At 73.2% G+C, this 114,939-nt stretch carries 96 protein-coding genes, 2 pseudogenes and 1 riboswitch (2 of these 99 running past the window's edge); of the genes and pseudogenes, 38 read left to right on the top strand and 60 right to left on the bottom strand.

Features of this window, described 5'->3' with window-relative positions; all coding sequences use genetic code 11:
* Positions 1 to 872: the 5' portion of an adenosine deaminase gene (locus IE286_RS07800; protein WP_189795868.1), read on the bottom strand. The gene continues 289 nt to the left of window position 1, outside the view; the window shows 872 of its 1,161 coding nt (coding positions 1–872); the start codon lies at positions 870 to 872; its stop codon lies beyond the left edge, outside the window.
* 185 nt (positions 873 to 1,057) lie between these two features.
* On the opposite strand from IE286_RS07800, the gene IE286_RS07795 reads away from it, so the two are divergent.
* Complete coding sequence (locus IE286_RS07795) at positions 1,058 to 1,822, top strand: alpha/beta hydrolase (protein WP_189795867.1); 765 nt, start codon at positions 1,058 to 1,060, stop codon at positions 1,820 to 1,822.
* 46 nt (positions 1,823 to 1,868) lie between these two features.
* Here IE286_RS07795 and IE286_RS07790 read toward each other — a convergent pair whose 3' ends face one another.
* On the bottom strand, positions 1,869 to 2,846 hold the full coding sequence (locus tag IE286_RS07790) for a LysR family transcriptional regulator (protein ID WP_189795866.1): 978 nt from the start codon (positions 2,844 to 2,846) through the stop codon (positions 1,869 to 1,871).
* A gap of 63 nt (positions 2,847 to 2,909) precedes the next feature.
* Here IE286_RS07790 and IE286_RS07785 point away from each other — a divergent pair, with 63 nt between their 5' ends.
* Positions 2,910 to 4,235, top strand: a complete 1,326-nt coding sequence (locus tag IE286_RS07785; RefSeq protein WP_189795865.1) for an MFS transporter — start codon at positions 2,910 to 2,912, stop codon at positions 4,233 to 4,235.
* A 15-nt stretch (positions 4,236 to 4,250) separates the two neighbouring features.
* A pseudogene (locus IE286_RS07780) lies at positions 4,251 to 4,736 on the top strand (ketosteroid isomerase family protein); the annotation flags it as partial.
* Positions 4,737 to 4,766: 30 nt separating this feature from the next.
* On the opposite strand, the gene IE286_RS07775 reads toward IE286_RS07780, so the two are convergent.
* A complete protein-coding gene (locus IE286_RS07775; RefSeq protein ID WP_189795864.1) occupies positions 4,767 to 5,495 on the bottom strand; it encodes a TetR/AcrR family transcriptional regulator in 729 nt (242 codons plus the stop codon).
* A 116-nt stretch (positions 5,496 to 5,611) separates the two neighbouring features.
* On the opposite strand from IE286_RS07775, the gene IE286_RS07770 reads away from it, so the two are divergent.
* Entirely contained in the window at positions 5,612 to 6,550 is a 939-nt protein-coding gene (locus tag IE286_RS07770) for an alpha/beta hydrolase (protein WP_189795863.1), read from the top strand.
* A gap of 161 nt (positions 6,551 to 6,711) precedes the next feature.
* A pseudogene (locus IE286_RS27085) lies at positions 6,712 to 6,937 on the top strand (AEC family transporter); the annotation flags it as partial.
* Between the two features lie 125 nt (positions 6,938 to 7,062).
* On the opposite strand, the gene IE286_RS07765 reads toward IE286_RS27085, so the two are convergent.
* The 11 genes from IE286_RS07765 to IE286_RS07715 form a co-directional block, all read right to left on the bottom strand.
* Positions 7,063 to 8,346: a thymidine phosphorylase gene (locus IE286_RS07765; RefSeq protein ID WP_189795862.1), complete on the bottom strand. Its 1,284-nt coding sequence runs from the start codon at positions 8,344 to 8,346 to the stop codon at positions 7,063 to 7,065.
* 85 nt (positions 8,347 to 8,431) lie between these two features.
* Positions 8,432 to 8,836, bottom strand: a complete 405-nt coding sequence (locus IE286_RS07760) for a cytidine deaminase (protein WP_189795861.1) — start codon at positions 8,834 to 8,836, stop codon at positions 8,432 to 8,434.
* Positions 8,833 to 10,095 carry an ABC transporter permease gene (locus tag IE286_RS07755; RefSeq protein WP_189795860.1) on the bottom strand — a complete coding sequence of 421 codons (1,263 nt, stop codon included), beginning with the start codon at positions 10,093 to 10,095 and terminating at the stop codon, positions 8,833 to 8,835. Before IE286_RS07755 ends, IE286_RS07760 begins: the two co-directional genes overlap by 4 nt.
* On the bottom strand, positions 10,092 to 11,225 hold the full coding sequence (locus IE286_RS07750) for an ABC transporter permease (RefSeq protein WP_189795859.1): 1,134 nt from the start codon (positions 11,223 to 11,225) through the stop codon (positions 10,092 to 10,094). Before IE286_RS07750 ends, IE286_RS07755 begins: the two co-directional genes overlap by 4 nt.
* Entirely contained in the window at positions 11,222 to 12,856 is a 1,635-nt protein-coding gene (locus IE286_RS07745) for an ABC transporter ATP-binding protein (RefSeq protein ID WP_229862046.1), read from the bottom strand. The genes IE286_RS07750 and IE286_RS07745 overlap by 4 nt, the downstream gene beginning before the upstream one ends.
* A gap of 179 nt (positions 12,857 to 13,035) precedes the next feature.
* Positions 13,036 to 14,079 carry a BMP family lipoprotein gene (locus IE286_RS07740; RefSeq protein ID WP_189795858.1) on the bottom strand — a complete coding sequence of 348 codons (1,044 nt, stop codon included), beginning with the start codon at positions 14,077 to 14,079 and terminating at the stop codon, positions 13,036 to 13,038.
* Positions 14,080 to 14,457: 378 nt separating this feature from the next.
* Positions 14,458 to 15,741: a M20 family metallopeptidase gene (locus IE286_RS07735; RefSeq protein WP_189795857.1), complete on the bottom strand. Its 1,284-nt coding sequence runs from the start codon at positions 15,739 to 15,741 to the stop codon at positions 14,458 to 14,460.
* Between the two features lie 256 nt (positions 15,742 to 15,997).
* Positions 15,998 to 17,077 (bottom strand): hypothetical protein, encoded by a 1,080-nt coding sequence (locus tag IE286_RS07730; RefSeq protein ID WP_189795856.1) that lies wholly within the window; start codon positions 17,075 to 17,077, stop codon positions 15,998 to 16,000.
* On the bottom strand, positions 17,074 to 18,012 hold the full coding sequence (locus IE286_RS07725) for an N-acetylneuraminate synthase family protein (RefSeq protein WP_189795855.1): 939 nt from the start codon (positions 18,010 to 18,012) through the stop codon (positions 17,074 to 17,076). Before IE286_RS07725 ends, IE286_RS07730 begins: the two co-directional genes overlap by 4 nt.
* A gap of 58 nt (positions 18,013 to 18,070) precedes the next feature.
* Entirely contained in the window at positions 18,071 to 19,297 is a 1,227-nt protein-coding gene (locus IE286_RS07720) for an acylneuraminate cytidylyltransferase (RefSeq protein ID WP_189795854.1), read from the bottom strand.
* Positions 19,298 to 19,332: 35 nt separating this feature from the next.
* Positions 19,333 to 20,670 (bottom strand): DUF6716 putative glycosyltransferase, encoded by a 1,338-nt coding sequence (locus tag IE286_RS07715; protein ID WP_189795853.1) that lies wholly within the window; start codon positions 20,668 to 20,670, stop codon positions 19,333 to 19,335.
* A 199-nt stretch (positions 20,671 to 20,869) separates the two neighbouring features.
* Between IE286_RS07715 and IE286_RS07710 the strand changes: the two genes are divergently transcribed.
* Positions 20,870 to 21,847 (top strand): glycosyltransferase family 2 protein, encoded by a 978-nt coding sequence (locus IE286_RS07710; protein WP_189795852.1) that lies wholly within the window; start codon positions 20,870 to 20,872, stop codon positions 21,845 to 21,847.
* Positions 21,844 to 23,181 (top strand): alpha-2,8-polysialyltransferase family protein, encoded by a 1,338-nt coding sequence (locus tag IE286_RS07705; protein ID WP_189795851.1) that lies wholly within the window; start codon positions 21,844 to 21,846, stop codon positions 23,179 to 23,181. The genes IE286_RS07710 and IE286_RS07705 overlap by 4 nt, the downstream gene beginning before the upstream one ends.
* Before the next feature lie 51 nt (positions 23,182 to 23,232).
* Here IE286_RS07705 and IE286_RS07700 read toward each other — a convergent pair whose 3' ends face one another.
* Positions 23,233 to 23,883: a TetR/AcrR family transcriptional regulator C-terminal domain-containing protein gene (locus tag IE286_RS07700; protein WP_189795850.1), complete on the bottom strand. Its 651-nt coding sequence runs from the start codon at positions 23,881 to 23,883 to the stop codon at positions 23,233 to 23,235.
* Between the two features lie 71 nt (positions 23,884 to 23,954).
* Here IE286_RS07700 and IE286_RS07695 point away from each other — a divergent pair, with 71 nt between their 5' ends.
* Positions 23,955 to 25,334 (top strand): FAD-dependent monooxygenase, encoded by a 1,380-nt coding sequence (locus IE286_RS07695; protein WP_189795849.1) that lies wholly within the window; start codon positions 23,955 to 23,957, stop codon positions 25,332 to 25,334.
* 100 nt (positions 25,335 to 25,434) lie between these two features.
* Here IE286_RS07695 and IE286_RS07690 read toward each other — a convergent pair whose 3' ends face one another.
* Entirely contained in the window at positions 25,435 to 27,015 is a 1,581-nt protein-coding gene (locus tag IE286_RS07690) for an acyl-CoA mutase large subunit family protein (protein WP_189795848.1), read from the bottom strand.
* A gap of 364 nt (positions 27,016 to 27,379) precedes the next feature.
* On the opposite strand from IE286_RS07690, the gene IE286_RS07685 reads away from it, so the two are divergent.
* Positions 27,380 to 28,270, top strand: coding sequence for a L,D-transpeptidase family protein (locus tag IE286_RS07685; protein WP_189795847.1), 891 nt, complete (start codon positions 27,380 to 27,382; stop codon positions 28,268 to 28,270).
* A gap of 374 nt (positions 28,271 to 28,644) precedes the next feature.
* Here IE286_RS07685 and IE286_RS07680 read toward each other — a convergent pair whose 3' ends face one another.
* The 4 genes from IE286_RS07680 to IE286_RS07665 all read right to left on the bottom strand — a co-directional run bounded on the left by IE286_RS07680 (position 28,645) and on the right by IE286_RS07665 (position 32,997).
* Positions 28,645 to 29,832, bottom strand: a complete 1,188-nt coding sequence (locus tag IE286_RS07680; protein ID WP_189795846.1) for an extensin — start codon at positions 29,830 to 29,832, stop codon at positions 28,645 to 28,647.
* Positions 29,832 to 30,494, bottom strand: coding sequence for an RNA polymerase sigma factor (locus tag IE286_RS07675; protein WP_189795845.1), 663 nt, complete (start codon positions 30,492 to 30,494; stop codon positions 29,832 to 29,834). Before IE286_RS07675 ends, IE286_RS07680 begins: the two co-directional genes overlap by 1 nt.
* Positions 30,495 to 30,859: 365 nt before the next feature.
* Positions 30,860 to 31,276, bottom strand: coding sequence for a hypothetical protein (locus IE286_RS07670; RefSeq protein ID WP_189795844.1), 417 nt, complete (start codon positions 31,274 to 31,276; stop codon positions 30,860 to 30,862).
* 167 nt (positions 31,277 to 31,443) lie between these two features.
* Entirely contained in the window at positions 31,444 to 32,997 is a 1,554-nt protein-coding gene (locus IE286_RS07665; protein WP_189795900.1) for a beta-N-acetylhexosaminidase, read from the bottom strand.
* A gap of 243 nt (positions 32,998 to 33,240) precedes the next feature.
* Here IE286_RS07665 and IE286_RS07660 point away from each other — a divergent pair, with 243 nt between their 5' ends.
* The 7 genes from IE286_RS07660 (at position 33,241) to IE286_RS07630 (ending at position 38,795) form a co-directional block, all read left to right on the top strand.
* Complete coding sequence (locus IE286_RS07660; RefSeq protein WP_229862066.1) at positions 33,241 to 33,825, top strand: 2-oxo-4-hydroxy-4-carboxy-5-ureidoimidazoline decarboxylase; 585 nt, start codon at positions 33,241 to 33,243, stop codon at positions 33,823 to 33,825.
* A 150-nt stretch (positions 33,826 to 33,975) separates the two neighbouring features.
* Positions 33,976 to 34,356, top strand: a complete 381-nt coding sequence (sdhC, locus tag IE286_RS07655; RefSeq protein WP_189795843.1) for a succinate dehydrogenase, cytochrome b556 subunit — start codon at positions 33,976 to 33,978, stop codon at positions 34,354 to 34,356.
* 5 nt (positions 34,357 to 34,361) lie between these two features.
* A complete protein-coding gene (locus IE286_RS07650) occupies positions 34,362 to 34,841 on the top strand; it encodes a succinate dehydrogenase hydrophobic membrane anchor subunit (protein WP_125496809.1) in 480 nt (159 codons plus the stop codon).
* 24 nt (positions 34,842 to 34,865) lie between these two features.
* Positions 34,866 to 36,620 carry a succinate dehydrogenase flavoprotein subunit gene (sdhA, locus tag IE286_RS07645; protein ID WP_189795842.1) on the top strand — a complete coding sequence of 585 codons (1,755 nt, stop codon included), beginning with the start codon at positions 34,866 to 34,868 and terminating at the stop codon, positions 36,618 to 36,620.
* Positions 36,620 to 37,399 carry a succinate dehydrogenase iron-sulfur subunit gene (locus tag IE286_RS07640; RefSeq protein WP_189795841.1) on the top strand — a complete coding sequence of 260 codons (780 nt, stop codon included), beginning with the start codon at positions 36,620 to 36,622 and terminating at the stop codon, positions 37,397 to 37,399. The genes sdhA and IE286_RS07640 overlap by 1 nt, the downstream gene beginning before the upstream one ends.
* A 190-nt stretch (positions 37,400 to 37,589) precedes the next feature.
* Positions 37,590 to 38,000: a VOC family protein gene (locus IE286_RS07635; protein ID WP_189795840.1), complete on the top strand. Its 411-nt coding sequence runs from the start codon at positions 37,590 to 37,592 to the stop codon at positions 37,998 to 38,000.
* 177 nt (positions 38,001 to 38,177) lie between these two features.
* A complete protein-coding gene (locus IE286_RS07630) occupies positions 38,178 to 38,795 on the top strand; it encodes a Uma2 family endonuclease (RefSeq protein ID WP_189795839.1) in 618 nt (205 codons plus the stop codon).
* Here IE286_RS07630 and IE286_RS07625 read toward each other — a convergent pair whose 3' ends face one another.
* A complete protein-coding gene (locus IE286_RS07625) occupies positions 38,796 to 40,352 on the bottom strand; it encodes an ABC transporter substrate-binding protein (RefSeq protein WP_189795838.1) in 1,557 nt (518 codons plus the stop codon).
* Between the two features lie 306 nt (positions 40,353 to 40,658).
* Positions 40,659 to 40,898, bottom strand: coding sequence for an SCO4848 family membrane protein (locus IE286_RS07620; protein WP_125496804.1), 240 nt, complete (start codon positions 40,896 to 40,898; stop codon positions 40,659 to 40,661).
* Between the two features lie 121 nt (positions 40,899 to 41,019).
* Between IE286_RS07620 and IE286_RS07615 the strand changes: the two genes are divergently transcribed.
* The gene (locus tag IE286_RS07615; protein WP_308115050.1) at positions 41,020 to 42,303 is read left to right on the top strand and encodes a D-alanyl-D-alanine carboxypeptidase family protein; all 1,284 of its coding nucleotides are present in this window, start codon (positions 41,020 to 41,022) and stop codon (positions 42,301 to 42,303) included.
* Here IE286_RS07615 and IE286_RS07610 read toward each other — a convergent pair.
* Positions 42,251 to 43,222 carry a YihY/virulence factor BrkB family protein gene (locus tag IE286_RS07610; RefSeq protein WP_189795836.1) on the bottom strand — a complete coding sequence of 324 codons (972 nt, stop codon included), beginning with the start codon at positions 43,220 to 43,222 and terminating at the stop codon, positions 42,251 to 42,253. The two genes, IE286_RS07615 and IE286_RS07610, sit on opposite strands and share 53 nt — an antisense overlap.
* Before the next feature lie 85 nt (positions 43,223 to 43,307).
* Between IE286_RS07610 and dprE2 the strand changes: the two genes are divergently transcribed.
* Positions 43,308 to 44,099 carry a decaprenylphospho-beta-D-erythro-pentofuranosid-2-ulose 2-reductase gene (gene dprE2 / locus IE286_RS07605; protein WP_229862044.1) on the top strand — a complete coding sequence of 264 codons (792 nt, stop codon included), beginning with the start codon at positions 43,308 to 43,310 and terminating at the stop codon, positions 44,097 to 44,099.
* A 53-nt stretch (positions 44,100 to 44,152) separates the two neighbouring features.
* On the opposite strand, the gene IE286_RS07600 is transcribed toward dprE2, so the two are convergent.
* From IE286_RS07600 to pdxR, 6 genes are all read right to left on the bottom strand, one after another.
* Positions 44,153 to 44,734, bottom strand: a complete 582-nt coding sequence (locus IE286_RS07600; RefSeq protein WP_189795834.1) for a 2'-5' RNA ligase family protein — start codon at positions 44,732 to 44,734, stop codon at positions 44,153 to 44,155.
* Between the two features lie 257 nt (positions 44,735 to 44,991).
* Positions 44,992 to 46,047, bottom strand: coding sequence for a tryptophan--tRNA ligase (gene trpS / locus IE286_RS07595; protein WP_267969436.1), 1,056 nt, complete (start codon positions 46,045 to 46,047; stop codon positions 44,992 to 44,994).
* A gap of 268 nt (positions 46,048 to 46,315) precedes the next feature.
* A complete protein-coding gene (locus tag IE286_RS07590) occupies positions 46,316 to 47,761 on the bottom strand; it encodes a glycine hydroxymethyltransferase (RefSeq protein ID WP_189795833.1) in 1,446 nt (481 codons plus the stop codon).
* A 37-nt stretch (positions 47,762 to 47,798) separates the two neighbouring features.
* Positions 47,799 to 47,903: riboswitch (ZMP/ZTP riboswitch) on the bottom strand.
* A 121-nt stretch (positions 47,904 to 48,024) separates the two neighbouring features.
* Entirely contained in the window at positions 48,025 to 49,209 is a 1,185-nt protein-coding gene (locus IE286_RS07585) for a glutathionylspermidine synthase family protein (protein ID WP_189795897.1), read from the bottom strand.
* A gap of 4 nt (positions 49,210 to 49,213) precedes the next feature.
* On the bottom strand, positions 49,214 to 49,609 hold the full coding sequence (locus IE286_RS07580; protein ID WP_189795832.1) for a hypothetical protein: 396 nt from the start codon (positions 49,607 to 49,609) through the stop codon (positions 49,214 to 49,216).
* Between the two features lie 181 nt (positions 49,610 to 49,790).
* Positions 49,791 to 51,179 carry a MocR-like pyridoxine biosynthesis transcription factor PdxR gene (pdxR, locus tag IE286_RS07575; RefSeq protein WP_189795831.1) on the bottom strand — a complete coding sequence of 463 codons (1,389 nt, stop codon included), beginning with the start codon at positions 51,177 to 51,179 and terminating at the stop codon, positions 49,791 to 49,793.
* A gap of 47 nt (positions 51,180 to 51,226) precedes the next feature.
* Between pdxR and IE286_RS07570 the strand changes: the two genes are divergently transcribed.
* Both IE286_RS07570 and IE286_RS07565 read left to right on the top strand, forming a co-directional pair.
* The gene (locus IE286_RS07570; RefSeq protein WP_189795830.1) at positions 51,227 to 51,727 is read left to right on the top strand and encodes a carboxymuconolactone decarboxylase family protein; all 501 of its coding nucleotides are present in this window, start codon (positions 51,227 to 51,229) and stop codon (positions 51,725 to 51,727) included.
* 127 nt (positions 51,728 to 51,854) lie between these two features.
* Entirely contained in the window at positions 51,855 to 52,577 is a 723-nt protein-coding gene (locus IE286_RS07565; RefSeq protein WP_189795829.1) for an isocitrate lyase/PEP mutase family protein, read from the top strand.
* A 20-nt stretch (positions 52,578 to 52,597) separates the two neighbouring features.
* On the opposite strand, the gene IE286_RS07560 is transcribed toward IE286_RS07565, so the two are convergent.
* The 5 genes from IE286_RS07560 to IE286_RS07540 form a co-directional block, all read right to left on the bottom strand.
* Positions 52,598 to 53,224: a hypothetical protein gene (locus IE286_RS07560; protein ID WP_189795828.1), complete on the bottom strand. Its 627-nt coding sequence runs from the start codon at positions 53,222 to 53,224 to the stop codon at positions 52,598 to 52,600.
* Positions 53,225 to 53,338: 114 nt separating this feature from the next.
* The gene (locus IE286_RS07555) at positions 53,339 to 54,148 is read right to left on the bottom strand and encodes a serine/threonine kinase C-terminal domain-containing protein (protein ID WP_229862042.1); all 810 of its coding nucleotides are present in this window, start codon (positions 54,146 to 54,148) and stop codon (positions 53,339 to 53,341) included.
* A gap of 34 nt (positions 54,149 to 54,182) precedes the next feature.
* Positions 54,183 to 54,536, bottom strand: coding sequence for a hypothetical protein (locus tag IE286_RS07550; protein ID WP_189795827.1), 354 nt, complete (start codon positions 54,534 to 54,536; stop codon positions 54,183 to 54,185).
* Entirely contained in the window at positions 54,520 to 56,229 is a 1,710-nt protein-coding gene (locus IE286_RS07545) for an AbeC-like domain-containing protein (protein ID WP_229862041.1), read from the bottom strand. Before IE286_RS07545 ends, IE286_RS07550 begins: the two co-directional genes overlap by 17 nt.
* Positions 56,230 to 56,425: 196 nt before the next feature.
* Positions 56,426 to 57,364, bottom strand: a complete 939-nt coding sequence (locus IE286_RS07540) for a LysR family transcriptional regulator (protein ID WP_189795826.1) — start codon at positions 57,362 to 57,364, stop codon at positions 56,426 to 56,428.
* Positions 57,365 to 57,458: 94 nt separating this feature from the next.
* On the opposite strand from IE286_RS07540, the gene IE286_RS07535 reads away from it, so the two are divergent.
* A complete protein-coding gene (locus IE286_RS07535) occupies positions 57,459 to 58,859 on the top strand; it encodes an MFS transporter (protein ID WP_189795825.1) in 1,401 nt (466 codons plus the stop codon).
* A 60-nt stretch (positions 58,860 to 58,919) separates the two neighbouring features.
* Entirely contained in the window at positions 58,920 to 59,612 is a 693-nt protein-coding gene (locus tag IE286_RS07530; protein WP_189795824.1) for a siderophore-interacting protein, read from the top strand.
* Positions 59,613 to 59,743: 131 nt separating this feature from the next.
* Here the strand turns inward: IE286_RS07530 and IE286_RS07525 are convergent, their stop codons facing one another.
* The 4 genes from IE286_RS07525 to IE286_RS07510 form a co-directional block, all read right to left on the bottom strand.
* Positions 59,744 to 60,733, bottom strand: a complete 990-nt coding sequence (locus IE286_RS07525; RefSeq protein WP_189795823.1) for a malate dehydrogenase — start codon at positions 60,731 to 60,733, stop codon at positions 59,744 to 59,746.
* A gap of 521 nt (positions 60,734 to 61,254) precedes the next feature.
* Positions 61,255 to 62,481 (bottom strand): XRE family transcriptional regulator, encoded by a 1,227-nt coding sequence (locus IE286_RS07520; protein ID WP_189795822.1) that lies wholly within the window; start codon positions 62,479 to 62,481, stop codon positions 61,255 to 61,257.
* Positions 62,482 to 62,865: 384 nt separating this feature from the next.
* Positions 62,866 to 63,342, bottom strand: a complete 477-nt coding sequence (locus IE286_RS07515) for a DUF3017 domain-containing protein (protein ID WP_372462521.1) — start codon at positions 63,340 to 63,342, stop codon at positions 62,866 to 62,868.
* A complete protein-coding gene (locus tag IE286_RS07510; protein WP_125496783.1) occupies positions 63,332 to 64,186 on the bottom strand; it encodes a bifunctional methylenetetrahydrofolate dehydrogenase/methenyltetrahydrofolate cyclohydrolase in 855 nt (284 codons plus the stop codon). Before IE286_RS07510 ends, IE286_RS07515 begins: the two co-directional genes overlap by 11 nt.
* 242 nt (positions 64,187 to 64,428) lie before the next feature.
* On the opposite strand from IE286_RS07510, the gene IE286_RS07505 reads away from it, so the two are divergent.
* From IE286_RS07505 to IE286_RS07490, 4 genes are all read left to right on the top strand, one after another.
* A complete protein-coding gene (locus IE286_RS07505) occupies positions 64,429 to 65,094 on the top strand; it encodes an RDD family protein (protein ID WP_189795820.1) in 666 nt (221 codons plus the stop codon).
* A gap of 153 nt (positions 65,095 to 65,247) precedes the next feature.
* The gene (locus tag IE286_RS07500; RefSeq protein ID WP_189795819.1) at positions 65,248 to 65,982 is read left to right on the top strand and encodes an FHA domain-containing protein; all 735 of its coding nucleotides are present in this window, start codon (positions 65,248 to 65,250) and stop codon (positions 65,980 to 65,982) included.
* Positions 65,979 to 67,568, top strand: coding sequence for a serine/threonine protein kinase (locus IE286_RS07495; protein ID WP_189795818.1), 1,590 nt, complete (start codon positions 65,979 to 65,981; stop codon positions 67,566 to 67,568). The genes IE286_RS07500 and IE286_RS07495 overlap by 4 nt, the downstream gene beginning before the upstream one ends.
* Before the next feature lie 186 nt (positions 67,569 to 67,754).
* On the top strand, positions 67,755 to 68,114 hold the full coding sequence (locus IE286_RS07490; protein WP_229862039.1) for a hypothetical protein: 360 nt from the start codon (positions 67,755 to 67,757) through the stop codon (positions 68,112 to 68,114).
* A 153-nt stretch (positions 68,115 to 68,267) separates the two neighbouring features.
* On the opposite strand, the gene purH is transcribed toward IE286_RS07490, so the two are convergent.
* Complete coding sequence (gene purH, locus IE286_RS07485; RefSeq protein ID WP_189795817.1) at positions 68,268 to 69,830, bottom strand: bifunctional phosphoribosylaminoimidazolecarboxamide formyltransferase/IMP cyclohydrolase; 1,563 nt, start codon at positions 69,828 to 69,830, stop codon at positions 68,268 to 68,270.
* Complete coding sequence (gene purN / locus IE286_RS07480; RefSeq protein ID WP_189795816.1) at positions 69,827 to 70,456, bottom strand: phosphoribosylglycinamide formyltransferase; 630 nt, start codon at positions 70,454 to 70,456, stop codon at positions 69,827 to 69,829. The genes purH and purN overlap by 4 nt, the downstream gene beginning before the upstream one ends.
* Positions 70,457 to 70,765: 309 nt before the next feature.
* Between purN and IE286_RS07475 the strand changes: the two genes are divergently transcribed.
* The gene (locus tag IE286_RS07475) at positions 70,766 to 71,575 is read left to right on the top strand and encodes a hypothetical protein (protein WP_189795815.1); all 810 of its coding nucleotides are present in this window, start codon (positions 70,766 to 70,768) and stop codon (positions 71,573 to 71,575) included.
* Between the two features lie 96 nt (positions 71,576 to 71,671).
* On the opposite strand, the gene IE286_RS07470 is transcribed toward IE286_RS07475, so the two are convergent.
* Positions 71,672 to 73,618, bottom strand: coding sequence for a cell division protein PerM (locus tag IE286_RS07470; RefSeq protein WP_189795814.1), 1,947 nt, complete (start codon positions 73,616 to 73,618; stop codon positions 71,672 to 71,674).
* 544 nt (positions 73,619 to 74,162) lie between these two features.
* Here IE286_RS07470 and IE286_RS27080 point away from each other — a divergent pair.
* Positions 74,163 to 74,849, top strand: coding sequence for a SigE family RNA polymerase sigma factor (locus IE286_RS27080; RefSeq protein WP_229862037.1), 687 nt, complete (start codon positions 74,163 to 74,165; stop codon positions 74,847 to 74,849).
* Between the two features lie 197 nt (positions 74,850 to 75,046).
* Here IE286_RS27080 and sucD read toward each other — a convergent pair whose 3' ends face one another.
* From sucD to IE286_RS07440, 5 genes are all read right to left on the bottom strand, one after another.
* Positions 75,047 to 75,934, bottom strand: a complete 888-nt coding sequence (gene sucD, locus IE286_RS07460; RefSeq protein ID WP_189795812.1) for a succinate--CoA ligase subunit alpha — start codon at positions 75,932 to 75,934, stop codon at positions 75,047 to 75,049.
* Positions 75,935 to 75,955: 21 nt separating this feature from the next.
* Entirely contained in the window at positions 75,956 to 77,137 is a 1,182-nt protein-coding gene (gene sucC / locus IE286_RS07455) for an ADP-forming succinate--CoA ligase subunit beta (protein WP_189795811.1), read from the bottom strand.
* Between the two features lie 455 nt (positions 77,138 to 77,592).
* A complete protein-coding gene (locus IE286_RS07450; RefSeq protein ID WP_189795893.1) occupies positions 77,593 to 78,729 on the bottom strand; it encodes a VWA domain-containing protein in 1,137 nt (378 codons plus the stop codon).
* Between the two features lie 101 nt (positions 78,730 to 78,830).
* Complete coding sequence (locus tag IE286_RS07445) at positions 78,831 to 81,533, bottom strand: DUF5682 family protein (RefSeq protein ID WP_229862036.1); 2,703 nt, start codon at positions 81,531 to 81,533, stop codon at positions 78,831 to 78,833.
* A gap of 169 nt (positions 81,534 to 81,702) precedes the next feature.
* A complete protein-coding gene (locus tag IE286_RS07440; protein WP_189795810.1) occupies positions 81,703 to 82,911 on the bottom strand; it encodes an AAA family ATPase in 1,209 nt (402 codons plus the stop codon).
* A gap of 132 nt (positions 82,912 to 83,043) precedes the next feature.
* Between IE286_RS07440 and IE286_RS07435 the strand changes: the two genes are divergently transcribed.
* Both IE286_RS07435 and IE286_RS07430 read left to right on the top strand, forming a co-directional pair.
* Positions 83,044 to 84,393, top strand: a complete 1,350-nt coding sequence (locus IE286_RS07435; RefSeq protein ID WP_189795809.1) for an SWIM zinc finger family protein — start codon at positions 83,044 to 83,046, stop codon at positions 84,391 to 84,393.
* A gap of 256 nt (positions 84,394 to 84,649) precedes the next feature.
* The gene (locus IE286_RS07430) at positions 84,650 to 86,266 is read left to right on the top strand and encodes a DUF5691 domain-containing protein (RefSeq protein WP_189795808.1); all 1,617 of its coding nucleotides are present in this window, start codon (positions 84,650 to 84,652) and stop codon (positions 86,264 to 86,266) included.
* 180 nt (positions 86,267 to 86,446) lie between these two features.
* Here the strand turns inward: IE286_RS07430 and icmB are convergent, their stop codons facing one another.
* The gene (gene icmB / locus IE286_RS07425; RefSeq protein WP_189795807.1) at positions 86,447 to 86,863 is read right to left on the bottom strand and encodes a coenzyme B12-dependent isobutyryl CoA mutase small subunit; all 417 of its coding nucleotides are present in this window, start codon (positions 86,861 to 86,863) and stop codon (positions 86,447 to 86,449) included.
* Positions 86,864 to 87,512: 649 nt separating this feature from the next.
* Here icmB and IE286_RS07420 point away from each other — a divergent pair.
* Positions 87,513 to 88,379 (top strand): esterase/lipase family protein, encoded by an 867-nt coding sequence (locus tag IE286_RS07420; RefSeq protein WP_189795806.1) that lies wholly within the window; start codon positions 87,513 to 87,515, stop codon positions 88,377 to 88,379.
* A gap of 235 nt (positions 88,380 to 88,614) precedes the next feature.
* Positions 88,615 to 90,234, top strand: coding sequence for a M23 family metallopeptidase (locus tag IE286_RS07415; RefSeq protein WP_189795805.1), 1,620 nt, complete (start codon positions 88,615 to 88,617; stop codon positions 90,232 to 90,234).
* A 114-nt stretch (positions 90,235 to 90,348) separates the two neighbouring features.
* Here IE286_RS07415 and pcrA read toward each other — a convergent pair whose 3' ends face one another.
* Entirely contained in the window at positions 90,349 to 92,835 is a 2,487-nt protein-coding gene (gene pcrA / locus IE286_RS07410) for a DNA helicase PcrA (RefSeq protein WP_189795804.1), read from the bottom strand.
* Between the two features lie 207 nt (positions 92,836 to 93,042).
* On the opposite strand from pcrA, the gene IE286_RS07405 reads away from it, so the two are divergent.
* Positions 93,043 to 93,783 (top strand): SLAC1 family transporter, encoded by a 741-nt coding sequence (locus tag IE286_RS07405; RefSeq protein ID WP_268255387.1) that lies wholly within the window; start codon positions 93,043 to 93,045, stop codon positions 93,781 to 93,783.
* Here the strand turns inward: IE286_RS07405 and IE286_RS07400 are convergent.
* A complete protein-coding gene (locus IE286_RS07400) occupies positions 93,761 to 94,114 on the bottom strand; it encodes a hypothetical protein (RefSeq protein WP_189795803.1) in 354 nt (117 codons plus the stop codon). The two genes, IE286_RS07405 and IE286_RS07400, sit on opposite strands and share 23 nt — an antisense overlap.
* A 402-nt stretch (positions 94,115 to 94,516) precedes the next feature.
* Here IE286_RS07400 and IE286_RS07395 point away from each other — a divergent pair, with 402 nt between their 5' ends.
* Complete coding sequence (locus tag IE286_RS07395) at positions 94,517 to 95,572, top strand: C40 family peptidase (protein WP_189795891.1); 1,056 nt, start codon at positions 94,517 to 94,519, stop codon at positions 95,570 to 95,572.
* A 53-nt stretch (positions 95,573 to 95,625) separates the two neighbouring features.
* Here the strand turns inward: IE286_RS07395 and IE286_RS07390 are convergent, their stop codons facing one another.
* Both IE286_RS07390 and IE286_RS07385 read right to left on the bottom strand, forming a co-directional pair.
* Entirely contained in the window at positions 95,626 to 96,348 is a 723-nt protein-coding gene (locus tag IE286_RS07390; protein ID WP_189795802.1) for a LuxR C-terminal-related transcriptional regulator, read from the bottom strand.
* Complete coding sequence (locus IE286_RS07385; protein WP_189795801.1) at positions 96,348 to 97,634, bottom strand: ATP-binding protein; 1,287 nt, start codon at positions 97,632 to 97,634, stop codon at positions 96,348 to 96,350. Before IE286_RS07385 ends, IE286_RS07390 begins: the two co-directional genes overlap by 1 nt.
* 210 nt (positions 97,635 to 97,844) lie before the next feature.
* Here IE286_RS07385 and IE286_RS07380 point away from each other — a divergent pair, with 210 nt between their 5' ends.
* Together IE286_RS07380 and IE286_RS07375 are read left to right on the top strand one after the other, a co-directional pair.
* On the top strand, positions 97,845 to 99,368 hold the full coding sequence (locus tag IE286_RS07380) for a PspC domain-containing protein (protein ID WP_189795800.1): 1,524 nt from the start codon (positions 97,845 to 97,847) through the stop codon (positions 99,366 to 99,368).
* On the top strand, positions 99,355 to 99,600 hold the full coding sequence (locus IE286_RS07375) for a hypothetical protein (RefSeq protein WP_189795799.1): 246 nt from the start codon (positions 99,355 to 99,357) through the stop codon (positions 99,598 to 99,600). The genes IE286_RS07380 and IE286_RS07375 overlap by 14 nt, the downstream gene beginning before the upstream one ends.
* Positions 99,601 to 99,646: 46 nt before the next feature.
* Here the strand turns inward: IE286_RS07375 and IE286_RS07370 are convergent, their stop codons facing one another.
* Both IE286_RS07370 and IE286_RS07365 read right to left on the bottom strand, forming a co-directional pair.
* Positions 99,647 to 100,156: a DoxX family membrane protein gene (locus IE286_RS07370; RefSeq protein WP_189795798.1), complete on the bottom strand. Its 510-nt coding sequence runs from the start codon at positions 100,154 to 100,156 to the stop codon at positions 99,647 to 99,649.
* A gap of 232 nt (positions 100,157 to 100,388) precedes the next feature.
* Entirely contained in the window at positions 100,389 to 101,666 is a 1,278-nt protein-coding gene (locus IE286_RS07365; RefSeq protein WP_189795797.1) for a hypothetical protein, read from the bottom strand.
* A gap of 562 nt (positions 101,667 to 102,228) precedes the next feature.
* On the opposite strand from IE286_RS07365, the gene IE286_RS07360 reads away from it, so the two are divergent.
* Positions 102,229 to 102,705: a pyridoxamine 5'-phosphate oxidase family protein gene (locus IE286_RS07360; protein ID WP_189795796.1), complete on the top strand. Its 477-nt coding sequence runs from the start codon at positions 102,229 to 102,231 to the stop codon at positions 102,703 to 102,705.
* 19 nt (positions 102,706 to 102,724) lie between these two features.
* Here the strand turns inward: IE286_RS07360 and guaA are convergent, their stop codons facing one another.
* Positions 102,725 to 104,305, bottom strand: a complete 1,581-nt coding sequence (guaA, locus tag IE286_RS07355) for a glutamine-hydrolyzing GMP synthase (protein WP_189795795.1) — start codon at positions 104,303 to 104,305, stop codon at positions 102,725 to 102,727.
* A 457-nt stretch (positions 104,306 to 104,762) separates the two neighbouring features.
* On the opposite strand from guaA, the gene IE286_RS07350 reads away from it, so the two are divergent.
* Positions 104,763 to 105,107 carry a chorismate mutase gene (locus tag IE286_RS07350; RefSeq protein WP_189795794.1) on the top strand — a complete coding sequence of 115 codons (345 nt, stop codon included), beginning with the start codon at positions 104,763 to 104,765 and terminating at the stop codon, positions 105,105 to 105,107.
* 123 nt (positions 105,108 to 105,230) lie between these two features.
* On the opposite strand, the gene IE286_RS07345 is transcribed toward IE286_RS07350, so the two are convergent.
* The 6 genes from IE286_RS07345 to IE286_RS07320 form a co-directional block, all read right to left on the bottom strand.
* Positions 105,231 to 106,088 (bottom strand): hypothetical protein, encoded by an 858-nt coding sequence (locus tag IE286_RS07345; RefSeq protein ID WP_229862035.1) that lies wholly within the window; start codon positions 106,086 to 106,088, stop codon positions 105,231 to 105,233.
* 1,007 nt (positions 106,089 to 107,095) lie between these two features.
* Positions 107,096 to 108,931: a GMC oxidoreductase gene (locus IE286_RS07340; protein WP_372462520.1), complete on the bottom strand. Its 1,836-nt coding sequence runs from the start codon at positions 108,929 to 108,931 to the stop codon at positions 107,096 to 107,098.
* Between the two features lie 157 nt (positions 108,932 to 109,088).
* On the bottom strand, positions 109,089 to 110,702 hold the full coding sequence (locus IE286_RS07335; RefSeq protein WP_189795793.1) for a succinic semialdehyde dehydrogenase: 1,614 nt from the start codon (positions 110,700 to 110,702) through the stop codon (positions 109,089 to 109,091).
* Between the two features lie 141 nt (positions 110,703 to 110,843).
* A complete protein-coding gene (locus IE286_RS07330) occupies positions 110,844 to 112,637 on the bottom strand; it encodes a serine/threonine-protein kinase (protein ID WP_189795792.1) in 1,794 nt (597 codons plus the stop codon).
* A 106-nt stretch (positions 112,638 to 112,743) separates the two neighbouring features.
* On the bottom strand, positions 112,744 to 114,426 hold the full coding sequence (locus IE286_RS07325; RefSeq protein ID WP_505014448.1) for a protein kinase domain-containing protein: 1,683 nt from the start codon (positions 114,424 to 114,426) through the stop codon (positions 112,744 to 112,746).
* Positions 114,427 to 114,563: 137 nt separating this feature from the next.
* A protein-coding gene (locus IE286_RS07320) for a serine/threonine kinase C-terminal domain-containing protein (protein ID WP_189795790.1) crosses the window boundary here: on the bottom strand, positions 114,564 to 114,939 show its 3' portion. It continues 2,180 nt past the right edge of the window; only the last 376 of its 2,556 coding nucleotides appear in the window; its start codon lies beyond the right edge, outside the window; it ends in the stop codon at positions 114,564 to 114,566.

The raw sequence follows: 114,939 nt of genomic DNA, 5'->3' as shown, positions 1-114,939 counted from the left end.
ATGGGGTGCTCGGCGTACGAGGGGGCCGCGCCGGTCTGCAGGTTCGAGGTGGGGCACATCTCCAGCGGGACGCGCTTGTCCCGGACGTAGGAGGCGAGCCGCCCCAGCTCCACCGTGCCGTCCTCGCGGACCCGGATGTCGTCGATGATCCGTACCCCGTGTCCGAGCCGGTCGGCGCCGCACCACTGCAGGGCCTGCCAGATGGAGGGCAGCCCGAAGGCCTCGCCGGCGTGGATGGTGAAGTGGTTGTTCTCCCGCTTCAGGTACTCGAAGGCGTCCAGATGCCGGGTGGGCGGATGGCCGGCCTCCGCGCCCGCGATGTCGAAACCGACGACGCCCGCGTCACGGTAGGCGTTGGCGAGCTCGGCGATCTCCAGGGCGCGGGCGGCGTGCCGCATCGCGGTGAGCAGGGCGCCGATCCGGATGCGGCGGCCCTCGGCCCGCGCGAGCCGTTCGCCCTCCCGGAAGCCCTGGTCGACGGCCTCGACGACCTCCTCGAGACTCAGCCCTCCCTCCAGGTGCTGCTCCGGGGCGTAGCGCACCTCGGCATAGACGACACCGTCCGCGGCGAGGTCCAGGGCGCACTCGCGGGCGACCCGGACCAGCGCCTGCCGGGTCTGCATCACGGCGACGGTGTGGGAGAAGGTCTCCAGGTAGCGCTCCAGCGAGCCGGAGTCGGCGGCCTCGCGGAACCACCGGGCGAGCTCGTCCGGGTCGGTCGCGGGCAGGCGGGCGTAGCCGCACTCCCGGGCCAGGTCGACCACGGTGGCCGGACGGAGCCCGCCGTCGAGATGGTCGTGCAGCAGCACCTTGGGCGCCCTGCGGACCTGATCGGGGCCGGGGATTGCCGGTGGGGCGGTCTGGCTCGTCATCGCCGCACTGTACGTCCGCGCGGGCGGCGGGGCACGTCGTACACGCGACCGTCGATACGCACACGCCGAACACGCGGCCGTCGATACGCACGCGCCACGCACACGCCGAGCACGCGGCCGTCGATACGCAACGGTGACCGCACGGACGGGTGGGCACAGCGCACTGCTTCTGCCACTGTTCTGTCATGGTTGTGCTGGCGACGCCCGGGCGCACGGCCCGGCTGGGCAGGACGGCCGGCCCGCGGCCGGCGGTGGTGCGCGGAGCGGTGCTGCTGCTCCCCGGCGGTCCGGAGGCCTCCGCCCGCAGACCCTCCGCGCTGCGCGCGGCCGCCCTGCTGAACACGCTGGGACGCCGGCTGGCGCTGGCCGGCCGCGCCGACGGCCTGGCCGTGCACGTGGTGCATTACCGCTGCCGCGGCTGGAACGGCGACCGGGCGGACCCGGCCCGGGACGCCGCCTGGGCGGTGGAGGAGGCGGTACGGCGCTACGGGGACGTGCCGGTGTGCCTGGCCGGGCACGGCATGGGCGGCCGGGCGGCGCTGCGCGCGGGCGGGCACGAGGCGGTCCGCTCGGTCGTGGCCGTCGCCCCGTGGCTGCCCGAGGACGACACCGCGGCCGGCCCGGAACCGGTGAAGCAGCTCACCGGGCGGTATGTGCTGATCGTGCACGGCACGCGAGACCTGCGCACCGATCCCGAGCTGTCGTTCTCCTTCGCGGCGCGGGCGAAGAAGGCCAACCGGAACGTGTGCCGGTTCGAGGTGCACACCGACGGGCACGGGCTGCGCCAGTACCGCGCCGAGGTCACCGCGCTGACCGCGGACTTCGTCAGGGGCACGCTGTTCGGGCACGAGTTCGCCCGCCCGGTGCGGGACGCGCTGGCCGCCCCGCCGCCGATCGGGCTGCGGATGCCGCTCGCCTCGGGTTTCGGCAGACCGCCCCGGCGGCGGTGACCCTGGTCGGCCGCGGGTGCCGCCATCGCGGAGTCGGCCCGAGGTCTCACGGCTGGTGCAGCAGGCGGCCCCGGCGGGAGAGCAGGAACTTCTTGAACGCCGCCACCGGGGGCGTCTCCGGCCGGCCGTCGAGCCAGGCGACGCCGATCTCGCGCACCGCGCGCGGGGCCGTGACCGTCAGCTCGGCCACCCCCGGCCGGGGCACGGGAGGCGGCGGCAGCAGGGCGACGCCCAGCCCGGCGGCGACCAGGCCGCGCAGGGTCTCCGTCTCCTCCCCCTCGAAGGCGATGCGCGGGGTGAAGCCGGCCTCGCGGCACAGGGCGTCGGTGATGCGGCGCATGCCGTAGCCGGGTTCCAGGGTCACAAACGTTTCCTCAGCGGCCTCGGCGAGCCGGATCCGGCGGCGCCCGGCCAGCCGGTGACCCTCGGGCACCACCAGGCGCAGTTTCTGCTCGTCGAGGCGGCGGGCCACCAGGTCCGGGGCGTCCGGCACGGGCGAGGTCAGGCACAGGTCCAGCTCGCCGGCGCGCAGCCGCTCCAGCATGGCCCCGCCGTGGTCCTGCACCAGGCTGAAGCGGACCCGGGGATGATCGGCGCGGAAGGCGTGCAGCAGGCCGGGCACGGTCTCGGCGCCCATGGTGTGCAGGAAGCCGAAGGCGACCTTGCCGGTGGCCGGGTCGGCGTCGGCGCGCACCTGCTCGGCTGCCCGCTCGATCTCGGCGAGGGCACGTTCGACGGAGGCGAGGAAGGTGCGCCCGGCGGGGGTGAGGGAGACGGTCCGGCCCCGGCGGGCGAACAGGTCGACCCCGAGATCCTGTTCCAGGCGGACCATCGCGCGCGAGAGCGTGGACTGGGGGACGCCCATCTCCTGTGCGGCGCGCGTGACATGCTCGGTGCGGGCGACGCCGGCGAAGTGGGCGAGGCGCGGCGCGAGCAGCCGGGCGAACTCCTCACCGTTTCCCGAGATGTCTTCTGTGTCACCGGACGGTGACAGCCGGACTCGCGACCTTGACTGATGCACCATGGGAACGATTATCGCCGTTCCATGCATTGGACGGATCAGTGACGGCCTCCCTACGGTCGAGGCATGAATCCCGCCGATACCGGGGCGTCCACCACCGTGGGCGCCGCTGACACCGCCCCCGCCTCCGATTACGGATCCACCGCCGGCGCCACGCCCGGCACCGCCTCCGGCACCGACTCCCGGATGATCCCCGGCGGCCCCGGTTACCGGCGGATGAGCTTCGCCCTGTTCCTGGCCGGAGTCGCCACCTTCGCCCTGCTGTACTCCACGCAGGCGCTGCTGCCGCTGGTCTCCGACGACTTCCGGGTGGCGGCGGGCGACGCGAGCTGGACGGTGGCGGCGGCCACCGGCGGCCTGGCCGTCTTCGTGCTGCCGATGAGCGCCCTGTCGGAACGTTTCGGCCGGCGGACGGTGATGACGGCGTCCCTGGCGGTCGCGGTGACCCTCGGTCTGCTGGTGCCCTTCGCGCCCTCGCTGGGCGTGCTGGTGGTGCTGCGGGCGTTGCAGGGCGCGGCGCTGGCGGGCCTGCCCGCCTCGGCGCAGGCGTACATGGCGGAGGAGGTCAGGCCCTCGGCGCTGGTCACGGCGATCGGTCTGTTCGTGGCCGGCAACAGCGTGGGCGGGATGAGCGGCCGGATCATCGGCGGCTGGATCGCCCAGGAGTGGGGCTGGCGGGTCGCCGTCGGGGTGATCGGCGTGATCGCGGTGGTCTGCGCGGTGGCGTTCCGGATGCTGCTGCCCGCGCCGCGGCACTTCACGGCCGGCTCGCTGCGTCCCCGCGTCCTGCTGGGCACGGTCCGCGACCACCTGGCCAACCCGCTGCTGCGCCGCCTGTACGCGATCGGCGCGCTGTTCATGACGGTCTTCGGCGGCGTCTACACGGCGATCGGCTACCGCCTGACCGAGGCGCCGTTCTCGCTGCCGCAGGGCATCGTCGGGTCGGTGTTCCTGGTGTACCTGGTGGGCACGGTGTCGGCGTCGGCGGCGGGCCGGCTGGTGCGCCGGCTGGGCCGCAGGGGTGCCCTGTACCTCGCGGGTGCCACGACCGCGGCGGGTCTGCTGGTGTCGCTGGCGGACTCGGTGGTGCTGGTCCTGCTGGGCCTGGTGCTGATCACGGCGGGCTTCTTCGCCGGGCACGCGGTGGCCTCGTCGGCGGTCAGCAGGACGGCGTCCCGCGGGCGGGCGCAGGCCTCTGCCCTGTACCAGTCGATGTACTACATCGGCTCCAGCGCCGGCAGCACGGTCGGCGCGACGGCCTTCCACGCCGAGGGCTGGCCCGGCACGGTCGCGGTGGGCCTGCTGGCCATGCTGGGCGTCGGGGTGATCACCCTGCTCGGGACGCGGGCGGCCAGGGCGGAGGCCCGCCACCGGGATCCGGCGACCGCCTGACGCCCGCCTTCCCTGAGCGCGCTGCAGCGGGCCCGCGCGACCCTCGCCGCGCGGGCGGACCGCGGTGCGCGGGCGGCGGTGTCCGACCCGCTGGACGCGGAGCAGCGCACGCTGCTGGACGGCTACGTGGAGGCCTTCGAGCGCTACGACATGACGACGCTGACCGCGCTGCTGCACGAGGACGCGGTCATGACGATGCCGCCGTTCGACCTGTGGCTGTCCGGGGCGGCGGACATCACCGGTTTGATGACCACCATCGGCGCCTCCTGCGCGGGCTCCCGCCTGATACCGGTGGCGGCCAACGGGCTGCCCGCCTACGCCCCGTACAAACCGGATGCGGAGCAGGGCGGCTGGACGCCATGGGCCATACAGGTGCTGGAGATCTCGACGAGCCGCATCACCGGGTTCCACTGCTTCCTCGACACCTCGCGGCTGTTCCCGCTGTTCGGGCTGCCGCCGCGCCTGGAGGAGGAACACGGCCGGGCCGGGCGGGGCCGCTGACACCACGGCGGCCGTCACCGGTGCGGGAGGTCACCGCGTCGCACGGTCGCGGCCGGCCCCCGGTCGGCGGTCGGCGGCGGACCGCGCGGCCCGGGCCGCCGCGACACGGTCCGCGATGTGGTCGATGACCACGGTGACCGCGCGGCGGTACGGGGTGGCGTCCTGGTTGACCTGCGACAGGAGCATGCCGCCCTGGATCGCGGCCAGCAGCGCGCCCGCGAGCGCCGTGACGTCCTCGTCGGCCGCGAGGTCGCCGCGCTCACGCATGCGCGTGAGCCCGGATTCGATCGCCTCCTGCCATGCGGCGAACGCCCTGGCCAGGCGGACGCGGGCCGAGGGGTCGCTGTCCGACAGCTCGCTCGCGAGGGAGCCGATCTCGCACCCTCCGGCGCAGTGCACGGCGTCCAGGCGGGCGGCGGCACGTTCGCACCACTCCCGCAGCGCGTCGATGCTGTCCAGGTGGTCGAGCAGGGGCCGCTGCTGTTCGAGCTTCATGGCGCTCTGGTACTCGATCACCGCCGCCGCGAGGCCCTTCTTGTCCCCGAAGTAGTGGTAGATCTGCGAGGCACTCACCCGGGCGTGGCGCTGCACGTCGGGGATGCTCGTGCCGGCGACGCCCTGCCGGAACATCAGCTGGGCGGCCGCCTGCAGGATGCGGTCCCGTGTGCGGCGCCCCCCTTCGGTGCTCGCCGCCCTGCCACGACCGCTCTCGTCGCTCGCCGCCCTGTCCCGGAACTCGACACTGCTGCGCGTCTGCATGGACGTCAGCCTACCGACGATTGGAATTGACTTTCCAATCTCGCCGTCCCTACGGTTGGAGCGTTCATTCCAACGCCTTGGCACAACGCCCCAAACAGCCGCGAAAGGTGCCGCTCATGGCCCTCGACCCGCAGATGCGGACCGTGCTCGACGATCTGGCCGCGACCCCCTCACCGGCCCCCAACACCCTGACCGTGGCGGAGAACCGCGCCGCCGGCCGCGCGTTCGCCGCGTTCGCCGGTGACACCGTCCCGGTGCGCGAGGTGCGCGACACCGCCTTCCGCAACGGCGACCACGACGTGCCCGTCCGCATCTGCACACCCGAGACGGTCCCGCCGGGTGCACCCGCCCCGGTGACGCTGTTCTTCCACGGCGGCGGCTGGGTCTTCGGCGACCTCGACACCCAGGACCACTTCGCCCGCGTCGTCGCGACCCGGTCGCGGACCGTCGTCGTCTCCGTCGGCTACCGGCTGGCACCTCAGCACCGGTTCCCGGCGGCCGTCGAGGACGCGTACGCGGCCCTGGAGTGGGCCGGGCAGCACGCGGGCACCTTCGGTGCCGATCCGCGGCGCATCGCCCTGTTCGGGGAGAGCGCGGGAGGCAACCTCGCCGCCGTCACCGCGCAGGAGGCCGGGCGGCGCGGCGGACCGGCCGTCGCCTTCCAGGCCCTCGCCTACCCCGCGACCGACCGCTTCGACGACAGCGCGTCGATGTACGAGCACGCCGCCGGACCGCTGCTGACGCACCCCTGGCTGGAGTGGTTCTGGGGCGCCTACCTGAACACCCCCGACGAGGGCGCCGATCCCCGCGTCTCACCGCTGCGCGCGGTGGACCTCGCCGGGCTTCCGCCCGCCTTCATCGTCACGGCCGAGCTCGACCCCCTGCGCGACCAGGGCGTCCGGTACGCGGAGGCGCTCCGCGCGGCAGGAGTGCCGGTGACGCACCGGCCGGTCGTGGGAGTGCCCCACGCCTTTCTGTCCTTCACCCGCGACGTCCGGATCGCACGCGACGTGCTGAACGAGATCGGCGACGCCATCGGCGCGGCCTTCGCGTGACGGCAGGCGTCGTAAGTCGCCGCGGTCAGCGCCGTTCGCGGCGCCGCCCGGCCGCCCGCACGTCCGGCAGCGACGCCCGTCCCCGGCACACGGTCCCGCCCCTTGCCGCCACCACCGGGCACAGTTCACATCGACCCCTCGGTCCGGCGCACCCGAGGGTTGTGCTGAGCGGGTTCGCGGTGATCGCGGTCGTCATCGGGGCCGGCTATGCGAGCGGCCGGCGCGGCTCGCTCGGCGCACAGGGCCGGGAGGTGCTGACCGGGCTGGCCTTCCATGCGGCCACCCCGGCGCTGCTGTTCACCACGCCGGCCCGTGCGGACCTCGGTGATCTTCTCCGGCCGGCTGCTGGTGACGGCCCTGAGCACGGCGGTGACCGCGGGTGTCTTCGAGGTCCGCAACGAGCGTGCCGCGCTCATGGCGGCTTGCCCAGCGGTGCGTCACCGGTCCCGGCATGCCGAACGGGACCGGCGCGGATCCACCGGTCCCGTTCACCCGAAGGAGGAAGCGCCTGATCAGGCGATACGCTCCAGCACCACCGGCGAGGGCGTGAACTCTGTGCCCGGTGCCGCGATGTCGAACGAACCCTCCACCGCCTGCAGCGCATAGTCGAAGCGCTCGGGGGTGTCGGTGTGCAGGGTCAGCAGGGGCTGGCCGGCCGTCACCGTGTCGCCCGGCTTGGCGTGCAGTTCCACGCCGGCCGCGGCCTGCACCGGGTCCTCCTTGCGGGCACGGCCCGCGCCCAGGCGCCAGGCGGCCACACCGATGTCGTAGGCGTCCAGGCGGGTGAGCACACCGGTGGCGGGCGCCGTCACCACGTGCTGTTCGCGCGAGGTGGGCAGCGGGGCGTCCGGGTCGCCTCCCTGGGCGGCGATCATCCGCCGCCAGACGTCCATCGCCGAGCCGTCGGCCAGGGCCTTGGCCGGGTCGGCGTCCTTCAGGCCGGCCGCGTCCAGCATCTCCCGGGCCAGGGCGAGGGTCAGCTCGACGACGTCCTTCGGGCCGCCTCCCGCCAGGACCTCCACCGACTCGCGCACCTCCAGGGCGTTGCCCGCGGTCAGGCCGAGCGGCGTCGACATGTCGGTGAGCAGCGCGACCGTCTTCACGCCGGAGTCGGTGCCCAGGCCGACCATCGTGCGCGCCAGCTCGCGGGCGTCCTCGACGGTCTTCATGAAGGCACCGGAGCCGACCTTCACGTCCAGCACCAGGCTGCCCGTGCCCTCCGCGATCTTCTTGGACATGATCGAGGAGGCGATCAGCGGGATGGCCTCGACCGTGCCGGTCACGTCGCGCAGCGCGTAGAGCTTCTTGTCGGCGGGCGCGAGCCCGTCGCCGGCCGCGCAGATCACCGCGCCCACGCGGTCCAGCACGGACAGCATCTCCTCGTTGGACAGCAGGGCGCGCCAGCCGGGGATCGACTCCAGCTTGTCCAGGGTGCCGCCGGTGTGGCCGAGGCCGCGGCCGGACAGCTGCGGGACGGCCGCGCCGCACGCGGCGACCAGCGGGGCCAGCGGCAGGGTGATCTTGTCGCCGACACCGCCCGTGGAGTGCTTGTCGGCGGTCGGCCGGGACAGCGTGGAGAAGTCCATGCGCTCGCCCGAGGCGATCATCGCGGCGGTCCAGCGGGCGATCTCCCGGCGGTTCATGCCGTTGAGCAGGATGGCCATGGCCAGCGCGGACATCTGCTCGTCGGCGACCTCCCCGCGGGTGTACGCGTCGATCACCCAGTCGATCTGCTCGTCGCTGAGTTCGCCACGGTCCCGCTTGGTGCGGATGACGGAGATGGCGTCCATGGCCATGGGGTTCGGTTCCTTCCGGGTGCGAAGGGTGCGGCCCCGTGCCGGCCGGCCACGGGGGACGGCGCGCACGGGGCCGCTCGGTGGTTCACTTGCTCAGATGCTCCGGCCCGAAGGCCTGCGGCAGCATCTGCGACAGCGGCCGGATGCCCGCCGGGGTCTGCAGCAGCAGCTCCGGCCCGCCGAACTCGTACAGCAGCTGCCGGCACCTGCCGCACGGGACGAGGATCTCACCGCGGCCGTCCACGCAGGTGAAGTGGGTCAGCCGGCCGCCGCCGCTGTTGAGCAGCTGCGAGACCAGACCGCACTCCGCGCACAGGCCGAGGCCGTACGAGGCGTTCTCGACGTTGCAGCCGGTGACGATCCGGCCGTCGTCGACGAGGGCGGCGGCGCCGACCGGGTAGCCCGAGTAAGGGGCGTAGGCCCGGCTCATCGCCGCGCGTGCCTCCTCGCGCAGTGCCGCCCAGTCGACCGTCGCCGCCGCGGATGTCACTTGCCCTGTCCCTTCCGGTACGGCAGGCCGTCCGCCTTCGGCATCCGCAGGTGCTGCGCGGACAGCGACAGCACCAGCAGGGTGACGATGTACGGGGTCGCGGTCACGACCTGCTTGGGTACGTCGTCGGTGCCGGCGTACCAGAGGAACATCAGCGCCGAGACCACGGCGGTGATCACCGCCGGGACGACCCGCTTGCGCCACACCAGGTACGCCACCCCGAACACCAGCAGAATCGCCAGCAGCAGGATCAGCGCGTGGACGTTGGTCGTGCCGCCGCGCAGGTTCAGGCTGTCGGTGTAACCGAACAGGCCGGCGCCCAGGGCGAGGCCGCCCGGCATCCAGTTGCCGAAGATCATCGCGGCGAGGCCGATGTAGCCGCGGCCGGCGGTCTGTCCGTCGAGGTAGACGTTGGAGGCCACGATGGACAGGAAGGCGCCGCCGAGGCCGGCGAAACCGCCGGAGATGATCACGGCGAGGTACTTGTACAGGTAGACGTTGACACCGAGGGACTCGGCGGCCACCGGGTTCTCGCCGCAGGAGCGCAGCCGCAGCCCGAAGGCGGTGCGCCACAGCACCCACCAGGACAGCGGCACCAGGGCGACGGCGACCACGGTCAGCGGCGACAGGTTGGTGAACACACCGCCGATCAGGCCGGCCAGGTCGGACACCAGGAACCAGTGCTTGCCGTTGAGGGTCTGCAGCGCGTCCGACAGGCCGGGCACGGAGAAGGAGCCCAGCGAGTCGATCGGCGGGGACTGCTTGGAGGAGCCCTGCGGGGCGTCCTCGAAGGTGAACTTCGACAGGTAGCGGGTGAGGCCCAGGGCCAGGATGTTGATGGCCACACCGGAGACGATGTGGTTGACGTTGAACGTCACGGTGGCGACGGCGTGCAGGACGGCGCCGATGCAGCCGCCGATGATCCCGAACACCACGCCGGTCCACGGGCCCCACTGGTAGCCGGCCCAGGCACCGAACCAGGTGCCGAGGATCATCATGCCTTCCAGGCCGATGTTGACCACACCGGCGCGCTCGGCCCACAGGCCGCCCAGGCCCGCCAGGCCGATGGGGACGGCCAGCCGCAGCGCGGTGGACACCTGTCCGGTGGAGGTGATCTCGTTCGCGCCGGTGATCAGGCGGACGGCCGAGGTCAGGACCAGGACGCCCGCGATGATCAGCAGGAGCACCGGCAGGGAGAACCGGCGGCCGTTCCGGGCGGACGGCTTCGCCTGCGGCTTGGCGATGGTCGAGGTGGTCATCGGGCCGCCACCTCCTTCTTCTCGGAGTTGTTCAGTGCGGCGGCCGCGGCGGCGAGCTCGGCGCCGACCCGCTTCTGCTGGCGGCGCAGGCCCCACTGCCGGACGGCCTCGTAGGAGATGACGACCGCGAAGACGATCAGGCCTTGCATGATGGTGGCGATCTCCTTCTCGTACGCCACCGGGGTGGCGTAGTCGAGCGCGGGAGAGGCCTTGTCGAGGAAGGCGATCAGCAGCGCGGCGAAGGCGATGCCGACCGGGTTGTTGCGGCCGAGCAGCGCGATGGTGATGCCGGTGAAACCGAGGCCGGTGGGGAAGCTCAGGCTGTAGGTGTGGGAGTCGCCGAGCAGCAGCGGCAGGCCGGACAGGCCCGCGACCGCGCCGGAGATCAGCATCGCGGTGAGCACCATCTTCTTGGCGTCGACGCCGGAGGCCGCGGCGGCGGTCTCGGACTCGCCGGTGGCGCGCAGGTCGAAGCCGAAGCGGGTGCGGTTGAGGACGATCCAGTACACGATGCCCATGGCCACGGCGAGGAACACCAGGCCGTAGATCTCACCGACGTCCGCGCCCAGGTCGATGCCGGGGAACCAGCCGGACTTGTGCATGGTGCCGGTGGTCATGTTGTTGCCGACCTGCACACCCCACACGTCCGACAGGGTCAGGTAGCCGATGAGGGCGGTGGCGATGGAGTTGAGCATGATCGTGGCGACGACCTCGCTCACGCCCCGGGTGACCTTCAGGACACCCGCGATGCCGGACCAGAGGGCGCCGGTGAGCATACCGACCAGCAGCAGCACGGGGATCTGCAGGAAGGACGGCAGGGCGAGGTGGGCGCCGACCACGGCGGTGATCACGGCCGCGAGCCGGTACTGGCCGTCGACGCCGATGTTGAACAGGTTCATCCGGAAGCCGATGGCCACCGCCAGCGCCGCCAGGTAGTACATCGACGCCTGGTTGATGATGAGCACCTGGACGTCGGAGTAGCCGGCCTGCTGGAGCATCAGCACGTACGGCTCGATCGGGCTCTTGCCGGAGGCGATCAGCACGACCGAGGTCAGCACGATCGCCGCGACGAGGGCGATGACCGGCCCGGCCACCGCCAGGAGCACCCGCTCCTTGTCGAACTTCTTCATCGGGCCTCGCCCTCCGGGCCGGCGGTGTCGTCGGTGTCTGCGTGTTCCAGGTGGCCGGAGGCGGCACCCGTCATGGCCGAACCCAGCTCCTCGGGGGTGATGGTGGCCGGGTCGGCGTCCGCGACCAGCCGGCCGTTGTAGATCACCCGCAGGGTGTCGGACAGGCCGATCAGCTCGTCGAGGTCGGCGGAGATCAGCAGCACGGCCAGGCCCTCACGGCGGGCGGCGCGGATCTGGTCCCAGATCTGCGCCTGCGCGCCGACGTCCACACCACGGGTGGGGTGGGCGGCGATCAGGAACGTCGGGTGGTGGCTCATCTCCCGGCCGACGATCAGCTTCTGCTGGTTGCCGCCGGACAGGGAGGCTGCGGTGACGTCGATGCCGGGGGTGCGGACGTCGTACTCCTCGACGATCCGGCGGGTGTCGGCCTGAGCGGCCTTGGGGTCGAGCCAGAAGCCCTTGGCGTTGGGGCGCTCGGTGACGTGCCCGAGGATGCGGTTCTCCCACAGCGGTGCTTCCAGCAGCAGGCCGTGGCGGTGGCGGTCCTCCGGGATGTAGCCGACGCCCCTCTCGCGGCGCTTGCGGGTGGGCCAGGCGGTGATCTCCTCGCCCCCCAGGGTGATGGTGCCGGAATCGGCGGGCTTCAGGCCGATGAGCGCCTCGATCAGCTCCGTCTGCCCGTTGCCCTCGACGCCCGCGAGGCCCAGGACCTCACCGGCATGGATGGTGAAGCTGATGTCGTCCAGGACGGCACGGCCGCCCTCGGCCTGAAGCCGCAGCTTGTCGACGGTGAGCACGGGCCGGTCGGTGACCGTGGACTCGGCGGTCTCCGGGGTGGGCAGCTCGCTGCCGACCATCAGCTCGGCGAGCTGGCGCGGGGTGGTCTCGGAGGGCACGGCGGTGCCGACCGTGGTGCCGCGGCGTATGACGGTGATGTCGTCGGCGACCGCCAGGACCTCGCCGAGCTTGTGCGAGATGAAGATGACGGACAGGCCCTCGGACTTCAGCTCGCGCAGGTTCGCGAAGAGCGCGTCCACCTCCTGCGGGACGAGCACGGCGGTGGGCTCGTCGAGGATCAGGGTGCGGGCACCGCGGTAGAGGACCTTGAGGATCTCCACGCGCTGACGGTCGGCGACACCGAGGGTCTCCACCAGGGCGTCGGGGCGCACCCCGAGGCCGTACCGGCCGGAGATCTCCTCGATCTTCCTGCGGGCGGCGCCGCCGATGCCGTGCAGCTTCTCGCTGCCCAGCACGACGTTCTCCAGCACGGTCAGGTTGTCGGCCAGCATGAAGTGCTGGTGGACCATGCCGATGCCGCGCGCGATGGCGTCGGCGGGGCTGTTGAAGGTGACCTGCTCGCCGTCGACCGTGATGGTGCCCTCGTCCGGCTTCTGCATGCCGTAGAGGATCTTCATCAGGGTCGACTTGCCGGCCCCGTTCTCGCCGACGAGGGCGTGCACGGTGCCCTTGCGGACCGTCAGGTGGATGTCGTGGTTGGCCACGACACCGGGGAAGCGTTTGGTGATGCCCGCGAGCTCCACCGCGGCGGTCGAGGAAGCGGTGGGCGGAGGGCTGCTGGACGCGTCGATGGCGCACTCTCCTTGGGAAAGGGGCCGCAGCTCTACGCGCATAGCGCCCCTGCTGTACACACTGCCCGGGACCCGGTCGATGCTGCTTCACCGACCGTCCGGCCCGAGCATTCTGCCGTGAACGGGGTGCGGGCCGGTTCGGCCACCCGCACCCCGTTCCGCGGCCGTGACGCTGCCCGGCAGCGTCCTTGCGGCCGTGTCCGCGACAGGCCGGGCCCGTCTCAGGAGGTCTTGACCTTGATGGTGCCGTTCTTGATGGCTTCCTCGGCCTTCTTCACCGCGGCCTGGACCTCGGCGTTGTTCTTGAAGGCCGGGTTGGAGTCGGACAGGCTCACGCCGCCGGTGGCCAGGCTGGCGCGCACCTCACCGGTCTCCGGCTTGCCGTCCTTGACCGACTTGGCCAGGTTGTACACCGCGCCCGCGACGTCCTTCATCGCCGAGGTGAAGATGGCGTCCTTGTACTTGGCCAGCGCGGCCTGCTTGTACTGGTCGGAGTCGACGCCGATGGCCCAGATCTTGTGGGTGGAGGCCGCCTTGATGACGCCCTGGCCGGACAGACCGGCCGCGGCGTAGATGATGTCGGCGCCGGCGTCGATCTGGCCGTTGGCCGCGTTCTCGCCCTTGTCGGGGCTGGAGAAGCCGCCCTCGGCGGCGGTCTCGGTCAGGTACTGCGACTTGACCGTGACGCCCTTCTTGGTGTCCTGGACACCCTGCTTGAAGCCGGCCTCGAACTTGTGGATGAGCGGTACGTCGACACCGCCGATGAAGCCGACCACGTTCGACTTGGTCGCCTTGGCCGCGGCCACGCCGGCCAGGTAGGAGGCCTGCTCCTCGTGGAAGACCAGGTCGGCGACGTTCTTCGCCTTGATGGTGTCGTCGTCGACGATGCCGAAGGTGGTCTTCGGGTACTTGGCGGCGACCTCCTTGACGGCCGGCGCGTAGGCGAAGCCGACGCCGATCACCGGGTTGTACCCCTGCTTGGCGAGGGTCTCCAGACGCTGGACCTTGTCGGCGTCCGACTCGCCGTCCTGCGGCTCGACGGCGGTGGACTTGTAGCCGAACTCCTTGTCGGCCTTCTCCAGACCGGCGGTGGCGGCGTCGTTGAAGGACTGGTCGCCCTTGCCGCCGACGTCGTAGGCGAGGGCCAGACCGAGGTTCTTGCCTTGGCCGGCGGACTCGCTGGACGAGCTGCCACAGGCGGACACGGTGACGGCGAGGGCTGCGGTTGCCACACCTGCAACCGCGATACGGGACACCCGGCGCATGGAACGAGACTCCTTCGTGCAAGCGCCCGGACCAGGCGCTGGTTCCGCCGCAGCGTAACGCGCGTAGAACTGCCGGAAAACCCCTTCTGTCCCCTCCGTTATCGAGCTGTGGCCACACCGTGCGCGGTTCGCACGGACAGCACCGGAACCCTTGCGGAGGGCGAGGTGCCGGCCGGCACGCTCACTGCCGGACACCTCCTTCGCACCGAGGCGGACCGATCCTACTGGAGACGGCGGACGACGGCGTCGGCACACCCTCGCACGGGCCGTTCGCCGAGGACGCGGCCGACACGGCGAACGGCCCCGGGTGCCGGGGCCGTTCCTCAGGGGTCGATGTATCGCGCCGGGTGAGGCAGGTGTCCGGCGCGGCGCGGGTGGTCAGTGCGCCGGGTGCAGCAGGGCCGCCGCGGTGAACAGCTCCACACCGACCCGGATGGCGGACTCGTCCGCGTCGAAGTCGCCCTGGTGCAGGTCACGCAGGGTCCGCTCGCCGGGGGTGCGCACGCCCAGCCGGGCCATGGCGCCGGGCACGTGCTCCAGGTACCAGGAGAAGTCCTCGCCGCCCAGGCTCTGTTCGGTGCTCTCCACCGACTCCGGGCCGCGCCGGGCGGTCATGGCCTTGCGCAGCAGCTCGGTGACGTCCGGCTGGTTGACCACCGGCGGCACCCCGCGCACGTAGTTGATCTCCGACTTGGCCTTGTGCAGGTTGGCCACCTCGTCGATCGCGGCGACCACGATGTCGGGCGCCTGCCGCCAGGCGTTGATGTCCAGGCAGCGCACGGTCCCGGACAGTTCGGCGTGCTGGGGGATGACGTTCGGGGCGTGCCCGGACTCGATGCGTCCCCAGGTCACGGCGAGCCCGGCGCGGGTGTCGACCCGGCGGCCGACCAGCGCGGGCACGTCGGTGACGACCCGCGCGGCCGCGGTGACCAGGTCGGTCGTCAGATGCGGCCGGGCGCTGTGCCCGCCGGGGCCGTCGAGGGTCACCTCCAGCCGGTCGCAGGCGGAGGTGATCGCGCCCTGCCGCAGCCCGATCATCCCGGCGTCCACGCGCGGGTCGCAGTGCACGGCGAGGATGCGGCTGACGCCCTCCAGGACGCCCGCCTTGATCGCCTCGATCGCCCCGCCGGGAAGCACCTCTTCGGCGGGCTGGAAGATCAGCCGGACCGGCCGGGGCAGCAGGCCCTGCCGGTCCAGTTCGGCCAGGACCAGGCCGGCGCCGAGCACCACCGTGGTGTGCACGTCGTGGCCGCAGGCGTGGGCGCGGTCGGGCACGGTGGAGCGGTACGGGCACTCGGTCTTGGTGTCCGGGATGGGCAGCGCGTCGATGTCGGCGCGCAGGGCGAGGATGCCGGGAGTGACGGCGCCGGGGATCAGGCCGTCCGCGCCGGGACCGGTGGGAAGGCTGATGTCCGTGTCCACCGCGGCGTCGGCGCCGATGTCGCAGACGAGGCCCGTCCCGGCCGGAAGCACCCGGGGGGTGAGGCCGGCCTTCTCCAGCCGCTCCTTGATCGCGGCGGTGGTGCGGAACTCCTGGTTGCCGAGCTCCGGATGCATGTGCAGGTCGCGGCGGAACGCGACGAGTTCGGCGAACAGTGCCTCGGGCAGGGTGCCGGGCAGCGTGGCTTCCGCGGGGACTTCGACCTCGGACTGTGGGGACATCAGGTGCTTCACCCTCTGGAGGGTATGCCGCCGGAACGGTCAACTGTCCCACGATCAACAAAAATTCAGCCCGTCAGGGGAAAGAAAAACCGGCCGCCGGCGCATGGACATCGGCCGGGACGGGTACACATCGGCATCCGTCCCGCACTGCTTTCTTCACGGATACCACGCCTGGCAAGGGCCACGCCCCCCGTGTCCGAGCTGTGGACACCGCCGGGCACCTTGCTGACCAGCGGGTACCGCCCGGGAGCGAAGGTCAGCCGGGCTGCGCCGTCCGGGCGAGACGGTGCACCGCCCGTGCCGTGTCCGTCACCCCCGCCAGGAAGTGCCGGGCGCTCGGGGAGGCCCCGGCCGTCAGCCAGGCGGGGTCGATGTCGCAGACCGCGACCCGGACGGCGGTGCCGGCCAGGGCGAGCGGCAGGGTGTGCACGACCGTGGACGGAAAGCTCAGCACCGTACGGCCGACCGGGCCGCGCCGGGCGATCAGCTCCAGCGGCAGGTCGGGGCGGACCACCTCCAGGCCGGTACGGACCGCGATCTCATGCAGCTTGTCGGCGCTCTCGCGGCGGTGGGCGAAGTAGCGGCGCGCCCCGTGGGCGGCGGCCAGGGCGCGGACCGCTCCGAGGTAGCGGTCCCGGTCGACCACGCCCGTCTCGACCAGGGAGGTGCCCACGAGATCGGCCCCCGGGATGACGCGGGGCGGGCCGAAGCGGGCGCGGGTCCAGGCGAAGTCGTTGACGGTCACGGTCACGCCGTCGGGCACCTCGTCCAGCGGCATGGCGGAGAAGATCTCCACCGTGCGGCCGGTGCGCGGGGTGAGCCGGCGGCGGGCGACGGCCGACACCGGGGCGAGCAGAGCCTCCCGCGGGCCGAGCCGGCCACCCTTGCGGTGCCAGCGCACCAGCCGCTCCCCGCGGGTGAGCTGGGCGGCGAACTCCAGGGTGGCGGTCCCGTCGTCCACGACCACGAGGTCGGGTGCCCGGGTGAGGGCGAGCAGCAGCTGCACGTACCGGGAGAACGGGTCGCCCACCACCACCCGCCGGGCCCGGCGCAGCGGCCCGGCCAGGGCGCCGACGGTCCGTACCGGCGCCCCGGCGCCGTCCCGGGCCTCCTCCCAGCGGACCTCGTGCCCGTCCCGGCGGGCGAGCTCGGCCATCCGCCGCAGCTGGCCGCGGGTCATCGGGTCGGTCGGGGACAGCACGACGAGGGTGAGCGGCTCGTCCACAAGCGGGCGCCGGGCGTGGACCCACTCCAGGACGTTCAGCAGCTGCACCGGGCTCTCGACGAAGGCGAGGGTGTGGGGGGTCATGGGAGTGGCGCCGCTGCTCGGGCTCACACCGCGACCGGCTCGCCGGCCGCGGCGGCGATCTCGGCCTCGGCGACGACGCCGGCGACCCGGCGCAGCTTCTTCATCGGCGCCAGTTCCGATTCGTAGACCCGCTTCACGCCGTCGCCGAGCGAGGCCTCGATGGTGCGGATGTCGCGGACCAGGCGGGACAGGCCCTGCGGCTCCACGGAGGCCGCTTGGTCGGAGCCCCACATGGCGCGGTCCAGGGTGATGTGGCGCTCGACGAAGACGGCGCCGAGGGCGACGGCGGCGAGCGTGGTCTGCAGGCCGGTCTCGTGGCCGGAGTAGCCGATCGGGACGTTCGGGTACTCGCGCTGCAGGGTGTTGATCACCCGCAGGTTCAGCTCCTCCGCCTTGGCCGGGTAGGTGGAGGTGGCGTGGCAGAGCACGATGTTCTCCGAGCCGAGGACCTCCACCGCGTGGCGGATCTGCTTCGGGGTGGACATGCCGGTGGACAGCACGATGGTGCGGCCGGTGGCGCGCAGGGTGCGCAGCAGCTCGTCGTCGGTGAGCGAGGCGGAGGCCACCTTGTGGGCGGGCACGTCGAACTTCTCCAGGAAGGCGACGGACTCGGTGTCCCACGGAGAGGCGAACCAGTCGATGCCCTTCTGCCGGCAGTAGGCGTCGATCTGCCGGTACTCGTCCTCGCCGAACTCCACCCGGTGCCGGTAGTCGATGTAGGTCATCCGGCCCCAGGGGGTGTCCCGCTCGACGTCCCACTGGTCGCGCGGGGTGCAGATCTCGGGGGTGCGCTTCTGGAACTTCACGGCGTCGCACCCGGCCTCGACGGCCACGTCGATCAGCTTGAAGGCGTTGTCCAGGTCGCCGTTGTGGTTGATGCCGATCTCGGCGGTGATGTAGACGGGGCGGCCGGGGCCGACCTCGCGGGTACCGAGGGTGCGGATGCGGGAGTGGGTGGTCATGGCGGCAGATGTCCTCACGTGAACAGGCAGGAAGAAATCACTGGGGGTGGGGCACGGATCAGTCGGGGAGGGCGTCGAGCCAGGGGCCGAGCAGCCAGCCGGCGATCTCCCGGATCGCGCCGTCACCGCCGGGGCGGGTGGTGACCGCGCGGGCGGCGCCGCGTACCGCGTCGTGGGCGTTCGCGACCGCCACGGGCCAGCCGACGAGAGCGAAGCACGGCAGGTCGTTGACGTCGTTGCCGGCGTAGAGCACACGCTCGGGCGCGACGCCCTGCTCCTCGCACCACTGCTTCAGCGCGAGGTCCTTGCGGTCCACGCCGTGCAGCACGGGGATGCGCAGTTTGCGCGCGCGGGCGGCGACGACCGGGTTCTGCTCCGTGGACAGGATCAGCAGCTTCAGGCCGGCGCGGCGCAGCGCGGCGACACCGAGTCCGTCGCCGCGGTGGACGGAGACGAACTCGTGGCCGTCGGCGTCGATCAGTACCCGGTCGTCGGTCTGGGTGCCGTCGAAGTCGAGGACGACGGCGTCGATGTCACCGGGGCCGGGCAGGGCACCGGGCCGGCCGGCGTCGAGGAGGGGCGCCAGGGCGCGGGCGCGGGCCAGGTCGTGCGGGTCGTCGATCTCCAGCACCCGGGCCGGGTCGGTGCGCACCAGGTCGGTGCGGCCGAAGAAGCGGTGCCGGTGGGTGCGCAGGCCGTCGGCGTCCATGGCGTAGGCGGCGCCGGTCTCCAGCAGGTCCTGGGGGCGGTCCTGGCGGCGCGGGCGGTGGGCCTTGTCGTGGTTGACGCCCGTGCCGCCCGCCTCGTCGTCCGTCTCCCGCCAGACGAAGCCGTGGAACGGTGCGACGGTCAGGGCGGTGTCGGCGCCGTTCACGGCGACCGCGCGGGCCACCGCGTCGATGTCCTCGTGCACCAGGAAGGGGCTGGTGCACTGCACCAGCAGCACGACGTCGACCCGGGTACGGTGCCGCTCCTCGTGGGCGTTGAGCGCGTGCAGGACGGCCGCCTCGGAGGCGGCGGTGTCACCGGCCAGCGCGGCGGGCCGCAGCACCACCTCGGCGCCGGCCCGGCGGGCCGCCGCGGCGATGGCGCTGTCGTCGGTGGAGACCACCACGTCGGTCACCAGCCGGGCGGCGCGGCACTCGCGCACGGCGCGCGCCACCAGCGGTACGCCGCCGACGGAGGCGAGGTTCTTGGCGGGCACGCCCTTGGAGCCGCCGCGGGCGGGTATCACCGCGAGCACGCGACGGTCACGGGCGCCGCGGCCCGCTGGGGTGTCGGTCATGGGATCTGCTCCTCGGGCAGGGGTCTCGGTGCGGCTCACAGCTCTCCCAGCCGCCTCACGACGGGGGCGACGCGCTGGACGCCGTGCCGGTAGGCGCCGCGGGCCGCGCGGCGGACGAGCTGCCGGGCCGGTCCGGGTGCGCGGTCGGCGGGCGGGGTGCCGGGCAGCGGGGTGCCGTCGGGGGCGAGGTGGTGGCGGGCGAGGATGCCGGGCAGATAGCCGGGGGCGGTGGTGAGGCTGTACCAGGGGGCGAGCGGCGGCAGGCCGGCGGGGCTGTCCAGCAGGGCGGCGATGCGGGCGCGGGCCGCGTCGAAGGCGGTGTCGCAGGAGCCGCCGGCGACGCCCTGGCGGGCCGTCCACTCCTGGTCGGGCTCGGGGAGGTGGCCGGCGTCGAGCTGGTCCCAGGAGGCCAGGCAGCCGGAGCCGGTGAAATAGTGGTTGCCGAGCGCCTCGCGCACCCCGAGGTCGGTGAGGACCGCGGTGGGGATGCGGCGGTGCAGGGCCTCCAGCGCGGCGGTGGAGCTGACCGTGACCAGCAGGTCGGTGGTGTCCAGGACCTCGCCCATGGATCCGTGGACCAGGCGCAGGTTGGGCGGCAGGTCGGCCGTGCGGGCGAGCTTCTGGTAGGGCAGCTCCTCCAGGTGCGTGGTGTGCTCGCCGACCCGGGAGCGCAGCTTGAGCAGCACCTGGCGGTCGGGGTGCAGCCGGGCGTGCCGGATCAGCCGGTCGAGCAGATAGGCGCGGTCCTTGCGGGTGTCCGGCACGGACGGCTGGGCCGCGAACACCACGGTGTACGGCCGGTCCTCGCCGTGCGCGGCCGCGTCGCCGCGGTCGGGGGCGCCGCCGAGGAAGGGCAGGGCCGCCTCGGTGACCGCCGACGCGTCCGCGCCCACGCCCTCGTACACGGCGCGGAACCGTTCCGCGTCGTGGCGGGAGTTGGCGAGCACCAGGTCCGCGCCGTGGCGCAGCAGCAGTCCGTCGGCGAGTTTCTCGTACACCACGCCGACGTAGCCGGTGACGACGACGGGCCGCCGGGTGCGCGTCGGCCAGATCCGCCGCAGGCCGTGCAGGACCGCCTGCACGCCGCTGCCGACGAGGGCGAGGACGAGGACGTCGTAGGGCTCGTCGCCCGCGGTCGCGGTGTCCATGACGCGCAGGAACTCCACGGCGCTGACCTCGCGCAGCGTGTCGGCGCGGACGCCGACCTCGGTGAGCTGGCGGGGGGTGGGGGTGGCGCGGCCCCGCAGCAGGTAGCCGTCGAGCCGCGGCTCCCCCGGCACGAGGCGCCGCGCGGTCAGCGCGCCCCATTTCCACCGGGTGTCGGAGTCCGCGAGAACGGCCACGCGCCGGGCCTTGTTCGCACTTGCTGGCACGCCGACGACCGTAGGAAGGCATTTCTAGGTTCCGCCCAACCCGAGCGCAACAGCCGGTGAACAGCACACCGCCTGAAGCGGAATCGGCCGCGCGCCGCCCGGCCGGGCGGCCCGGTTCACGGCATCGCCACACGCCGTTCACCGCTGGTCGACGTGCGGGTAAGGAGGCAGGCGGGGGCGGCGCCCTAACGTCACGCGCGTGGTCAAGCTCTCCGTGATCGTGCCGTTCTACAACGTGCAGCACTACGCGCCCGACACCTTGCGAAGTCTGCGTGCGAACGCGCGCGACGACATCGAATTCGTGCTCGTCGACGACTGTTCGCGCGACGCGACCCCGGACCTTCTCGCGCGGGCGGAGAAGGATCTGCCGAACGCGGTGTACGTCCGGCACGAGCGCAACGGCGGTCTGGCGACCGCGCGCAACACCGGGATCGACCGGGCCCGCGGCGAGTATCTGACGTTCCTGGACGGCGACGACTGGCTGGCGCCGGGCTATTACCCGCGACTGCTGGCCGCGGCCGAGGAGCTGGGCTGCGATTTCCTGCGCACCGACCATGTGCAGTGCGCCGGGCGGGCCCGCACGATCCACCGGGTCCCGCACGGCCGGCGCGGCGTGGTGCTCAGCCCGCGGGAGGCGATCCTGCCCGCCGACCGCTCCACCTCGGTGGACTACCCGTATGCGTGGGCGGGCATCTACCACCGCCGGCTGGCCGACCGCGGTCTGCTGCACTTCACCGACGGGCTGCGCACGGCCGAGGACCGGCCGTGGATCTGGCGGCTGCACCGGGAGGCGGAGTCCTTCGCCGTGGTGGGTCTGCTCGGGGTGCACTACCGGCGCGGTGTGGCCTCCTCGCTCACCCAGATCGGTGATGTGCGCCAGCTGGACTTTCTCCGCGCCTTCGACCAGGTGATCGCCGAGACCGCGCAGGACGCGGAGGCCGAGCGGCTGCTGCCGAAGGCGGTGCGCACCTACTGCGCGATCATCGCGCACCATCTGGGCCGCATCGACCGGTACGAGCCGGCCGTGGCCCGCCGGCTGAAGTCGCTGAGCGCGACGGCCCTGCGCCGCCTGCCGCAGCGGGTGCTCGGCGAGGCGCTGGACGCCATGGACATCCAGCGGGCCACGCGGCTGCGCCGGCTGCGCCGCCGTCCCCTCGTGCCGGGAGCCGCCGCATGACCACGCAGCTCTTCCTCGCCTCGACGCTGTACGGCACCGCCACGCTCGCCGCCGCCCTGGACTCCGGCTGCTTCTCCCCGGCCGGGCGCCGGATCCTGGTGGTCTCCAACAACGCGGCGGTCCCGGAGACCACGCCGCCGCTCGACCGGCAGACCGGCTTCGAACGGCTGCGGGACCGCTTCGACGAGGTGGTGTCGTGGAACGAGGCCATCGCCCCCTTCCACCCGGGCGGCTGGTCCCCGCGCCGGGACGACGTCCCGCTGTGGGAGCGGTATCTGAGACTGCTGTGGCGCCTGGGGGACGACGACGTCGAGCTGGCGGTGGAGTCGATCCAGGTCGATCCGGCGCTCGGGTTCTGCCGGATCTTCCCCGACGCCCCGGTCACCGTCTACGCCGACGGCCTGATGAGCTACGGCCCGACCCGCAACAAGATCGACCCGCTGGTCGGCACCCGCGTCGGCCGGCTGCTGCACCTGGACCTGGTGCCCGGCCTGCGGCCGGTGCTGCTCACCGAGTTCGGCGTCCCGGCCCGGGCCGTGCCCGCGGACGCGTTCGTGAAGGTGCTGGGCGATCTGGCCGGCGCGGCCACGGCGGTGCCCGAGGTGCCGGACGGCTCGGCCCTGCTGCTCGGCCAGTACCTGTCCGCGCTGGACATCCTCTCTCCCGAGGAGGAGGAAGAGCTGCACGTGCGGATGGTGCGGGGCGCGGTCGCGCTCGGCCACACCCGCGTCGTCTTCGCCCCGCATCCCTCGGCGCCGCCCCGCTGGTCCCGGGCGCTGGAGCAGGAGGGTGAGCGGCTGGGCGCCACCGTGACGGTGCTCGGCACGCCCGTCCTCGCCGAGGTGCTCTACCAGCGCGTCCGCCCCGCCCTGGTGGCCGGCTGCTTCTCCACCGGGCTGCTCACCGCCTCGGAGCTGTTCGGGCTGCCGGTCGCGCGCACCGGCACGGACCTGCTGCTGCGGCGCCTGACGCCGTACGAGAACAGCAACCGGATCCCGGTGACGATCGTCGACGCGCTGCTGCCCGACCTGGCCGACCAGGAGGCGGTGAGGGAGCAGCGGCGCGGGGCGGACGCCGAGGCTCTGACCGAGCTGGTGCGCACCGTGGCGTACGCGATGCAGCCGAAGATCCACCCGGGTCTGCGCCCGGAGGCCGAGCGGTATCTCGCCGCGCATCCGGACGCCCGCACCCTGCGCTACTTCGAGCGCCGCCGGCTCGCCTCGCTGGCCCTGCCCGGCGGGATTCCGGCGCAGCTGGCGTTCATCCCGCGCAATGCGACCGTGCGGCGGGTGGCGCGGCGGGCCCGGGCGCTGCGCCGGAGCAGGGGCCGCTGACGCACCGGCGGCGGGCGCCGGCCGGTCGGCTCCCGGCGCGCCCGCCCGTCCTCAGGTGATCCCGTACCGTGTCTCGATGCCGGCGATCACCAGCGCCAGCCCTTCCTCGAACTGCCGGTCGAAGTCGTCGAAGAGCAGCCGGCCGGCCGCGGCGGCGAGCGGATGGTCCGCCATGCGCCGGGCTCGTTCCTCGACGCTGTACCCCTCCCGGCGCTCGCCCGGCAGGGGGCGGACGCCCTGCTCCTCGGTGACGAAGCCGAGCGTGTACAGGTTCACCGCGCGGCCGGCCGCGACGGCCTGGTCGAGGGTGAACCCCGCGGCGGTGAGCAGGCGCAGGGTGTCCTCCAGCCCGGCGGCATGGTCGGTGCCGGTGAGCCGCGAGCCGCTGTACACCTTGGCGCCATCGCGGTAGCCGAGCAGGGCGGTGCGCAGCCCGCGGCTGCTCTTCAGCAGGCGCTCCTGCCAGGTGTCGGCGGGGTCCAGGGCGAGGCCCGCGACCATGCGCCGGTGCATCAGCGTGGCCATCTCGTCGAGCAGCGCCTGCTTGTCCTTGAAGTGCCAGTACAGCGCGGGCGCCTTCACGTCGAGTTCGCGGGCGATGGCGCGCAGCGTCAGGCCGTCCAGGCCGACCTTGTTCAGCAGGCGCAGCGCCGTCTCGGCGACCCGGGTGCGGTCCAGGGGCGCGCGTCGTTCGGTGCTCACGCTTGACAGCTTAACAGCGTTAAGGGCACCCTGCGTGGACGCAGGCACTTAACAGCGTTAAGGGGAGAGTGATGGACGTCCTGATCGTGGGGGCGGGGCCGACCGGGCTGACCCTGGGCATCGACCTGGCCCGGCGGGGTGTGGATGCGCTGGTCGTGGAGCGGGCGGACGGGCTGTTCCCGGGCTCGCGCGGCAAGGGGATCCAGCCGCGCACCCTGGAGGTCTTCGACGACCTCGGCGTGCTCGACGCGATCCGCGCGCACGGCGGCCCGTACCCGGTGCGGATGGTGTGGAAGAACGGCGAACGGATCGGCGAACAGCCGATGTTCGACGCGCTGGAGCCGGACGAGGGCGCGCCGTACCGGGAGCCGTGGATGGTGCCGCAGTGGCGGACGCAACAGATCCTGCGCGACCGGCTGGAGGAGCTGGGCGGCCGGGTGGCCTTCGGACGCGAGGCGACGGGCCTGGACCAGGACGCGCAGGGCGTGACGGTGCACTTCGCCGACGGCGGCACCGTCCGCGCGCGGTACGTGGTCGCCGCCGACGGCGGACGCTCCGCCGTGCGGCGCGCGCTGGGCGTGGAGATGGCCGGGGAGACGGTCGACCCGAACCCGTTCCTGGTGGCGGACGTCGGCGTGCGGGGCCTGGACCGGGACCACTGGCACGCCTTCCCCGCCGACGACGGCACGGGCGTGATGCTGTGCCCGCTGGCCGGCACGGACGAATTCCAGCTGGCGGCGCGGCTGCCGCAGGGCGAGGACCCGGAGCCGACGCTGGAGGGCGTCCGGGCGCTGGTCGCCGCCCGCACGCACCTGGACGCCTCGGCGGTGACCCGGCTGGGCTGGGCCTCCGCCTACCGTCCGCGGGCCGCCCTGGCCGGCCGTTTCCGGGTGGGCCGGGTCCTCCTCGCGGGCGACGCCGCGCACATCCACTCCCCGGCCGGCGGGCAGGGCCTGAACACCGGCATCCAGGACGCCTGCAACCTGGGCTGGAAGCTGGGCGCGGTACTCCGGGACGGCGCGGACGAGGCGCTGCTGGACAGCTACGAGGAGGAGCGGCGCGCCAACGCCGCCGAGATGCTGGGCCTGACCACCAAGGTGCACCGGGGCGAGGTGCGGCGCGGGAAGGCGACGGTGCAGCTGGATCTCGGCTACCGCGCGTCCTCGCTGAGCGTGGAGACACGCCGGGACCCGGCCGGTGTACGGGCCGGCGACCGCGCCCCGGACGGCCGGGTGGACGGCATCCGCCTCTTCGACGTCTTCCGCGGTCCGCACTGGACGCTGCTCGGCGGCCGGGCACCGGTGGCCGGGGTGCGCTCCCTGCCGGCCGCCCCCGCGTCCTACGGCCCGGGTGTGTTCCTCGTCCGCCCGGACGGCTACGTCGGCTGGGCGGGCGGGCAGGCGACGGCGGACGGGCTCGCGGCCTATCTGGCGCGGTTCGGGCTGCGCTGACCGGCGCCCGCCGGGTACGGGCCGCCGCCCTTCACCGCCCGCCGCCGGTCCTGGGGGACGACCCGGCGGCGGGCGCTCACCTGTCGGCTCAGGCCCCGGTTCAGAACACGTCACTGGGCGTGTAGGTGCCCCACACCTCGCGCAGCGCGTTGCACACCTCGCCCACCGTGGCCCGGGCCCGCAACGCCTCCTTCATCGGGTACAGGACGTTGTCCTCGCCCGCGGCAGCCTTCTTCAGGGCGGCGAGGGCCGCGTCCACCGCGCCCTGGTCCCGCTCGGCGCGCAGCTTCGCCAGCCGCTCGGCCTGCTGCACCTCGATCGCCGGGTCGACGCGCAGCGGCTCGTACGGCTCCTCCTCGTCCAGCTTGAAACGGTTGACGCCGACCACCACCCGCTCACCGGAGTCGGTCTCCTGGGCGATGCGGTAGGCGTTGCGCTCGATCTCGTCCTTCTGGAAGCCGCGCTCGATGGCCGCGACGGCACCGCCGAGGTCCTCGACCTTCCGCATCAGCTCCAGCGCGGCCGCCTCCACCTCGTCGGTCATCTTCTCGATGACGTAGGAGCCGGCGAAGGGGTCCACGGTCGCGGTCACGTCGGTCTCGTAGGCGAGGACCTGCTGGGTGCGCAGCGCCAGGCGGGCGCTCTTGTCGGTGGGCAGCGCGATCGCCTCGTCGAAGGCGTTGGTGTGCAGCGACTGGGTGCCGCCGAGCACCGCGGCCAGGCCCTGCACCGCCACCCGGACGAGGTTCACCTCCGGCTGCTGCGCGGTCAGCTGCACCCCGGCCGTCTGCGTGTGGAACCGCAGCATCATCGACTTGGGGTTCTTCGCGCCGAACTCCTCCATCATCACCCGCGCCCAGATCCGGCGGGCGGCACGGAACTTGGCGACCTCCTCCAGGATGGTCGTGCGGGCCACGAAGAAGAAGGACAGGCGCGGGGCGAAGTCGTCCACGTCCATGCCGGCCGCGACCGCGGTGCGCACGTACTCGATGCCGTCCGCCAGGGTGAAGGCGATCTCCTGCGCGGGCGAGGCACCGGCCTCCGCCATGTGGTAGCCGGAGATCGAGATGGTGTTCCACTTGGGGATCTCGGCCCGGCAGTACTTGAAGATATCCGCGATCAGCCGCAGCGACGGCTTGGGCGGGAAGATGTACGTGCCGCGGGCGATGTACTCCTTGAGCACGTCGTTCTGGATCGTGCCGGTGAGTTTCTCCGCCGGCACGCCCTGCTCCTCCCCCACCAGCTGGTACAGCAGCAGCAACAGCGCGGCCGGGGCGTTGATCGTCATCGACGTGGACACCTTGTCCAGCGGGATGCCGTCGAACAGCACCCGCATGTCGTCGAGGGAGTCGATCGCCACACCCACCTTGCCGACCTCGCCGTGCGCGATCGGAGCATCGGAGTCGTGGCCCATCTGGGTGGGAAGATCGAAGGCGACCGACAGGCCCATGGTGCCCGCCTCGATCAGCTGCTTGTAGCGGGCGTTGGACTCCGTGGCCGTGCCGAATCCCGCGTACTGGCGCATGGTCCAGGGGCGGCCGGTGTACATCGTCGGGTACACGCCCCGGGTGAACGGGTACGCCCCCGGCTCCCCCAGTTTCTCCGCCGGGTCCCATCCCTGGAGATGCCGCGGTCCGTAGACCGGCTCGATCGGCAGCCCGGACTCCGACTCGCGCGCCATGGTGTGTGCCTCCGCCTCGTTGCTTGCTCGCCGACTGGTCGCCGGTGCGGCCGCCCTCGGCACGGACTGTAGTGGCGGCCGTGCGGTCCGTGGAGTGCCCCACGCTGGGACCTTGCTCACAACAACGCCCCCTGCCGTGCCCCGGACGGACCACGTGCTCGTACCGCCCGCTGTCGCTTCCCACCTTGCCCCCTGGTTCACCGGCGGTCACGTGTGGGGAGACATGGCGTGGACCACGCACCACGGGACGACTGCATCACGTGACGACAGGCGAAGGCGGCGTGACGCGGCTCGGCGCCCGGGGACGGGCGCGCGCGGCACGGCACCGCGGAGACGGTGGATGGAGCGCATGCGTAGCGGAGTCATGAGACGAACGAGTGCCGCTGTTGCGGCGGCCGTGGCACTGACGGCGGTCTACGGCTGCACGGTGCAGACGCCGGGCACGGACACCGGCGCGGACACCGACGGCCGCCCCCGCTCACCGGTGCACATCGAGATCCCGGCCACCCGGTCGCCCGGCGGCCACTCCCCCGCCGGACGGACCGGGCACACCACCGCACCGGCGAAACGCCCGGTCGCCACGCCCTCCGCCCCGGCCGCGTCGCCGAAGCCCGCACCCCCCGCGCCGACCCTCTACCAGCGCGGCGACAGCGGAGTCGCCATCCGTGAACTCCAGGCCAGGCTGCGGCAGATCGGCTGGCTGCACGAGGGCCCGACCGGCACCTACGACGCCACGACCGAGCAGGCCGTCGCCGGTTTCCAGGGCAAGCGGGGACTGCCGCGCACCGGACGCACCGACACCGTCACCTGGCAGCGGCTGCTGTCCATGACCCGCCGGCCGGGGAAGTGGGAGCTGTATCTGATGGGCGGTCAGCCGGCCGGCGCACCCGATCCGCGGTGCCTGACCGGGCGGGTGCTGTGCATCGACAAGACCACCCGGACCCTGCGCTGGATGATCGACGGCCGGACGGTCTCGACGATGGCGGTGCGCTTCGGCACGGAGGCGACACCGACACGCGAGGGCGTGTTCCAGGTCTTCTGGAAGTCGCGCCACCATGTCTCCACGCTCTACGACACGCCCATGCCGTACGCCATGTTCTTCAGCGGCGGCCAGGCCGTGCACTACTCCGCCGACTTCGCGGCCCGCGGCTACGCGGGCGGGTCGCACGGCTGTGTGAACGTCCGCGACAAGGCGGCGATCGCGCAGCTCTTCGAGCAGGTCGAGGTCGGGGACAAGGTCGTCGTCCACTGGTGAGGCCCCACGGCAGGAACGGGCTGACCACGGGCTGACCACGGGCGGACACGGAGGCGGGGCGCGGGCGGGACCGGGGGAACATGTCCCGCCCGCGCCGGGCACGGGCTGCGGGTACGGGGGGAACCCAGGCGCCGTGCCGAGGCCGATGACCAGTCGGCCACTGAGTACTGCGCCGGGGGCGCCGGAAACGTTACGCCCCCGCGCGAGAAGCCTCGCGACGCCGCGGGAAGCCGTGCGCATGCCGTGGGGTGCCGCACCGGCGCAGGGCACCGGCGGCGGGGCGGCGCCCGGTGGGGCGTGGGCGGGACGGCGGCCCGGGGGCTTGCGCCGGCTCGGGTGACCGGCCCGGCGCGGCGGACCGGGGCGCGGGCCGGTCAGACGTCCGCCGAGGGGCCGCCGTCGTCGCCGGCGCTCTCGCCGCTCCCGTTCCCGTGGCCGTTCCCCCCGCCGTGCCGGGTGTCACCCTGGCCGCCGTGCCGGTCACGGCTGTGGTGGCCCCGGCTGTCCCGGCCGTGCTCCCCGTCCTCGTCGTGGTCCTCGTCGTTCCGCCCGGTCGTGTGGCCGCTGTCGGGAGCGAGACCGTGACCGTCGTTTCCGCCGCCGTCGCCCTCCTGGCCGTCCTGGTCACCCCGGCCGTCGTGGCCGTCCTGGTCGTCCTGGTCGTCCTGGTCGCCCGCGCCGTCCTGGTCCCCGTGGTCGCTGCGGATCTCGCCCGTGAGACGGGTCGGGTTCGTCCGCCCCTCGGTGCCGGGATTTCCTCCGTGCGCGTCCTTCTCGCCCGCGCCGCCCCTCCCCCACAGGCCGGGGACGCGGTGCTCGCTGGCGTCCTTGTCGCCTCGGCCGGGCTCGCCGGGACGGTGAGAGGAACCGGGCTCGTCGTCCCGGCCGTCGTGCTCCCCGGTCCGTGGCCCGGCGGTGGACTCGCCGCGCAGGGTGTCGCGGCCGGCGGCGCCGGAGGAACCGTGCGTGGCCTTCCCGGTCGCCGGCAGCTCGCGCTCGACGTCCGGCGAAGGCGCCGCGGCGGGACCGTCCGGGGTGGGCCAGTCCGACACGGAGGCGGCGGGCGAGGGCCGGGCGTCGCGGAACGGGGTGGGCAGCACCTCGGCGGTGGCCACCGCCAGCGCGCCGATCGCGCTCGCGGCCAGCGCGGCCGACAGCACCAGCCGCACCGGGCGGCACCGGACCGGGTGACCCGGCCGGCCCCCCTGCTCGTGCGCCCGCGCGCCCGGTCGCCCGCCGAGACGGACCAGGCCCGCGTCGGCCGGCGGGAACCCGGAACGCCGGGCGGAGATGCCCCCGCCCCGGCCGGCCCGGGCGGTGCCCGCGGACTGCGCGGCGTCGGCGGCCTCCGCCCGGACCTTGCGGAAGGCCGCCAGCGCGGCGGCCTCGCCGGGCAGTTCGGGCTCGTCGGCGGGCAGCTCGGGGCACAGGCCGGCGGTCAGGGCGTCCAGCGCCCGGGCGAGCCGTTCGGCGCGGGCGGTGACGGCGGTGCCCGGTGGCTCGCCGCGCAGCAGGCGCTCCGCCATGTCGCGGTCCAGCCATCGGTACTGCTCGTCGGCCATCACATGTCCCTCTGCGTCCCAGCGCGCGGATGCGTCACAGCGGCGGACGTCACCGGGGGCCTCTTCGGTTGCCGCGGGGACGGCACCGCGTCGAGCCCGTCGGCGTACGACGGATCGTCGGCGAGGAGTTCCGCGAGCCGTTTCAGGCCCCGGTGCGCGGCGGTGCGGACGGCGCCCGGCCGTTTGCCGAGGGTCTCGGCCGCGGTCTTCGCGTCCAGACCCATGACCACGCGCAGCACGACGGCCTCGGCCTGGTCCTGGGGAAGGCGGGCGATGAGGGAGAGAGTGTGGCCGGTGGTGAGGGACTCGATGGCCTCGCTCGCGGTGTCGGACTCGGCGGGCCGGCCGGTCAGTTCCGTCTCGTCACCGCCGGTCGCGGGGCGGCGGCCGCGCTTGCGGATGTGGTCCAGGGCGCGGTTGCGGGCGATGCGCGCGGCCCAGCCGCGGAACCGGTCGGCGTCACCGCTGAACCGCCCGAGGTCGCGTGCTATCTGCAGCCATGCCTCCGAGGCCACGTCCTCGGCGTCCGGGTCGCCCACCAGGGTGCGGACGTATCCCAGCAGTCGCGGGTGCACGCTGCGGTACACGGTCCGGAACGCGGCCTCGTCCCCGTTCTGCGCCGCCCGTACCGCGGCGGTCAGCTCCGCGTCGTCCCCCTGCACCCGTGGTCCTCAGTAGATCGAGCACGATCGTCACCGGCGCCATCGCCGTCGCCGGATGCGGTGATCGTGCGTGGTCGCGCTTGACGCGAAAGGCACGTTACGGCCTGAAACCGTCCGCCGTCCATGGCTGTACAACGTGCAACCAAATCGTTTCGGTGGCCGGCCCGGGACCGGGTGTGACACAAAACGCATGCCCGGCGCTGTACCCAGTACGGGCCGCCGTGCGGCCCGCAGCACGCGACGGCCGGGGCCTCTCCTGTGGGGGGTGGCGGCCCCGGCCGTTGCCCTGTCGCCACGGGTTTCTCTCTCCCCCCCCCCCCGTGCGGCCCGTGACGTGCCGCCTGCCGTCTGCCCTCGTTCGTGCGTCAGTGCTGCGGGACGCGCCGTCCCGCCAGTGCGTCCAGGCACAGCAGCCGCAGCGACCCCGTCCCGGCGAAGCAGCGCCGTGCCTCGTCGATCGGGTCCCACAGCAGTCCGTCCGGGGTGCGGATCCAGTGGTCGCCGCCGGAGGCCCACCACTCCGCACCGGACGCCCGGACGATCACCTCGCCGGCGTAGGCGCCGAAGCCGCGCAGCACGCTGTCCACGGCGGCCCGCGGGGTGCCCTCGCGACGGAGGTCCTCGATCATCCGGTCGACCCGCCACAGGCTCTGTGCCGAGTAGTCCAGGCGCAGCCGGGCGCCCTCGCGCATCGTCGCCACGACGTCCGCGGCCCATCGCACCGGCCGCGCCGCGGCGTGCGGCCTGGTCCGCTGTCCCGTCATCGCTTCCTGTGTCGTCATGTCCGGGAAAGCGACGCCCGGGGCCGCGGTGTCACGCCGAATCGGGCGGGTTTCCGCGACCCGCGCAACACCGGCGCAGCTTGCCCCCAGGACGCACACAACCCGCGCATACCGCGGCCCCGGTCCCGGGCGGCGGGCCCGGGACCGGGGCCGGGGCAGCGGTTTGCTCAGCCGAGCTTGCCGGCCAGCGCCCTGAAGTCCGTCCAGGACAACGGAGGCTTGCCCGGGTCCCACAGCTTCTGGACGGTGGCCCGCAGCGGCATGCGGATGCCGGCGGCCACCTGCTGCTCGGTCTGCGCACGGGGCAGATCGCTCCAGACGGCGAAGCTGCCGCCGAGGATCTGGCTGTCGTAGCGGGCGGGGACGGCCTCGGTGCCGCGCAGCACCCGCGGGGTCCACTGCTCGTAGATGCGCTGCCCGGTCGGGTAGACGAAGGTCTGCGGCTGCCCGAGGACGTAGTAGAGGAACTCGTCGTTGTAGTTGAGCACCTTGCGGCCCTCGGCCAGGTACGCGGCCGGCTGCCGGGCGCCGATCTCCTTGCCGGTCCAGTAGGCGGCCTCGATGTCCTCCTCCGGCCGCACGGAGGTGTTGCGGTAGAAGCCGTCGTTCCAGGCGCGGGGGGTGCGCCCGTGGTCGCGGACGATGGCGGCGCGGGCGTTCAGCCAGCCGGTGGCGAGGTCGGCGACGGTGCCGCCGGGCCCGTAGGCCTTGCGGGCGGCGGCCGCCAGCTGCGGGTAGGAGGCGGCGGGGTCGCGCACGGTCAGCGCCTGGTACTCGTCGCCGCCGAGGTGCCAGTAGGAGCCGGGGAAGACGTCCGCGAACTCGTCGAGCAGATCGTCGACGATCTTCGCCGCCTCGGGCTTGGAGATGTCGACGGCGCCCCGGGTCGCCACCCCCTGCGCGTTGCGCAGCTGCAGACCGGGGTGGGCGGCGATGACCGCGCCCAGGTGGCCGGGCGAGTCGATCTCCGGCACGACGGTGATGTGCCGGGACGCGGCCAGGTCGACGATCTGCTTGACCTGTGCCTTGGTGAGGTGGTCCGGGGAGACGATCTCCGGGTGGGTGTCGGACTGGATGCGGAAGGCCTGGTCGTCGGAGAAGTGCAGGCCCAGCTCGTTGTACTTAAGGTCGCCCAGTTCGCGTATCCGGTCCTCGATCCAGCCGGCCGAGTACGGCTTGCGGGCGATGTCCAGCATGAAGCCGCGGCGCGGCTTGGCCGGCGCGTCGTTCACCACGCCCTCGGGGGCGGAGCCGGCGCCGCGCACCTCCTGCTTCAGGGTGCGGGTGCCGTAGAAGACGCCCGCGTCGGCGGGCCCGCCGATGGTGACCCGGCCGTCGCGGACGGTCATGGTGTACGACTCGGGGCTGCCCTTCCGGCCTCCGCCCAGCGTCAGGTGGACGTCCCCGGTGCGCACGTCGTCCGTGCGGCCGCCGTAGGCCAGGCCCAGCTCGCCGGCGATCAGCTTGCCCTCGTCAGCCAGCGAGTCGTCGGAGACGACCACCCGTTCGCCCTTGGCCGGCCGCCATCCCGGGCCGCGGGCGGCGGTGAAGTCCCGTACCGCGGGGATGGTGCGCGGGGCCTGGGAGAGCGGATAGACCTTGGTGGGACTGGCCGGAGAAGCGGGCCGCGGTGCGCTGCGGTCCGCCTCCGGCGTACTGCCGTCGCCGCCGAAGGCCCACAGCCCGAGTCCGGTGCCGAGGCCGACCGTGGCGGCGAACATCCCGCCGGCCAGGAGATACCTGTGCCGCAGCCTTCGGGCCGGAGCCCGGCGGTGCCTGTGCTGACTCACTCTGCCAACGTACGGCCTGTCCGGACGCCATGCGTCCACTGCACGTCCTCAAACTCTTCCGTCCGGGTGAAATTCGCTCATCGACCGGACAGTTCACGATCACGACCGATAGCGTGACGATCACCCTCATGATCCCCTGCCGTCGCAGGTGACGCCGCCGTCGCGGCGCCCGCGATCCCACACCGCCGAGGACCCACACTGCCCGCGCTGACTCCGCAGTGCCTGGAGCACTTCAACACCGCGCCCGCCCATCAGGCCCGCCGCACCCTGCTGGCCTGCCTGCGCAGCCCCCACTGGGCCGGGCGGCTCACCGCCCACCGTCCCTATCCGGACCTGCCCGCCCTGCTGGCCGCGGCCGACGAGGCCACGTACGACCTGGACGAGAGCGACCTCGCCGAAGCCCTGGCGGCCGAGCCGCCGCCGGCCCTGCCCGAGGGGGCGTACACGGCCGCCTCCACCGCGCTGACCGCGGCGTACGCCGCCTACGCGGACACGTTCGGGCACCCCTTCGTCCTCTGCCTCGACGACGTCCCGCCCGGCGAGATCCTCGACCGGCTGCTGGCCGCGGTCCGGTCACGATTGACGAACGATCCCGAGGAGGAACGGACGGTCGCGGCGGAGGAGCTGCGCCGCCTGGCACGCGGACGTCTGGCCCGCGCCCTCCAGGGGCGTGACCAGCCACGACGCGCCCGTAGCCGCCCGGCGCCGCGGCGTCCGCGGCCGGCGGCCGCCCCCGCTGACCCGTCCGTGCACGTTTGAGTGCCATCTCGATCACACCGGCAGGCCCCCTGCAATGCTCACGGCAACCCCTCGCTACCATGCTGGGGGCCGGTGGACCGTACCCGGCCGGGCCCGACCGACAACAAGCCGGCGCGGCCCTATACGTCCCCGCTCCCGGAGGGTTCTTCAGTGCCGGCTGGAACGCTGTACCGCGGCCGGGAAGGAATGTGGTCGTGGGTGGCTCACCGAGTCACCGGCGTGCTCATTTTCTTCTTCCTGTTCGTTCACGTGCTGGACACCGCGCTCGTCCGCGTGTCTCCCGAGGCCTACGACACCGTCGTGGCCACGTACAAGACGCCGATCGTCGCCTGCCTGGAGTACGGCCTCGTCGCCGCCATCCTGTTCCACGCACTCAACGGTCTGCGGGTCATCGCCGTCGACTTCTGGGCCAAGGGTGCCCGTTACCAGAAGCCGATGCTCTGGACCGTGGTCGTCGTCTGGGTCGTGCTCATGCTGGGGGCGATCTACCCCGTCCTGGGCCACGCCGCTCGAGTCGTCTTCGGGAGCTGACGCGCATGTCCACCACTGAAACCTCCTCCGGTGTGAGCCCCGTCGAGGGCGCCGCCGTCTACACCGTCGACAACCCGGCGCCGGTCATCCAGCCCCCGCGCCAGCGGACCAAGAAGACCCCGAAGTCGACCCGGGGCAACTTCGAGATGTACGGCTGGCTGTTCATGCGGCTGTCCGGCGTCGTCCTGGTCGTCCTCGTCATCGGCCACCTGCTGATCCAGCTCGTGCTGGACGGTGGCGTCTCCAAGATCGGCTTCGCCTTCGTCGCCGGACGCTGGGCCTCCCCGTGGTGGCAGGTCTGGGATCTGCTCATGCTGTGGCTGGCGATGCTGCACGGCTGCAACGGCCTGCGCACGGTCATCAACGACTACGCCGAGCGCGCGGGTACGCGGCTGTGGCTGAAGGCACTGCTCTACACCGCCACGGTGTGGACGATTCTGCTGGGCACGCTGGTGATCTTCACCTTCGACCCGAACATCCGCTAGGCCACGGGACCGAGGTAATCCCTGATGAAGATCCACAAGTACGACACCGTCATCGTCGGCGCCGGTGGCGCCGGTATGCGTGCCGCCATCGAGGCGACCAAGCGCAGCCGCACCGCGGTCCTGACCAAGCTCTACCCCACCCGGTCCCACACGGGCGCCGCGCAGGGCGGCATGGCCGCCGCGCTGGCCAACGTGGAGGAGGACAACTGGGAGTGGCACACCTTCGACACGGTCAAGGGCGGTGACTACCTGGTCGACCAGGACGCCGCGGAGATCCTGGCGAAGGAGGCCATCGACTCCGTCCTCGACCTGGAGAAGATGGGCCTGCCGTTCAACCGCACCCCGGACGGCCTCATCGACCAGCGCCGCTTCGGCGGTCACAGCCGCAACCACGGCGAGGCCCCGGTCCGCCGCTCCTGCTACGCGGCCGACCGCACCGGCCACATGATCCTCCAGACGCTGTACCAGAACTGCGTCAAGGAGGGCGTGGAGTTCTACAACGAGTTCTACGTCCTGGACCAGCTGATCACCGAGGTCGACGGCGTCAAGCGGTCGGCCGGTGTCGTCGCCTACGAGCTGGCCACCGGCGAGATCCACGTCTTCCAGGCGAAGTCCGTGATCTACGCCTCCGGCGGCTGCGGCAAGTTCTTCAAGGTGACGTCCAACGCGCACACCCTGACCGGTGACGGCCAGGCCGCGGTGTTCCGCCGGGGCATCCCGCTGGAGGACATGGAGTTCTTCCAGTTCCACCCGACCGGCATCTGGCGCATGGGCATCCTGCTCACCGAGGGTGCCCGCGGCGAGGGCGGCATCCTGCGCAACAAGGACGGCGAGCGCTTCATGGAGAAGTACGCTCCCGTCATGAAGGACCTGGCGTCCCGTGACGTGGTCTCCCGCTCCATCTACACGGAGATCCGCGAGGGCCGCGGCTGCGGTCCCGACGGCGACCACGTGTACCTGGACCTGACCCACCTGCCGCCGGAGCAGCTGGACGCCAAGCTGCCGGACATCACCGAGTTCGCGCGGACCTACCTGGGCATCGAGCCGTACACCGACCCGATCCCGATCCAGCCGACCGCGCACTACGCGATGGGCGGCATCCCGACCAACGTCATGGGCGAGGTCCTCGCCGACAACACCACGGTGGTCCCGGGTCTGTACGCGGCCGGCGAGGTCGCCTGCGTGTCCGTGCACGGCGCCAACCGCCTGGGCACCAACTCGCTGCTGGACATCAACGTCTTCGGCCGCCGCGCCGGCATCGCCGCCGCCGAGTACGCGAGCACGGCGGACTTCGTCGACCTGCCGGAGAACCCGGAGTCCTTCGTCGTCGAGCAGATCGAGCGGCTGCGGTCCTCCACCGGCACCGAGCGGGTGGCGGAGCTGCGGCGCGAGCTGCAGGAGACCATGGACGCCAACGTGATGGTGTTCCGCACCGAGCAGACCATCAAGACGGCGGTCGAGAAGATCGGCGAGCTCAAGCAGCGCTACAAGAACGTGGCGATCCAGGACAAGGGCAAGCGGTTCAACACCGACCTGCTGGAGGCCATCGAGCTGGGCAACCTGCTGGACCTGGCCGAGGTCATGGCGGTCTCCGCCCTGGCCCGCAAGGAATCCCGCGGCGGTCACTACCGTGAGGACTACCCCAACCGCGACGACGTCAACTTCATGCGCCACACCATGGCGTACCGCGAGGTCGGCGCCGACGGGTCCGAATCCATCCGTCTCGACTACAAGCCGGTCGTCCAGACCCGCTACCAGCCGATGGAGCGTAAGTACTGATGGCAACCCCTGTTCTGGACAAGGCGGACGCGGCCGGCAAGCCCGAGCCGGGTTTCGCGGACTCCCCCTACATCACCGTCACCTTCCGCATCCGCCGGTTCAACCCGGAGGTCTCGGCCGAGGCGGCCTGGCAGGACTTCCAGCTGGAGATCGACCCGAAGGAGCGCGTCCTCGACGGTCTGCACAAGATCAAGTGGGAGCAGGACGGCACGCTGACCTTCCGCCGCTCCTGCGCGCACGGCATCTGCGGCTCGGACGCCATGCGGATCAACGGCCGCAACCGGCTGGCCTGCAAGACGCTGATCAAGGACATCAACCCGGAGAAGCCGATCACGATCGAGCCCATAAAGGGCCTGACGGTCCTGAAGGACCTGGTCGTGGACATGGAGCCGTTCTTCCAGGCGTACCGGGACGTGATGCCCTTCCTGATCACGAAGGACACCAACGAGCCGACGCGGGAGCGGCGGCAGTCGCCTGAGGACCGGGCGCGCTTCGACGACACCACGAAGTGCATCCTGTGCGCGGCTTGCACCTCCTCCTGCCCGGTGTTCTGGAACGACGGCCAGTACTTCGGTCCGGCCGCGATCGTCAACGCGCACCGCTTCATCTTCGACAGCCGTGACGACGCGGGCGAGCAGCGCCTGGAGATCCTCAACGACAAGGACGGCGTCTGGCGCTGCCGCACCACCTTCAACTGCACCGACGCCTGCCCGCGCGGCATCGAGGTCACCAAGGCGATCGCGGAGGTCAAGCGCGCCCTGATCACGCGCCGCTTCTGACCTTCGCACCACCGAGGGCATCTTCCTGTCGCCCCGTCGGCCCTGTGGCCGGCGGGGCGATCTGCTGTGGTGCGCGGGGCGATCCACTGTGCGGCGCCCGGGTGCCGGGCTCTGATGCGGCGCGCCCGCTCAGGTGCGTCCCGGCTCGCGGCTTCCGCCTGAACGGCCGGATACGCCGTAATCTGATGACATGTCAGATGACGAGTCGTACGAGCTGCTCGGGTTCGACAACGTGCTGCTTCCCGTGGGCGACCTCGGCGAGGCCGTGGCGTTCTACGAGCGGGCCGGGTTCACCGTGGCGACCCGGCTGGACGAGGCGGGCATCGCGGTGCTCCGGGTCGGTGCCGAGGCCCCGGGCATCCTGCTGCGGCACGAGGAGGCCCTGGGCCGCCGCACCCCGCCGTGGCCCTCGCCGCGTGTCTGGCTGGAGGTACCGGACGCGCGGACCGCGGCCCGTGAACTGACCGCGGCCGGCATCCGGCTGCTGGACGAGCCGTGGGCGATGGTGACCGGCTGGGTGGTGGAGATCGCCGACCCCTGGGGGAACGTCCTCGGCTTCACCGACTACACCAAGCGCCGGGAACTGGGCCGCGTGGGCTGACGGGCGGGCGGCCTGCCGGGGTTCCGTTCCTCGGATCACGACAGGGCTCGCGGGCCCCGGGCCCCGGCGGCCGCACGGGGTGCCCGGTCCCGTCCGGGTGACACGGGACGAAGGCGGCACCCGCGTGCCGTGCTGCCTACGATGATGTTCTCGGCCCCGTCCCCGAGGAGGCACGCGATGTCCGCCGCATCCGTCGAGCAGCCCTTCCGCGCCGACGAGCCGTTCTCCCTCACGGCCATCGCCGAGGAGATCAGGGAGCGCCATCCGGGGTACCGCGTCGAGATCATCGGAGGACATCTCCTTGTCACGTCCGCACCGGACGCCCCCCACGCCGTCGTTCTGACGGACCTCATGATTCCTTTCCTCGCCGCCGGTCTGCACGGCGAGGAGAGCAAGGTGGTCCAGAGCGTCGCGATCGCCCTCCCGACCGGCGACGAGGACTACTGCATTCCCGACCTTGCGGTCGTCGACGCCGGCATCGACGACCACGTGGTGGCGAACAACGCCCACGACCCGGTGTGCTTCCGGCTGGTCCTGGAGGTCACCTCCAACAACCGGCGGGACGACCTGAAGACCAAGGTCACCGCCTACGCCGAGGCCAAGGTGCCCGTCTACGTCGTCGTCGACCGCAAGCACCGGCGCCTGCACGTGCTCACGGAACCCGACGCGGGCGCCTACACCAGCCATCGCGTCCACGCCCCCGGCGAGACCGTCACCCTGCCGGACCTGATCGGTGCCGAGGTCGTGCTCGACGTGGCGCGGATCCTCACCGCCGGGCGGCCGGCGGCCGGGTGATCAGATCCAGCCCAGTTTCCACAGCCGGAACACGCCGGTGCCGTCGTTGACGTACTGACCGCCGCCGACGTCCTCCGTGGTGACGACGTACTCCTTCTGCTGCCACAGCGGGATCAGCGGCACGTCGTCGGCCACCTGCTGCTGCAGGTCGCGGAAGTCCTTCGTGACCCGGCTGCGGTCGGCGTAGCGCCGGCTGTCCGTGACCAGGGCGTCGACGTCCTTGCTGCTGTAGCCGGTGTTCATGCTGCTGCCGGTGCCGACGAGCGGGGCACCGAAGGTGTCCGGGTCCGGATAGTCGGCGACCCAGCCCACCGCGTACGCGTCGAGCTTGCCGGCCGCGTACCGCTTCTGGAAGTCGGTCCACTCATAACCCTTGACGTCGACCGTGAACAGGCCGCTCGCCTCCAGCTGGCGTTTGATCTCCGCGGCCTCCTCGGCACCGGAGCCGCGGCCGATGGCGTAGCCGTAGGTGAAGTGCACGGGGACCTGCACCCCGGCCTCGGTCAGCAGCTGCCGTGCCTTCTTGACGCTCGGCTCGGGATAGGTGTCGAAGAAGGCCGTGGTGTGCCCGGTGATGCCCGCCGGGACCAGGGAGTACAGCGCGTCCACGGTGCCGTCGTAGACGGAGGCGGCCAGCTGCTCGCGGTTGATCAGCCAGGCCATGGCGCGGCGGACGCGGACGTCGTGCAGCGGGGAGGAGGACCGGGTGCTGAGGTACAGGTTGCGGACCTCGGAGCTGTCGGACTCCGACACGCGCTGGTCGGGGTCGCTGGGATTGAGACCGGCGAGGACATCGGGGGTGAGCGTGCGGGTGGCGACGTCGATCTGCCGGTTCTTCCAGGCGGCGTCCAGGGCCTTGCCGTCGGGGTAGTAGTGCAGCTCGACGGGGTTGCCGGTGCGGCTGACCGCGCCCTTGTAGGAGCGGTTGGGCCGCAGCGCGGCGACCTCGCCCTTGACGTACCGGGTCAGCCGGTACGGGCCGGTGCCGTCGGCCTGGTTGCCGGTGCGCAGCGTGTCGGACGGGTAGCGGGAGCGGTCGACGATGGAGCCGGCTCCGGTGGCGACCTTGAAGGGGAACGTGGCGTCCGGCTCCGACAGGTGGAACGTGACGATCATGCCGTCGGCCTCCACCGACTTCAGGGTGGAGAACAGCGGGGCCGGGCCGACATCGGCGTTGATCTTCTTGACCCGGTCGAAGGAGTACTTGACGTCCTCGGCGGTCATCGTCCGCCCGCTCGGGAACGTCAGGCCCGAGCGCAGCTCGCAGCGGTAGGTGCGCAGCCCGCCGCCGACGAACGAACAGCTCCTGGCCGCATCCGGCACCGGCGTGGCGCCGTCCGGCTCGAAGGTCAGCAGGGACTGGAACACATTGCTGTACAAGGCCCAGGAGCCGGCGTCGTAGGAGCCGGCCGGGTCGAGCGAGGTGACGGCGTCGGTCGTGCCGACGGTGATGGCCCTCGCCTCGCCGTCCTTCTCCGGCAGCAGTGTCCAGGCCCCCACGCCCGCGATCACCAGGACCAGCAGGGCCAACAGGATCCGTATGCGAACCGCTCGCATCGGTGATGCCTCCCCAGGTCCCGTCGCGGGACCACCGTGCATGTGCCACGCCTCACAGGCGCGCCGACACCTAATCACAGCTCGTCGGCCGGGGGAAGAGCGGTCTGGATGAGATGAAAAGACGTTATGAAGAAGTGTTGTCACCTCGTTTCACAGGAAATCCCCAGCATGCCCGGACGGCCGGGGCTGGGGATGCGTCCTGTTTTCGGTTGGTGACGGCGGGGGCGCGGACGCCGCGCGCGGGTGTGCGGCCCGGACGTCCGTGAGGTCCGTGACGGGAGCGCCGTGACGCCGGTGGCCGGATCCCTATGACGTCCGGCGCAGGGCGCGCAGGCCACGCAACCCGATCACGCCGATCACCGTCCCCAATACGAAGGAGACGACGGCCAGCGCCAGATGGACCCAGAAGTACGCGGTCGGGTGCCCGTCGTCGAAGGCGAGTCCGCTGCCGTCCTTGACGAGATTCTTGACGAAAGTGACCCAGATGACCCAGCTCCACACCCCGAACGCGAGCAGGAACCAGGAGACGGGGCGACTGAGCTTCATACCTCCAGTATCGCTGCCGGGCGGCCGGAGCCGGGTGCGGGGGGCGGCCGGGCGGCGGGGGCGGGCCGGTGACGGGGACCTGGGCGCAGCACCGGCGAGCGCGCCCGATACGTTTCCGACCGTGCGCGCACCCGAGAAGCTGCTGCGGCGATCCCTTGCGGTCGCTTCCGCCTCCCTGTTGTCCCTCTCCCTGTCCATGACCGTGGGCACCTCTGTCGCGGCGGCGGCGCCGGCGGTGAAGGCGAGCCCCTCGGCCACTCCCCCGGCCCGTATGTCGACCGTGGGCGGCGACCGTCTGGGCCGGCCCGGCACCCAGGCCGAGCTCGCGGACGGTGTGCCGGTCCTGCCCGAGGACCTCACCGCGCGGTCCTGGATCGTGGCCGACGCCGAGTCCGGGCAGGTGCTCGCCGCGCACAACGCCCACTGGCGCCTGGCCCCGGCCAGCACCCTGAAGATGCTGTTCGCCGACACCCTGCTGCCGAAGTTCCCCAGGACCGAGAAGCACACCGTCGACCCTGCCGATCTGGCCGGCATGGGCGAGGGCTCCAGTCTGGTCGGCATCAAGGAGCACGAGACCTACACCGTCCACGACCTGTGGCTGGGGGTCTTCCTGCGCTCGGGCAACGACGCGGTGCACGTCCTGGCCGCCATGAACCACGGAGTGAAGCAGACCGTCGCCGACATGAACGCCCACGCCCGGGAACTGCAGGCGCTGGACACGCATGTGGTCACCCCGGACGGCTACGACGCCCCGGGTCAGGTCTCCTCGGCGTACGACCTGACCCTCTTCGCCCGCTCCGGGCTGCAGAAGAAGGACTTCCGGGAGTACTGCTCCACCGTGCGGGCCTCGTTCCCCGGCGAGACCAAGAAGGACGACAAGGGCAGGAAGACCCGGGGGTCCTTCGAGATCCAGAACACCAACCGGCTGCTGAGCGGCGACTACGACCTGCCGGTGTACAAGGGCATCGCCGGGGTGAAGAACGGCAACACCACCCAGGCGGGCGCCACCTTCACCGGGGTGGCCGAGCGCGACGGGCATGTGCTGCTGGTGACGGTGATGCACCCGGAGAACGCGGAGCACAACGCGGTCTACCGGGAGGCCGCCCGGCTCCTGGACTGGGGGTTCAAGGCCGACGGCAAGGTGCGGCCGGTGGGCGAGCTGGTGCCGCCGAAGAGTGTCGCGGCGGCCGGTGCCACGGCCTCGCCCGGCACGGCGGGCAGTGCACAGGGCGGCGGGTCCTCGGCGAGCCCGGCGGCGGGCGCGTCCGCGACGAGCGGCACCGGCGGCATGGGCGTCGCCCTGGGCGTCGCCGGTGGCGCGGTGGTGGTCCTGGGGGTCACGGCCTATCTGGTCAACCGCCGCTGGCCGCTTCCGGACCTGGTGCGCCGCCGTTCCCGTTCCTAGGCCGTGTCCGGCCGGGCGCGGCTCCCCCGTCGTCACCGTCCCGGCCGGGCGCGTCCTCCCCGTCGTCACCGTCCCGGCCGGGTGTCGCCGTCCAGGCGGCGCAGTACAGCACCAGCTTGGCGGTGAAGTTCATCCACAGCAGCAGGGCGATGGGGACCCCGAAGGCCCCGTACATGCTCTTCGCCGCCACGCCCTGGATGTAGCCGCTGAGCAACACCTTCAGCAGTTCGAAGCCGACCGCGCCGAGCAGTGCCGCCACCAGCAGCCGGCGGCGCGGCGGCTGCACGGCGGGCAGCAGGGTGAGCACGTAGCACAGCACCAGGAAGTCGGCGGCGACGGCGACCGCGAAGGCGACGACCCGCAGCACCAGGCTGCCGGCGCCGTGCTCCTCCAGTCCGGCCTGGCGGGCGATCCAGCCCACGGCGGCCGAGGCGACCGCGGACACGAGCAGCGTGACGACCACCGCGCCGCCCAGACCGAGCAGGACGCCGGCGTCGCGGACCCGGCGCACGACCGGGTTCTCCTCCCGGTCCGGGCACTCCCACACCGCGCGCAGGCAGTCCCGCGTCTGGGCCACCCAGTTCACGCCGGTCAGCAGCAGGAACACACCCGCGATGACACCGACGGTGCCGGCGTTGTCCGCGAGCGCGTCGATGCGCAGCTGGCTGCCCAGCCCCGGGAACTGCTCGGTGATCTTCGTCTCCAGGGTGCGCTGCTGCCGGGCGCTGAGCGTGGCGGCACCGACCGCGGCGGCCAGGGTGAGCAGCGGGAACAGCGCGATGAAGCTGATGAAGGTCATGGCGGCGGCCAGCCGCGACCACTTCACCCGGTCCAGCCGCTCGTACGACCGCCAGGCATGGGTGCGCATCGCACGCGCAGCCCACGGACCCACCACGGGGAGCTTCTTCAGCCAGTCCATGACCGGACTGTGCCCGCTCGGTGCCGACACCAACACCGCGTTTCTATGCCGATGCGGCCATAACGGGACGATACAGTCGTCCGGCGTGAAGGATGCCCTCGGTTTCTCCTCGCTCCTGCGTTCCTTCGGCCCCTCGGGTCTGCCCCGCACGCTGCTGGTGCTCGGCGGCACCTCCCCCGTCGCCCTGGCCGTGACGCGCCGGCTCGTCGCCCGGCGCACCCGCACCGTCTGGCTGGCGGGCCGGCCCTCGCCCGCGCTCGACGAGGCCGCCGCGCATCTGCGGAGCCTCGGAGCCGAGGTGCACACCGTCGCCTTCGACGCGCTCGACGTGCTGCACCACGAGGAGATCCTGGGCAAGGTGTTCGCGGACGGCGACGTCGACATGGTGCTGCTCGCCTTCGGCGTCCTCGGCGACCAGGCGTGGGACGAGCGGGAACCGCTCAACGCGGTGCACGTCGCGCAGACCAACTACACCGGGGCGGTCTCGGCCGCGCTGGTGGCCGCGCGAGAGCTGCAGAACCAGGAGCACGGCTCGCTGGTCGTGATGTCCTCCGTGGCCGCGGAACGGGCCCGGCGCACCGACTTCATCTTCGGCTCCAGCAAGGCGGGCCTGGACACCTTCACCCAGGGCCTGGGCGACGCCCTGTACGGCACCGGGGTGCACGTCATGATCGTCCGCCCGCACTTCGTGCGTTCGGCCTCGACCGCAGGCCGGCCCGTGCCGCCGCTGTCGAGCACCCCGGAGGAGGTCGCCGCCGCCGTGGAGCTGGGGCTGCGGCGGCGGTCGGAGATCGTGTGGGTGCCCGGCGTCCTGCGGGTGGCGGCGACGGTGCTGCGGCATCTGCCGCGCGCGGTGTACCGGCGGCTGCCCCTGTAGGGCACGGTGCGGAGGCCCCCTGTAGGGCACGGTGCGGGGGCCGCCGGCCGGGCTCAGCGGGCGGGCAGGGTGCCACGGTCGACCGGGGACGCCTGGGGCGGGACCACCGCGCTGCCGCCGAAGGCGAACTCGCGCAGCCGGCGCCACACCCCGTCGTCGCCCTGCTGGTGCAGGGCGAACCCGGTGACCGGCCACTCGGCCCGGTAGCCCGCCAGTTCCTCCTGGGCGCGGTCCATCGCCGCCTCGTCGATGCCGTGCGCCACCGTGACGTGCGGGTGGTAGGGGAACTGGAGTTCACGCGCCACGGGCCCGTCCGGGTCGCGCACCCGCTGCTGGAGCCACATGCACGCCTCGGCGCCCTCCACCACCCGGACGTAGACCACCGGGGACAGCGGCCGGAAGGTGTCGGTGCCCGACAGCCGCATGGTGAAGGGCCGCCCGGCCGCGGCCACCTCGGTCAGGTGCGCCTCGACGGCCGGCAGGTGAGCGGCGTCGATCTCGGTCGGCGGCAGCAGGGTGACATGCGTGGGGATGCCGTGAGCCGCGGCGTCGCCGAAGCCCGCGCGCCGCTCCTGGAGCAGGCTGCCGTGCGGCTCCGGGACCGCGATCGACACCCCGATCGTTACGGTCCCCACGTCGTCTCCTGTCGTCGTGCCGGTGCTGTGTGGCCGTGCCGGCGGTCGTCGCTGCCGCCGCTTCCTTCTCCCGGGTCCCGGCCCTCTCCCCGGGGCGCGCCCCGGCCGTCGCGCTCGCGTGCCAGCCGTTTCGCCCGGGCCGTCCGGTTATGCCGTGCGGACAACGACTGTACGACCGCGAACGCGCCCTGGGCAGGCGCCGGCCACGTGATGTGCAGCGCTCTGCCCGGGGCGGGTGCGCGCGGTGGTGCGCTCGTTCAGTGCTTGGCGGGCAGGAAGCCCACCCGGTCGTAGGCCTGGGCGAGGGTCTCCGCGGCGACCGCGCGGGCCTTCTCCGCGCCCTTGGCCAGGATCGCGTCGAGCGTCTCCGTGTCGTCCAGGTACTGCTGGGTCTTCTCGCGGAACGGCGTCACGAACTCGACCATGACCTCGGCCAGGTCGGTCTTCAGGGCGCCGTAGCCCTTGCCGGCGTAACTCTCCTCCAGCTCGCCGATGCTCTGGCCGGTGAGCGTGGAGTAGATGGTGAGCAGGTTGCTGACGCCGGGCTTGGCCTCGGGGTCGAAGCGGATGACGGTGTCGGTGTCGGTGACCGCGCTCTTGACCTTCTTGGCCGTGGTCTTCGGCTCGTCCAGGAGGTTGATGAGGCCCTTCGGCGTGGACGCCGACTTGCTCATCTTGACCGACGGGTCCTGCAGGTCGTAGATCTTCGCCGTCTCCTTGAGGATGTACGGCCGGGGCACGGTGAAGGTCTCGCCGAAGCGGCCGTTGAAGCGCTCGGCGAGGTCACGGGTCAGCTCGATGTGCTGGCGCTGGTCCTCGCCGACCGGCACCTCGTGCGCCTGGTACAGCAGGATGTCGGCGACCTGCAGGATCGGGTAGGTGAACAGGCCGACCGAGGCCCGCTCGGCGCCCTGCTTGGCGGCCTTGTCCTTGAACTGGGTCATCCGGGAGGCCTCGCCGAAGCCGGTGAGGCAGTTCATGACCCAGGCGAGCTGGGCGTGCTCGGGGACGTGGCTCTGGACGAAGAGCGTGCAGCGCTCCGGGTCCAGTCCGGCGGCCAGCAGCTGGGCGGCGGCGAGCCGGGTGTTGGCGCGCAGGTCCTTCGGGTCCTGCGGGACCGTGATCGCGTGCAGGTCGACGACCATGTAGAAGGCGTCGTGCGTCTCCTGCAGGGCCACCCACTGACGGACGGCGCCGAGGTAGTTGCCGAGGTGGAACGAGCCTGCGGTGGGCTGGATCCCGGAGAGCACCCGGAACCTGCCCTGCGCGGCGGTGTCATTGCCGAGGTGGGCGACGGGGCGATCGTTGGCCATGCTCACCATTCTCTCAGGTGCGCACCCCTGCTCCGGAACGGGCCGGGAACAGACGGTGAACGGCGGCCGGGAGACGGCGCGGGGTGCGCCGTGCGGCGCGCCGTGGGGAGCGTGTGCGCCGTGCGATGTCGCAGGGGCGGATGCGCGTGAGGGCCTGTGGGCGGTGCGGTGCCGTAGGAGGCCCGTGCGCCGTGGGGCGGCCCGCCGCTCGGACGGGCCGCCCCACGAGGCGTGACGGGACGGGGCCGGCCGGGTGCCCCGTGCCGGGTCAGCCGAGGTCGATCTCCGGGTACAGCGGGAAGTTCGCCACCAGGTCGGCGGCGCGGCGGGAGACCTCGTCGGCGATCTTCGGGTCGAGGACGTGGGCCGCCTTGGAGGGGGCGCCGGACTTGGTGGCGCCGGGCTCGGCGGCCGTCAGCACGCGGTCGATCAGGGCCGCGATCTCGTCCATCTCGGCGGTGCCCAGGCCGCGGGTGGTCAGCGCGGGCGTGCCGACGCGGATGCCGGAGGTGTACCAGGCGCCGTTGGGGTCGGCGGGGATGGCGTTGCGGTTGGTGACGATGCCGGACTCCAGCAGGGCGGCCTCGGCCTGGCGGCCGGTGAGGCCGTAGGAGCCGGCGACGTCGATCAGGTTGAGGTGGTTGTCGGTGCCGCCGGTCACCAGGGTGGCGCCGCGCCGCAGCAGGCCCTCGGCGAGGGCGCGGGAGTTGTCCACGATGCGCTGCGCGTAGTCGCGGAAGTCGGGCTGCCGGGCCTCGGCCAGGGCGACGGCCTTGGCGGCCATGACGTGCGGCAGCGGGCCGCCGAGCACCATCGGGCAGCCCCGGTCGACCTGGTCCTTGAGGCTGTCGTCGCACAGCACCATGCCGCCGCGCGGGCCGCGCAGCGACTTGTGGGTGGTCGTGGTGACGATCTGGGCGTGCGGGATGGGGTCGAAGTCGCCGGTGAGGACCTTGCCGGCGACCAGGCCGGCGAAGTGGGCCATGTCGACCATGAGCGTGGCGCCGACCTCGTCGGCGATCTCGCGCATGATCCGGAAGTTCACCAGCCGGGGGTAGGCGGAGTAGCCCGCGACGATGATCAGCGGCTTGAACTCGCGGGCCTGGGCGCGCAGCGCCTCGTAGTCGAGCAGGCCGGTGGCCGGGTCGGTGCCGTAGGAGCGCTGGTCGAACATCTTGCCGGAGATGTTCGGCCGGAAGCCGTGGGTGAGGTGGCCGCCGGCGTCCAGGGACATGCCGAGCATGCGCTGGTTGCCGAAGGCCTGCCGCAGCTCGGCCCAGTCGGCCTCGGTGAGGTCGTTGACCTGGCGGGCGCCGGCCTTCTGCAGGAACGGCGCCTCGACGCGGTCGGCGAGCACAGCCCAGAAGGCCACGAGGTTGGCGTCGATGCCGGAGTGCGGCTGGACGTAGGCGTGGCGGGCGCCGAACAGCTCGCGGGCGTGCTCGGCGGCCAGGGACTCGACGGTGTCGACGTTGCGGCAGCCGGCGTAGAAGCGGCGGCCGGCGGTGCCCTCGGCGTACTTGTCGCTGAGCCAGTTGCCCATCGCCAGCAGGGTGGCCGGGGAGGCGTAGTTCTCGGAGGCGATCAGCTTGAGCATCTCGCGCTGGTCGGCCACCTCCTGGCCGATCGCGTCGGCGACCCGCGGCTCGACCGCGCGGATCACGTCCAGGGCGGCGCGGAAGGCGGTGGACTCGGTGGACAGGGGCGCAGACATCTGGAAGGGAACCTCCGGGCGTGGCGTTCGGCGTTCACGGTACGGCCCAGGCGCACGGCACTTCTTCCCGTCGGAGCCGCTCCCCGATGGTCTCTCCCATCCCTCGGACCCATGGTCCAGCGCGCCAGTCACGGCCCTGACCGCCAGCCTACCGGGCGGCGGGCCGGGGCACGCCGCCGCGTCCACCATGCGAGCGGGCGGCGCTGCGGCGCCCAGGCCCGCCGCGGGGGCGCCCGTCGCGCGGCGGGCGCCCCCGCGGCGGGTCACAGGATGACGTGCGGCAGGAAGCGGGCGTACTCGTCGGTGACCAGGCCGGCCGACTCGCGGATGCCGAGGCCGGCGGCCTCGTCCCCGACCACCCAGGCGCCGAGGACGACGTGGTTGCCGTCGAAGGCGGGCAGCGGGGCGAGGGCCTGGTAGCAGCACGGCTCCTCGCGCAGCACCGGCGGTGAGCCCGGCCGGTGCACGGTCACCCCGGCTCCCTCCCGGCCGAGCAGCGGCTTGGCCGCCCAGCCGGTGGTGACCGCCAGCTCGCGCGGGCCGTCGAGGTACGCGGGGAGCAGATGGGGGTGGCCGGGGAAGAGTTCCCAGAGGATCGCCAGCAGGGCCTTGTTGCTCAGCAGCATCTTCCAGGCGGGCTCGATCCACAGGGTGGAGCCGGTGCCGCCGCCGTTGTCGAGGGTGTCCAGGACGTGGCCGGCGAAGCGGTCGGTGGTCAGCCACTCCCACGGATACAGCTTGAAGATGCTGCGGATGAACCGCAGGCCGTTGTCGACGAACCGGCCGGAGAGCGGGTCCCAGCCGATCTGCTCCATCGACAGCCAGTCGGTGGCAAGGCCCGCCTGTTCGGCGGTCTCCTTCAGATAGGCGACCGTCATCAGGTCCTCGCCGAGTTCGTCGGCGGCGGAGTGCGCGAAGTGCAGCATGCTGCCCGGCGGCAGCAGCCCGGCCTGCCGGCGCCAGGCGTCGACGAGGCGTTCGTGCAGCGAGTTCCACTGGTCGGCGCCGGGGAACCGCTCCTCCATCCAGAACCACTGGGGCGAGGCGGCCTCCACCAGGGAGGTGGGGGTGTCGGCGTTGTACTCCAGCAGTTTCACCGGGCCGGTGCCGTCGTAGCGCAGGTCGAACCGGCCGTACACGGACGGCAGTTCGGCACGCCGGTGCCAGGCCTCGGCGACCGCGCGGGCCACGCGCGGGTCGGTGATGCCGAGGTCGGCGAACCGGTCGGCGGTGACGATGTGGTCGGCCGCGGCGAGGCACATGCGGTGCAGTTCCTCGACGGTCTCCTCCAGCGCCTCCACCTCGTCGAGGCCGAAGACGTAGTAGGCGCTCTCGTCCCAGTAGGGGCGCAGCGAGCCGTCGGGGTGGCGGGTGAGCGGATAGATCAGTCCCTGGGCCTCGACGATCTGCTGCCAGCCGGGCCGGGGTTCGATGGTGCGGCGTTCCACGGGCTCAGCCACCGGAGGAGCCGTGGCCGCCGCCGAAGCCGCCGCGGTCGACACCGCCGTAGCCGCCGCCGTACTTGGTCCCGCCGCTCGTCGAGCCGCTGGACGAGCTCCCGGAGCCGGAGCCGGTGCCTGAGGTCTTGCCGGGCTTGGTGAGGGAGCCGCCCGACACCCAGCCGTTGCGCTTCTTGCCGCCGTAGTACCAGCTGCCGTGGACGGAGGGGTCGTCGGTCTTGCAGTACTTGTCGGAGACGAGCTTGTAGCCGCTGCCGTAGCGGTAACTGTCCTCGTCGACGCAGCGCTTGTCCGGATCGGAGGAGCAGGCGGTCAGCGCCGTGGCGAGCAGTCCCACGCTGCCCAGGACGACTGTGCCCGACCGAAGCCGCCGCCGTGCGTCTGCCATGTCTTCGTCTCTCCCCGTTGTCGTCGGCCGTACGACGGCCGCCTCGTCGGCCACAGGGTGGCCGGTTTCCGACGGCCAGCCTAGAAAGCGGGACGGACATGTGTACGAGCAACCCTGATTTTTCCCTTCGGCCACGGCTCGTCGGCACCCGGGGACGGGCGGGCCGCAGGACCACGGCCCGTCAGGGCAGCACCCGGCACAATGCGTCCAGCGCCGCCGCCCAGGCGTGGTCCGGCGGGGTGCCGTACCCGACGACCAGGGCGTCCAGCGGCGGCACGGCGGCCCGCTCGTGGCGGAAGCGGGACAGGCCGCACAGGGACAGGCCCTGCCGGGCCGCCGCCCGGAGCACCGCCTGCTCCGTGCCGGGCGGCAGCCGCAGCACGGCGTGCAGTCCGGCGGCGATGCCGGTGGCCTCCACACCGGGGGCGCGGGCGGCGAGCGCCTCCACCAGGGCGTCGCGGCGGCGCCGGTAGCGCAGTCGGGAGGCGCGCACATGACGGTCGTAGGCGCCGCTGGTGAGGAACTCCGCGAGGGTGAGCTGGTCGAGCACACCGCAGGTGTCGTAGCCGCCCTTGACGGCGGCGGCCTCCTGGGCGAGGGACGGCGGCAGCACCATCCAGGCCAGCCGCAGGCCGGGCGCCAGGGCCTTGCTGACGGTGCCGAGGTGGACCACATGGCCGGGGTCCAAGCCCTGCAGGGCGCCGACCGGCTGGCGGTCGTAGCGGAACTCGCCGTCGTAGTCGTCCTCCAGGACCAGGCCGCCGGTGCGCCGCGCCCAGTCGGTCACGGCGGCGCGCCGCTCAGGGTGCAGCGGCAGTCCCGTCGGGAACTGGTGAGCCGGGGTGAGCAGCACCGCGTCGGCGTCCGGCATGCGGGTGGTGTCGGTGCCCCGGTCGTCCAGGGGCAGCGGGCAGGTGTCGAGGCCCGCCGCGGTCAGCAGGGCGCGGTGCTCGGGCAGGCCGTAGGACTCGACGGCGACCGTGGCCGCCCCGCGCGCCCGCAGCAGCTCGGCGAGGATGCGCAGGCCGTGCGCGAAACCGGCGCAGATCACGATGGACTCGGGGTCGGTGCGCACCCCGCGCACCCGGGCCAGATGGTCGGCCAGCGCGGCGCGCAGCTCCGGACGGCCACGGGGGTCGCCGTAGCCGAGGACGTCGTGCGGGGCGGCGGCCAGGGCGCGCCGGGCGGCCTTGAGCCACTCGGTGCGGGGGAAGGAGGCGAGGTCCGGCGAGCCGGGCGTGAGGTCGTGCAGGGGGCGCGGACGCGGGCGGGGCGCGCGGGGCGGTGTGCGCGGCGCGGGCGGCACGGACCGGTCGGCGACCCGGGTGCCCGAGCCCTGGCGGGCGGTGAGCCAGCCCTCGGCGACCAGGTCGGCGTAGGCGTCGGCGACCGTGTTGCGGGCGACGCCCAGGTCGGCGGCGAGGGCGCGGGAGGACGGCAGCCGGGTGCCGGGCGCCAGACGGCCGGTGCGGACGGCCTCGCGCAGCGCGTCGGTCAGGCCGCGGCGCACGCCCGGTCCGGTCGTCTCCAGGTGCAGGTCGACCCCCGAAGTGGCCCACGTTTCCGCCATGGAAATGGACCATACTCCTGGGCTGCTCCGCTCCTAGGGTCGAGGCCATGAGCAACATCGAGGACACCGTCGCGTACGCCGCCGAGCAGCCCCAGCGGCTGGACATGCCCGCGCTCGTACCCGACGTCTACAAGGCGATGATCCGGCTGGACACCGCCGCCCGGCAGGGCCTGGACCCGAAGCTGTACGAACTCGTCAAGATCCGCGCCTCGCAGATCAACCACTGCGCCTACTGCCTGGACATGCACACCAAGGACGCGCTCGCGGCCGGCGAGAGCGTGGAGCGGATCGTGCAGCTCAGCGCGTGGGAGGAGTCGCGGCACTTCTACACCGAGAAGGAGCTGGCGGCGATCGAGCTGACCGAGGCGGTCACCGTCCTGACCGACGGTTTCGTACCGGACGAGGTGTACGCCAAGGCCGCCAAGCACTTCGAGGAGGCCGAACTGGCCCGGCTGATCGCCGCGATCACGGTGATCAACGCCTGGAACCGCTTCGGCGTGACCTGCCGCATGACCCCGGGCCACTACCAGCCGGCGCAGCACGCGTAGGCCGTGCGCGACCGCCGGACGCGGAGGGGGGCCTGGCCCGGGGCCAGGTCCTTTCCGCGTCCGGCGCGGCGGCACCGCAAGAACTGGGCGTCAAGACCTGGGCGTCCCCACCGGAGATGAACCGATCATGAGCACCGTCGAGGACTTCCGCGCGCTGCACCTGGAGCGCGCGCCCGGAGATCCGCTGATCCTGCCCGGACCGTGGGACGCGGCCGGCGCGCGGGCCTGCGTGGCGGCCGGGTTCCCGGCCCTGGCCACACCGAGCGCGGGCGTGTCGGCCGCCCTCGGCTACGACGACGGCTCCACCCCGGCCGACGAGATGTTCGCGGCCGTGGCCCGGATCGCGCGGGCGGTGGACGTGCCGGTGTCGGCCGACATCGAGGACGGCTACGGCCTGGCCCCGGACGAGCTGGTGGACCGGCTGCTGGAGGCCGGCGCGGTGGGCTGCAACCTGGAGGACTCCCGCGACGGGGTGCTCACGGACCCGCACGAGCAGGCCGCCTACCTGGCCGAGATCCGCACGGCCGCCGGCGACCGGCTGTTCCTCAACGCCCGGGTGGACGTCTTCCTCCATGGCGACGGCGACCTGGGGCACGCCGTCGAACGGGCCGCCCTGTACGTGGCGGTCGGCGCCGACTGCGTGTACCCGATCCTCGCTCCGGCGGACGCGCTGCCGGTGCTGCGGGCCGGGATCCGGGGACCGCTGAACGCCCTGGGCAGCCTGGACGGCACCGGCCCCTCCCCCGCCGAGCTGGGCAAGCTGGGCGCCACCCGGATCACCTTCGGCCCGGGGCTGTGGCAGCGGGCCGACCGGGCGGTGCGGGAGATCCTCAGGGAGCTGGTGCCGTAGGTGTGGTGCCCCGGCAGCCGTCACCCGGGCGGCACAGGGGCGACCGGGAGCTGTTCCTTGTGCAGCCAGGTGAAGGTGCGGTCCGGTTCGAGGCGGGCCTGTCCCCAGTGGATGAGATGGATGCCGTTCTCCGCGTCGGCCGTGAAGAACACGCAGACGAGTTCGGTGGAGGCGCCCAGCTCCTCGAACGCCTCGTGCAGTCCGAGGTACTCCTCCGTCGCCAGGCCGGCGTCGACCTCGAACAATCCGTCCGGCTCCTGCGGCCCGTGCGCCCGGAACAGCCGCCGCCGGGTCGGAGACGTATCGGCGGGCAACCGCGCGCATTCCAGGGGCCGCGGCTTGTCCGCGTACCTGTAGGGGAAGAGCACGTGCTCGTTGATCACGGCGTACTCGTATCCGCGGATGTCCCGCACGGATCCGCCCAGCTCCCGTGCCGCATCCGCCAGTCCCTCACGCACCGCCTCGGCCAGGGCGCCCCCATAGGGGCTCCGCTTCTTCAGTCCCGCGGCCAGATGCGCCGCACGGGCCCGTGCGTGCGCCTTCGCCAGGTGTCGCGGAACCGCGGCGGAGAGCGCGGCGGCATGCCGCCCGAACCGCTCGACCGCCCAGTCGGACGGTCCTGCCGTATCACCACCTGACACAGACATGAAGCGCCCCCTCCGCCCGGTCACTCAGCCCTCACCTGTGTGACACGCGGACGAACACGACACAAGGGAGCGATCCGGCCACCTCTACACGGGTCGCACGGCCGGGCCGGCGGCTCATCCCGACGGCACGGGGCACTCGCTGCCGGGGGGACAGAACCACTCCAGGGCCGTGGTGAGGTTGCGCAGCGCGTCGGCGCCGCCGTCGCTGTCGGGGCCGTAGGAGACGATCGCGTAGACCAGGCCGTCCACGGACACGAATCGCTCGTCGTAGATGTGCCAGGTACCGATGTCGGGCTCGCCTCTGAGGGAGTCGGCGGTGTACTCCAGCCGGGTGCCGCTGACGCCGGCGTCGTCCACGTGCTCCAGGGACAGCTGGTGGAACCCGCGCGGCTTGGGCACCTGGGACAGGTACTTCTCGAAGGATTCGTCGGGCGTGGCTTCCTCGACCTCGAACACCATGATCCGCCGGTCACCCGCCGCGCTGCGGTAGTTGACGACGTCCATGCCGTGCTGTGAGGGGGTCGTGGAGCGGTACCAGCCGTCGGGCACGGCGATCCGGAAGCCTTCGGCGTCGTCGTGGACGGCGTAGCCGTACGGCGGCTCCGTGGACGTCGGGGTCGGGGTGCCGGAGTCCGTCCCGGGGCCGTCGGAGAGGCCGGGGTCCTCCGGGGGCGGGAGCGTCGGCACGGCGAGCGTGGGCGAGCCGGTGGGCTCCGGGTTCCTGCCGTCGTCATCGGTGCCCAGCGACACCGTCAGGCCGACGGCGAGCCCGACCACGGCCGTCGCGCCGGCCACCGCCCACAGCGCACGCGGACGGCGTCCGCCAGGGCGCGGCGCCCGCGGCATGGTCACCCGGTCGTCCCGGGTGCCGTCCTCCCAGCGCTGAGCGTCCTCGTTCCAGTACCGTCCGCCCCCGTTCGTCACACTGTCCTCCCTCCCCCGTGCAGCGGGCCGGAAGTCACAGCCCGAGCAGGCCGGCCACGGCGCCGGCCGACGTCAGCAGGCTCAGCACCGACTGCGCGTCGGTGAGCAGCTCCCGCAGCCGCTGCCGCCTGCTCTCGCCGGCGGCCCCGGTGCGGGTGATCTCGTTCTCGGTGTCCGCCAGGGCCTCGTCCAGCTCCCGGATCTCCTCGGAGCTGCGCAGCCGGGCAAGATCGGCCCGCAACTCCTTTACGGCCTGCAGTAGTTCCTGCTCCGAGGTGTCCCTCGGGGGCGTGTGGTGGTGGCTCTCGGCGTGCGCGTGGCTGCCGATGGCGAAGGTGCTGCCCGAGACGTCGCCGATGCGGACGTTCGGCTCATCCGCCGTGCTCATCGCTGCCGGATCCCTTCTTCAGTGCGGTGCTCGGCCGGTGGCCACCGGTGGGCGAGGACGCGTCCTGCGAGGGGGCGTGCGCGCCGGAGGCCGCACGGGCGTGCGTGCCGATCGCGAAGGTGCTGTCCTCGACGCTGTCGATGTGCACCCCGCCGTTGCTGATGTTGACGACCTTCTGGACGAACTCGCCGGTCTCATAGCCGTGTTCGCTCAGGGCGGTGCGGACGCCGTGCGCGATGCGGTCCTGGATGCTGCGCAGGTACCGGTCGACGTCCATCTGCTGGAACAGCGAGCCGGCGGACGCCGATCCCAGCTCCCGCACGGACAGGGCGGGGCCGTCGGGAAGAGCGTCGCGGTATTCGTTGGTGAGCAGCTGCCAGCCGTGCCATACGGCCCGGCACAGGACGGCCACGGACCGGACCGTGGCCCCGGGCACCTGTCCCACCGCCCAGGTCGCCTTGGCGAGCGGACTGGAGGTGCGCAGCTGGTGGGCGATCCGGTCGGCGTCCCTGAAATCCTCCCGCACCGGCATCAGCACATGCGGGACGACCTCCAGCATCAGCATCCGCCCCTGGGTGTGGATGCGCACATAGACGGTGACGACCAGGTTCTCCTCCCAGCCGCCGACCCGCACCCGGAGGAAGTGCCGCCGCCTCTCGGCCCCTTCCTCCACCGCGCGGTCCCGGTGATGCCCGAACGCGTCGTACGGGGCGTCCTCCCGGCGGGCGAGACCCTCCGCGGGCAGGAAGACGCACTCGTCGATCTCCAGCCAGCGCAGCCGGTCGCGGACCAGAGGGCCCGCGTACTCCGGTGGCAGGCGCAGGCTCTCCAGCAGCGGGCGGACGGTGTCCAGCACGATGCGGTTGCTCAACGGACGAGGCGTCCGGCCCTCGGCGGGACGCATCTCGACGGCCAGCACCCAGGTGTCGTAGGCCCGCCCGGCCCCACAGAACGGCCGGCTCTCGCGGTACAGGATCAGCGGCGCGTGCTGTTCCTGCCGGATGCGCTGCCTCAGCCGCTGGAAGCGCGGACTCAGCGCCCGCTCCGCCGGGTCCGAGGCCATGTCCGCGAAGCGGTCCGGCGCCAGTTCGGCGTTCAGGGCATGGGCGAACTGGCCGCGCTGGCGCCCCGCGCACACGGCGATGGCGCCGAACAGAGCGATCGGGAGCAAGGTCGGCACGAGGAGAAGCAAGATTTCGGCGTCATCGGCCATTCCGACGATGAGAGCGACCAGGATCGGCACGGCGACCAGCAGGGCGGCGAACATGAGCAGCCCCAGCCAGCGGACGGTTCGCGCGGTCGCCTTGCGCATGCCGGACGCCTGGGGATCGTCACTGTGCAGGGCGTCGGCGAAGGCCAGCAGCAGGCTGGGGACCAGGAAGAGGGCCATCGCGCCGATGGTGCACACGCAGCCGACGATCCACAGGCCCACGATGGCCGCGCTCCAGTACAGCCCGGCCCGGCGTGCGCGCAGCGCGTGGGCCAGGACGCGGGCGGCGTCGAAGCCGAGGGACGGTGCCACGATGCGCTGTTCGTGCAGGTACAGCTCCTCGATCACCCGGTCCCGGTAGTCCGGGTCGAGGTAGACGCCCGCACACAGCAGGCGGGTCGCCTCGCTGGCCTGCGGCGGGACGGGCGAGGGCCCGCCCGGAGACGCCGGTTGCGACTGGTGCGGCACGGACACGGTGTCCACGCGACTCCCCCGAGGTGTGAACGGCCGCTACAGCGGCAGAACTGACGGGCCATCACCATAGAGCACAGAGGAATGGTCGGGGAAGCCGTTTGTCAAGAGTGTGACAACGTGAGGGTAGCCACACTTCCGGACCGTACAAGGCCGCCCAGGCTGCTCGGATCCCACCCGGGCGACCCGAGCGGGCCCCGCGGGTGTCTCACGGCCGCTGCGCCGGGCGCGTCCCTTCCGGCCGCGCGCTCAGCAGTTCCCGCACAGCCCCGCGCAGCCACGCGTGGGCGGGGTCGGCCTCGTGCCGCGGGTGCCAGGCCAGGCCCATCTCCAGCGGGGGCAGCGGCAGCGGCACGTCGAAGGCGACCAGGCCCAGCGAGGCCGCCAGGGGCAACGCCCACGAGGTGAGCAGGCCGACCAGGTCGGTGTCCCGGATGATGAGGAGGGACGCGGGGAACGTACCGACCGTCCCCACAACCCGCCGGCTCAGGCCGAGGTCGGCGAGCGCGGCGTCGACCGGGCCGTGCAGCCTGCCGCGGCGGGAGACGATCAGATGGTCGGCCCCGGAGGCGAACCGCTCGGCCGTGAGTTCCCCCTCCAGCAGCGGGTGACCAGCGCGTACGACGCCGCTGAGCCGGTCCGTGCACAGCATCTCGCGGTGCACCTCGGGCGCGGTGGTGTCGATGGCGCCGATTTCCAGATCGGCGATGCCCTCGCGCAGGTACGGCTCGTCGGCATGGCTCTCGGCCAGGAACCGCACCCGGATGCCGGGCGCCTCCCGCGCGACCCGGGCGAACAGGGCGGGCGCGAGCACGGCGGCGAGAGTGTCGGGCCCGACGATCGTGAAGGTGCGGTGCACGGCCTTCAAGTCCACCTCCCGCGGCGCGAACAGCGCCCGGGCGCGCTCCACCACCGCGCTCACCTCGGCGCGTACGGCCAGCGCGTGCGGGGTCGGCACCATCCGCCGCCCGGCCCGCACCAGGACGGGGTCGCCCAGCGCCTTGCGGATGCGGCCGAGGGTACGGCTCATCGCCGGCTCGGACAGGTGCAGCCGGCGAGCGGCGCCCTGCACGCTCTCCTCCTCCAGGAGTGCGTCGAGCGCGAGCAGCAGGTTCAGGTCCAGATTCGCGGATTGCGCCACGTGCATTCGTTCCTTGCAAAGGTTGCACTGGAGTGCAGGACGTAACCGACCCTACGGTGACAGGGCATCCCACACCAGTCTCCGCTCCCGAGGAGGAGCCGTGCCCTCGCACGCCCTGAAACGGTCCACCCTGCTGGCGCTGTGCGCCTGCGCGCTCGTCGCGCAGAGCATGGTCGCCGCCGTCAACCTGCTGATCCCGCAACTGAGTTCGTCGACGCTGCACCCGACCCACACCGAGGTGCTGTGGACGGTCGACGCCTACGTCATCGTCTTCGCCTCGCTGCTGATCCCGATGGGTGCCGTCGGCGACCGCTACGGCCGCAAGGGCGCCCTGCTGGCCGGGCTCGCTCTGTTCGCGGTGGGCGCCGGCACCAGCGCGCTCGCCCCCGCCCCCGCGGTGCTCATCGCCGGCCGGGGCATGTCCGGCGCGGGCGCCGCGCTGATCACCCCCGCCACGCTGTCGATCCTGACGCGGCTGGCCTCGCCCGAGCGGCGGGCGCAGGCCGTGGCGTCCTGGACGCTGGCGCTGGGCCTGGGCGGTCTGGCCGGGAACCTGGGCGGCGGCCTGGCCGGCGAGTTCCTCGGCTGGCGCGCCCTGTTCGGCGTGATGGTGCCACTGGCCGTGCTGCTGGTGGCCCTCGTCGCCGTGACCACCCCGCGCACTGAGCGCGCCGCGCAGCACCACCCCGACCCGGCGGGCACGCTGCTGCTCACCTCGGCCCTGGTCGCCCTGCTCTTCGGCATCATCGAGGGCCAGGCCTACGGCTGGGCCTCCCCGCGCATCGTGGCCGCCTTCGCCGCGGGCGCGGTGCTGCTGGCCCTGTTCACCCGGCACGGGCTGCGCTCGGCGACACCGCTGTTCGACCCGCGGGTCTTCGCCTCCCGCCGCCTGCGCGCCACCGCTCTCGGCATGGCCACCGGCTTCTTCGGCCTGTTCGCGCTCTTCTTCGTCAACTCGCAGTACCTGCAGGGCGTCAAGGGCTACGGCCCCGCCCTGACCGGCGTGGCGATCGCCCCGCTGGTCGTGGGCATGGCGCTGGTGCCGCGGCTCGCGGCGCGCTGGGCCGGGCGTCCGCGTCCGGTCGTCGGCGGCGGGCTCGCGCTGATCGGCCTGGGCCTGCTGGGCGCGTCCACCGCGGACGCGGGCACGCCGTACGCGCTGTACGCCTGCTGGCTGCTGGTGATCTCGGCCGGTACGGGGCTGTCGATGCCCGCGCTCACCCTGGGCGTGGTCACCTCGCTGCCCGCGCACCAGGCGGGCGTCGGCTCGGGGCTCGGCACCTCGGCCCGCGAGGTCGGCGCGGCCCTCGGTGTGGCGGTCGCGGGCACGGTCCTGGGCGCCCACGCCGACTTCGCCCACGGCATGGGCCCGGCCCTGCGCACGGTCGCGCTGCTGGTCCTGGCGGCGACGGTCGTGGTGGTCGCCGGATACACCGATCGGCGGACGGCCCGCGTGGTCGCGTCCGGCGGCGAACGCGCACTGTCGCGTTCGGGCCGCTGATGTCTCCTGCCGTTCGCTCGACTCCCCTGTCCCCGACACCCGTTCACGAGGAGCTGCGCCATGCCTGTCGCCCTGCCCGCCCCGGTTCTCGACCTGCTGACCCTGAAGGGCACGGTCACCGTGGCCGAGCCGGCCGCGGGGCGCTTTCGCCGGGTGCGCATCGAGAGCGAGACCCTGGCCGGCCTGGAGGTCCGGCCGGGGCAGCAGGTGCGGGTCCTGGTCGGCGGCGGGCTGGCCCTGCGCACGTACTCGATCTGGCGGTACGACCCGGGCGGTGCGGTCGAGCTGCGCGTGCTGGACCATCCCGGCGCCGGTCCCGGGGCCCGGTGGGCGCGCCACGCCGCGGTGGGCGACCGGGTGCGGCTGCGCGGGCCGGAGGGTTCCTTCGTCCTGCGCCCGGACGCCGCCCACCACGTCTTCGTGGGCGACGAGACGGCCTCCGTCGCCTTCGGTGCGATGCTCGCCGCCCTGCCCGCGCAGGCCCGGATCTCCGGGTGCGTGCAGACACAGACGGCGGCCGACCGCCTGCCCCTGCCCCACGGTGACCGGCTCACCTGGACGCTGCGCGGCGAGGGTCCGCTCGTCGGCGCGGTGCGTGCGCTCGCCCCCCAGCCGGGTGGGATCGCCTACGTCGCCGGGGAGGCCCGCACCGTGCAGCAGGTGCGGCAGGTGCTCGTGCGGGAGGCCGGCTGGACGCGGCGGTCCGTGCTGACCAGGCCGTTCTGGGCTCCGGGCCGGCGCGGCATGGACTGAACGGGCCAGAGGTGAGGACCGCTTCACGACGGCAACGCCGCAACAGGCCACGGGCCCCGGACCGCCGGAGGCGGAACGGGGCCCGTGCGTGCTCGTGACGCGCCCGTGCGGGGCGCGCCGGTGAGCAGGGCTCAGATCAGGCCGAGGCCGCGGACCGCCTCGCGCTCGTCCTGCAGCTCCTGGACGGAGGCGTCGATGCGGGCGCGGGAGAACTCGTTGATCTCCAGGCCCTGGACGATCTCGTACGTGCCGTCCTTGCAGGTGACCGGGAAGGAGGAGATCAGGCCCTCCGGCACGCCGTAGGAGCCGTCGGACGGGACGGCCATGGAGGTCCAGTCGCCCTCGGCGGTGCCGTTGACCCAGGTGTGGATGTGGTCGATGGCCGCGTTGGCGGCGGAGGCAGCCGAGGAGGCGCCGCGGGCCTCGATGATGGCGGCGCCGCGCTTGGCGACGGTCGGGATGAAGTCCTCCTCCAGCCACTTCTGGTCGCCCACGGCCTCGGCGGCGTTCTTGCCGGCGATGGTGGCATGGAAGATGTCCGGGTACTGGGTGGCGGAGTGGTTGCCCCAGATGGTGAGACGCTTGATGTCGGCGACCGAGGAGCCGGTCTTCTTGGCGAGCTGGGTCAGCGCGCGGTTGTGGTCCAGGCGGGTCATCGCGGTGAAGCGCTCGGCCGGGACGTCCGGCGCGGCGGCCTGCGCGATGAGCGCGTTGGTGTTGGCCGGGTTGCCGACGACCAGGACCTTGATGTCGTCCGCGGCGTGGTCGTTGATGGCCTTGCCCTGCGGCTTGAAGATGCCGCCGTTGGCCTCCAGCAGGTCACCGCGCTCCATGCCCTTGGTGCGGGGGCGGGCACCGACGAGGAGGGCGACGTTGGCGCCGTCGAAGGCGACGTTCGGGTCGTCGGTGATGTCGATGCCCTGCAGCAGCGGGAACGCGCAGTCGTCCAGCTCCATCGCCGTGCCCTCGGCGGCCTTCAGCGCCGGGGTGATCTCCAGCAGGCGCAGCTTGACCGGCACGTCCGCGCCGAGCAGCTGGCCGGAGGCGATGCGGAAGAGCAGGGCGTAACCGATCTGGCCGGCCGCGCCGGTCACGGTGACGTTCACGGGAGTGCGGGTCATGGCGTTCTCCGTATGACAGCTGGCGGTGGGGGCGTCCCTGCCCCGGGTGCAGGATCCCGCGCGTCCGGTTGGGCGACCGTACGCCCGCCGCGATGACCGATCACGCGTGCGGATGATCGATCTCTTGGCGTCAAGAGAGATCCAGCGGTCAGGCTATCGCGCATCCCGCACCCCGGACGGCCGGGAGGCTGTGGCCCGCCCCACAGAGTGACCGGCCAACGGGCAGGCGGCGTACCGGGCGGCCGCCGCGCGGAAAGGAGGGACGCGGCGGCCGCCAGGGGTCCCGGAAGACAGGACTCCCGTGGGGGGTACGGTGCGCCTTCCCCCCACGGGCCCGCCCCATGCCTGTCACATCACCTCTTCTTTCTCTCCGCTCACGGCGGTCTTGTGACGGTACGGCACCCGTTCGGGCACACGGTGCGGACGGCCTGCGGCACCGGTGCGGACGGCCCGGGCACGGACGTCCGCGCGGTGCGCCCGGGCCGGTCGGCGCGCGGGTACGGGGCGCCCGCGCACGGCCGTCACCTGGTGCAGCCGGTGCGTCCGGACACCAGGGTCACGCAGGCCTTGGCCTGGCCGGCGTTCGTCACCGCCACCATCGGCGTGTAGGCGATGGTGTCGCCGGCCTGTGCGACGGTGTCGCTCTCCTTGCGCGCGCCGACCACGACCTGCACCTGATCGCCCTGTGCCGCCTGGGTGATGCGGCCCCAGGCGGCGCCGCAGGTCTTGCTGTAGCGCACCTCGACCACAGTCTCGCCCACGGTGGCGCTCCGCGCCGTGGTCACCAGTTCGCCGCTGCAGCCCATGGCCTCCGCGTCCTTGCCGGTGCAACCGGTCCCGGCGCACTTCACCCCGGGCGGCAGGTCCGGGTCGACGGCGGCGGCCGGCGACGACGTCCTCGGCGCGCCCTGGCTGCCGCGGCCGTCCTCGCCGGCGGTGGCGGAGAAAACGGCCCCGACGACCGCGAGCGCGCCGGCCATGCCGGCCAGAAACATCGTCACCTGCCGCCTGCGGGAGGTCTCCGCACCGGCGTCTCCCGTCTCGCCCGCCGGGCGCGGCGGCTGCGGGAGCTCGCCCTCGCGGACGGGCTCCTCCGACCGCCTCCCGTCCGGCCGTGCGCCGGGCCGTTCGCCGTCCGGTGTCCCCTCGGCGGCCTGAGGCGCGGGCGTCCGCCCCTCGGGGACCGTTGTCTCGCGCGGTGTCCCGCCGGCCGCGCCGGTGCTCTCGCGGGCGCCGGCGTCGGTGGCCGAGGGCTGCGCGGGCACCGTGGGGAACACCCCCGCCGGGCCGGCGATCGGCAGGACGGACGAGCCGGGTGTCTTCGCGGCGCCCCCGCGGGAGTTCTGGCCCGGGTCCGCGGCGGAGCCGGCCGGGTCCGGTCCGGTGCCGTGGCCGGCCGTGCCGTGGTCGGCCGGGGCGAGCGCGGCGCGGGCCCGGGCGATGCGGATGGCCTCCATGGTCCGGTCGTGGCGCAGTTCCGCACGGCTCCATGCCCGTTCGGCGAGCTCCCACATCGTGGTGAGATGCACCGGGTCGGTTCCGGTGACCTCGGCCAGTGCGACGACCGCCCCCTTGGGCGCCAGCAGCCGGCCGCCCAGGTACCGCTCCCAGGAGGTCTTGCTGTAACCCGTGCGGTCGGCGAGCGCGGCGACCCCCATACCGCTGCGGTCGACGAGCCGCCGCATCTGCGCGGTGAACTCCTTGACCTGCGGATCGAGTTCGTCGGGCAAGGCCTTCCAACGAGGCATTGCTGCTTCCCCCTCTCCCCCGGACACTGTCGGCTGTGCCACTGACGGCCACGCTAGCCGGGCCACCGGGAGACTTCGCCCCGCATCGCTTTTTTGTCCACAGATCGACACAGCTCCAGCGCAAACGGGATCGCTCACGCCACACGGGTGTTCGACGCATCCTGGCGCATCCGGGGGAGTGCGCGGCGCGGAGCCGGCGCACGACTGTGGCAGGGCGGCGACAGACGTCGCGAGACGGTCACCGGTGTGCGACAGCGCGCGGACAGCTGTTGATCGGCATGATCACCGTGCAGCAGGCTGAACGGCGACGGCGGCCCGTCCTGCTCGGGGGAGAGGACGGGCCGCCGTCGCCGTCATGGAAGGACGCGGGGCTCTGCCGGGGCGTCAGCTGCTGATGGTGAAGTGCAGCGCGTCGTCCAGGAACGGTATCTCCAGCCACGGATCGGGCTGGGCCATCAGCGCCAGCAGCACGATGGCGACGCCGAGGACGCCGTAGGTGGCTATGTCGGTGAAGCGGGAGCGCACGGCCAGCATGCCGACGCGGGGCAGCAGCCAGCGCAGCGTGGCCCCGCCGAGCATGGCGGCGCCGATCAGCAGCAGCCCGACACGGAACGCGTCGAGCGCGGTCACCAGCAGTCCGATGCCGGCCGTGGCCAGCACGGCGAGCAGCGGCCATTGCCGCACCAGCGCCGAGGTGTCCCACGGCCCGATCCGGCCACCGCCTTCGAGGCGCAGCGCGTCCTTCAGCGCCGGCGGGACGCGGCGCAGGAGGCTCCGGGAAAGGCCGTGGATGTTCCGCATCTGCAGGTGGGGCTTCGCACGGGAGGATCCCCGCGCGGAGCCGTCCGTCTCAGCCGACACTGCGCTCCGCCGCCTCCACCACGTTGACCAGCAGCTGTGCCCGGGTCATCGGACCGACACCGCCGGGGTTCGGGGAGAGCCAGCCGGCCACCTCGGCGACGTCCGGGTGGACGTCGCCGACGATCTTGCCCTCGGCGTTGCGGGAGACCCCGACGTCCAGGACGGCCGCGCCCGGCTTGACGTCCTCGGCACGGATCAGATGCGGGCTGCCGGCGGCGGCGACGATGATGTCGGCGCGCTTGAGGTGGGCGGACAGATCGCGGGTGCCGGTGTGGCACTGGGTGACGGTGGCGTTCTCGCTGCGCCGGGTCAGCAGCAGCGGCATGGGGCGGCCGATGGTGGTGCCGCGGCCGACGACCACGACCTCGGCGCCCTTGATCTCCACGCCGTAGCGGCGCAGCAGGGTCAGCACACCGTTGGGGGTGCAGGGCAGCGGGGCCGGCTCGTTGAGGACGAGACGGCCGAGGTTCATCGGGTGCAGGCCGTCGGCGTCCTTGTCCGGATCCATCAGCTCCAGGATGCGGTTCTCGTCGATGCCCTTGGGCAGGGGCAGCTGGACGATGTACCCGGTGCACGCCGGGTCCTCGTTCAGCTCCCGGACGACCGCCTCGATTTCCTCCTGGGTGGCGGTGGCGGGCAGCTCGCGCTGGATGGAGGCGATGCCCACCTCGGCGCAGTCGCGGTGCTTGCCGGCGACGTACTTGCGGCTGCCGGGGTCGTCCCCGACGAGGATCGTGCCGAGACCGGGCGTGACCCCCTTCTCCTTCAGCGCCGCCACGCGGGCGGTCAGATCGGACTTGATCGCGGCTGCGGTGGCCTTGCCATCGAGAATCTGGGCGGTCATGACTCCATCCTCCCGGATGACGGGGCCCGGGTTCCAATCCGGGGCGCCGCTGTCGCCGTGCCGTGACCGGCGGGGTTGCAGGTGCACAACGCCTCACCGTCCGGACTGGACAAGATCTTGCCGTGTCTAGAACGATGCATTACCGAAAACGCGGTTCGTTTCGGGGGGCGAACCCGCTCAGATGTGTCGCTCCTCCGTGTGTTCCGCACCGTCCCCACAGACGTCGACGGAGGAATCCGGCCATGAGTTTCGGCTCGCCCCAGAACCCCTACGGGGCGCCGCAGAATCCGCAGCAGAGCTACGGCTACCCCCAGGGGCAGCCCGGGTACGGCCAGCCGCAGCCCGGGTACGGGCAGCCTCAGCCCGGATACGGCTACCCTCAGCAGACGGCCTACCCCGGCGGCGCGGGCGGCCCCAGCCCCCGGATCGCCTCGATGGGCCGCCGCCTGGGCGCCCGCGTGATCGACGGCCTCATCCTGGGCGTCGTCTACACCATCCTGATCTTCGCCGGCGTCATCAGCGCGTTCTCCGCCGCGAGCGACTGCGGTGACCCGGGCACCATCGGCTACGACTCCTGCATCAACGACGCGGGCTCCGACTTCGTGCAGCAGTTCGGTGCCATCCTCGGCGGCGTGTGGGTCCTGACCCTGCTGTACGAGTGGCTGATGATCGGTCTGGTGGGCCGCACGCTGGGCAAGATGGCCGTCGGGCTGCACGTGGTGAACGCCCAGACCGGGGCCAAGCCCGGCCTGGGCAAGTCCTTCATACGCTGGATCATCACGATGATCGGCAGCGTGGCGTGCGGCATCATCACGCTGCTGGTCTACCTGTCCCCCTTCTGGGACAAGTCGGGCCGCCAGCAGGGCTGGCACGACAAGGCCGCCGGCACCATGGTGGTCATGAACTGACAGCCGGCTGCTTCCGCCCGGACGATGTGCCCCGACGGAACAGTTCAGGCCATTCGGCACGGCGGGGCCGTGTCTCACCCGTCCAGGGGGACATCGCCCCGCCGTGTCCCCCTACTCTGGCGGAGGGAGCCGTCAGGCACGGGGAGACGCACCTTGTACAGCATCATCGTGGTACCTCAGCCGACCACGGAGGACGAGCGGCCCGGCGAGCGCTTCGAGCTGGCCCCCGGCGAGCGCCTGGCCTTCGGGCGCAGCGCCGGCAACGACCTGGTGATCGCGCACGACGGGGTGTCGCGGCGGGCCGGGCAGATCACCGCCCAGGGGGCGTTCTGGCTGCTCAGCAACCTCTCCGCCCACCAGACCTATGTCGTGGACAACCCCGAGGGCGCGGGCGAGCACATCAAGATCGGGCCGGGCCGGCTGGACGCGCCGGTCCCCTTCGAGTTCTCCCGGATCGTGCTGCCCGCGGCCGGGGACCTGCTGCCCATCGAGGTGTGGGCGCCGCGGCACGACTATCTGTGCGGCCCGCACGGAGCCGAGGGCGATCCGACCGCGCCCGCCTTCTGCCTGGACCGCAGCAAGCGCTACTACGCGGTGCTCACCGCGCTGTGCGAGCCCCGGCTGCGCGGTGACCCGCACGCCCCGCTGCCCACCGTCGACCAGGTCGTCGAGCGGCTGCGCCCCACCTGGCCGGCCGCCTCGCGGACGTCGGTGCAGTGGAACATCGACTATCTGGCCGTGAAACTGCGCCTGAAGCCCGCGCCCGAGACCGCCGAGACCGGACCGCGCCTGAACGGCAAGAAGGAGGCGCTGGTCTCCCTGGCGCTGCGGTTCGACCTGGTGCGCGAGGACGACCTGGCGCTGCTGGCCGCACGGGCGGTGCGATGAGCGAGCCGTACGCCGTGCCGGTGCCCCGCGGGTACCGGGTGGGGGTCTGGGAGGTGCGCCGGCCGCTGGCCACCGGCGCGTTCGGCAGCGTGTACGAGGCCCGGCGCACCGGCGACGGCACCCGCTCGCCGGACGGTGCCGCGCTGCCGGACACCGTCGCGCTGAAGTTCCTGCCCACCGGCACCGGTACCCCGCGCCGCCTGAGCCATCTGCGCGAACTCGTCGAACGCGAGGTGGAGCTGCACCGCCGGCTGCGCCGCCCGCGGCTGATCCGGATGTACCAGACCCTCACCGTCGACGACCCGGAGCAGCCCGCCCTGGACGGCGCCACCGTGCTCGTCCTGGAGAAGGCCGAGGGCTCGCTGGACGCCCTGCTGGACACCGACCCGCGGCCCGCGGCCGGGCCCGTGCTGCTCGCCCACATCTGCGAGGGCCTGGCCCAGCTGCACCGGGCGGGCTGGGTGCACGGCGACCTGAAACCCGCCAACGTGCTGCTGATGCGGGACGGTTCGGCCCGGCTGGCCGACTTCAACATGGCGGCCGAGCTGGAGGGCACGCACGCCTACTCCCCCGCCTTCTCCACGCCCGACTACACGCCGCCGGAACTGCTGTGGACCGAGATCGGCGCACGCGGCCGCCGCATCCGCCCGTCCGCCGACGTGTGGGCCTTCGGCGTGCTGGCGCACCTCGTGCTCACCGGCTCCTTCCCGCTGCCCGGCGGCACCCCGAGCGCCCGCCGCGACGCGGCCGTCGCCTACGCCCGCGGCACGGAGGAGCTGCGGCTGTCCCCCGAACTGGCCGAGCCGTGGCAGGACATCGTCCGCGCCTGCCTGGCCCGCACGCACGCCGACCGCATCGGCACCGAGGCCCTGCTGCGCCGGGTGGAGACGGCCGCGGGCACCGGGCGCACCTCCCGGTTGACACGTCCCCTGTTCCGGCACGGCCCCCGGTTGCGGCTGCGGCTTCCCCGTCCTCTCCGCAGCCGCCGTGCGGCGGTCCTGGCGGCCGCGGCCGGCACCGTCGCCGTGGCCGCCCTCGGCTACGGGATCGGTCTGCCGTCCGGCGGCAGCACGGACGGCGCCGACACAGTGCCGGCCACCTACGGGGCCGCGGACCTGAGGACGGACAAGGACATCCCGGTGCGCTACCGCCGGCTCATCGTCGACGCCGCTCACAACTGCCCCCGGCCCGGCGTCACACCCGCGCTGATCGCGGCGATGCTGAAGGTCGAGAGCGACTTCGACCCCGACCTCGCCGACCCCGGCCACCAGGAGTACGGCATCGCCCGCTGGACCCCCTCCGTGCTGCGCTGGTGGATGCGCGACGACGGCATCCCCGCCTCGGCCACTCCCACGCCGCCCCTGTCCCCCTCCGTGTCCATCCCGGCCATGGGCCGCTACCTGTGCTTCATCGAGAGCCGCCTGGAGACGGACCTCCCGGGCGACAAACGGCTGCTGATCGCGGCCGGTTACCGGACCTCGTACAAGAAGGTCAACGAGGCCGGCGGAGTTCCCCCTGGTTACCGGGGCTACTGCGCCCGGGTCGAGCACTATCTCAAGGAGTACACGCCGACGGGCGGCAGGTGACCCTGAGAGTTCTGAGGTACCGCGCGGGCCGGACACAGGGCACGGTGGAGACGTCCACAGCGGACGGCACGACCAGGGGTGTCCGGCTCGCTCGGGGGAGAGCCGGACACCCCGCCGCCCGCACCGTCTCCCCCGTGCGCACGAAGCGACACCTCTTCAAGGACATTCGAATCAGGGGGAAAACACATGACCGCCTTCGGCAAGGCCCTGGCCCTGACCGCCGCTGCCGCCACCGGCGTGGCCGCGCTGACCCTCTCCGCCGCCGGCAGCGCTCAGGCCGCCAACCCGTGCTGGAAGGACGGCTCCGTGTGGTACTGCAACAACGCCACCGGCGCGAACGTCTACGCCAGCACCAACACCAGCAGCGGCGTGGTGGGCCGCATGTACTCCAACCCGTCGTCCTTCGTCTGCAAGTTCGACGGCGGTCAGAACCACGGGGGACCGCACCCGACCCGCTGGGTCTGGACCCAGGCCGACAACGGCAAGTGGGGCTGGATGAGCGACAACGACATCGCCTCGGAGACCAACCCGCTGCCGTCCTGCTGACGCCGGATCACCGGCTGCGGACTCCGGAGCCGTCGGGCATCCGGTGACAGGGAAAACGGCCTCCGGCCTCTCCCGCGCGGGAAGGGCCGGAGGCCGCCGTGCTGTGCGGCCGGCAGCCTGCGGCGACGGTGCCCGGCTCGCCGGCCGCCGTGCTCAGTGGAAGAAGTGCCGAGCGCCGGTGAAGTACATCGTCACGCCCGCCTTGCGCGCGGCCTCGACGACCTCCGCGTCGCGGATCGAGCCGCCCGGCTGGACGATGGCCTTCACCCCGGCCGCGATCAGGATCTCCGGGCCGTCGGGGAAGGGGAAGAAGGCGTCCGAGGCGGCGTAGGAGCCGCGCGCCCGCTCCTCGCCGGCCCGCTCGACCGCGAGCTTGCAGGAGTCGACCCGGTTGACCTGGCCCATGCCGACGCCGACCGAGGCGCCGTCCTTGGCGAGCAGGATCGCGTTGGACTTCACCGCCCGGCAGGCCTTCCAGGCGAACGCCAGCTCGGCCAGCTCCGCCTCGGACAGGGCCTCGCCGCTGGCGAGCGTCCAGCCGGCCGGGTCGTCGCCCTCGGCGTGCAGACGGTCGGCCACCTGCACCAGGGCACCGCCGTCGATCGGCTTGACCTCGAGGGACTGCGCGGGCACCTCGGGGCAGCGCAGCACCCGGAGGTTCTTCTTCCGGGTGAGGACCTCCAGGGCGCCGTCCTCGTAGTCCGGGGCGACGATGACCTCGGTGAAGATCTCGGCGACCTGCTCGGCCATCTCCTTGCTGACCGGACGGTTCACGGCGATCACACCGCCGAACGCGGACAGCGGGTCGCAGGCGTGCGCCTTGCGGTGCGCCTCGGCCACGTCGGCACCGATCGCGATGCCGCACGGGTTGGCGTGCTTGATGATCGCCACGCACGGCTCGGCGTGGTCGTACGCGGCACGGCGGGCGGCCTCCGTGTCCGTGTAGTTGTTGTACGACATCTCCTTGCCGTGCAGCTGCTCCGCCTCGGCGAGGCCGCCGGTGCCCGCGGTGTACAGGGCGGCGGGCTGGTGCGGGTTCTCGCCGTAGCGCAGGGTGCGCGACCGCTCCAGGCCGCTGGCGAGGAACTCGGGGAACGGGGAGTCGTCGGCCGGCGCGTAGGAAGAGGCGAACCACGAGGAGACCGCGATGTCGTACTCGGCGGTGTGCCGGAACGCCTCGGCGGCCAGGCGCTTGCGGGCGGCCAGGTCGAACCCGCCGTCCTGCACCGCGGCGAGGACGTCGGCGTACCGCTCCGGGCTGGTGACCACGGCGACGGACGGGTGGTTCTTGGCGGCGGCGCGCACCATCGAGGGGCCGCCGATGTCGATCTGCTCCACGCACTCGTCGGGGGCGGCGCCGGAGGCGACCGTCTCCCGGAACGGGTACAGGTTGACCACGACCAGGTCGAAGGGCTCGACACCCAGCTCGGCCAGCTGCCGCTGGTGGTCCTGAAGGCGCAGGTCGGCGAGGATGCCCGCGTGCACCTTGGGGTGCAGGGTCTTGACCCGGCCGTCCAGGCACTCCGGGAAGCCGGTCAGCTCCTCGACCTTGGTGACGGGCACGCCGGCCGCGGCGATCTTCGCGGCGGTGGAGCCGGTGGAGACGAGTGCGACGCCGGCTTCGTGCAGCCCGCGCGCCAGCTCCTCCAGGCCGGTCTTGTCGTAGACGCTGACGAGCGCGCGCCGGATGGGCCGCTTGTTGCTCTCGGCGGTCACTGGATAACTACCTTTCGTCCCTCGATGCGATAGCCGTGGCGGGCGAGCCGCCCCACGACCTCGACGAGCAGCCTTCGCTCGACGTGTTTGATGCGCTCGTGCAGTGCGCTCTCGTCGTCCTCGTCCCGGATCTCCACCGCGCGCTGCGCGATGATCGGCCCGGTGTCGACGCCGTCGTCGACGAAGTGGACGGTGCAGCCGGTGACCTTGGCGCCGTACGCGAGGGCGTCGCGGACGCCGTGGGCCCCGGGGAAACTGGGCAGCAGGGCGGGGTGCGTGTTGACGATGCGCCCGCCGAACCGTGCGAGGAACTCCTTCCCCACGATCTTCATGAACCCGGCGGAGACGACGAGGTCGGGTTCCCAGGCGGCGACGGCCTCGGCGAGCGCCGCGTCCCACTCCTCGCGCGTGCCGTGGTCCTTCACCCTGCACACGAAGGTCGGCACCCCGGCCCGCTCGGCGCGCGCCAGCCCTTCGATGCCGTCACGGTCGGCGCCCACGGCGACGATCTCGGCGCCGAAGGCCTCGGCGCCCGATGCGGCGATCGCGTCGAGGAGCGCCTGCAGATTGGTGCCGGATCCGGAGACCAGCACGACAAGGCGCTTGACCACGGGCTTGGCGGCCACGACGGGGCCCTTTCTCGGGGAAGCCTGTTCGGTACGGTCGACGCGTTTGTACGGTCGTACGAATGCTGCGCACCTTCCGATACGGGGAAGCCTACGAAGCGGCCGACCGTCAGCAACGATACCGGCACCGCCGACGGCCCCCATGGGACGGGGGCGGGGCCGGGGGGTAGCGTCGGGAAGGAGCGGACTCGGGAACGCGGCCGCGCCGCGGCGCGTTCTCGCTGTGACAGCTTCGTCCGGCCCATGCCAGGCCGGGTGCCCCGTCACCAGTCTCGTCAGCCGTAGTCACAAGGGGAAGACGCTTACTCGATGCCGGACCGCAGCCTGCGACTCCTCATGTTCCCTCCGCAGTCGGCGCGGGGAGGGGAGCGCGGCACCGTGCTGCTGCGGGAGCGCCCCTCCTCGCCGCCGGACGGGAAGGACCCCCAGGGCAAGGACGCCGACCCGGAGAACTCCGGCCGGCCGGGCGCGGGGACGGACGACAATCCGTTCGCGCCGCCGCCCGAGGGTGCTCCGGACCGCCCCTGGCAGCCGCGGCGCCCCTCCAGGGGCGATGCCTCCGGTGAGGAAGGCCGGGACGAGGGCGGCGACCGCTCGCCCTGGGGCCGGTGGAGCGACCGGCAGCCCGACCGCTCCCCCGGTGGCTTCGGCGAACGCCCGCAGCTGCCGGGCGCAGGCGGCGAGGGACCCGGCCGTCGGCCCGGCCCGGGCACCCGCTGGGACCCCACCGATCCCGCTCAGCGCCGGGCGCGCTACGCCCTGCTGTGCGGCATGTGGGCCTTCTTCTTCGTGCTGTTCGGCTGGCCCTATGTGGCGCTGCTGCTCGGCGCGCTCGCCCTGTACTGGGGCATCAGCTCGCTGCGGTCCGCGCCGCGCCGCCCGGATCCGGACCAGTCGGCCGCACCGCAGCCGCAGGGCCGCCCGCAGGCCACAGCGGCGGTCAGCGGCCTGGTCACCGCCTCGCTGGCGCTCGTGCTGGTCGCGTCGGGCTTCGCCGCGCAGTTCGTCTACCGCGACTACTACGCGTGCGTGGACGACGCGCTCACCCATCAGGCCAGACAGTCCTGCGACCAGCATCTGCCGCAGCAGCTGCGGGGCCTGCTGGACGCGGACGGCTGAGGACACGGACGGCCGAGGACACGGACGGCCGAGGACACGGACGGCTGAGGACGCGGACCGCTGAGGCTGCGCCGCCCGGGGGCCGGTGGCCCGTGATCAGCCGGGCCCGGGCCTGCTGCCCGGAGCGGGCGCGGCATCGGGTTCGTCCGGTGCGGGTGCGGCCATGTGGTCGCCCCGTGACGCCGCGTCCGTGCCGGGCCGGGGGACGGTTGCGGAGTCGTGCGGGTCCTGTGGCGCGGGCTGTGTGACGGCTCGCGGTCCGGGACGCGGCCGGGGGGCCGCCGGCACGTGCGCGGGCCGGGACGAGGACGGCGCCGTGCCCGGCTCCTGCTCGCGTCCGCTCTGTACGCCCCGTACGTCCTGCGCATCCTGTACGTCCTGTCCACCCTGTGCGTCCTGTTCGCTCTGGCGGTCCTGTTCGTCCGCCATCCGGTCCGGCTTCCTCTCGGGTGTCCGCGGTTCCGTCGCCGGCCCGGCATCCTCCGGTGACCGCGTGGCCCGCGGGAGGTCCGCCCGGTGCGGGCGGTGTACGGCGTCACCCTCGGGCCAGGCGGTGGGGTCGCTCACGGCAGGGTCGAGGGGCAGCACGTCGTACGGCTCGGCGGAGGCGTCGTCGTAGCGCGGGGGCACCCGCACCGCCGCGGCCTGCGAGGGCCGGGCCGGCTGCGCGTCGCCGCGGCGTGGCCCGACGATGCGCACCGCGCTCGGGGCACGCCGGAACAGGCGGCTCGCCCAGCGGCGCCACAGCCAGACCAGCAACGCCGCCGGCACGGCCACCGGTGTGGTCCACAGCAGCGCGGCCCCGGCCACCTGCCAGCCGGCCGGACCGAACCGCGCGAGCACGGCGTCGCCCAGCGCGCCGCCCGCCAGCTGCGCGCCCGCGCCGAGGCCGAGCGCGCACACCAGGCAGGCCAGGGCGGCACCGCCCGAGGTCCGCCGCCAGGACCAGGGCCGCGCCCCGTCGTCCCCGTCGGCGTCCCGCACCTCGCCGGTCGCGGCGTCGGCGACGAACCAGCCGATGGTCACTCCGGCCGCCACCGGCACCGCCGCGCACACCCAGTGCAGCCGGGTGCCGGGGCCCGCGTCCGGCACGGCCGCGAGCAGCGGGAGGGGCGGCAGCAGCGGCGCCGGTGCGGAACCGGACGGCGCGACGAGGTGACCGGCGCCGAGCTGGAACCCCGGCCCGAGGGTGTATGCCACCGCCCACAGCACCGCGTTGGGCAGCAGCGCCAGGCACAGCAGCAGCACCGCGAACCGGCCCGACCAGCCCTCCGTCAGCCGCACGAAGCCCGCCTGGGCCGCCCCCGAGTGCCACACCAGGGACACCCCCAGCACCAGCGCTCCGCCCCCGGTGAACATCAGCGCACCGGCTCCCGCGGCCCGGGCCGAGGGCCCCAGCCGCGCCCGCGGGCCCGGCATGAGGAGCAGACGGCGCACGCCCGGTGACAACCGGCTCAGTGCACGCTCGAGCGGCGCGCGGGGACAGCCGTACGCCGCCCAGACGCCGCTGCCCACCGCGACCGCGGTGACCAGCGGCACCCACAGCACGATCCACAGCCAGGAGGGGCGCAGCGGCCCGTCCTGGGCGTACCCCGCGGCGGCGCCGACCACGGAGAGGTACCCGGCGACGACACCGCTCCAGGCGGTGCGCGGGGGAACGAGCGGGTTGCCGTCACCGGGGTCGGTGGCGTCCCTGCCCGCCCGGTGCAGCAGCACCGCGGGCAGCAGGAGCAGCAGCAGCGGGGTGACGCCGAGGGGGACGTCCGCGCCGGTGAGCGTGCCGGTGCGGACCAGTTCGGCCCCGTGCGCCAGCAGCCACAGGGCGGCGGCCACGCGCAGGGCGCTGCCCGGTGAGCCGTCGGGGTCGGGGGAGCTGATCCACAGGACGATGACGAGGACGGCGGTCGCACCGAGGCCGAGGCCCGCCGCGACCACGCCGCCCAGGAGGCCGGCGCCGAAGCCGGGCGACCGGGACCGCAGACGGGTGGGCGGGGAGGCGAGCGGCGGTCGTCGACGGTTCTTCGTCTGGATCACGCCCGCCATGCTCCCAACGTCACTCGCTTTTCGGTCGTAACGGGCGCTTCTCCGTAGTGTCGCTCAAGATACGTTTATGCGACGGTTCATGCGGAGGGAGGATGCGGAGGGAGGCACGGTGCCGGACAGCCGAGCGACTCCCCTGCCACCGCCGGCGGACCGCCGGCTTGTGGGGGCTTTCGCGGGCCTGACGGCCACTCAGGGGGCAGGCGCTTCCGGGACGGAGGCCATAGCCCGGGACGATGCCGGGTCGGGGGCCGGGACCGGGGACGGCGCCGGATCAGGGGCCGGGAGCGGGGACGGCGCCGGATCAGGGGCCGGGAGCGGGGACGGCGCCGGGTCGGGGGCCGGGGCCGGGTCGGGGGCCGGGTGCGGGTGCGGGTGCGGGACCGGGACTGGGACCGGGGGCAGTTCCGGGAACGCCGTCGGCCGCCGGGCCGGTGCGCGGCTGACTCCCGCTCAGGCCTTCGACGCCCTGCACGCGTACTGCGCCCCGGCACTCCAGCGCCAGGCCTACCTGCTCACAGGCCGTCACGACCACGCGCGCGACGCCGTGGCGCGGGCTTTCCGGCTGGCCTGGCAGCGCTGGCCCGAGGTCGCCCGCGACCCCGACCCGCCCGGCTGGGTGCGCGCGGCGGCCTACGACTGCGCCCTGTCCCCCTGGCGGTCGGCCCGCCGGGCCGGCCGGCGCCCCGATGTGCCGCCCGATCCGGCCGACCAGGCGCTCCAGGCGGCGCTGCTCCGGCTGCCGCCGTGCTACCGCCGCACCCTCGTCCTCCACGACGGCGTGGGCCTGAACCTGCCCGACACGGCCGCGGAGACCGAGGCCGGCACGGCCGCGACGGCGAACCGGCTGCTGCACGCCCGCGAGGCCGTGGCGACCCTGCTGCCGGACCTCGCCGACCCCGCCGAACTGCACCGGCGGCTGGTCCGCCTGGCATCTGCGGAACACAGTCCGGTGCCCGCGGCCAGGGACCTGCGCGCCGCCGGGGAACGCGGAGTCCGGCTGTGGACCCGCTCCGCCCTCGCGCTCACCGCTGCCGTCGCCGGGGCGACCGCGCTGACCTGGCACACCGCCCCCGCCCACTACGTGGCGCCGGTGTCACCCGGCCACGCCGTGGAGGGACTGCCGGTGCCGGGCGCGCTCGGCCCTGTGTCCCGCGACGCCCTCCGTCCGAGCACCAAGCTGCACAAGGGGCCCTTCGGCGGCCCGGAACGGCTCCTGCCGCTGGCGCGCTAGCGTCCGCCGCCCGTGACCCGGCATCACCCGTCATCCGGCATCACCCGTGATCCGGCATCGCCTGTCCTCCGTGACACCCGTCATCGGGAACGGGCCCGGAAACGGCGGTGGGCCCGCCCCTGGTGCGGGGGCGGGCCCACCGGCCGAGCGCCGTGCGGCGGATCGGCTCGCGCGCAGAAGGCGACGAGACCGGTCGCTCAGGAGGCGGCGAGGATCTCGCGCGCCAGCTTGGCCGTCTCGGTCGGGGTCTTGCCGACCTTGACACCGGCGGCCTCGAGGGCCTCCTTCTTGGCCTGGGCGGTGCCGGAGGAGCCGGAGACGATGGCGCCGGCGTGGCCCATGGTCTTGCCCTCGGGCGCGGTGAAGCCCGCGACGTAGCCGACGACCGGCTTGGTCACGTTCTCCTTGATGAAGGCCGCGGCCCGCTCCTCGGCGTCGCCGCCGATCTCGCCGATCATGACGATCAGATCGGTCTCGGGGTCCTCCTGGAACGCCTTCAGGGCGTCGATGTGGGTGGTGCCGATGATCGGGTCACCGCCGATGCCGACGCAGGTGGAGAAGCCGATGTCCCGCAGCTCGTACATCATCTGGTACGTCAGCGTGCCGGACTTGGAGACCAGACCGATGCGGCCCGGCTTGGTGATGTCGGCCGGGATGATGCCGGCGTTCGACTGGCCCGGGGTGATCAGGCCGGGGCAGTTCGGGCCGATGATGCGGGTCTTGTTGCCCTTCTTGCCGGCGTACGCCCAGAAGGACGCCGTGTCGTGGACGGCGATGCCCTCGGTGATGACGACCGCGAGCGGGATCTCGGCGTCGATGGCCTCGATGACCGCGTCCTTGGTGAACTTCTCCGGAACGAAGATCACGGTGACGTCGGCGCCGGTCTTCTCGATGGCCTCCTTGACGGAGCCGAAGACCGGGATCTCGGTGCCGTCGAAGTCGACGACCTGGCCCGCCTTGCGCGGGTTCACGCCACCGACGATGTTCGTGCCGGAGGCGAGCATGCGGCGGGTGTGCTTCTGACCCTCCGAGCCGGTCATGCCCTGGACGATGACCTTGGATTCCTTGGTGAGGAAGATAGCCATGGTGTTGTGTGACCTCGTCCCTTACTTCGCGGCAGCAGCCAGCTCGGCGGCCTTGTCGGCCGCGCCGTCCATGGTGTCCACCTGCTGGACCAGCGGGTGGTTGGCGTCCGTCAGGATCTTGCGGCCCAGCTCGGCGTTGTTGCCGTCGAGGCGCACGACCAGCGGCTTGTTGACTTCTTCGCCCTTGCTCTTGAGCAGGTCCAGGGCCTGCACGATGCCGTTGGCGACGGCGTCGCAGGCGGTGATGCCGCCGAAGACGTTGACGAAGACCGACTTCACGTCGGGGTCGCCCAGAATGATCTCCAGGCCGTTCGCCATGACCTCGGCCGAGGCACCGCCACCGATGTCGAGGAAGTTGGCGGGCTTCACGCCGTTGTGCTTCTCACCGGCGTAGGCGACCACGTCCAGGGTGGACATGACCAGGCCGGCGCCGTTGCCGATGATGCCGACCTCGCCGTCGAGCTTGACGTAGTTGAGGCCCTTCGCCTTGGCCGCGGCCTCGAGCGGGTTGGCCGCCGCCTTGTCGTGCAGCGCCTCGAACTCGGGGTGGCGGAACTCGGCGTTGTCGTCCAGGGAGACCTTGCCGTCCAGGGCGATGACGTCACCGGAGGCGACCTTGGCGAGCGGGTTCACCTCGACCAGGAGGGCGTCCTCCTCGACGAAGACCTCCCACAGCTTCACCAGCACGTCGGCGACCTTGTCGGCGACCTCGGCCGGGAACTTCGCGGCGGCGACGATCTCCTGGGCCTTCGCCTTGTCGACACCGTCGATGGCGTCGATCGCGATCTTGGCGACGGCCTCGGGACGGGTGGCCGCGACCTCCTCGATCTCCATGCCGCCCTCGACGGAGGCGATGGACAGGAAGGTGCGGTTCGCACGGTCGAGGAGGAAGGAGACGTAGTACTCCTCGACGATCTCCGGAGCGGTCTCGGCGATCATGACCTTGTGGACCGTGTGGCCCTTGATGTCCATGCCGAGGATGTCCGTCGCGCGAGCGACCGCCTCGTCCGGAGTGGCGGCCAGCTTCACACCACCGGCCTTGCCGCGACCACCGACCTTCACCTGCGCCTTGACGACCGACTTGCCGCCCAGCCGCTCGGTGATTTCGCGCGCCGCCTCAGGCGTGTCGATGACTTCACCGGCCAGCACCGGTACACCGTGCTTGGCGAAGAGGTCCCTCGCCTGGTACTCGAACAGGTCCACGCGCTTCCGTCCCTATCAGTGATCCAGCGGTTCGTTGAATGCGTGGGCGTGCCGCGAAGGGCAACGTGACGTCCGCTTGTCACAAGGGAGGCGCACACGGTGTCCGAGCGCGCGGCATGTCCACCTCGCAGGTTATCGCCGCCCGTGGGAGCGCCCTAAATCCGGGGTCACACCCGAGCGGTGATACCTGTCACATGATGCCGCGCCTCTGGCACGGCGTGCCAGGGAGGGTGCGGACCGCGCGAGACCCACGGGCCGTGGCCGGGCCCGGCGCGACCTGCCGGAACGGCCGCGCGGGGGCCGGGCGGCCACGGCCGCCGTGCTGCCGTGCCGCTGTGGCCGCTGTGCCGCCGAGGGCCGGCCGGCCGCCTCGGGACCGGTGGCCGCCCGGCGGACCCGCCCGCCCGCCGCTTCTCCGGTGGGCGAGTTTCCCGGTGGGCGAGCGCGTGCGGCTCTCACGCGGCGTCAGGTATCGGCAGGGGCCGCTTCTCCAGTGCCGCGGCCATCACCTCGGGGAACAGATCGGGCGTGCAGGCGAACGCCGGTGCGCCGAGGGCCGCGAGCGCGGCCGCGTGCTGCCGGTCGTAGGCGGGGGCGCCCTCGTCGGACAGCGCGAGCAGCGCCACGAACTGCACCCCGGACGCCTTCATCGCCGCGACCCGCTTGAGCATCTCGTTGCGTATGCCGCCCTCGTACAGGTCGCTGATGAGGACGACGACCGTCTCGGAGGGCCGGGTGATCTGCGACTGGCAGTAGGCCAGCGCGCGGTTGATGTCGGTGCCGCCGCCGAGCTGGGTGCCGAAGAGCACGTCGACCGGGTCGTCCAGCTGGTCGGTGAGGTCGACGACCGAGGTGTCGAACACCACCAGCCGCGTGCTGATCGACCGCATGGACGCCAGCACCGCGCCGAACACCGAGGCGTACACCACGGACGGCGCCATCGACCCGGACTGGTCGATGCAGAGGATGACCTCCTTCTTCACGGACCGGGAGGCGCGGGCGTAGCCGATGAGCCGCTCGGGCACGACCGTCCGGTACTCGGGCAGGTAGTTCTTGAGGTTGGCCGCGATCGTGCGGTTCCAGTCGATGTCGTGGTGGCGGGGCCGGTTCACCCGGGCGCTGCGGTCCAGGGCGCCGGCGAGGGTGGCCCGGGTGCGGGTGGCGAGCCGCTTCTCCAGGTCCTCGACGACCTTGCGGACGACCGCGCGTGCCGTCTCCTTCGTCGTCTCCGGCATGGCCTTGTTCAACGACAGCAGGGTGCCGACGAGGTGGACGTCCGCCTCCACCGCCTCGAGCATCTCCGGCTCCAGCAGCAGGGTGGACAGGCCCAGCCGGTCGATGGCGTCCCGCTGCATGACCTGCACGACGGAGGAGGGGAAGTAGGTCCGTATGTCCCCCAGCCAGCGGGCCACCGAGGGCGCCGAGGCGCCGAGTCCGGCGGACCGCTCCCGGCCCGCACGACCCGCCCCCGCACCCGGCCCTTGTCCGCCGCCGCCCCCGTAGAGCGCGGTGAGCGCCGCGTCCATGGCGGCATCCCGGCCCGACAGCGCGCATCCCGTGCCGTCAGCCCCTTGCTCCCCGCCGAGCACCATCCGCCAGCGCCGCAGACGCTCCTGCGCCGGATCCTGCACCCGCACCTCGTGTCGCTCCTTCCCGGAGGCCAGCGCGCCCCCCGCCAGTTCGCCGGACGTCATCACGCCGCTCCCGCCAGTTCACCGTCCGCGGCCCGGCCCCGCGCGCCGGCCGTAAGTCCGGACACCCCGGCCGTGGATCCGGGCGCGCCGGCCGCGGAACCGGACGGGCCGGCCGCGGGGCCCGTCCGCGGGCCGTCCAGCCCCAGCAGCAGCCGCACCACCGGCAGCACCGCGTCCGCCCGCTCCCGGTCGAGCTCCGCGGCGAATCCCGGGATTCCGGCCACCCCGGCCGTGGCGCCGCCGGTCTGCCCGGGACCGCGCCGCACCAGCTCGCCGAGCGTCCGGCGCACCCCCGGCTCGTACGCCGAGAAGGTGCGCCGCAGCAGCGGCAGGACGTCCGTGAACGCCTCCGCGGGCACGGCGGTCAGCCAGGCGTCGACCAGGCCGAGCAGCCGCTCGTCGTGCACGAGCAGCATCCCGCCCCCGCCGCCGACGAACCCCTCGATCCACGCGGCGGCGTCCGCGGGCGGCGTGCCCGGGGAGAGCGCCAGGCCCATCAGGCGCGCCGCCTGTTCCTGCTCGAGGCTGCCGTCGTCGAGCAGGAGCCGTGCCGCGCGTCCGCGCAGCAGCCCGGGCACGCTGTCCCGGCCGGACAGGTTGCGCAGCACGCCGTGCCAGCGGGCGCGCAGGTCGTCGCGGCGGTCCGGGAGCGTGTCGCCGAGCAGCCCCGTGGCGGGGTGCACGGCGTCCAGGTGGTGCCGCATCTGTGCGGCGCCGTCCGCGTCGAGGGCGGCGCAGGCCGGCGGCAGGCCGACGAAGATGCGCTCGGCCAGGCCCGCGGCGACCTCGGCCAGGGCCTCGGTGGCCGTGCCGCGCACGTCGCCGTAGCGCAGCGAGCGGACCAGGGCCGGCAGTGCCTGGGCGAGGTGGCCGACGTCCGCGTCGAGCGCGGCCTTGTCGGCGAGCACCTGCATGACCACGGGGAGCGCCCCGGGCAGCTGGGCGAGCAGGCAGTGCTCGGCGAGCGCGGTGACGTCGGCGAGGGTGGCGGCGCCGAGGGCGTCCGCCTCCGCCTTGGCGGTCGCGGCGGCCACGACGGTCGTGCCCCACGCCCCGGCCTCGGCGACCCGCACCGACAGCTCCGGCTCCCAGCGCAGCCACCAGCTCTCCCGGAACGTGCCCGTGCTGCCCGGTGAGCCGGCCGGCTCGCCCCAGTTCACGCCCAGCAGCCGCAGCCGGTGCAGCAGACGGCTCCGCTCGGCGTCCGTCTCCTTGCGCAGATCCAGGTCCACCATCCGCCCGTGCGCCTCCGGCTTGAGCCGCAGCCGCCGCTGGAGGCGGGTCAGGTCCCGCTGCAGGGGCACCGCGGGCGCCGCGTCGGGCACCTCGCCCAGCTCGTCGCCGACCACCAACCGGTCGTGCACCAGCGCCAGCGGGACGTCGGAGCCCTCGCACATCACCGCCCGTGCGGCGTCCATGGTCTCGCCCAGCCCGGGCAGCGGGCGCCCGCGCATGGCGGCCAGCGTCTCGGCCAGCCGTACCGCCTCGATGACGTGCGCGGTGGAGACGGTCCGGTCCTCGGCGCGCAGCAGTCCGGCCACCTTGGTCAGCCAGCGCTCGACCGGCCGGTCCGGCGCCTCGAACAGGTGCGCGTACCAGCCCGGCGCGTCGATGCCCGCGCCGTAGCCGCCGGCCCGGGACAGCCGCCGGTGCGTCCAGGGCACCCACGTCATGTCGGTCTTGACCTTGGGCAGCCCTTTCAGCAAGGCGCGGTCGGCGGTGACGGTGGCCTTCCGGCGCAGTGCGGGCACATGCCACGCCCCGCACACCACGGCCACGCTCCCGCCGGAATCGCGCTGCGCCGCGCGGATCTTCAGACGCATGTGGGCCTCGCGCACGAGATCCCGCTCGCTGTCGCGGTCCGCGTACGTCTCCCGCAGCGCGGTCATGGCCTCCTCCAGCACCGTGAACGGCGCCAGCGGATCCCCCTGTCCGGCACCCCGGTGCTCGACCACGTCCTCCCACCAGCGCTCCGGGTCGTCGTAGCCGGCGGCAGCGGCGAGCGCGGCGAGCGGGTCGACGCGCACGTCGTCCCCGGCCGGGCGCCCGGTTCCCGGCTGTGCCGCGTCCGGGTGTCCGGCTTCCGGTGAGGGCGAGTGCGGGCCGTCGGCCTCCGCTTCCCCCTGGGAGGGAAGCGGGCCGGCGGGTCCGGCGGGTCCGGAGCCGGTCGCTGCCGTCGCCTCCGCTCCGGTCCCGGCCGGGTGCTCCGCGGTCCCCTCCCCCGCGGAGCCCCGGCCGGTGCCGGGTTCCTGTTCCGCTTCGTCCGAAGCGGCTTCCTCTTCCGCAGCGGCCTCGTGCCTCTCCGAAGCGGCCTCGTGCCCTTCCGAAGCGGCCTCGCGCCGGTCCCACGCCAGGGTGTGCGCGGCCGGCAGGTCGATGAAGCGGACCTCGGCCCCGTGATCCAGGGCCCACCGGACGGCCACCCACTCCGGGGAGAAGGCGGCCAGCGGCCAGAACACCGAGCGGGCCGGCTCGTCCACGGCGTGGGCGAGGAGGGCCACGGGCGGCCGCATGCCCTCGTCCGCGGCGAGCGGGAGCAGCGCGTCGGCCTCCGGCGGGCCCTCGACGAGCACCACGTCCGGCCGTGCCGCGTCGAGCGCGGCCCGCACCGCGCGCGCCGACCCCGGTCCGTGGTGCCGCACTCCGAGCAGCAGCGGCTCCGTGGCCTTGGCGCGGCCGCCCGCCCTGTCAGCTCCGGTCACACCGTCCCCCTTGCCGTATGCCGTCCCCGCCCCGCGTGCCGTCCGCACCGCGTGAGCCGTCCGCCTTTTCCGCCCGTCCAGCTGGGCTCCTCACCGGAGCGGGCCCGCACCGCGCCGTCGCCGCGCACGGGCACCGTCCGCTCCGTGCCGTCCGTCCTGCCGAAGCCGGTCATGCGCTCACCTCCCGGCAGGCGCGGTAGAAGTCCTTCCAGCCGTCGCGTTCGCGCACCACCGTCTCCAGGTACTCCTGCCAGACGACGCGGTCGGCCGCCGGGTCCCGGACGACGGCGCCGACGATCCCGGCGGCGACGTCACCGGCGCGCAGCACTCCGTCGCCGAAGTGGGCGGCGAGGGCGAGACCGTTGGTGACGACCGAGATCGCCTCCGCCGTCGACAGGGTGCCGCTGGGCGACTTCAGCTTGGTGCGGCCGTCGGTCGTGACACCGTCGCGCAGCTCGCGGAAGACCGTCACCACACGGCGGATCTCGTCGATGCCGTCCGGCACCGCCGGCAGGTCCAGCGAGCGGCCGATCTGCTCGACCCGGCGCGTGACGATGTCGACCTCCGCGTCCGGGGACTCCGGCAGCGGCAGCACCACCGTGTTGAAGCGCCGGCGCAGGGCGCTGGACAGGTCGTTGACGCCGCGGTCGCGGTCGTTGGCCGTGGCGATCAGGTTGAACCCGCGGACCGCCTGCACCTCTTCGCCCAGCTCCGGTATGGGCAGGGTCTTCTCCGACAGGATCGTGATCAGCGTGTCCTGCACGTCGGCGGGGATGCGGGTCAGCTCCTCCACGCGCGCGGTCATGCCCTGCGCCATGGCCCGCATCACGGGGCTGGGCACGAGGGCGTCGCGGCTCGGGCCGTGGGCGAGCAGCTGCGCGTAGTTCCATCCGTAGCGGATCGCCTCCTCCGGCGTGCCCGCCGTGCCCTGCACCAGCAGGGTGGAGTCGCCGCTGACCGCCGCCGCCAGGTGCTCCGACACCCAGGTCTTGGCGGTGCCGGGCACGCCCAGCAGGAGCAGCGCACGGTCGGTGGCGAGGGTGGTGACGGCGACCTCGATGACGCGGCGCGGCCCGACGTACTTCGGTGTGATCACCGTGCCGTCCGGCAGGGTGCCGCCGAGGAGGTAGGTGGCGACCGCCCACGGCGACAGCTTCCAGCGGGCCGGCCGCGGCCGGTCGTCGTGTGCGGCCAAGGCCGCCAGCTCGTCGGCGAAGGCGTCCTCGGCGTGCGGCCGCAGCGCCTGCCCCTCCCCCTTCGCGGACGTGGTCACGGTGTCGGTCCGCACGCCGTTCGCGGGCGTGGAGTGCTCGGTGTTCGCGGACGCGGAGCGCTTGCGGCGCGGTGCGGCGGACGTCGTCCCGACGGAAACAGACATGGCTGAGGCCCCCTCCAGCTCGGCCGGTGCGAATGTGACCCCACCGTGCACCACGCCACTGACAATGCGTTCTGACCTGCGAAAATGCCGTCTCGGGGCCGATTGTCAGTGGGGGGACCTACCGTCGACGGCATGACTCAGCAGGGGGTGCGCTGGAGCGCGGACCAGGTGCTGGCACTGGCGCCTGACGCCGCGTCGCGCAAAGCGGGCAGCAAACTCGGCACGGCGGGGCCGTGGTCCGAGACCGGTAGTTCGAACGAGGGGGCGGTGTGGGGGCTGTGCAAGGGCAGCGGCAGCACGCCGTACCGCACGGTGGCCGACATCGGGGACGCGGCCGGGCCGGCGTACTCGTGCACGTGTCCCAGCCGCAAGATCCCGTGCAAGCACGCGCTCGGGCTGCTGCTTCTGTGGTCGGCCGGCCCGGACGCCGTGCCGGAGGGGACGGCGCCGGAGTGGGCCGAGCGGTGGCTCGCGGGCCGGAGGAAACGGGCCGCCGGGAGGCGCGCGAAGGCCGCGGGCGGTTCCGCCTCCGCCGACCCTGAGGCGGCGCGGCGCCGGGCGGAGCGCCGGGCCGAGCGGATCACGGCAGGGGCGACGGAGCTGGAGCAGCGCCTGGCCGACCTGCTGCGCGGCGGCCTGGCGCAGGCCGAGCAGGCGGGCTACGGGCTGTGGGAGGAGATGGCGGCCCGCATGGTCGACGCGCAGGCTCCGGGCCTGGCGGCACGGGTGCGCGAGCTGGGGTCGGTGTGCTCGTCCGGACCGGGCTGGCCGGTGCGGCTGCTGGAGGAGTGCGCCCTGCTGCATCTGCTGGACCAGGGCTGGCTGCGGCGGGAGCAGCTGCCGGAGAAGCTGGCGGCCACGGTCCACTCCCGGGTCGGCCTGCCGGGCTCCGCGGACGGCCCCGCGATACGGGACCACTGGCTGGTGCTCTCCCAGCACGACACCGTGACCTCGCGGCTGACCACCCGCCGCGTCTGGCTGTACGGCACGGACACCGGCCGTACGGCGCTCGTGCTCTCCTACGGCGCCGCCGGCCGCGAGCCCGAGCAGTCGCTGCCGGTGGGGCTGCTGATGGACGCGGAGGTGTCCGCGTATCCGGGTGCCGGCCAGGCGCGGGTGGCCCTGGGCGAGCGGTTCGGCCCGCCGGCTCCCACGCTGTGCCGCCCGCCCGGCGTGACGACGGCCGAGGCGGCCGCGCGGTACGGCGAGGCGCTGCACGAGGACCCGTGGCTGGAGTCGGTCCCGGTGACGCTGCGGGCGGTCGTCCCGGTCCCGGACGGCGACTCCTGGCAGCTGGCCGACGCCGACACCGACGCGGCGCTGCCCCTTACCCCCGCGGCCCGCTCCCGTCCGGGGCTGTGGCGGCTGGTCGCGCTGTCCGGCGGAAGGCCGGTCACGGTGTTCGGCGAGTGCGGCCACCGCGGTTTCACCCCGCTGACGGCCTGGCCGCAGCACGAGGCCCCGGCGGTGGCCCTGTGCTGACCGGTCCGTGCGCGGTGTCACGGCCGGGCCGCCGGCACGAGCGGTCCGCCGACCCGGCACGCCGCACCGGAGCACGGAGCCGGGCGGGCACGCCCCGGCACACCGCTTCACCCGAACGGCGGACGCCGCAGTCCGGCCGCGGTGCGCCCGCCGGCTGCCGTCCCGTCCGCCTCACCCGACTGTTCCGTCCCGGGGAGATGCCGGCCCCGGCGGCCTTCCGGCCGCTCGCAGGCACCCGGCAAGGGAAAGGAAGCTCATGGTCATGACCTCCGCCCCGGTGGGGGCGTCCGGCTCGGGCATCTGGGAGGAGCTGGTCACCACCGCCCTGCTCGGCACGGACCGGCGTGCGCTGCCCGACGGCGTGGGCGGCGGTCCGGCACCGGCGGCGCTGCTGGACACGGCCGCCGTGGAGACCGTCCGGCGGCGGGCGGGGCTGCTCCCGGCACCGGTGGCGCAGCGCCCGCGGCCGGCGTCCGAGGATCCCCGCCCGGCCCTGCCCGCGGCGGCGGCCCGCCGGCTCGCGATGCTGCTGGCCGACCGGTCCGGCACGGACCGCGGCGGACGCCGGGGCCCCGTCCACGACCTGAAGGGGCTGCTGCCCCAGTGGCTCGCCCTGGCGAACGCGCACGGCTACGCCCCGCCGCCGGAGACGCTGCCCGCGCTGCTGGACGCCGCCCGGGCCCACACCGACCTGCGGCCCGCCGCGCTGGCGTTCGCCGGCCCGCGCGCCCGGTGGCTGGCGCGGCTGAACCCGGAGTGGCGGTTCGTCCTGCGGGAGGCCCCGGCAGGCGGCGCGGGCCTGCCCGGCCCGGACGACACGGACCGCATCCGGCAGCTGTGGGAGGAGGGCCTGTTCGGCGAGCGGGTCGCGCTCCTGGCGGCGCTGCGCGACCGGCGGCCCGCCGCCGCACGCGAGCTGCTGGCCTCCGGCTGGACGAGTGAGCGGGCCGAGGACCGGTTGCTCTTCCTCGACGTGCTGCGCACCCGTCTGGGCCCGGACGACGAGCCGTTCCTGGAGCAGGCCCTCGGCGACCGCAGCCGCAACGTCCGGGCCACCGCCGCGCAGCTGCTGTCGGCGCTGCCGGGCTCGGCACTGGCCGCCCGGATGGCCGAACGGGCGGCGGCCTGCGTGGCCGTCGACCACACGGGCGGCACGCCGACGCTCGTGGTCGAGGCGCCCCACGAGTGCGACGCGGGCATGCAGCGCGACGGCGTGGTGCCCCAGGCGCCCTCGGGACGGGGCGAGCGGGCGTGGTGGCTGGGCCAGCTGCTGGAGGCGGCCCCGCTGAGCACCTGGCCCGGCAGGCTCGGCGGGCGGACACCGCAGGAGATCGTGGCGCTGCCGGTGGCGGACGACTGGCAGGAGGAGCTGCACGCCGCCTGGTGCCGGGCGGCGGTGCGGCAGAAGGACGCCCGCTGGGCGCGGGCCCTGCTCGGGGCGCCCGAGTCCGGCGGGCCGGGCGCGCTGTCCCTGGCCGAGCGGTCCCGTCTGGTCGAGACCCTGGACACCGACGAGCGGGCCGAGTGGGTCGCCGGCTTCATCGCGGCGCACGGGCTGGACGAGGCGTTCCAGCTGCTCGAGGTGTGCGCGGTGCCGTGGGCCGCGCCGCTGGGGCGGGCGGTGGTCGACGCGCTCGAGATCGCCCGGGACGCGGGCAGCTACCCGTGGAGCTTCAGCGGGGTCATGGGGCTGGCCGACCGGTGCCTGGACCCCGCGGAGGCGGACCGGCTGGAGAAGCTGGTGGCGGTGCGGGAGGTGGCTCAGGACGCCGCGTCCGCCCGCGTCGAGGAGCACTGGGCGGGAGAGTTCCAGCGTCTGGTGACGACCTTGCGGGTGCGGTCCGCGATGGCCGAGGAGCTGCGCGGCGGCTGAGGCGGCGACGGTCGCTGCCGGGGTCCGGCCCGGCACCGGCGGCGGTCAGGGGCTTCCTGCTCCCGCGGCTGCTCCGGTCCGGGCGTCCGCGTAACGGGCCGGGCGGGCCCGCAGGGCCTGTGCGACGGGCCCTGCGGCTCCCGGCCCGCGCCGGCGGGCGGCCCGGCCGGGACGAGCGGGTCAGGCCTCCGCGGGCTGGCGGACGTTCGCCCGGACCCAGTCCACGATCGACTGGGTGGTGGCACCCGGGGTGAAGATCTCCGCGACGCCCTTTTCCTTCAGCGCCGGGATGTCCGCCTCGGGGATGATGCCGCCGCCGAAGACCACGATGTCCTCGGCGTCCCGTTCCTTGAGCAGATCGATCACGGCGGCGAAGAGCGTGTTGTGGGCGCCGGAGAGGATGGACAGGCCGATCGCGTCGGCGTCCTCCTGGATCGCCGTGTCCACGATCTGCTCGGGGGTCTGGTGCAGTCCGGTGTAGATGACCTCCATGCCGGCGTCGCGCAGCGCCCGCGCGATGACCTTCGCACCCCGATCGTGGCCGTCGAGCCCCGGCTTGGCCACCACCACGCGGATCGGACCGGCTGCCACACCCATCACTGCCTCCATGAAGCGACTACATCCATCCGTACCGACAAGTACCGCACAGGTCGAGCACGGGGGCCTGCCGGGCGTCCCGGACACCCCCCGCGCTCCGCCGCCCACCGCACCGGGTGCACCACCCCGCGGCGGACGCCCAGGACCGCGCCACCCCGGGAAGTGAACGAACGTTATCGCCAGCATCCCCCAACCGGCAGTTTCACGGTGCGGACAGAGGGGGAAATCACACGGTGAGACAATTTCCCTGAAGCCCTCGGGGCCGAAGGGGACCCCGGTGCCGGGCACCGTCCGCCTCGACACGGCCCGCGGGCCGCCCAACCCATCCCGGCACGGGTGCCACAGCGGGAACGAGCGTCATGGGAGCCGCGAGAAGGTCACCGCATCACCGCCGCACACACCGGGCGCCGCGGCGATGCGATGCACCGGCGAGAGCACGAAGGACACACGGGCACGGACGAGGGACGGCACCGGCCCGCACCGCCGCACCGGCGGGCGCAACCGCCCGCCGCCCGGTGCGCAACGCCAGGTCCCCGGGTTCCGGCCCTCGTGCCCCGCTCGTGCTAGGCCGGCCGCCTTCACCGCGAGCCGTCCACAAGAGCACACAGGGGACGCCGCCGTCCCCCGGGGTGCGGACAGGAGGCCGGCCATGAAGGTCACCAAGGTCGCAGACCCCATCCTTCCGCTCTGCCGGCGCCTGATCGCGGTCCGGATCGCCGGACTGTCGCTGGGCCTGCTGAAGGCGACCGCACTGGAGCTGGCGATCCTCGCGGGGCACGTCCTGCTGTACCCCTCCGGGATCGTCCAGGAGCGCCGCGGCCCGGACGACACGACCGACGCGCCCGACGGCACCGCCCGGCTCCCTCAGGAGGCCAAGCCCCCGGTGGTGCTGCTGCACGGGTTCATCGACAACCGCTCGGTGTTCGTGCTGCTGCGCCGCAGCCTCGCCCAGCACGGCCGGCACCGTGTGGAGTCGCTCAACTACTCGCCGCTGACCTGCGACATCCGCACCGCCGCCGAGCTGCTCGGCCGGCACATCGAACAGATCTGCGAACGCACCGGCAGTGACCGCGTCGACGTCGTCGGACACAGTCTCGGCGGCCTGATCGCCCGTTACTACGTGCAGCGGCTCGGCGGCGACCGCCGGGTCCGCACGCTGGTCACCCTCGGCACCCCGCACGCGGGCACCCGCGTCGCACCGCTGGCCAATGCCCATCCGATCGTGCGCCAGATGCGTCCTCGGTCCGAGCTGATCCAGGAACTGGCCCAGCCGGCCCCGGGCTGCCGCACCTACTTCGTCAGCTTCTGGAGCGACCTCGACCATGTGATGGACCCGCTGGAGTCGGCGTGCATCGAGCACCCCGACCTCAAGGCGGAGAACATCCGGGTCAGCGGGATCGGCCATCTGGCCCTGCCGCTCCACCCGGCCGTCGCCAACGGCATACGGCTGGTGCTGGACACCGTACGGCCGGGCGACGAGGCCGGCGCGCACACCGGCGGCCTGACCGTGGCCTGACCCGGGCCGCACCGACCAGGTGTGCGACGGCGGCGGACACCACCGGCTGGGCTCTCACACTCGAATCCCGCCTCGAACACAACCCCAAGGCCGTGTCCGCGATCCGCCGGAACCAGGCCGATTGCCCGCTTCCCCTGTGAGGGAAACATGCAGAAGATTGTCGCGCCCGCATACCGCCGGGTACAGTCGCCGCACTGCTCTGGCAGCCCCTGTAGTCGAGGCGAAAGAGAAGTCGGTGAACGACCGTCATCCGTCGGGGACCGCGACCACCCCGGCTCCGGCCTCCGATGACGCCTCGGTGCCCTACGCGCCGTACGGCGCTCAGGGCGCCGCTCACGGCGGTTTCACCACGTTCGGCGGCCACGACCCGCACACCGGCACCACCACGGCCTTCGCGGCCGACCCCCTCTTCGGTGCCCCGGCCGCCGACGGTGCGCACACCACCGGTTCCTGGGACACCGGGGCCTGGGCCACCGACGGTCACGGGACGACGGCCCACGGCACGTGGGCGACGTACCCGGCCCAGCACCCCGCCGTCCACGACACGGGCACCTACGACACCGGCGCCTGGGCCACCGGGTTCCAGCAGCCGGTGACCTCCGCCGGGACCACGGGCCAGTGGGACACCACGGCCTGGCCCCAGCCCGGTGCGGCGGACGCCGCCGGCCGGACCCAGCAGTGGAACTGGGACACGCAGACCTTCGACACCTCGGCCTTCTCCGCCGGCACCTTCGACACCGGCTCTTTCTCCACCACCGCCTTCGACACCGGCGCCTTCGTCACCACGGCCTGGGACCCGGCGGTCCACGACACCGGCGCCTGGGACGCCACCCAGTGGAACACCGGTGCTCAGGAGGGCAGTTCGTCCACCGCGACCGGTCAGTTCCCCGGCCTTGCCCCGCAGGACGCATCCGAGGCGTGGCAGGAGACCCACGGGACCGGCCGTACCGGCGCCCTCGGCGAGAGCGAGGGCGGTGACGACACCGACGGCACCGGCCTGGCGCACCCGGCGGACGACGACCCGGCCGCGGACGACACGCCGGCGGCCGGAGCCCTCGAGCAGCAGGGCACGGCCGCGCCCGGCGTTCCCTCCCCGCGCGCGGCCTCCCGCAGTGCGGGCCGTTCGCGGCGGCGTGCGCCGGCCCGGCGGTCGGCGCTGCTGACCGTGGCGGTGCCCTCGGCGTGCGTGATGGGTGTCGCCGGGATCGCCGCGGGCTCGGTGGGTGTCTTCGGCGACGACGGCTCGGACGCGACGGCGTCCGCGGCCAATGTGCACCCGGTGCAGCCGGCCGCCGCCAACAACCAGCTGGACAGCCAGTTGCAGAGCCTGTCCGCCGGCGCCGACGACTTCGCCGACCGGGCCAGCCGCACCCAGGAGCGCATCGACCTCAAGGCGCAGAAGGAAGCCGAGCAGCGGAAGGCGGCGGAGGAGGCGGCCCGCAAGGAGCGGCTGCGTCCCAAGTTCCTGCTGCCGGTCACGCAGAAAGGGCTGAGCGCCTACTTCGGCCAGGCCGGGGTGAACTGGATGTCGGTGCACACCGGCATCGACTTCCCCGTCGCCTACGGCACCACGGTCATGGCCGCGACCGACGGCACGGTGCGCACCCAGTGGAACAGCGCCTACGGCAACATGATGATCGTGACCGCGAAGGACGGCACGGAGACGTGGTACTGCCACCTCTCCCGTTACCGGGTGCCGTCCGGCACGACGGTGAAGGCCGGTCAGCCCATCGCGTACTCCGGGAACTCCGGCAACTCCACCGGCCCGCACCTGCACTTCGAAGTCCGGCCGGGCGGCGGGGCGCCGATCGACCCGCTGCCGTGGCTGCGCAGCCACGGCCTCGACCCGACCTGAGCCGACCGGCCCTGAGCGGTGTCCGGGAAGTCCCGAATGCCGTCTGCCGCCCGGCGTCCGGCCACTGCGGGCGGCGTGCGCCCCGGCGGGTGAGCCGGGCGCGCACGCCGTGCGTCAGAGCTTCTCCACCGGCGCGTACCGCAGCAGCAGCCGCTTGGGTTTGTCGTCGCCGAAGTCGATGGTCGCCTCCGCGTTGGCGCCCGAGCCCTTGACCGCGACGACCGTGCCGAGTCCGAACTGGTCGTGGGTGACCCGGTCACCGACCGCGAGGGACACCGCCGGCTTCTCCTGGGCGCGGCGCGTGGCGAAGCCCGACGCCCCGGACGCGGAGGAGCGGGAGCGGGACGAGGACAGCGAGGCCGCCACGGCCGAGGCCGCGCCGGAGGAGGCCGCCGCCGACCCGCCCGTCCGCTTCCAGTCCAGGTGCACCGGCGGGATCTCCTCCAGGAACCGGGAGGGCGGGTTGTACGCCGGCTGCCCCCAGGCGCTGCGCATCACCGCGCGGGTCACGTACAGCCGTTCCCGGGCGCGCGTGATGCCGACGTAGGCCAGGCGCCGTTCCTCCTCCAGTTCCTTGGTCTGGCCGAGGGCCCGCAGGTGCGGGAAGACGCCGTCCTCCATGCCCGTGAGGAAGACCACCGGGAACTCCAGGCCCTTGGCGGTGTGCAGCGTCATCAGCGTGACGACGCCGTCGCCCTCCTCCTCGTCGGGGATCTGGTCGGAGTCGGCGACCAGCGCGACCTGTTCCAGGAAGTCGGCGAGCGTGCCCTGCTCGCCCTCGCCGCGCTCCTGCTCGAACTCCAGGGCGACGGCGGCCAGTTCCTGCAGGTTCTCGATGCGGGTCTCGTCCTGCGGGTCGCTGGAGGACTGCAACTCGGCGAGATAGCCGGTGCGTTCGAGCACGGCCTCCAGCACGGTGGCCGGGCCCGCGCCCGACTCGACGATCGTGCGGAGTTCCTCCATGAGCGCGTTGAAGCGCTTGACGGCGTTCACCGACCGGGCGGCCATGCCGTACGCCTCGTCGACCCGGCGCAGCGCCTGCGCGAAGCTGATCTTCTCCCGCTGGGCGAGGGCGTCGATCATCGCCTCGGCGCGTTCGCCGATGCCCCGCTTGGGCACGTTCAGGATGCGCCGCAGCGGAACGGAGTCCTCCGGGTTGGCCAGCACCCTCAGGTAGGCCAGGACGTCGCGGACCTCCTTGCGCTCGTAGAAGCGGACCCCGCCGACGACCTTGTAGGGCAGGCCGACCCGGATGAAGACCTCTTCGAAGACACGGGACTGGGCGTTGGTGCGGTAGAAGACGGCGACGTCGCCGGGCCTGGCCTCGCCCGCGTCGGTCAGGCGGTCGATCTCGTCGGCGACGAACTGCGCCTCGTCGTGCTCGGAGTCGGCGACGTAGCCGGTGATGCGGGCGCCCGCGCCCGCGTCGGTCCACAGGTTCTTCGGGCGGCGCGACTGGTTGTTCTCGATGACCGCGTTGGCGGCGGACAGGATCGTCTGCGTGGAGCGGTAGTTCTGCTCCAGCAGGATCGTGGTGGCGTCCGGGTAGTCCTCCTCGAACTGGAGGATGTTGCGGATCGTCGCCCCGCGGAAGGCGTAGATCGACTGGTCGGCGTCACCGACCACGCACAGCTCCGCGGGCGGGACGTCCGGCTCGCCCTGCGGGTCGCCGGCGTCGTCGGAGTGTCCTGCGGTGCCCACGAGTTCGCGGACGAGGGCGTACTGCGCGTGGTTGGTGTCCTGGTACTCGTCGACCAGGACGTGCCGGAACCGGCGGCGGTAGTGCTCGGCCACGTCCGGGAAGGCGCGCAGCAGATGCACCGTCGTCATGATCAGGTCGTCGAAGTCGAGGGCGTTGGCCTCGCGCAGCCGCGACTGGTACAGGGCGTAGGCCTGGGCGAGGGTCTTCTCGAAGCCGTCCGTGGCCTGGGCGGCGAAGTCCTCCTCGTCGATCAGCTCGTTCTTCAGGTTGCTGATCTTGGCGCTGAACGACTTGGGCGGGAACCGCTTCGGGTCGAGGTCCAGGTCGCGGCAGACCAGGGCCATCAGGCGCTTGGAGTCGGCGGCGTCGTAGATCGAGAAGGAGGAGGTCAGGCCGAGCTTCTTCGCCTCGCGGCGCAGGATGCGCACGCACGCGCTGTGGAAGGTCATCACCCACATCGCGTTCGCCCGCGAGCCGACGAGCTGCTCGACGCGCTCCTTCATCTCGCCCGCGGCCTTGTTGGTGAAGGTGATCGCCAGGATCTGGCCGGGGTGGACGCCGCGCTCGGCCAGCAGCCAGGCGATGCGGTGGGTGAGCACCCGGGTCTTGCCGGAGCCGGCGCCGGCCACGATGAGCAGCGGTGAGCCGGAGTGCACGACGGCGGCACGCTGGTTGTCGTTCAGCCCCTCCAGCAGGGCGGCGGAGTCCACGGCAGGGCGGTGGGCTCCGTCGCGGTAGTAGGCGTCCCGGTCCGGGGGCAGGTCGAACTTCCCGCCGAACAGATCGTCCGGAACCGGTTCCGGTACGTGATCGTCCTCGGGCGGCGGCGGGGGCTCCTCCTCGGGGCCGCGGGAGGCCTGGAGGTCCGCCAGGAAGCTGTCGTCAAAGAGGCTGCTCATCGCTCTACGAGTCTAGGGCGCCCCACCGACAGCCCGGGGCGCCTTCCCCGGCCCGCCCCTGCCGCCCGTCCGGCGGCGGTGCGTGCCGGGCCCGCCGGACCGTCCGTACGGACGGGGGTGAAGAGTCCCCTCTGCGCGCAGGGCCAGGGGGAATGCCGGGCGCCGGACGGCGGGCAGGACCGTGCGCACCCGGCCTGGCATCGGGCCGTGCCCGCCTCCTGTTCCGGTGCCTGGGGTGCCTGGCTGGCGCAGCGTCCGCCGGCCGCGGGGACCGCCGTCATGGCGACCGGCATCCTCGCGGTCGGTCTGGAGGCGGCGGGCCACCCGCTGCCGGCCCTGGCCGCCCTCGCGGTGGCCTGCCTGTCCTGGCTGGCGCTGGCCGTCGACGTCGCCGCCCGGCTGCTGCGGGAGGCCGGGACGCCCGGGGCGCTCACCGGGGTGGCCGCGACCGCCGTGCTGGGTACGGGTTTCTCCGTGGTCGGGCTGCACGCGGCCGCCGTGGTGCCGCTGGTGCCGGCGGCGCTGCTGTGGCCGTGGCTGATCGTGCAGTGGGTGGCGGGCGGCGCGCCGGCGATCTCCGCCGTGGCCGGGGCGAAACTGATCGCCGCGTCCCGCGCCGGGCCGTATCTGTGGAACGCGGACGACGCGGCGGTCCTGCGCACCACGACGCTGGGACTGCTCGCCCTGGGGCTGTGCTGGTACGCCGTCCTGCTGCTCGCCGAGCCGGTGAGGCCCCGGCCCGGCTGTGACCCGCGCCGCTGGGCGACGGTCTTCCCGATGGGCATGACCGCCGCGGCGGCGCTGTCGGTCGCCGCTGCGCTGGACGTCCCGGGGCTGAGGGTGGCCGGGGAGGTGCTGCTGTGGGTGGCGGTGGCGGCGTGGCCGGCCGTCGCCGCCTGCGCGGGCGCACAGGCGCGCGCGGAGGTCAGGTCCAGAGCACCGCGATGAAGATGTTCACCATGGTCAGCAGGCCCACCAGGCCGAACATGCCCTTGTCGACCTTCTCCTCGTCGCGCTTCACGTAGACCAGGGCGAGGATCACGATCAGCACCGCCAGCTTGATGCCGATCTTGATGTTGTCGACGTGAGCGCCCTGGGCCTCGTTGAGGCCGACCAGGGCGACTCCGGTGACCAGCATGGTGAGCGCGCCGTGCAGCATGCCCGGCACGAAGCGGGCGGTGCCCTGGCCCATGGCCTTCATCTGAGTGAGGAAGCCGCCGAGCAGCGCGGCGATGCCGATGATGTGCAGGCCGACGAAGAGGTGGAGGAGTACGTCCATGGGGCCGGAGCCTAACCACCGGGTCCTGGCCCTCCGGACACCGGCCCGGGCGACCGGCACCGGCCGACGGCGGGCGGACGTGCCGGACGAGGTCCCGGTGGACTCCCCTGCCCCATCGCAAGAGCGAATCGATCATCACGCACAGTAAAGATGCAGATCCCCTGTGTGACCAGTGGTCGCAATCGGTCACGAGATGAACCTGTGGCGCCAGTTCCGTACATGAGGTCACCCGGTCGACCCGACCGGGCCTAGCGTCCTCGCCCAGGTGCCGGCCTCCCGTCGCTCGCCCGCTCCGGGAGCGCCGGCATCACCGCCCAGACGTCCGGTGGCGGTCCGTGTCCAGCCGCACGGGCGCCCGCCGGACACCCCCCAGTGGTCGGACGAAGGGACGTGACCCTCCAGGTGGCAGTGCACCGCAAGCCCCGACAGCGCTCGCTCGGCGCCGGTACAACCCGTGCGGCCGTCACGATCGTCCTCGCGGGCGCGGCGACCGCGACCGCCCTGGACGGCACCGGGCAGGCCGCGCCCGCACCGACCCCCGCGCAGGTGCAGGCCCGGGTGGAGAAGCTGTACCGGGAGGCGGAGGCCGCCACCGAGAAGTACAACGGCGCCAAGGAGCAGGCGGACGCGGCCGCCCGGCGGCTGCGGACGCTCGGCGAGGAGGCCGCGCGGCGGCAGCAGCGGCTGAACGAGGCCCGGGACGCGCTGGGCTCGCTCGCCGCCGCGCAGTACCGGGAGGGCGGGATCGATCCCACGATGGCCTTGGTGTTCTCCGCCGATCCGAAGCGCTTCCTGGACGACGCCGCCCTCACCGAGCGGGCGAACGCCCGGCAGACGGCCCAGGTGGCCGAGGCACGCCGGCAGCTGAGGGAGATCGAGCAGCTGCGCGGCGAGGCCCGCGTCACGGCGGCGTCCTTGCGCGACCGGCAGGCGGAGCTGCGCCGGCAGAAGCAGACGATCACCGGCAAGCTGGCCGAGGCCCGGCGGCTGCTGTCCCGGCTCACCGCGCGGCAGCGCGAGCGGCTCGGTGAGGACGAGGCCCTGACCTCGCGCACGACCGCCGCCGCACCGAAGACCGGCGCGGCCCGCCACGCTCTCCCCGCGCCCACCTCCCGGGCGGCGGCGGCCGTCGCCTACGCCTACCGCAAGATCGGCAGCCCGTATGTGTGGGGCGCGACCGGCCCGGACGCCTTCGACTGCTCGGGACTGGTGCAGGCGGCCTACCGCGCCGCCGGGATTCAGCTGCCGCGCACCAGCTACGCCCAGATCGGTGCCGGCCGCCGGGTGTCACGGTCCGAGCTGCGCCCCGGCGACCTGGTGTTCTTCTACCGGGGCATCAGTCACGTCGGCATCTACGTGGGCAACGGGCAGATGATCCACGCACCGCACCCCTCCGCCCGGGTGCGCCTGGCACCGGTCGACTCGATGCCCTTCGCGGGCGCTACGCGGGTGGCCTGAGCGGACACCCGCGGACGGGGCCGGCCGTGCGGCGTGCCGTCACGGGCGCCGTGTCACACCAGGCGTCGTGCCGTCGCCCAGCGGGTCAGCTCGTGGCGGTTGGACAGCTGCAGCTTGCGCAGCACCGCCGAGACATGGGACTCGACCGTCTTGATGGAGATGAACAGCTGCTTGGCGATCTCCTTGTAGGCGTAGCCGCGGGCGATGAGCCGCAGCACCTCGCGCTCGCGCTGGGTGAGCCGGTCCAGGTCCTCGTCCACGGGCGAGGCGTCGGTGGAGGCGAACGCGTCGAGGACGAACCCGGCCAGCCGGGGCGAGAACACGGCGTCGCCCTCCTGGACCCGGTAGATCGAGTCGACGAGGTCCGCGCCGGTGATCGTCTTGGTGACGTAGCCGCGGGCGCCGCCGCGGATCACCCCGATCACGTCCTCGGCCGCGTCGGAGACGGACAGCGCGAGGAAGCGCGTGGGCCGCTCGGGGTCGGCCATCAGCGCAGCGCAGCGCCGCAGCACCTCCACTCCGCCGCCGCCGGGCAGGTGCACGTCGAGCAGCACCACCTCGGGGCGGGTCGTGGTGATGACCGTGACCGCCTGGTCGACGTCCGCGGCCTCGCCGACCACCTCCACCCCGGTCTCCTCGGTCCGGCCGATCTCCGCCTGCACGCCGGTGCGGAACATGCGGTGGTCGTCGACGAGAACCACGCGCACGTGCCGCTTTCCGGCGTCGCCGGCCGTCTCCCCTCCCGCCGTGCCGTTCGTCTCGGTCGGCTCGCTCATCACGTGTTCTCCGCCCTCTCCATCTCCAGCTCGACCTCCGTGCCGCCGTCGGGCACCGCGCGGACCCGGGCCGTGCCCCCGTTGCGCTCCATGCGGCCGATGATCGATTCTCTGACGCCCATGCGGTCGGCGGGTATCGCGTCGAGGTCGAAGCCGGGGCCGCGGTCCCGGACGGACACGAACACCGTCCGGCCCTCCACTTCCGCGTACACCTGCACGGGGCCGCCCTCGCCACCGTACTTGGCCGCGTTCACCATGGCTTCCCGCGCGGCCTGCATCTGCGCGCCGATCCGTTCGTCGAGCGGGCAGTCGCCGACCACGACCACCTCGATGGGGACACCGTGCTTGTCCTCCACTTCGGCGGCGTTGCGCTTGACCGCCTCGGCGAGGGTGGCCGGTTCGTCGTCGTCCTTGCCGTTGCCCTGGGGCCGGTACAGCCAGGCGCGCAGGTCGCGCTCCTGGGCACGGGCCAGGCGCCGCACCTCGCCCGGGTTCTCCGCGTTGCGCTGGATGAGGGTGAGGGTGTGCAGGACCGAGTCGTGGACGTGGGCCGCGACCTCGGCGCGCTCCTGGGCGCGGATGCGCATCAGCCGCTCCTCGGACAGGTCCTGGGTCATCCGCACCAGGTACGGTCCGGCCAGCAGCGTGATGCCGGCCAGGACGGCGAGGGCCGCCTGCAGCACGGGACCGAGGTGGGCGGCGGAGCCCTGCAGCACGAGAAGCGTGGAGACTCCGACCGTGACCAGCAGCACGCCCGCGCCGGCCCGCAGCAGCGTGAACGTGCGAGGACGGCGGCCGGCCTCGACCCAGCGGGCGCGGCGGGCGTTGTCCGCCTGGCGCCAGACCACGGCGACACCGGCGGCGACGAGGACCGCCGGCAGGAGGTAGACCTTGGCCCCGGCGCCCAGGTTCACGTTGCGGACGAAGACCATCGCCACGACGATCATCAGGAGCAGGGCGACGAGCTGGCCCTTGTCCGGTTTGCGAGCGACGATCCTGCGGCGGCCGTCGGACGAGACCTCGGTGGTGACGAAGGAGGGCGGTCTCTGCCCGCTCACCCCGCCCACCCCGAGCGGAACGAAGAACCAGAAGGCCGCGTACAGCAGGGCGCCGAGGCCGTCGGCCATGATCAGGCCCGCGAAGACCAGCCGCACCCACACCACGGGCAGGCCGAGGTGCCCGGCCAGGCCCCGCGCCACTCCGCCGAGCCAGCGTCCGTCGCTGCTGCGGTAGAGCTTGCGCGGCGGCCGCGGGTCGTCGAGGGGCGGTGCTGCGGCTTCCGGCATGCCATCGATGGTCACATGCCCGCGCGAAAGGGTCATCAGGGTCCGTCCCCGATACGCCCCTGATCTTCCGTGCGGCTCCGTGACGGCCGTGTCCGGCGGGGTGCCCGGAACGGGTCGAACACATCCCCGGCTCGCGATCAGGGGCGAATCAGGGTCCGGCCAGGGTCGTACCGGCTGCCGCCGCGGTGGCGCGCCCGTCACCATGGACGCATGACGAATCACCAGCACGCCGCGACGGGTCCGGAACCCGGCTCGCGCCGCTCCGCGAGCGCCGGGCCGGAGAACTCCGCGCCCGGCACGGGTGCGGGCCCGGGCGCCTCCGGCACGGACGCGACGGCACCGGGGGCAGCGGAGAGCGGCTCCCCGGCCGCCGGCCCCGGACCCGCCGCGTCCGGCGGCTCCACGGCTGCCCCAGGTGCCGTCGCGGGCGGCGCGGACGGTGCATCCGGTGGCCCGGCGGCCCCCGGGGCGCCCTGGCGGTTCCGCCGTGACCGGCGGCACAAGCTGATCGCGGGCGTCTGCTCTGGCCTGGGCCGGCAGTGCGACATGGATCCCGTCGTGTTCCGGATCACGCTGGCCGTGCTCGCCGCCACCGGCGGCATCGGTCTGCTGTTCTACGGCTTCGCCTGGCTCTTCGTCCCGGCCGACGAGGAGGACGAGAACGAGGCGCGCAAGCTCCTCACCGGCCGGGTGGACGGCCCTGCCCTGGCGGCCGTGCTGTTCGCGCTGGTCGGCTGCGGCGTGTTCCTGTCGATGCTGAACAACGGCAGCGTGCTGACCTTCGGCGTCGTGCTGTCCCTGCTGCTCGCGGGGGCCGGCTACTGGTCGCAGCATCGCCGTGCCGCCGCCCCGGACCCGCTGGCCGCCCAGGCCGTGGCCGACGCCCCGCCGGAGGCCCAGGCGCCTCCGGTGCCGGCCTCCTACCCCTCCTGGTGGCGTGATCCGATCGTCAAGGACGGCACACACGTCGGCGGCACCGGGTATCTGTGGGGTCCCCAGGACCCACGGGACCGGGACGTCGCGGCAGCGGTGAACATCGGCCGGGGGACCCCCGGCCGCACGGCGGAGTCCGTGCCGCGGCCGGAGACACCGCGTCCGCGCGGGCCGCGCTCGATCGGCGGCTGTGTGTTCCTGCTCGCGCTGGTCGCCGGTTTCCTCGGTGCGCGCGCCACCTGGCCGGGACACTCGTTCGGTGCCGCCCTGCAGACCGGCCTGGCCTGCGCGCTCGGTGTCTTCGGCGTGGGCATGGCGCTCAGTGCCTTCCTGGGCCGGACCGGCGCCGGCTCGGTCTTCCTGGCCCTGGTCACCGCGGCTCTGCTCACCGCCTCGGCGGCCCTTCCGCAGGACATCAGCGCCCACTGGTCGCACCCGTCCTGGCAGCCGGCCTCGGTGGCGGACGTCCGCCGGAGCTACCGGGTGGGCACGGGCGACGGCACCCTCGATCTGTCCCGAATACGCCCCGGCGACGACCGGACGGTGACGGCACGGGCACACGTGGGAGTGGGACGGCTGACAGTGATCGTCCCTCCGGACGTGACCGTGCGGGCGACCATCGACGTGGGGGTCGGCGACATCCAGTTGCCGGGCGACGACGCCAAGGACGTGGACGTGGCCCCGGGCAGGCACGAGCGCGTGGTCCTGCCTCCGGCGACGGACAGCCCGAGCGGCGGGACTGTCTCCCTCGACCTGCACGTCGGCATCGGACAGGCGGAGGTGAGCCGTGCTGCGTCATGAGTTCCAGCCGGGGAGGCTGGTGGGCGGTCTGTTTCTGATCGCCGCGGGCATCGTCTACGCGGGTGACGCCCGCGGCCTGTGGCACACACCGTGGTTCGTGAGCGGACCACTGGTCGTCGGCGGGCTCTTCCTGGCCGGCGCGGTCTCGGTCCTCTGCCGGGCCGTACGGCGGACGAGCCGCCGTGCCGGTCACGGCGAGCACCGGCCGCCGCGGGCCGACGAAGCAGGCTGAGCCCGGCCCGCAGCTCACGGGAGCCGCGCGCACCGCGCCCAGGCGCTCAGTGCCTGCGCTCCCGCAGCAGCGCGTCCACGGACAGCAGCGGAGTGCCGGCGAGGACGAGGGGCAGCCAGGCCATCAGGTAGGCGAGATCGTTGCCGTAGTAGTAGGGGGTGGAGGACCAGCTGACGGTGAGCCACAGGCTGAGGGAGATCAGCGCGCCGCCGAGCGCGGCGACGCGGCCCAGCAGGCCGATCAGGATGCCGATGCCGGCGGCGAGTTCCCCGAGGGAGATGGCGTAGCCGAAGCCGACCGGGCTCTTCAGGGCCAGGTCGACGAGGGCCGGGACGGCACAGGAGTCGCGGACCGCGCGCATGGTCTCGCCGATCGAGCCGGATCCGGTGGCCCGCAGGAAGGTGCTGTCGGTGAGTTTGTCCAGGCCCGCGTAGATGAAGGTGACGCCGAGGAAGACCCGCAGGGGAAGGAGGGGGTAGCGGGAGATCATGTCCCGCCAGGTGCTGCTCCGGTCGACGTACGAGGTCCGTGTGTCCATCCGAAGGCCTTGGGTCATCGCTGTTCAGCCGCCTCTCACCACCGTGCCGTTCACGCCTCGACAGGACGATACGCAGAGAGAAAACGTCCCGTTCAATCCAGCCGGGCCGTTTTGCGCAGCGCATTCCGACTTTCGTGCGACCTTGCACCCGTCGGCGGGAAGGCCGTCGCACGGTGTGGAAGGCGCGCGGGACGGGACGGCGACGCGAGCGGCGGGAGGCGGCGAGGTGAGGGCCCCGGACGGGCGCTCGTCACTCCGTCACGTCGATGGTGTACCGGTTGGTCTCCACGCCCGCGGCGGTCACCAGCTGCACCTCGACCCGGCCGGGCTCCACATCGGCGGGCACGGGGACGGTCAGCGCCGTGTCCGTCGGATTGCTGAAGCCGCCGGGGACCGGGACGAGGGGGACGTGGACGTGGACGGTGCCGATGCGGACCACCATCCGGGCGAGCCGGTCGGCCCGCTGCGCCCCGGGCGGGACGAAGCCGGCGCCGCGGATCTCGATGTCGTCACCGGTGCGGATGGCCGCGTCCAGGTCGCCCGCCTCCCGGGACCGGACCACCGACAGGATCACCGGCCGGCCGCCCTCGGCGTACTTGCCCGCCATGTAGGTCGCCGCGGACACCAGCACCAGCACCGCGAGCCCCCACGGCAGGTCGGGCAGCTGGTCGGGTCGCCGGGCCAGCCGGACCGCCGCGTACACCAGGGCGACGGTGCTGATCACGACGTACTGGATGTCGGTGAAGGTTCCGCGTCCGGCGTCGTCGGTGAGCAGGTCGGCCGCGCGGGGCCGCTCGGCCCGCACCTTCTGCAGCCGCTGCCCCAGCACCCGCAGTGCGACCACCCGCCGCACCAGCACCGCGATGCCGCACACCACGGCGAGCACGGTGACGATGCCCGCACCCCGGGCCAGGTCCAGGCCGGAGATCAGCGCGTCCCGCTCGGCGTGGTCCGAGGCGGCGGCCAGGCGGCCGGCCAGGACGAGCACCGCGTACACCACGAACAGCACCCAGCTCGCCGCGACCGCGCGCGAGGTGGACAGCCGGTTGTCCTCGCCGATCACCGGGGCCAGCGCACCGCCCCGGGCCCGGTGGAGCCAGGAGGCGGCCGTCAGCGCCAGGCCCACCACGGCCGCGGCCAGCAGGCCCGCGGTGCGCGCGGCGGTCCAGCCCGCGCCGATCGCGGTCAGCGCCTGCACGAGCAGCAGCAGGACGACCGCGCCCCACACCGCGTACATCGTCCAGCGCCCGACCCGGCGGAGCCAGACCTCGCCCTCGGCCCGCGCCCGGGCGGCGACTTCCTCCGCGGTCTGCGTCAGCTCTTCCGAGATCCACTGCCGCGAGGCCGACGCCGAGTGGGCCACGGCCGCCGGCAGGCCCTGGCCCGCGGCGAACTCGTCCCGCTTCGCGAGGAACTCGGCCACGGCCCGCCGGTGCCCGGCACGCGCCCCGTGCGGGCAGTCCCCGCACATGCAGCCGCCCGCGTGGGCGCCCGCCGCCACGTTGTCCCTCGCTTCCTGCACTGCCACGCCCGATGCCGCCTTCCCCGCCGGTCCGCCGCTGTCCGGCGGACAACACCCGTACGCCGACTGCGAATTGTGCCCCAATCGGCCCTCTCCGCGTCTGCCCGGCCGCACGCTCTGGTCAGTGCGAGTGACGGAAGTGAAGCCGGGTTGACTCGATGGCGGCTGCGCGCAGCGGGCTCCCTGTCGTCCGGTGTTCCGGAAGGTGCAGGTGAACGGCCCGAGGCGCGGCACCCCGGCCGGCCGTCCGGTCCGCTGCGTGCCGTGGACGGACAGCCGAAATCCGACGCAGGACCGCGGCCGGCGGATGGCCGAAACCGCCCCACGGCCAGGGCACGACGGACGGCGCCGGACCCGGCGAGCACCCACGCTCCGGCCTCCGGCCCGCCCAGCAGCCGAGTCCGGCCCACCGCCGAACCCGTCCGGCCCGCCGCCCCCGCCGGCCGCCGCCCGTCCCCGCCTCGGCCGCCGAACCGCACCCGTCACCCGAACCACCCCCGGCCGAAACCCGATGGCCCCGACCGAAACTCGATGGAGGCCGTCCCGTTCCGGCGCGAGACTTGTCTTCATGACGACGAACTGGGCGGCGTTCGCCGCCGCGGAACCGGAACTGGCCGGCATCGTGGAGAGGCGCTTCGGCGCCTTCCGGCACCACGTGCTGGCGACCCTGCGCAAGGACGGATCGCCCCGCACCAGCGGTGTGGAGGTGCAGTTCCTCCTGGGCGAGCTGTGGTGCGGGATGATGCCGGACTCGCTCAAGGCGCTCGATCTGCGCCGGGACCCGCGGTTCGCGCTGCAGGCGAACCCCGGGGCGGGCACGGACATGGGCGGCGGCGACGTGCGGATCTCCGGACGGGCGGTGGAGGTGACCGATCCCGCGGTGAAGGGCGCGTACGTGAAAGAGGTGGAACCGCCGGAGCCGTTCCACCTCTTCCGCACCGAGCTGGCACAGGTCGTACGGACGACCTACATCGAGGACGACCAGTGCCTGGTCGTCCAGGTCTGGAAGCCCGGAGAGCCGGTGCGTACCCTCCGGCGGACCTGACCCGGAACCGTGTCCGGGATCACTCCCACTCGATGGTCCCCGGCGGCTTCGAGGTCACGTCGAGGACGACCCGGTTGACGTCCCGGACCTCGTTGGTGATCCGGGTGGAGATCCGGGCGAGGACGTCGTACGGCAGGCGCGACCAGTCGGCCGTCATGGCGTCCTCGCTGGACACCGGGCGCAGCACGATCGGGTGGCCGTAGGTGCGGCCGTCGCCCTGGACGCCGACGGAGCGGACGTCGGCGAGCAGCACCACCGGGCACTGCCAGATGTCCCGGTCCAGTCCGGCCGCGGTCAGCTCCTCGCGGGCGATGGCGTCGGCCTCGCGCAGCAGGTCCAGGCGCTCCTTGGTGACCTCGCCGACGATGCGGATGCCGAGGCCGGGGCCGGGGAATGGCTGGCGGTGGACGATCTCCTCCGGCAGGCCCAGCTCCTGGCCGACCATGCGGACCTCGTCCTTGAACAGCTTGCGCAGCGGTTCGATCAGCTTGAACTCGAGGTCGTCGGGCAGGCCGCCGACGTTGTGGTGCGACTTGATGTTGGCGGTGCCGGTGCCGCCGCCGGACTCGACCACGTCCGGGTACAGCGTGCCCTGCACCAGGAACTCCACGGCCGGGCCCTCGTCGGCGACGATCTCGGCCTGGGCCTGCTCGAAGACGCGGATGAACTCGCGGCCGATGATCTTCCGCTTCTCCTCGGGGTCGGTGACCCCCTTGAGGGCGTCGAGGAAGCGCTGCTCGGCGTCGACGACCTTCAGCTGGACACCGGTCGCGGCCACGAAGTCCTTCTCGACCTGCTCGGTCTCGCCCTTGCGCATCAGGCCGTGGTCGACGTACACGCAGGTCAGCTGGTCGCCGATGGCCTTCTGCACCAGGGCGGCGGCCACCGCGGAGTCCACGCCGCCGGACAGGCCGCAGATCGCGCGCTTGTCGCCGACCAGCTCGCGGATGGCCTGGACCTGCTCGTCGATGACGTTGCCGGTGGTCCAGTTCGGCTCCAGGCCCGCCCCGCGGTACAGGAAGTGCTCCAGCACCTGCTGGCCGTGCGTGGTGTGCATGACCTCCGGGTGGTACTGGACGCCGTAGAGCCGCTTCTCGTCGTTCTCGAACGCGGCGACCGGGACGACGTCCGTGGAGGCCGTCACGGTGAAGCCCTCCGGCGCGGCGGAGCAGGCGTCGCCGTGCGACATCCACACGGACTGCTCGGCCGGGGTGCCCTCGAACAGGGTGGAGGACGGCTTGGAGACCGTCAGCGGGGTGCGGCCGTACTCGCGCGCGCCGGTGTTGTCGACGGTGCCGCCGAGGGTCTGGGCCATCAGCTGGAAGCCGTAGCACATGCCGAAGACCGGGATGCCGGCCTCGAAGATCTCGCGGTCCAGACGCGGCGCGCCCTCCTCGTACACCGAGGACGGGCCGCCGGAGAGAATGATCGCCGCCGGTTTCCTGGCCAGGATCTCCGGCACCGGCATGGTGCTCGGGACGATCTCGCTGTAGACCCGGGCCTCGCGGACACGGCGGGCGATGAGCTGGGCGTACTGCGCACCGAAGTCGACGACCAGAACGGTGTCGGGAGCGGCGGCAGCGGAGGGCGCAGATGACACGGGTTGCCTTCCGGCGGCTGGGCGGGGGCTTGCTGCTGTCCGATTCTACCGAGGTGCCGCACCGGCCCGGTCCGCGCCGCCGGTGCCCAGGGCCCGCCGTCGCGCATCTCACGCTGCGCCGTCGCGCATCTCACGTTCCACCGTCGCGTATCTCACGTTCCACCGTCGCGTATCTCACGTTCCAACGTCGCGTATCTCACGTGCCGCCGTACGCCGTCGTGCATCTCACGATCCGAACCGCATTGGACGCCCGCGCCGGTCAGGGCATACTGAGGGCATGCTCCAGCACCCGACCTACCTGTTTACCTATGGCAACCGGCCCGCCGGCTGCCATGGTCGTGCTGCTTGAGCACCTGACAAGCGACTTCCCTGGCGCCCCGGGCCGATACGGTCCGGGGCGCCAGGCGTTTTCCGGACCGTGCCGTTCCGGGGCACCCCGTGTGACGAGGAGCCCCTGATGACCGTGACCACCGACGCGAGCGCCGCCCGCAGCAGTGCCGAAGGCCCGGACGCCGGCCGCACGGCAGGCCTGGACGCCACCGGTGCGCGCACGCCCGAGGCCGCCGGTGTGATCACCGACGCCCGCCGGCGCATCGACGAGCTCGACGACCGGATCATCGGACTGATCCAGGAACGGATGGCTGTCTCCGCCGTGATCCAGGAGGCCCGGATCGCCTCCGGCGGGCGGCGGGTGAACCTCTCCCGGGAGAACGAGATCCTCGCCCACTACCGGGACGCGCTCGGCAAGTCGGGCACGACCCTGGCGATGACCCTGCTGGAGCTGTGCCGCGGCAGGATCTGACGACGCCTCTGAGACGGGCTCGCACGCCCGGCCCGCACGCCCGGCCCGCACGCCCGGCCCGCACGGCCGACCGCCCCGCGCCCCGCGTCTCCACCGCTCGCCGCCCGCCGTTCTTCCCCGCTCTCAGCGAGCGAGGGAGGCGGCGTCGCCCATGACGACCACCGGGTGCAGTGCGGGGTCGAGGGCGCGCAGCAGCGCTCTCATGGCGTCCTTCTTCAGGGCCACGCAGGCGTGGGTGGGGCCGCCGTGGTCGACGTGCAGCCAGATGTTGCCGCCCTTGTCCGCGCCCTGCGGCTTGGTCTGGTCGAGGGGGGAGGTGCCGGGCACGCGGTTGTAGTCGATCGCCACGACGTAGTCGAAGGCCCCGGCGAGCGGTTCGCCGTCGAAGCCGGTGCCGGTGGCGGTGAAGCTCCGCGACTGGTGGTACGGCAGCTTGGTGCCGGGGTCGGGCAGCAGTCCGCCGGCGTCGGTGAGGGTGAACACACCGATGGGAGAACGGAGATCGTCGAGGTGGTGGTCGTCGGTCCAGCCTCTGAGGGCGTTGCGGGCCGGCCACGTCGCCTTCGGCTGCCATCCCGCGCCGGTGCGCTCGTACAGGGCCACTTGGGAGTCGGAGGAGTTCTTGTCCCGGCCGGTGACCAGGACCACCTGGCGGGTGTCCGCAGGGATCTCGGCCTCGGTGTGCGGGCCGAGGCCGGGCAGGTGGGCAAGGGCCTGCGCGGAGGCGGACGGCGTGGCGCCCGCCGCCGGGCGCCCGGGCGCGGCCTGTGTGGTGCGGGAGGCCGTGGCCTGATGGGTCGTTGTCGCGGTGGCGCCCGGACCGGAGCCCGCGCACCCGGCGAGGGCGAGGGACAGGGCCAGTGCGGCGGTGGGCAGGCCCAGCCGGCGCGGGTCCGGGCGGGAGGCGGCCACTGCCCGGGAGGCGTCGCGGCCGGTGGCGGCGGACGGCGGCTGAGACCTGGAGCGCTGTCGTGGGGTCATGGTCCTCAGAGTGCACGAGAGTTATGAGGATTCTGTCAGGACGTCGCCCGGCTCCTTCGGCTCGGCGGTGCCGGCGGCCGCCGGGGCGGCGGGCAGCCGCAGGGTGAAGACACTGCCCTTGCCCAGTTCGCTCGTCGCGGTGACCGTGCGGCGTGGGCGGTGGCGAGGTGACGCACGATGGCCAGGCCGAGGCCGCCGCGCCGCGTCGGCCCCGGGCCGCACCGCCGCTCACCCGTCCGGCGTTCTCACCCGTCCGGCGCGTGACCGGCACATGTGCCGCGTCGTTGGTCCCGGTGTCCGTGCCAGCCAGGGGCGGGCTCGACAGCCACGCGTGGCTCTCTGGAGCGTGTGGCGCACGGCCCGTGCCGTGCGTCGTGGGACCGCGCTCCAGGGACAGTGACCGGACGGCAGGGGACAGCAGCCCGGTCACCCAGGAAACGGCCGGCCCCGGGGACGCCCGGGGCCGGCCGGCGGAGCCGGCCGACCGGCACGACGACGCGCGGGACGTCGCACCGGCAGCACCGCGGCCGTGTGCACGACGCCCGCCGTCGCCCCGGCGTCGGCCACCGACCGCGCCTCACCCAGGGCGTCTGCACCACCCGGCTCGCGCCCGTCGTCCGTGCCCGGATCCTTCTCGTCCCGGAAACTCCTCGGAGCCACCGTCCCCAGGAACCTCTCGAAGCCCCTCCATCACCGGCCGCCTCCACCATCGCGTGACGCAGGGCACATCAGTTCCCGTCACCATCCGTGCAACCGTGCGTCGGCGCGCCGTGTCCCAACCCCTGGATCCGTCGTCCCGCCCGCCGCGTCGCGGTGGAGACGGCACGGGACGCCGTCGTCGGCGCCGGGGTGCTGTGTGCCGCCCGGCGCCGCGGCGGTGGTGCGACGCGCCGTGCGCTGCCTCGCCCACCGCACGGAAGAGGGACCTGCGTCGGGAGGGGGGCGCAGGTCCCTCTCGTGTCGTGCCGGGCGCCGGCGGGAACGGAAGACGCGCTCCCGCGGCGGCACTACTTCTTCGGCGGCACCGCCGGCATCCCCAGGAACGGCAGCCGCAGCGCGCCGAACGCGTCCGGCGGGACCACCGGGTTGCGGGGCTTCACCGGCGTCAGACGCCGGTAGGGCGCGCCCTGCGGCGGACGCGGGTCCTCCTCGCCCTTGTTGGGCCAGTACGACATCGCCCGCTCGGCCTGGGCGGTGATGGTCAGTGAGGGGTTCACGCCCAGGTTGGCGGAGACGGCCGCGCCGTCGACGACCGAGATGCCCGGGTGGCCGTAGAGGCGGTGGTAGGGGTCGATGACACCCGTCTGAGGCGAGTCGCCGATCGGGCAGCCGCCGAGGAAGTGCGCGGTGAGCGGGGTGCCCATCAGTTCGCCCACGTTGGAGCCGGCGAACCCGTTGATCTCGGCGGCCAGCGCCGAGGCGCCCTCGGTGGCGGCCCGGATCTGCTTGGGGTTGGGAGTGCCGTGGCCCTGCCGCGCGGTGAGCAGCCCCTTGCCGATGCCGTCGGGTTTCAGATACGTCGTCAGGGAGTTGTCCAGGGACTGCATCACCAGGCCGATGATGGTCCGCTCCGACCAGCGGCGGTTGGACATCGACCGCAGCATGAGCAGCGGGTGGCGGGCGACGTTGGCCAGCCAGGCCGCGATCCGGGAGCCGCCGTCCACATACGGGACCTGAAGGATCGACAGGCCGCCCATCGCGTTGGAGCCCTTGCCGTAGCGGACGGGTTCGATGTGGGTGTTCTCGTCGGGGTGGATGGAGGAGGTGATGGCGACACCGCGGGTGAAGTCGGCCTTCGGTGCGCCGGTCGCCTTGCGGTAGCGGCGGTTGTCGGTCTGGGCGCCGACCAGCGCCTCGGAGTTGGTGCGGGTCAGCTCGCCCAGTCGCGGCGAGAGGTAGGGCAGCTGCCGGTTCTCCTTCATCCGGTGCAGCAGCGTCTGGGTGCCATAGGTGCCCGCGGCCAGCACCACCCTCCGGGCCCGGAACAGCCGGCCCGGGCCCTTCTTCCGGTTGTCGGTCGGCACGGTGGCGACCGCGTAGCCGCCGCGCGAGTCGTCCGTGACGGAGACGACCGTCGTCATGGGGTGGACGACCGCGCCCGCCTTCTCCGCGAGGTACAGGTAATTCTCGTTGAGGGTGTTCTTCGCGCCGTGCCGGCAGCCGGTCATGCACTCGCCGCACTCGATGCACGCCCTGCGCTCCGGTCCGGCCCCGCCGAAGTACGGGTCGGGCACCCGCTGGCCCGGCTTCGCCGTGACCGTGCCGTCCGCGTCCTCGCCGTCGCCGAAAAACACGCCCACGGGCGCCATGTGGAAGGTGTCGCCGACGCCCATGTGCTCGGCGGCGCCCTTCAGGTGCACGTCGGACGGTGTCATCGTCGGGTTGAGACGCACCCCGAGCATCCGCTTGGCCTGGTCGTAGTACGGGGCCAGCTCGTCCTCCCAGTCGGTGATGTCCCGCCACTGGGGGTCGTCGAAGAAGGCCTTCGGCGGCACGTAGAGGGTGTTGGCGTAGTTGAGGGAACCGCCGCCGACCCCGGCACCGGCCAGCACCATGACGTTGCCCAGCAGATGGATGCGCTGGATGCCGAACAGGCCCAGCTTCGGAGCCCACAGGTAGTTCTTCAGGTCCCAGGAGTTCTTCGGCAGGGTCTCGCGGGTGAAGCGGCGGCCGGCTTCCAGCACGCCGACGCGGTAGCCCTTCTCGGTCAGACGCAGGGCGGAGACGGACCCGCCGAATCCCGAGCCGACGACGATGACGTCGTAGTCGTACCCGTCGTGGTCCTGCCCGTGGTGCGGGTACCCGTCCTCGTCCCGGGTGTGGTCGGACTTCTGCTGTGACACGTGCTCTCCTCGTTGCGAACGGTCGCGCTGCGGACGGGGGCTGACACAAGCGGTGGCCGGTACCCGGGCCGTGCCGTCGCCCGGCCGTCCGCGCGGCCGCCCGCAGGCGGACGGCACGGCGTCGGCGACGCACCGGCCTGACCGGTGAACGACAGGCCTAACGGAAGCGGAACGCCTTCAGCAGCCGCAGGCTACGGCTCATGAACGCCGCGTACGTCTCGTCGTCCATGCCCAGCGAGGGGGCCATGGGCAGCACCCGCTGGTGGGCGATCGTCTGGGCCTCGGTGTACTTCAGGATGCCCTCGGAGCCGTGCCGGCGGCCCAGACCGGAGTCCTTCATGCCGCCCATCGGCGCCTGCACACTGCCGTAGGCGGGCGCATAGCCCTCGTTGATGTTGACCGTGCCGGTGCGCAGCCGGGCAGCGACCGCACGGCCCCGGCGGGCGTCCTTCGTCCACACCGAGGAGTTCAGGCCGTACGGCGTGGCGTTGGCGCGCTCGATCGCCTCCTGCTCGGAGGAGAAGCGGTACACCGACACCACCGGGCCGAAGGTCTCCTCGGTGCACACGGCCATCGGTGCCTGGACGCCGTCGAGGACGGTGGGCTCGAAGAAATACGGGCCGGCGTCCGGGCGGGCGACCCCGCCGGCCAGCACCCTGGCCCCCTTGGCGACGGCCTCCTCCACGTGCCGGGTGACGGTGTCCAGCTGCCGCCGGCCCACCAGGGAGCCCATGTCCGCGCCGTAGCCGAGGAAGGCGCCCAGGCGCAGCGCCCTGGTCCGGGCGACGAACCGCTCCAGGAAGGCGTCCGCGATCTTCTCGTGCACGTACAGCCGCTCGACGGAGATGCACAGCTGCCCGGCCGAGGAGAAGCAGGCCCGGACCGCGCCCGCCGCCGCCTTGTCGACGTCGGCGTCCTCGAGGACCAGCATGGCGTTCTTGCCGCCGAGTTCCAGGGAGACGCCGACGAGGCGGGCTGCCGCGCCCTGGGCGACCTCCCGGCCGGTGCGGGTGGAACCGGTGAAGGACACGTAGTCGGCGTGCCGGACGACCTCGGGGCCGACCACCGGCCCGTCGCCGATGACGACCTGGAACACCTCGGCGGGCAGCCCGGCCTCGACGAGCAGGTCACGCGCCCACAGCGCGGTCAGGCAGGTCTCGGTGTCCGGCTTCATCACCACCGCGTTGCCCGCGGCGAACGCCGGGAGCGCGTCGCCGACCGACAGCTCCAGCGGATAGTTCCACGGGGCGATCTGGCCGACCACGCCCCGCGGATGGCGCAGCTCGGTGACCTTGGTGAGCACCGGGATCGCGCCGGTGTGCCGCCGGGGCCTGAGATAGGCGGAGGCCCGGCGGCCGTAGTGCCGGGCGGCCACGGCGACGGCCTGCACCTCCTCGTGCGCGTGCAGCCGGGCCTTGCCGGTCTCCAGCTGGATCAGGTCCAGCACCTCGGCCTGGCGCCGCAGCACCAGGTCGTGGAAGCGCAGCAGCACGGCGGCACGCTCCCTCACCGGGGTGCGCGCCCAGTCCTGCTGCGCGGCACGGGCCCGTTCGAAGGCGGCGGCCACGTCCTCGGGGGTGGATTCGGGCAGATCGGCGAGCTTGTCCCCGGTGAACGGGGTGTGGTTGGCGGTCCTGCCGGAGCCGGTGACGTCCCGGGTCAGCCGGGCGATCAGCTCCAGGGTCACCACGTCGGAGGCGGTGCGGACCCCCGCGGGAGCGGGGACCAGAGGGTTGGTGCCGGTCTGAGCCGGGGCCTGCGCGTCCGTCATGCAGCGCAGGGTATGCCGCGGACCACGGTTTGTGTACCCGTCGGTAACAGGGATTCACGGACCGCTCACACCCCGCCAGTGACCGCTGGCAGCAAATGCGCTGATCAGCGGCGATGCGCCGCGCGCAGGCCCCGGAGGCGACTACAACTCGTCCACGTCCAGGTTGGCGATCGCCGCCTCGGCCACCTCGCGGCCGCGCCGGGTGAAGTCGCCCTGCCCGGGGTAGCCGATGGTGAGCTTGTACATGTCACCGGCGGAGTTCTTGTAGTACAGGATGCGCACCTCGCGCGGCAGCGGAGCGTCACTGTCGTCGGTTTTGTACACGATCGTGTTCCCGGCGGCCTTCCTGCCGTGGAAGGTCACGTTCCCGTCCGGCTCGGTCCGGGGCTGCGGCTCGGACGGCATGTCGAGGTCGTAGTCGCCCCTCTGCTTGTACGCGGCGTCGTCCTCGTACATCTCGGCCGCCGCCGAGTCCGCGATGTCGTGTCCGGTGTCCTCCTTCTTCCGCTCGACCGACAGGGTCACCCAGACGCTGCCGCTCGGGTCGGTGTAGGTGACCCAGTGGTCGTCGTCCCTCACCCGGTCCGGCACCGAGCGCGTGTACTGCCGCGGCACGGCGATCGTGGCGGTGACGTCCTTCTCGTGGTGGGTGGTCCACCCGTCCGGCAGCGGGCCCGCGAAGGGCTGCGCGATCAGCAGATACGCCGCCACCGCCGCCGCGACGGCGGCCGCGCCGAGCACCGTCCAGGCCCGGCGGCCCAGCCGCAGGGCAGGCCTGCCGTCCCGGGCGGTGTGCACCGCCTGCGTGACGGGCGGCGGCAAAGGCGGGGCCGCCGCTTCCTGCAGCAGGGCGCGGACCCGGGCGGCGTCCGGGCGGTGGGCGGGGTCCTTCTGCAGCAGGCCGGTGATGACCTCGGCGAGCGGACCGGTCGCGGCCGACGGCGGGGCGGGCGTGGCGTTGAGCACCGACTGCAGGGTGGCCGGGGTGTTGCTGCGGCGGAACGGCGAGACGCCCTCGGTGGCCGTGTACAGGACCACGCCGAGCGACCACAGATCGCCGGCCGGGCCGGGATGCCGGCCCAGGACCCGCTCGGGGGCGATGTACTCCGGGGAGCCGACGAAGCCGCCGGTGTCGGTCAGGCGGGTGTCGCCCTCGATCCGGGCGATGCCGAAGTCGGTGAGGACGATCCGGCCGTGCGGGCCGAGCAGGATGTTGTCCGGCTTGACGTCCCGGTGCAGGACGCCCGCCGCGTGCGCGGCCTCCAGCGCGCCGAGCACCTCCAGGCCGATCCGGGCGGCCTCGCGCGCCTCCAGCGTGCCCTCCTGCAGGACGCTGCCGAGCGAACGCCCCCGCACCAGCTCCATGACGATCCACGGCCGGCCGTCCACCACGGCCACGTCGTGCACGGTGACCACCGACGGGTGGTCGAGCCGGGCCGCGGCACGGGCCTCGCGCCGCATGCGCTCGAAGGCGTTGGCACGCTCCCGCTCCGGCAGGCCCTCAGGGAGGCGGGGCTCCTTGACGGCGACCTCGCGGTCCATCGTCTCGTCCTTGGCGCGCCACACGGTGCCCATGCCGCCGTGCCCCAGTCGCGCGAGCAGCCGGTACCGGCTGGCGATCAGGCGTTGGGCGCCGGGATCGGACGCGGCCGGCGGCGGCGGGACGGCCGCGGCGGGCGACCGGGCGGCCTGCGCGGCGTGCGGCTGGGCGGCCTGATGCGGGTGCTGCTGCGGCTGCTCGTGGCCGGGCCGGGTCTCCGGCGTGCCGGCCGGCCCGGACGGGGCCGCCGCGCCGGGGTGGGCCTGCGGGGTACCGGCCGCCTCGGCGGCGTAAGGGCTCTGCGGATACGGGACCCGTGGCCGCGGGGCCGGCGGCGGCAGCACATAACTCGTCGGCTCACCGGCGCGGTTGCGAGGTCCCCCGTTGTCGCTCATACGTCCATGCATAGCGTGACCGGCGCTTCCGGTTCCACCGAGGCGGCCGTGCGGTCATGAAGCCGTGACCTGACGGCACGATGCGATCCGGCGGTCCGTCGCCCGGTCAGGTCCCGTCGGGCTGCCAGCTCATGAGCACCTGCTGGAACTGCTCCTCGGTGGCCGGCCAGTCGTCGGCGGGCCCGGACATGTAGATCGCATACTCGACGTTGTCGCGCGAGTAGTACATCTCCTCGACGGCGCGCCGCGGCCCCGCGAAACCGTCCTTGGGCAGCGACGTCCAGGTGTACTCCCACAACGATCCCGGCCGGTCGCGGAAGGTGTCGGCCTTCAGGGTGATGCGCTGGTAGTCGACCAGCCGGTGCAGCTGCTCCTCCAGGTCGAGCTGGTGGTCGTGCGCGGTGGGGAAGTCCGGCGAGTCGTCGACGGCGATGCGGATGAAGTGCCGTCCGCCGTCCGGTGTGTAGTCGACCTGGTGGAGGTCCGCGTCGGACACCACCCGCTGCCAGTTCTCGCCGGGCACGGCGATGCTGAAGCCGAACGGGTCGTGTCTGCGCACCCAGCCGGCCGGGAGGCTGCTCGCGGCGTCGCTGCCGGGCGTGGCGTCCGTGCCGTGCGCGGGGGACGAGGCGGGCGGTGAGGTGGCCGCCGTCCCGGCCGTGCCGCCCCGGCCGTCCTGCCACTTCTGCAGCACCACCGCGGCTCCTCCGCCCAGGAGCGCGGCCAGCACGAGCGCGAGGACGACATGGCGTCTGCGGCGGCGGCCGGGCCCGGCGGTGCCGGACGGCGCGGGCGCAGGCTGGTAGGGCGTCGTGCCGCTCTCGAACCGCCGGCCGGCTCCGTCGGGTCGCGTGGGGCCGTCGTACGGGGAGGTTCCTCCGCCGGCCGGGGCGGCGCCGGAGTGGGGCGCGGGCGCCGGCTCGGTGCCGGTGGGCTGCGCGGGTATGGATGCCCTGGCCTCGGGCCGGCGTCCCTGCGCGGCCTCGGCGAGCATCCGCTCGGCCGTCGCCGCGTCCGGGCGCGCCGTCGGGTCCTTGCGCAGCAGCGCGGTGATGACGGGGCCGAGCGGGCCGGCGTGCCGCGGCTCGGCGGGTTCCTCGTCGACGACCGCCTGCATGGTGGTGAGCGGCGAGGTACGGCGGAACGGCGACAGGCCCTCCACCGCGGTGTACAGCGTGGCGCCCAGCGCCCACAGGTCGGAGGCGGGCCCGGGGTCGTGGCCGCGGACACGCTCGGGGGCCAGGTAGTCGACGGAGCCGACGACCTCGCCGGTGCGGGTGATGGTGGAGTCGCCCTCGATCTGCGCGATGCCGAAGTCGGTCAGCAGCACGCGGCCGTCGTGGGCCAGCAGGACGTTGGCGGGCTTGACGTCGCGGTGCAGGACCCCGGCCTTGTGGGCGGCGCGCAGGGCGCGCAGCACCCACAGCCCGACCCGGGCGGCCTCGGCGGGCTCCACCCGCCCCTGCTCCTTGATCGCGTCGGCCAGGGAGCGCCCCTCGACCAGTTCCATCACGATCCACGGACGGCTGTCGTGCTCCAGCACGTCGTGCACCGTGACCACGGCGGAGTGGTTGATCCGCGCCGCGGCGCGGGCCTCCGCCCTCGTGCGTGCGAGAAGAACCGCCTGGTCGCTCTCGGACACGTAGAGAGCGGCGGTCAACTCCTTGATGGCGACCTCGCGGTGCAGCACCTCGTCGTGTGCGCGCCACACGCGCCCCATGCCGCCGCTGCCGATGGACTCGGCGAGCCGGTAGCGGCCCGCGAGCAGCAGGCCCTGCGTCTGATTCACGTTGCCCCGCATAGTTCTTGACAGGGCCAGCGTAAGGACCGGTGTGCCGGCGGGGAACCGCCGGGGTCCCATGGAGACACCACTGTGACGGACGGAGACGGTGTCACAAGCTGTGCCGAGTACGACTGTTGGGAAGGTCAGCCGGTGAACCGGTAGGTGCTCTGGGCCTGTTCGTACAGGCTGTTCACCTCGTCGCGCTGGGACTCGGGGCCGCGTACCTGCACCACGTGGTAGCGGCCGTCGAGCAGGATGGCCGCGTTGCGCACGAACAGCTCGCGGCCGTCGCCGCCCGTCCAGGTGAACTGGCCCTCGGCCATGGTGGTGCCGCCGACCTGGATGGTCCGCAGGCCGGAGGAGGTGGCCCAGCTGGATTCGCGGTAGGGGCGCAGCTCGCCTTCCTTCTCCCGCTGGTAGACCATCGGGTCGCTGCCGAACTCGGCCGCGCTGTCCCGCCCCGGGACCACGATCAGCCGGAAGTCGCCGTGGGCGTAGACCACCTGGTCCGGGCCACTG

Source organism: Streptomyces thermodiastaticus, from assembly GCF_014656135.1.
In the GTDB taxonomy this organism is placed as follows: Bacteria; Actinomycetota; Actinomycetes; order Streptomycetales; family Streptomycetaceae; genus Streptomyces; species Streptomyces thermodiastaticus.
The sequence above is the reverse complement of the archived record's forward strand: the minus strand, read 5'-3'. Positions and strand labels throughout refer to the sequence as shown.

Bases quoted from the DNA above. Each gene is read 5' to 3' on its own strand.
- IE286_RS07795 (WP_189795867.1), top strand. From the start codon at position 1,058: ATGGTTGTGCTGGCGACGCCCGGGCGCACGGCCCGGCTGGGCAGGACG.
- IE286_RS07790 (WP_189795866.1), bottom strand. From the start codon at position 2,846: ATGGTGCATCAGTCAAGGTCGCGAGTCCGGCTGTCACCGTCCGGTGAC.
- IE286_RS07785 (WP_189795865.1), top strand. From the start codon at position 2,910: ATGAATCCCGCCGATACCGGGGCGTCCACCACCGTGGGCGCCGCTGAC.
- IE286_RS07775 (WP_189795864.1), bottom strand. From the start codon at position 5,495: ATGCAGACGCGCAGCAGTGTCGAGTTCCGGGACAGGGCGGCGAGCGAC.
- IE286_RS07770 (WP_189795863.1), top strand. From the start codon at position 5,612: ATGGCCCTCGACCCGCAGATGCGGACCGTGCTCGACGATCTGGCCGCG.
- IE286_RS07765 (WP_189795862.1), bottom strand. From the start codon at position 8,346: ATGGCCATGGACGCCATCTCCGTCATCCGCACCAAGCGGGACCGTGGC.
- IE286_RS07755 (WP_189795860.1), bottom strand. From the start codon at position 10,095: ATGACCACCTCGACCATCGCCAAGCCGCAGGCGAAGCCGTCCGCCCGG.
- IE286_RS07750 (WP_189795859.1), bottom strand. From the start codon at position 11,225: ATGAAGAAGTTCGACAAGGAGCGGGTGCTCCTGGCGGTGGCCGGGCCG.
- IE286_RS07745 (WP_229862046.1), bottom strand. From the start codon at position 12,856: ATGCGCGTAGAGCTGCGGCCCCTTTCCCAAGGAGAGTGCGCCATCGAC.
- IE286_RS07740 (WP_189795858.1), bottom strand. From the start codon at position 14,079: ATGCGCCGGGTGTCCCGTATCGCGGTTGCAGGTGTGGCAACCGCAGCC.
- IE286_RS07735 (WP_189795857.1), bottom strand. From the start codon at position 15,741: ATGTCCCCACAGTCCGAGGTCGAAGTCCCCGCGGAAGCCACGCTGCCC.
- IE286_RS07725 (WP_189795855.1), bottom strand. From the start codon at position 18,012: ATGACCACCCACTCCCGCATCCGCACCCTCGGTACCCGCGAGGTCGGC.
- IE286_RS07720 (WP_189795854.1), bottom strand. From the start codon at position 19,297: ATGACCGACACCCCAGCGGGCCGCGGCGCCCGTGACCGTCGCGTGCTC.
- IE286_RS07705 (WP_189795851.1), top strand. From the start codon at position 21,844: ATGACCACGCAGCTCTTCCTCGCCTCGACGCTGTACGGCACCGCCACG.
- IE286_RS07695 (WP_189795849.1), top strand. From the start codon at position 23,955: ATGGACGTCCTGATCGTGGGGGCGGGGCCGACCGGGCTGACCCTGGGC.
- IE286_RS07690 (WP_189795848.1), bottom strand. From the start codon at position 27,015: ATGGCGCGCGAGTCGGAGTCCGGGCTGCCGATCGAGCCGGTCTACGGA.
- IE286_RS07685 (WP_189795847.1), top strand. From the start codon at position 27,380: ATGAGACGAACGAGTGCCGCTGTTGCGGCGGCCGTGGCACTGACGGCG.
- IE286_RS07680 (WP_189795846.1), bottom strand. From the start codon at position 29,832: ATGGCCGACGAGCAGTACCGATGGCTGGACCGCGACATGGCGGAGCGC.
- IE286_RS07670 (WP_189795844.1), bottom strand. From the start codon at position 31,276: ATGACGACACAGGAAGCGATGACGGGACAGCGGACCAGGCCGCACGCC.
- IE286_RS07665 (WP_189795900.1), bottom strand. From the start codon at position 32,997: ATGTTCGCCGCCACGGTCGGCCTCGGCACCGGACTCGGGCTGTGGGCC.
- IE286_RS07650 (WP_125496809.1), top strand. From the start codon at position 34,362: ATGTCCACCACTGAAACCTCCTCCGGTGTGAGCCCCGTCGAGGGCGCC.
- sdhA (WP_189795842.1), top strand. From the start codon at position 34,866: ATGAAGATCCACAAGTACGACACCGTCATCGTCGGCGCCGGTGGCGCC.
- IE286_RS07640 (WP_189795841.1), top strand. From the start codon at position 36,620: ATGGCAACCCCTGTTCTGGACAAGGCGGACGCGGCCGGCAAGCCCGAG.
- IE286_RS07635 (WP_189795840.1), top strand. From the start codon at position 37,590: ATGTCAGATGACGAGTCGTACGAGCTGCTCGGGTTCGACAACGTGCTG.
- IE286_RS07630 (WP_189795839.1), top strand. From the start codon at position 38,178: ATGTCCGCCGCATCCGTCGAGCAGCCCTTCCGCGCCGACGAGCCGTTC.
- IE286_RS07625 (WP_189795838.1), bottom strand. From the start codon at position 40,352: ATGCGAGCGGTTCGCATACGGATCCTGTTGGCCCTGCTGGTCCTGGTG.
- IE286_RS07620 (WP_125496804.1), bottom strand. From the start codon at position 40,898: ATGAAGCTCAGTCGCCCCGTCTCCTGGTTCCTGCTCGCGTTCGGGGTG.
- IE286_RS07610 (WP_189795836.1), bottom strand. From the start codon at position 43,222: ATGGACTGGCTGAAGAAGCTCCCCGTGGTGGGTCCGTGGGCTGCGCGT.
- trpS (WP_267969436.1), bottom strand. From the start codon at position 46,047: ATGGCCAACGATCGCCCCGTCGCCCACCTCGGCAATGACACCGCCGCG.
- IE286_RS07590 (WP_189795833.1), bottom strand. From the start codon at position 47,761: ATGTCTGCGCCCCTGTCCACCGAGTCCACCGCCTTCCGCGCCGCCCTG.
- IE286_RS07580 (WP_189795832.1), bottom strand. From the start codon at position 49,609: ATGGCAGACGCACGGCGGCGGCTTCGGTCGGGCACAGTCGTCCTGGGC.
- pdxR (WP_189795831.1), bottom strand. From the start codon at position 51,179: ATGGCGGAAACGTGGGCCACTTCGGGGGTCGACCTGCACCTGGAGACG.
- IE286_RS07570 (WP_189795830.1), top strand. From the start codon at position 51,227: ATGAGCAACATCGAGGACACCGTCGCGTACGCCGCCGAGCAGCCCCAG.
- IE286_RS07565 (WP_189795829.1), top strand. From the start codon at position 51,855: ATGAGCACCGTCGAGGACTTCCGCGCGCTGCACCTGGAGCGCGCGCCC.
- IE286_RS07560 (WP_189795828.1), bottom strand. From the start codon at position 53,224: ATGTCTGTGTCAGGTGGTGATACGGCAGGACCGTCCGACTGGGCGGTC.
- IE286_RS07550 (WP_189795827.1), bottom strand. From the start codon at position 54,536: ATGAGCACGGCGGATGAGCCGAACGTCCGCATCGGCGACGTCTCGGGC.
- IE286_RS07540 (WP_189795826.1), bottom strand. From the start codon at position 57,364: ATGCACGTGGCGCAATCCGCGAATCTGGACCTGAACCTGCTGCTCGCG.
- IE286_RS07530 (WP_189795824.1), top strand. From the start codon at position 58,920: ATGCCTGTCGCCCTGCCCGCCCCGGTTCTCGACCTGCTGACCCTGAAG.
- IE286_RS07525 (WP_189795823.1), bottom strand. From the start codon at position 60,733: ATGACCCGCACTCCCGTGAACGTCACCGTGACCGGCGCGGCCGGCCAG.
- IE286_RS07520 (WP_189795822.1), bottom strand. From the start codon at position 62,481: ATGCCTCGTTGGAAGGCCTTGCCCGACGAACTCGATCCGCAGGTCAAG.
- IE286_RS07510 (WP_125496783.1), bottom strand. From the start codon at position 64,186: ATGACCGCCCAGATTCTCGATGGCAAGGCCACCGCAGCCGCGATCAAG.
- IE286_RS07505 (WP_189795820.1), top strand. From the start codon at position 64,429: ATGAGTTTCGGCTCGCCCCAGAACCCCTACGGGGCGCCGCAGAATCCG.
- IE286_RS07495 (WP_189795818.1), top strand. From the start codon at position 65,979: ATGAGCGAGCCGTACGCCGTGCCGGTGCCCCGCGGGTACCGGGTGGGG.
- IE286_RS07490 (WP_229862039.1), top strand. From the start codon at position 67,755: ATGACCGCCTTCGGCAAGGCCCTGGCCCTGACCGCCGCTGCCGCCACC.
- IE286_RS07475 (WP_189795815.1), top strand. From the start codon at position 70,766: ATGCCGGACCGCAGCCTGCGACTCCTCATGTTCCCTCCGCAGTCGGCG.
- IE286_RS07470 (WP_189795814.1), bottom strand. From the start codon at position 73,618: ATGGCGGGCGTGATCCAGACGAAGAACCGTCGACGACCGCCGCTCGCC.
- sucD (WP_189795812.1), bottom strand. From the start codon at position 75,934: ATGGCTATCTTCCTCACCAAGGAATCCAAGGTCATCGTCCAGGGCATG.
- IE286_RS07450 (WP_189795893.1), bottom strand. From the start codon at position 78,729: ATGGTGCTCGGCGGGGAGCAAGGGGCTGACGGCACGGGATGCGCGCTG.
- IE286_RS07440 (WP_189795810.1), bottom strand. From the start codon at position 82,911: ATGTCTGTTTCCGTCGGGACGACGTCCGCCGCACCGCGCCGCAAGCGC.
- IE286_RS07435 (WP_189795809.1), top strand. From the start codon at position 83,044: ATGACTCAGCAGGGGGTGCGCTGGAGCGCGGACCAGGTGCTGGCACTG.
- IE286_RS07430 (WP_189795808.1), top strand. From the start codon at position 84,650: ATGGTCATGACCTCCGCCCCGGTGGGGGCGTCCGGCTCGGGCATCTGG.
- icmB (WP_189795807.1), bottom strand. From the start codon at position 86,863: ATGGGTGTGGCAGCCGGTCCGATCCGCGTGGTGGTGGCCAAGCCGGGG.
- IE286_RS07420 (WP_189795806.1), top strand. From the start codon at position 87,513: ATGAAGGTCACCAAGGTCGCAGACCCCATCCTTCCGCTCTGCCGGCGC.
- pcrA (WP_189795804.1), bottom strand. From the start codon at position 92,835: ATGAGCAGCCTCTTTGACGACAGCTTCCTGGCGGACCTCCAGGCCTCC.
- IE286_RS07400 (WP_189795803.1), bottom strand. From the start codon at position 94,114: ATGGACGTACTCCTCCACCTCTTCGTCGGCCTGCACATCATCGGCATC.
- IE286_RS07390 (WP_189795802.1), bottom strand. From the start codon at position 96,348: ATGAGCGAGCCGACCGAGACGAACGGCACGGCGGGAGGGGAGACGGCC.
- IE286_RS07385 (WP_189795801.1), bottom strand. From the start codon at position 97,634: ATGCCGGAAGCCGCAGCACCGCCCCTCGACGACCCGCGGCCGCCGCGC.
- IE286_RS07380 (WP_189795800.1), top strand. From the start codon at position 97,845: ATGACGAATCACCAGCACGCCGCGACGGGTCCGGAACCCGGCTCGCGC.
- IE286_RS07370 (WP_189795798.1), bottom strand. From the start codon at position 100,156: ATGACCCAAGGCCTTCGGATGGACACACGGACCTCGTACGTCGACCGG.
- IE286_RS07360 (WP_189795796.1), top strand. From the start codon at position 102,229: ATGACGACGAACTGGGCGGCGTTCGCCGCCGCGGAACCGGAACTGGCC.
- IE286_RS07350 (WP_189795794.1), top strand. From the start codon at position 104,763: ATGACCGTGACCACCGACGCGAGCGCCGCCCGCAGCAGTGCCGAAGGC.
- IE286_RS07345 (WP_229862035.1), bottom strand. From the start codon at position 106,088: ATGACCCCACGACAGCGCTCCAGGTCTCAGCCGCCGTCCGCCGCCACC.
- IE286_RS07335 (WP_189795793.1), bottom strand. From the start codon at position 110,702: ATGACGGACGCGCAGGCCCCGGCTCAGACCGGCACCAACCCTCTGGTC.
- IE286_RS07330 (WP_189795792.1), bottom strand. From the start codon at position 112,637: ATGAGCGACAACGGGGGACCTCGCAACCGCGCCGGTGAGCCGACGAGT.